Origin of the sequence: Symbioplanes lichenis, assembly GCF_030709675.1 — a bacterium.
GTDB lineage: Bacteria > Actinomycetota > Actinomycetes > Mycobacteriales > Micromonosporaceae > Actinoplanes > Actinoplanes lichenis.
In genome coordinates this window covers 55,795-169,559 of sequence record NZ_JAUZQD010000011.1, presented here as the reverse complement: position 1 = coordinate 169,559, position 113,765 = coordinate 55,795, and the positions used below count along the sequence as shown (strand labels likewise).

The 113,765-nt window shown below is 70.2% G+C and carries 109 protein-coding genes, 5 tRNA genes, 1 other RNA gene and 1 pseudogene (2 of these 116 only partly in view); 60 read left to right on the top strand and 56 right to left on the bottom strand.

All coding sequences use genetic code 11. The features are described from left to right. The 3 genes from RAN62_RS26330 to sp36 all read right to left on the bottom strand — a co-directional run. Positions 1-253: the 5' end (the start) of an MBL fold metallo-hydrolase gene (locus RAN62_RS26330; protein WP_305787444.1), read on the bottom strand. The gene continues 530 nt to the left of window position 1, outside the view; 253 of the gene's 783 nt are visible here — the first part of the coding sequence; it begins with the start codon at positions 251-253; its stop codon lies beyond the left edge, outside the window. Positions 254-369: 116 nt separating this feature from the next. Next, positions 370-861 (bottom strand): RidA family protein, encoded by a 492-nt coding sequence (locus RAN62_RS26325; RefSeq protein WP_305787443.1) that lies wholly within the window; start codon positions 859-861, stop codon positions 370-372. Beyond that, positions 858-1,013 carry a Sp36 family protein gene (gene sp36 / locus RAN62_RS26320; RefSeq protein ID WP_305787442.1) on the bottom strand — a complete coding sequence of 52 codons (156 nt, stop codon included), beginning with the start codon at positions 1,011-1,013 and terminating at the stop codon, positions 858-860. Before sp36 ends, RAN62_RS26325 begins: the two co-directional genes overlap by 4 nt. Before the next feature lie 139 nt (positions 1,014-1,152). Between sp36 and RAN62_RS26315 the strand changes: the two genes are divergently transcribed. Genes RAN62_RS26315 through bagB form a run of 3 tightly spaced genes read left to right on the top strand, consistent with a single transcriptional unit; the run spans position 1,153 to position 4,297 of the window. Next, positions 1,153-2,145: an Rv0361 family membrane protein gene (locus RAN62_RS26315; RefSeq protein ID WP_305787441.1), complete on the top strand. Its 993-nt coding sequence runs from the start codon at positions 1,153-1,155 to the stop codon at positions 2,143-2,145. Between the two features lie 10 nt (positions 2,146-2,155). Beyond that, positions 2,156-3,106: an ATPase BagA gene (gene bagA, locus RAN62_RS26310; protein ID WP_305787440.1), complete on the top strand. Its 951-nt coding sequence runs from the start codon at positions 2,156-2,158 to the stop codon at positions 3,104-3,106. 45 nt (positions 3,107-3,151) lie between these two features. Further along, positions 3,152-4,297: an ArsA family ATPase gene (gene bagB, locus RAN62_RS26305; RefSeq protein WP_305787439.1), complete on the top strand. Its 1,146-nt coding sequence runs from the start codon at positions 3,152-3,154 to the stop codon at positions 4,295-4,297. On the opposite strand, the gene RAN62_RS26300 is transcribed toward bagB, so the two are convergent. After that, positions 4,298-4,600 carry a WhiB family transcriptional regulator gene (locus RAN62_RS26300; protein ID WP_041832981.1) on the bottom strand — a complete coding sequence of 101 codons (303 nt, stop codon included), beginning with the start codon at positions 4,598-4,600 and terminating at the stop codon, positions 4,298-4,300. Between the two features lie 355 nt (positions 4,601-4,955). Between RAN62_RS26300 and RAN62_RS26295 the strand changes: the two genes are divergently transcribed. After that, positions 4,956-7,376 (top strand): transglycosylase domain-containing protein, encoded by a 2,421-nt coding sequence (locus RAN62_RS26295; RefSeq protein ID WP_305787585.1) that lies wholly within the window; start codon positions 4,956-4,958, stop codon positions 7,374-7,376. A gap of 141 nt (positions 7,377-7,517) precedes the next feature. Here the strand turns inward: RAN62_RS26295 and RAN62_RS26290 are convergent, their stop codons facing one another. Continuing rightward, the gene (locus tag RAN62_RS26290) at positions 7,518-7,970 is read right to left on the bottom strand and encodes a GatB/YqeY domain-containing protein (protein ID WP_305787438.1); all 453 of its coding nucleotides are present in this window, start codon (positions 7,968-7,970) and stop codon (positions 7,518-7,520) included. A 25-nt stretch (positions 7,971-7,995) separates the two neighbouring features. Here RAN62_RS26290 and RAN62_RS26285 point away from each other — a divergent pair, with 25 nt between their 5' ends. Then, positions 7,996-8,889, top strand: coding sequence for a metallophosphoesterase (locus RAN62_RS26285; RefSeq protein ID WP_305787437.1), 894 nt, complete (start codon positions 7,996-7,998; stop codon positions 8,887-8,889). Between the two features lie 589 nt (positions 8,890-9,478). Here the strand turns inward: RAN62_RS26285 and RAN62_RS26280 are convergent. Continuing rightward, a tRNA-Pro gene (locus RAN62_RS26280) sits at positions 9,479-9,555 on the bottom strand. A gap of 154 nt (positions 9,556-9,709) precedes the next feature. Between RAN62_RS26280 and RAN62_RS26275 the strand changes: the two genes are divergently transcribed. Together RAN62_RS26275 and cutA are read left to right on the top strand one after the other, a co-directional pair. After that, positions 9,710-10,078 (top strand): MerR family transcriptional regulator, encoded by a 369-nt coding sequence (locus RAN62_RS26275; protein ID WP_305787436.1) that lies wholly within the window; start codon positions 9,710-9,712, stop codon positions 10,076-10,078. Next, positions 10,075-10,428 (top strand): divalent-cation tolerance protein CutA, encoded by a 354-nt coding sequence (cutA, locus tag RAN62_RS26270; protein ID WP_305787435.1) that lies wholly within the window; start codon positions 10,075-10,077, stop codon positions 10,426-10,428. The genes RAN62_RS26275 and cutA overlap by 4 nt, the downstream gene beginning before the upstream one ends. Here the strand turns inward: cutA and pyrE are convergent. Next, the gene (pyrE, locus tag RAN62_RS26265) at positions 10,388-10,903 is read right to left on the bottom strand and encodes an orotate phosphoribosyltransferase (RefSeq protein WP_305787434.1); all 516 of its coding nucleotides are present in this window, start codon (positions 10,901-10,903) and stop codon (positions 10,388-10,390) included. The two genes, cutA and pyrE, sit on opposite strands and share 41 nt — an antisense overlap. A 48-nt stretch (positions 10,904-10,951) precedes the next feature. On the opposite strand from pyrE, the gene RAN62_RS26260 reads away from it, so the two are divergent. From RAN62_RS26260 to RAN62_RS26250, 3 genes are read left to right on the top strand one after another with little or no spacing between them, the layout of a single operon-like run. Beyond that, complete coding sequence (locus RAN62_RS26260) at positions 10,952-12,112, top strand: FIST signal transduction protein (RefSeq protein ID WP_305787433.1); 1,161 nt, start codon at positions 10,952-10,954, stop codon at positions 12,110-12,112. Then, positions 12,112-14,355, top strand: a complete 2,244-nt coding sequence (locus RAN62_RS26255) for a putative bifunctional diguanylate cyclase/phosphodiesterase (protein WP_305787432.1) — start codon at positions 12,112-12,114, stop codon at positions 14,353-14,355. The genes RAN62_RS26260 and RAN62_RS26255 overlap by 1 nt, the downstream gene beginning before the upstream one ends. A 55-nt stretch (positions 14,356-14,410) precedes the next feature. After that, positions 14,411-14,710, top strand: a complete 300-nt coding sequence (locus tag RAN62_RS26250; protein WP_305787431.1) for a hypothetical protein — start codon at positions 14,411-14,413, stop codon at positions 14,708-14,710. Between the two features lie 7 nt (positions 14,711-14,717). On the opposite strand, the gene RAN62_RS26245 is transcribed toward RAN62_RS26250, so the two are convergent. Beyond that, complete coding sequence (locus tag RAN62_RS26245) at positions 14,718-15,818, bottom strand: glycoside hydrolase family 19 protein (RefSeq protein ID WP_305787430.1); 1,101 nt, start codon at positions 15,816-15,818, stop codon at positions 14,718-14,720. Positions 15,819-15,992: 174 nt separating this feature from the next. Next, positions 15,993-16,130 (bottom strand): hypothetical protein, encoded by a 138-nt coding sequence (locus RAN62_RS26240; RefSeq protein ID WP_305787429.1) that lies wholly within the window; start codon positions 16,128-16,130, stop codon positions 15,993-15,995. A gap of 398 nt (positions 16,131-16,528) precedes the next feature. Here RAN62_RS26240 and RAN62_RS26235 point away from each other — a divergent pair, with 398 nt between their 5' ends. Next, positions 16,529-17,350, top strand: coding sequence for a carbon-nitrogen hydrolase family protein (locus RAN62_RS26235; RefSeq protein WP_305787428.1), 822 nt, complete (start codon positions 16,529-16,531; stop codon positions 17,348-17,350). 224 nt (positions 17,351-17,574) lie between these two features. Here RAN62_RS26235 and leuA read toward each other — a convergent pair whose 3' ends face one another. Next, the gene (gene leuA / locus RAN62_RS26230) at positions 17,575-19,314 is read right to left on the bottom strand and encodes a 2-isopropylmalate synthase (protein WP_305787427.1); all 1,740 of its coding nucleotides are present in this window, start codon (positions 19,312-19,314) and stop codon (positions 17,575-17,577) included. Positions 19,315-19,511: 197 nt separating this feature from the next. Beyond that, positions 19,512-20,294, bottom strand: coding sequence for a hypothetical protein (locus RAN62_RS26225; protein ID WP_305787426.1), 783 nt, complete (start codon positions 20,292-20,294; stop codon positions 19,512-19,514). A gap of 143 nt (positions 20,295-20,437) precedes the next feature. On the opposite strand from RAN62_RS26225, the gene RAN62_RS26220 reads away from it, so the two are divergent. Together RAN62_RS26220 and RAN62_RS26215 are read left to right on the top strand one after the other, a co-directional pair. Then, the gene (locus tag RAN62_RS26220) at positions 20,438-21,703 is read left to right on the top strand and encodes an aspartate kinase (protein ID WP_305787425.1); all 1,266 of its coding nucleotides are present in this window, start codon (positions 20,438-20,440) and stop codon (positions 21,701-21,703) included. A 6-nt stretch (positions 21,704-21,709) separates the two neighbouring features. Beyond that, positions 21,710-22,771 (top strand): aspartate-semialdehyde dehydrogenase, encoded by a 1,062-nt coding sequence (locus RAN62_RS26215; protein WP_305787424.1) that lies wholly within the window; start codon positions 21,710-21,712, stop codon positions 22,769-22,771. Between the two features lie 127 nt (positions 22,772-22,898). Here RAN62_RS26215 and RAN62_RS26210 read toward each other — a convergent pair whose 3' ends face one another. Continuing rightward, entirely contained in the window at positions 22,899-23,459 is a 561-nt protein-coding gene (locus RAN62_RS26210; protein WP_305787423.1) for a DUF4352 domain-containing protein, read from the bottom strand. 142 nt (positions 23,460-23,601) lie between these two features. On the opposite strand from RAN62_RS26210, the gene RAN62_RS26205 reads away from it, so the two are divergent. The 3 genes and pseudogenes from RAN62_RS26205 to RAN62_RS26195 all read left to right on the top strand — a co-directional run bounded on the left by RAN62_RS26205 (position 23,602) and on the right by RAN62_RS26195 (position 26,191). Continuing rightward, complete coding sequence (locus RAN62_RS26205; protein WP_305787584.1) at positions 23,602-24,255, top strand: HNH endonuclease family protein; 654 nt, start codon at positions 23,602-23,604, stop codon at positions 24,253-24,255. 114 nt (positions 24,256-24,369) lie between these two features. Beyond that, a pseudogene (locus RAN62_RS26200) lies at positions 24,370-24,591 on the top strand (hypothetical protein); the annotation flags it as partial. 40 nt (positions 24,592-24,631) lie between these two features. Beyond that, complete coding sequence (locus RAN62_RS26195; RefSeq protein WP_305787421.1) at positions 24,632-26,191, top strand: beta-N-acetylhexosaminidase; 1,560 nt, start codon at positions 24,632-24,634, stop codon at positions 26,189-26,191. A gap of 137 nt (positions 26,192-26,328) precedes the next feature. On the opposite strand, the gene RAN62_RS26190 is transcribed toward RAN62_RS26195, so the two are convergent. From RAN62_RS26190 to ffs, 9 genes are all read right to left on the bottom strand, one after another. Further along, the gene (locus tag RAN62_RS26190; RefSeq protein WP_438874553.1) at positions 26,329-27,396 is read right to left on the bottom strand and encodes an ABC transporter ATP-binding protein; all 1,068 of its coding nucleotides are present in this window, start codon (positions 27,394-27,396) and stop codon (positions 26,329-26,331) included. A gap of 20 nt (positions 27,397-27,416) precedes the next feature. Further along, complete coding sequence (locus tag RAN62_RS26185) at positions 27,417-28,451, bottom strand: ABC transporter ATP-binding protein (protein WP_305787420.1); 1,035 nt, start codon at positions 28,449-28,451, stop codon at positions 27,417-27,419. Then, complete coding sequence (locus RAN62_RS26180) at positions 28,451-29,464, bottom strand: ABC transporter permease (protein WP_305787419.1); 1,014 nt, start codon at positions 29,462-29,464, stop codon at positions 28,451-28,453. Before RAN62_RS26180 ends, RAN62_RS26185 begins: the two co-directional genes overlap by 1 nt. A gap of 96 nt (positions 29,465-29,560) precedes the next feature. After that, positions 29,561-31,312 carry an ABC transporter substrate-binding protein gene (locus tag RAN62_RS26175; RefSeq protein ID WP_305787418.1) on the bottom strand — a complete coding sequence of 584 codons (1,752 nt, stop codon included), beginning with the start codon at positions 31,310-31,312 and terminating at the stop codon, positions 29,561-29,563. Positions 31,313-31,385: 73 nt separating this feature from the next. Further along, positions 31,386-32,342: an ABC transporter permease gene (locus tag RAN62_RS26170; RefSeq protein WP_305787417.1), complete on the bottom strand. Its 957-nt coding sequence runs from the start codon at positions 32,340-32,342 to the stop codon at positions 31,386-31,388. Positions 32,343-32,761: 419 nt separating this feature from the next. Further along, the gene (gene recR, locus RAN62_RS26165; RefSeq protein ID WP_305787416.1) at positions 32,762-33,355 is read right to left on the bottom strand and encodes a recombination mediator RecR; all 594 of its coding nucleotides are present in this window, start codon (positions 33,353-33,355) and stop codon (positions 32,762-32,764) included. Positions 33,356-33,359: 4 nt separating this feature from the next. Further along, positions 33,360-33,668, bottom strand: a complete 309-nt coding sequence (locus tag RAN62_RS26160; protein WP_305787582.1) for a YbaB/EbfC family nucleoid-associated protein — start codon at positions 33,666-33,668, stop codon at positions 33,360-33,362. Positions 33,669-33,764: 96 nt separating this feature from the next. Next, entirely contained in the window at positions 33,765-37,250 is a 3,486-nt protein-coding gene (locus RAN62_RS26155) for a DNA polymerase III subunit gamma and tau (RefSeq protein ID WP_305787415.1), read from the bottom strand. A gap of 106 nt (positions 37,251-37,356) precedes the next feature. Then, positions 37,357-37,453: signal recognition particle sRNA small type (gene ffs / locus RAN62_RS26150), an RNA gene on the bottom strand. Positions 37,454-37,533: 80 nt separating this feature from the next. Here ffs and RAN62_RS26145 point away from each other — a divergent pair. Both RAN62_RS26145 and RAN62_RS26140 read left to right on the top strand, forming a co-directional pair. Next, positions 37,534-37,621, top strand: a tRNA-Ser gene (locus RAN62_RS26145). 269 nt (positions 37,622-37,890) lie between these two features. Continuing rightward, positions 37,891-38,220 (top strand): STAS domain-containing protein, encoded by a 330-nt coding sequence (locus tag RAN62_RS26140; protein WP_369077204.1) that lies wholly within the window; start codon positions 37,891-37,893, stop codon positions 38,218-38,220. A 115-nt stretch (positions 38,221-38,335) separates the two neighbouring features. On the opposite strand, the gene RAN62_RS26135 is transcribed toward RAN62_RS26140, so the two are convergent. The 3 genes from RAN62_RS26135 to RAN62_RS26125 form a co-directional block, all read right to left on the bottom strand. Then, on the bottom strand, positions 38,336-38,545 hold the full coding sequence (locus tag RAN62_RS26135; protein ID WP_305787413.1) for a hypothetical protein: 210 nt from the start codon (positions 38,543-38,545) through the stop codon (positions 38,336-38,338). Positions 38,546-38,779: 234 nt separating this feature from the next. Beyond that, a complete protein-coding gene (locus RAN62_RS26130; RefSeq protein WP_305787412.1) occupies positions 38,780-39,226 on the bottom strand; it encodes a universal stress protein in 447 nt (148 codons plus the stop codon). Further along, entirely contained in the window at positions 39,223-40,449 is a 1,227-nt protein-coding gene (locus RAN62_RS26125; RefSeq protein WP_305787411.1) for an SLC13 family permease, read from the bottom strand. The genes RAN62_RS26130 and RAN62_RS26125 overlap by 4 nt, the downstream gene beginning before the upstream one ends. Positions 40,450-40,488: 39 nt before the next feature. Between RAN62_RS26125 and RAN62_RS26120 the strand changes: the two genes are divergently transcribed. The 4 genes from RAN62_RS26120 (at position 40,489) to RAN62_RS26105 (ending at position 42,609) form a co-directional block, all read left to right on the top strand. Further along, positions 40,489-40,896, top strand: a complete 408-nt coding sequence (locus tag RAN62_RS26120; RefSeq protein WP_305787410.1) for a glutaredoxin domain-containing protein — start codon at positions 40,489-40,491, stop codon at positions 40,894-40,896. 1 nt (position 40,897) lies between these two features. Continuing rightward, positions 40,898-41,422, top strand: coding sequence for a GIY-YIG nuclease family protein (locus tag RAN62_RS26115; protein ID WP_305787409.1), 525 nt, complete (start codon positions 40,898-40,900; stop codon positions 41,420-41,422). 162 nt (positions 41,423-41,584) lie between these two features. Then, on the top strand, positions 41,585-42,151 hold the full coding sequence (locus RAN62_RS26110) for a tRNA adenosine deaminase-associated protein (RefSeq protein WP_305787408.1): 567 nt from the start codon (positions 41,585-41,587) through the stop codon (positions 42,149-42,151). A gap of 26 nt (positions 42,152-42,177) precedes the next feature. After that, positions 42,178-42,609 (top strand): nucleoside deaminase, encoded by a 432-nt coding sequence (locus RAN62_RS26105; protein WP_305787581.1) that lies wholly within the window; start codon positions 42,178-42,180, stop codon positions 42,607-42,609. Here the strand turns inward: RAN62_RS26105 and deoD are convergent. Further along, positions 42,604-43,311 carry a purine-nucleoside phosphorylase gene (deoD, locus tag RAN62_RS26100; protein ID WP_305787407.1) on the bottom strand — a complete coding sequence of 236 codons (708 nt, stop codon included), beginning with the start codon at positions 43,309-43,311 and terminating at the stop codon, positions 42,604-42,606. The genes RAN62_RS26105 and deoD overlap by 6 nt on opposite strands. 120 nt (positions 43,312-43,431) lie before the next feature. Between deoD and RAN62_RS26095 the strand changes: the two genes are divergently transcribed. From RAN62_RS26095 to RAN62_RS26080, 4 genes are all read left to right on the top strand, one after another. Next, positions 43,432-43,521: transfer RNA gene (locus RAN62_RS26095), tRNA-Ser, on the top strand. Positions 43,522-43,883: 362 nt separating this feature from the next. Next, positions 43,884-45,011: a hypothetical protein gene (locus RAN62_RS26090; RefSeq protein WP_305787406.1), complete on the top strand. Its 1,128-nt coding sequence runs from the start codon at positions 43,884-43,886 to the stop codon at positions 45,009-45,011. Between the two features lie 45 nt (positions 45,012-45,056). Continuing rightward, a complete protein-coding gene (locus RAN62_RS26085; RefSeq protein WP_305787405.1) occupies positions 45,057-46,112 on the top strand; it encodes a PHP domain-containing protein in 1,056 nt (351 codons plus the stop codon). 13 nt (positions 46,113-46,125) lie between these two features. After that, positions 46,126-47,796, top strand: coding sequence for a DUF885 domain-containing protein (locus RAN62_RS26080; RefSeq protein WP_305787404.1), 1,671 nt, complete (start codon positions 46,126-46,128; stop codon positions 47,794-47,796). Between the two features lie 58 nt (positions 47,797-47,854). Here RAN62_RS26080 and RAN62_RS26075 read toward each other — a convergent pair whose 3' ends face one another. Next, entirely contained in the window at positions 47,855-48,988 is a 1,134-nt protein-coding gene (locus RAN62_RS26075) for an NHL repeat-containing protein (RefSeq protein ID WP_305787403.1), read from the bottom strand. A gap of 79 nt (positions 48,989-49,067) precedes the next feature. Between RAN62_RS26075 and RAN62_RS26070 the strand changes: the two genes are divergently transcribed. Beyond that, on the top strand, positions 49,068-49,997 hold the full coding sequence (locus tag RAN62_RS26070) for a prephenate dehydrogenase (protein ID WP_305787402.1): 930 nt from the start codon (positions 49,068-49,070) through the stop codon (positions 49,995-49,997). A 33-nt stretch (positions 49,998-50,030) separates the two neighbouring features. After that, positions 50,031-50,597 (top strand): DinB family protein, encoded by a 567-nt coding sequence (locus RAN62_RS26065; protein ID WP_305787401.1) that lies wholly within the window; start codon positions 50,031-50,033, stop codon positions 50,595-50,597. Here the strand turns inward: RAN62_RS26065 and RAN62_RS26060 are convergent, their stop codons facing one another. Continuing rightward, positions 50,598-51,335 (bottom strand): M23 family metallopeptidase, encoded by a 738-nt coding sequence (locus RAN62_RS26060; RefSeq protein ID WP_305787400.1) that lies wholly within the window; start codon positions 51,333-51,335, stop codon positions 50,598-50,600. A 189-nt stretch (positions 51,336-51,524) separates the two neighbouring features. Here RAN62_RS26060 and RAN62_RS26055 point away from each other — a divergent pair, with 189 nt between their 5' ends. Together RAN62_RS26055 and RAN62_RS26050 are read left to right on the top strand one after the other, a co-directional pair. Continuing rightward, positions 51,525-51,827 carry a hypothetical protein gene (locus RAN62_RS26055; RefSeq protein ID WP_305787399.1) on the top strand — a complete coding sequence of 101 codons (303 nt, stop codon included), beginning with the start codon at positions 51,525-51,527 and terminating at the stop codon, positions 51,825-51,827. Between the two features lie 88 nt (positions 51,828-51,915). After that, entirely contained in the window at positions 51,916-52,125 is a 210-nt protein-coding gene (locus RAN62_RS26050) for a hypothetical protein (protein WP_305787398.1), read from the top strand. Positions 52,126-52,132: 7 nt separating this feature from the next. On the opposite strand, the gene RAN62_RS26045 is transcribed toward RAN62_RS26050, so the two are convergent. Beyond that, positions 52,133-52,471, bottom strand: a complete 339-nt coding sequence (locus RAN62_RS26045) for a hypothetical protein (protein ID WP_305787397.1) — start codon at positions 52,469-52,471, stop codon at positions 52,133-52,135. Positions 52,472-53,438: 967 nt separating this feature from the next. Here RAN62_RS26045 and RAN62_RS26040 point away from each other — a divergent pair. Next, on the top strand, positions 53,439-53,597 hold the full coding sequence (locus RAN62_RS26040) for a hypothetical protein (RefSeq protein ID WP_305787396.1): 159 nt from the start codon (positions 53,439-53,441) through the stop codon (positions 53,595-53,597). Between the two features lie 695 nt (positions 53,598-54,292). On the opposite strand, the gene RAN62_RS26035 is transcribed toward RAN62_RS26040, so the two are convergent. Next, the gene (locus RAN62_RS26035) at positions 54,293-55,225 is read right to left on the bottom strand and encodes a DUF4034 domain-containing protein (RefSeq protein ID WP_305787395.1); all 933 of its coding nucleotides are present in this window, start codon (positions 55,223-55,225) and stop codon (positions 54,293-54,295) included. A gap of 65 nt (positions 55,226-55,290) precedes the next feature. Here RAN62_RS26035 and RAN62_RS26030 point away from each other — a divergent pair, with 65 nt between their 5' ends. The 7 genes from RAN62_RS26030 to RAN62_RS26000 all read left to right on the top strand — a co-directional run bounded on the left by RAN62_RS26030 (position 55,291) and on the right by RAN62_RS26000 (position 63,214). Beyond that, complete coding sequence (locus tag RAN62_RS26030; protein WP_305787394.1) at positions 55,291-57,135, top strand: M48 family metallopeptidase; 1,845 nt, start codon at positions 55,291-55,293, stop codon at positions 57,133-57,135. Between the two features lie 255 nt (positions 57,136-57,390). After that, a complete protein-coding gene (locus tag RAN62_RS26025; RefSeq protein WP_305787393.1) occupies positions 57,391-58,464 on the top strand; it encodes a hypothetical protein in 1,074 nt (357 codons plus the stop codon). Next, positions 58,451-60,955, top strand: coding sequence for a sensor histidine kinase (locus RAN62_RS26020; RefSeq protein ID WP_305787392.1), 2,505 nt, complete (start codon positions 58,451-58,453; stop codon positions 60,953-60,955). The genes RAN62_RS26025 and RAN62_RS26020 overlap by 14 nt, the downstream gene beginning before the upstream one ends. Before the next feature lie 13 nt (positions 60,956-60,968). Continuing rightward, a complete protein-coding gene (locus RAN62_RS26015; RefSeq protein WP_305787391.1) occupies positions 60,969-61,433 on the top strand; it encodes a roadblock/LC7 domain-containing protein in 465 nt (154 codons plus the stop codon). Beyond that, positions 61,430-61,843 (top strand): DUF742 domain-containing protein, encoded by a 414-nt coding sequence (locus tag RAN62_RS26010; protein ID WP_305787390.1) that lies wholly within the window; start codon positions 61,430-61,432, stop codon positions 61,841-61,843. Before RAN62_RS26015 ends, RAN62_RS26010 begins: the two co-directional genes overlap by 4 nt. Positions 61,844-61,877: 34 nt before the next feature. Further along, positions 61,878-62,426 carry a GTP-binding protein gene (locus RAN62_RS26005; protein ID WP_438874546.1) on the top strand — a complete coding sequence of 183 codons (549 nt, stop codon included), beginning with the start codon at positions 61,878-61,880 and terminating at the stop codon, positions 62,424-62,426. A 92-nt stretch (positions 62,427-62,518) separates the two neighbouring features. After that, positions 62,519-63,214, top strand: coding sequence for a hypothetical protein (locus RAN62_RS26000; RefSeq protein ID WP_305787388.1), 696 nt, complete (start codon positions 62,519-62,521; stop codon positions 63,212-63,214). A gap of 152 nt (positions 63,215-63,366) precedes the next feature. Here RAN62_RS26000 and RAN62_RS25995 read toward each other — a convergent pair whose 3' ends face one another. Next, a complete protein-coding gene (locus tag RAN62_RS25995; RefSeq protein WP_305787387.1) occupies positions 63,367-63,618 on the bottom strand; it encodes a hypothetical protein in 252 nt (83 codons plus the stop codon). Between the two features lie 323 nt (positions 63,619-63,941). Between RAN62_RS25995 and RAN62_RS25990 the strand changes: the two genes are divergently transcribed. From RAN62_RS25990 to RAN62_RS25975, 4 genes are all read left to right on the top strand, one after another. Continuing rightward, entirely contained in the window at positions 63,942-65,291 is a 1,350-nt protein-coding gene (locus RAN62_RS25990; protein ID WP_305787386.1) for a glycosyltransferase, read from the top strand. 28 nt (positions 65,292-65,319) lie between these two features. Continuing rightward, positions 65,320-66,516, top strand: coding sequence for a non-hydrolyzing UDP-N-acetylglucosamine 2-epimerase (gene wecB, locus RAN62_RS25985; protein WP_305787385.1), 1,197 nt, complete (start codon positions 65,320-65,322; stop codon positions 66,514-66,516). Continuing rightward, positions 66,516-68,117, top strand: a complete 1,602-nt coding sequence (locus tag RAN62_RS25980) for a DUF2334 domain-containing protein (protein WP_305787384.1) — start codon at positions 66,516-66,518, stop codon at positions 68,115-68,117. The genes wecB and RAN62_RS25980 overlap by 1 nt, the downstream gene beginning before the upstream one ends. Before the next feature lie 70 nt (positions 68,118-68,187). Further along, complete coding sequence (locus RAN62_RS25975; protein WP_305787383.1) at positions 68,188-68,559, top strand: hypothetical protein; 372 nt, start codon at positions 68,188-68,190, stop codon at positions 68,557-68,559. On the opposite strand, the gene RAN62_RS25970 is transcribed toward RAN62_RS25975, so the two are convergent. Next, positions 68,556-69,338 carry a dienelactone hydrolase family protein gene (locus RAN62_RS25970; protein WP_305787382.1) on the bottom strand — a complete coding sequence of 261 codons (783 nt, stop codon included), beginning with the start codon at positions 69,336-69,338 and terminating at the stop codon, positions 68,556-68,558. The two genes, RAN62_RS25975 and RAN62_RS25970, sit on opposite strands and share 4 nt — an antisense overlap. A gap of 144 nt (positions 69,339-69,482) precedes the next feature. Between RAN62_RS25970 and RAN62_RS25965 the strand changes: the two genes are divergently transcribed. Together RAN62_RS25965 and RAN62_RS25960 are read left to right on the top strand one after the other, a co-directional pair. Beyond that, complete coding sequence (locus RAN62_RS25965) at positions 69,483-70,949, top strand: cellulose binding domain-containing protein (RefSeq protein WP_305787381.1); 1,467 nt, start codon at positions 69,483-69,485, stop codon at positions 70,947-70,949. 163 nt (positions 70,950-71,112) lie between these two features. Then, complete coding sequence (locus tag RAN62_RS25960; protein ID WP_305787380.1) at positions 71,113-73,263, top strand: S8 family serine peptidase; 2,151 nt, start codon at positions 71,113-71,115, stop codon at positions 73,261-73,263. 3 nt (positions 73,264-73,266) lie between these two features. On the opposite strand, the gene RAN62_RS25955 is transcribed toward RAN62_RS25960, so the two are convergent. After that, positions 73,267-73,875 carry a TetR/AcrR family transcriptional regulator gene (locus RAN62_RS25955; protein ID WP_305787379.1) on the bottom strand — a complete coding sequence of 203 codons (609 nt, stop codon included), beginning with the start codon at positions 73,873-73,875 and terminating at the stop codon, positions 73,267-73,269. 105 nt (positions 73,876-73,980) lie between these two features. Between RAN62_RS25955 and RAN62_RS25950 the strand changes: the two genes are divergently transcribed. Both RAN62_RS25950 and RAN62_RS25945 read left to right on the top strand, forming a co-directional pair. After that, positions 73,981-74,436 carry a MarR family winged helix-turn-helix transcriptional regulator gene (locus RAN62_RS25950; RefSeq protein WP_305787378.1) on the top strand — a complete coding sequence of 152 codons (456 nt, stop codon included), beginning with the start codon at positions 73,981-73,983 and terminating at the stop codon, positions 74,434-74,436. Beyond that, on the top strand, positions 74,433-76,211 hold the full coding sequence (locus RAN62_RS25945) for an MDR family MFS transporter (protein ID WP_305787377.1): 1,779 nt from the start codon (positions 74,433-74,435) through the stop codon (positions 76,209-76,211). Before RAN62_RS25950 ends, RAN62_RS25945 begins: the two co-directional genes overlap by 4 nt. Positions 76,212-76,262: 51 nt before the next feature. Here the strand turns inward: RAN62_RS25945 and RAN62_RS25940 are convergent, their stop codons facing one another. Continuing rightward, positions 76,263-77,690, bottom strand: coding sequence for a DHA2 family efflux MFS transporter permease subunit (locus RAN62_RS25940; protein WP_305787376.1), 1,428 nt, complete (start codon positions 77,688-77,690; stop codon positions 76,263-76,265). Between the two features lie 83 nt (positions 77,691-77,773). Continuing rightward, positions 77,774-78,415 (bottom strand): TetR/AcrR family transcriptional regulator C-terminal domain-containing protein, encoded by a 642-nt coding sequence (locus RAN62_RS25935; protein WP_305787375.1) that lies wholly within the window; start codon positions 78,413-78,415, stop codon positions 77,774-77,776. Between the two features lie 176 nt (positions 78,416-78,591). Between RAN62_RS25935 and RAN62_RS25930 the strand changes: the two genes are divergently transcribed. Beyond that, positions 78,592-80,157 carry a tetratricopeptide repeat-containing diguanylate cyclase gene (locus tag RAN62_RS25930; protein ID WP_305787374.1) on the top strand — a complete coding sequence of 522 codons (1,566 nt, stop codon included), beginning with the start codon at positions 78,592-78,594 and terminating at the stop codon, positions 80,155-80,157. 433 nt (positions 80,158-80,590) lie between these two features. Beyond that, a complete protein-coding gene (locus RAN62_RS25925; protein WP_305787373.1) occupies positions 80,591-81,406 on the top strand; it encodes an SAM-dependent methyltransferase in 816 nt (271 codons plus the stop codon). 4 nt (positions 81,407-81,410) lie between these two features. Here RAN62_RS25925 and RAN62_RS25920 read toward each other — a convergent pair whose 3' ends face one another. From RAN62_RS25920 to RAN62_RS25910, 3 genes are all read right to left on the bottom strand, one after another. Further along, on the bottom strand, positions 81,411-82,049 hold the full coding sequence (locus RAN62_RS25920; RefSeq protein ID WP_305787372.1) for a nitroreductase family protein: 639 nt from the start codon (positions 82,047-82,049) through the stop codon (positions 81,411-81,413). Between the two features lie 422 nt (positions 82,050-82,471). Continuing rightward, complete coding sequence (locus tag RAN62_RS25915; RefSeq protein WP_305787371.1) at positions 82,472-82,852, bottom strand: hypothetical protein; 381 nt, start codon at positions 82,850-82,852, stop codon at positions 82,472-82,474. Beyond that, positions 82,839-83,129, bottom strand: a complete 291-nt coding sequence (locus tag RAN62_RS25910; RefSeq protein WP_305787370.1) for a hypothetical protein — start codon at positions 83,127-83,129, stop codon at positions 82,839-82,841. Before RAN62_RS25910 ends, RAN62_RS25915 begins: the two co-directional genes overlap by 14 nt. Positions 83,130-83,296: 167 nt before the next feature. Between RAN62_RS25910 and RAN62_RS25905 the strand changes: the two genes are divergently transcribed. Continuing rightward, the gene (locus RAN62_RS25905; RefSeq protein WP_305787369.1) at positions 83,297-83,533 is read left to right on the top strand and encodes a DUF397 domain-containing protein; all 237 of its coding nucleotides are present in this window, start codon (positions 83,297-83,299) and stop codon (positions 83,531-83,533) included. 75 nt (positions 83,534-83,608) lie between these two features. Here the strand turns inward: RAN62_RS25905 and RAN62_RS25900 are convergent, their stop codons facing one another. After that, positions 83,609-84,520, bottom strand: a complete 912-nt coding sequence (locus RAN62_RS25900; protein WP_305787368.1) for a Sco1979 family transcriptional regulator — start codon at positions 84,518-84,520, stop codon at positions 83,609-83,611. A gap of 265 nt (positions 84,521-84,785) precedes the next feature. Between RAN62_RS25900 and RAN62_RS25895 the strand changes: the two genes are divergently transcribed. Next, a complete protein-coding gene (locus tag RAN62_RS25895) occupies positions 84,786-85,109 on the top strand; it encodes a hypothetical protein (RefSeq protein ID WP_305787367.1) in 324 nt (107 codons plus the stop codon). A 121-nt stretch (positions 85,110-85,230) separates the two neighbouring features. After that, the gene (locus RAN62_RS25890) at positions 85,231-85,410 is read left to right on the top strand and encodes a hypothetical protein (RefSeq protein WP_305787366.1); all 180 of its coding nucleotides are present in this window, start codon (positions 85,231-85,233) and stop codon (positions 85,408-85,410) included. Between the two features lie 3 nt (positions 85,411-85,413). On the opposite strand, the gene RAN62_RS25885 is transcribed toward RAN62_RS25890, so the two are convergent. Continuing rightward, entirely contained in the window at positions 85,414-86,247 is an 834-nt protein-coding gene (locus tag RAN62_RS25885) for a phosphoribosylaminoimidazolesuccinocarboxamide synthase (protein ID WP_305787365.1), read from the bottom strand. A gap of 156 nt (positions 86,248-86,403) precedes the next feature. Between RAN62_RS25885 and RAN62_RS25880 the strand changes: the two genes are divergently transcribed. Beyond that, positions 86,404-87,486 (top strand): DNA cytosine methyltransferase, encoded by a 1,083-nt coding sequence (locus RAN62_RS25880; RefSeq protein WP_305787364.1) that lies wholly within the window; start codon positions 86,404-86,406, stop codon positions 87,484-87,486. A 46-nt stretch (positions 87,487-87,532) separates the two neighbouring features. Here RAN62_RS25880 and RAN62_RS25875 read toward each other — a convergent pair whose 3' ends face one another. The 10 genes from RAN62_RS25875 to RAN62_RS25830 all read right to left on the bottom strand — a co-directional run bounded on the left by RAN62_RS25875 (position 87,533) and on the right by RAN62_RS25830 (position 99,007). After that, a complete protein-coding gene (locus RAN62_RS25875; protein ID WP_305787363.1) occupies positions 87,533-87,970 on the bottom strand; it encodes a very short patch repair endonuclease in 438 nt (145 codons plus the stop codon). A gap of 27 nt (positions 87,971-87,997) precedes the next feature. Continuing rightward, on the bottom strand, positions 87,998-88,804 hold the full coding sequence (locus RAN62_RS25870; RefSeq protein WP_305787362.1) for a DUF6339 family protein: 807 nt from the start codon (positions 88,802-88,804) through the stop codon (positions 87,998-88,000). Next, entirely contained in the window at positions 88,801-89,715 is a 915-nt protein-coding gene (locus RAN62_RS25865; protein ID WP_305787361.1) for a hypothetical protein, read from the bottom strand. The genes RAN62_RS25870 and RAN62_RS25865 overlap by 4 nt, the downstream gene beginning before the upstream one ends. Next, positions 89,705-91,642, bottom strand: a complete 1,938-nt coding sequence (locus tag RAN62_RS25860; RefSeq protein WP_305787360.1) for a hypothetical protein — start codon at positions 91,640-91,642, stop codon at positions 89,705-89,707. The genes RAN62_RS25865 and RAN62_RS25860 overlap by 11 nt, the downstream gene beginning before the upstream one ends. Beyond that, positions 91,639-92,628 carry a PD-(D/E)XK motif protein gene (locus RAN62_RS25855; protein ID WP_305787359.1) on the bottom strand — a complete coding sequence of 330 codons (990 nt, stop codon included), beginning with the start codon at positions 92,626-92,628 and terminating at the stop codon, positions 91,639-91,641. The genes RAN62_RS25860 and RAN62_RS25855 overlap by 4 nt, the downstream gene beginning before the upstream one ends. Then, the gene (locus RAN62_RS25850) at positions 92,625-95,228 is read right to left on the bottom strand and encodes a Z1 domain-containing protein (RefSeq protein WP_305787358.1); all 2,604 of its coding nucleotides are present in this window, start codon (positions 95,226-95,228) and stop codon (positions 92,625-92,627) included. Before RAN62_RS25850 ends, RAN62_RS25855 begins: the two co-directional genes overlap by 4 nt. A gap of 316 nt (positions 95,229-95,544) precedes the next feature. Continuing rightward, positions 95,545-96,078, bottom strand: a complete 534-nt coding sequence (locus RAN62_RS25845; RefSeq protein ID WP_305787580.1) for a DUF305 domain-containing protein — start codon at positions 96,076-96,078, stop codon at positions 95,545-95,547. 35 nt (positions 96,079-96,113) lie between these two features. After that, positions 96,114-96,917, bottom strand: a complete 804-nt coding sequence (locus RAN62_RS25840) for a lytic polysaccharide monooxygenase (protein WP_305787357.1) — start codon at positions 96,915-96,917, stop codon at positions 96,114-96,116. 81 nt (positions 96,918-96,998) lie between these two features. Continuing rightward, complete coding sequence (locus RAN62_RS25835; RefSeq protein WP_305787356.1) at positions 96,999-98,324, bottom strand: sensor histidine kinase; 1,326 nt, start codon at positions 98,322-98,324, stop codon at positions 96,999-97,001. Then, positions 98,321-99,007 carry a response regulator transcription factor gene (locus RAN62_RS25830; RefSeq protein ID WP_305787355.1) on the bottom strand — a complete coding sequence of 229 codons (687 nt, stop codon included), beginning with the start codon at positions 99,005-99,007 and terminating at the stop codon, positions 98,321-98,323. The genes RAN62_RS25835 and RAN62_RS25830 overlap by 4 nt, the downstream gene beginning before the upstream one ends. A gap of 36 nt (positions 99,008-99,043) precedes the next feature. Here RAN62_RS25830 and RAN62_RS25825 point away from each other — a divergent pair, with 36 nt between their 5' ends. Then, positions 99,044-99,661, top strand: coding sequence for a DNA mismatch repair protein MutL (locus RAN62_RS25825; RefSeq protein ID WP_305787354.1), 618 nt, complete (start codon positions 99,044-99,046; stop codon positions 99,659-99,661). 1 nt (position 99,662) lies between these two features. Here RAN62_RS25825 and RAN62_RS25820 read toward each other — a convergent pair whose 3' ends face one another. Together RAN62_RS25820 and RAN62_RS25815 are read right to left on the bottom strand one after the other, a co-directional pair. Beyond that, positions 99,663-100,118, bottom strand: a complete 456-nt coding sequence (locus RAN62_RS25820; RefSeq protein ID WP_305787353.1) for a hypothetical protein — start codon at positions 100,116-100,118, stop codon at positions 99,663-99,665. Then, entirely contained in the window at positions 100,115-100,636 is a 522-nt protein-coding gene (locus RAN62_RS25815; RefSeq protein WP_305787352.1) for a hypothetical protein, read from the bottom strand. The genes RAN62_RS25820 and RAN62_RS25815 overlap by 4 nt, the downstream gene beginning before the upstream one ends. Positions 100,637-100,856: 220 nt before the next feature. Between RAN62_RS25815 and RAN62_RS25810 the strand changes: the two genes are divergently transcribed. The 3 genes from RAN62_RS25810 (at position 100,857) to RAN62_RS25800 (ending at position 104,804) form a co-directional block, all read left to right on the top strand. After that, complete coding sequence (locus RAN62_RS25810; protein WP_498371882.1) at positions 100,857-103,472, top strand: family 78 glycoside hydrolase catalytic domain; 2,616 nt, start codon at positions 100,857-100,859, stop codon at positions 103,470-103,472. Positions 103,473-103,511: 39 nt separating this feature from the next. Further along, positions 103,512-104,258, top strand: a complete 747-nt coding sequence (locus RAN62_RS25805) for a GAF and ANTAR domain-containing protein (protein ID WP_305787350.1) — start codon at positions 103,512-103,514, stop codon at positions 104,256-104,258. A 120-nt stretch (positions 104,259-104,378) separates the two neighbouring features. After that, positions 104,379-104,804, top strand: coding sequence for a hypothetical protein (locus tag RAN62_RS25800; RefSeq protein ID WP_305787349.1), 426 nt, complete (start codon positions 104,379-104,381; stop codon positions 104,802-104,804). 228 nt (positions 104,805-105,032) lie between these two features. Here the strand turns inward: RAN62_RS25800 and RAN62_RS25795 are convergent. Together RAN62_RS25795 and RAN62_RS25790 are read right to left on the bottom strand one after the other, a co-directional pair. After that, a tRNA-Arg gene (locus RAN62_RS25795) sits at positions 105,033-105,105 on the bottom strand. A 51-nt stretch (positions 105,106-105,156) separates the two neighbouring features. After that, positions 105,157-105,247 (bottom strand) — tRNA-Ser (locus tag RAN62_RS25790). Positions 105,248-105,900: 653 nt separating this feature from the next. Here RAN62_RS25790 and RAN62_RS25785 point away from each other — a divergent pair. Then, the gene (locus tag RAN62_RS25785; protein ID WP_305787348.1) at positions 105,901-106,677 is read left to right on the top strand and encodes a hypothetical protein; all 777 of its coding nucleotides are present in this window, start codon (positions 105,901-105,903) and stop codon (positions 106,675-106,677) included. Here RAN62_RS25785 and RAN62_RS25780 read toward each other — a convergent pair. Beyond that, the gene (locus RAN62_RS25780) at positions 106,632-107,411 is read right to left on the bottom strand and encodes a CPBP family intramembrane glutamic endopeptidase (protein ID WP_305787347.1); all 780 of its coding nucleotides are present in this window, start codon (positions 107,409-107,411) and stop codon (positions 106,632-106,634) included. The genes RAN62_RS25785 and RAN62_RS25780 overlap by 46 nt on opposite strands. Positions 107,412-107,478: 67 nt before the next feature. Between RAN62_RS25780 and RAN62_RS25775 the strand changes: the two genes are divergently transcribed. Beyond that, a complete protein-coding gene (locus RAN62_RS25775) occupies positions 107,479-108,588 on the top strand; it encodes a globin domain-containing protein (protein ID WP_305787346.1) in 1,110 nt (369 codons plus the stop codon). Here RAN62_RS25775 and RAN62_RS25770 read toward each other — a convergent pair. Further along, positions 108,582-110,120 carry a peptide deformylase gene (locus tag RAN62_RS25770; RefSeq protein WP_305787345.1) on the bottom strand — a complete coding sequence of 513 codons (1,539 nt, stop codon included), beginning with the start codon at positions 110,118-110,120 and terminating at the stop codon, positions 108,582-108,584. The genes RAN62_RS25775 and RAN62_RS25770 overlap by 7 nt on opposite strands. A 393-nt stretch (positions 110,121-110,513) precedes the next feature. Between RAN62_RS25770 and RAN62_RS25765 the strand changes: the two genes are divergently transcribed. After that, positions 110,514-111,236 carry a hypothetical protein gene (locus tag RAN62_RS25765; RefSeq protein WP_305787344.1) on the top strand — a complete coding sequence of 241 codons (723 nt, stop codon included), beginning with the start codon at positions 110,514-110,516 and terminating at the stop codon, positions 111,234-111,236. Positions 111,237-111,448: 212 nt separating this feature from the next. On the opposite strand, the gene RAN62_RS25760 is transcribed toward RAN62_RS25765, so the two are convergent. Continuing rightward, positions 111,449-113,419 (bottom strand): DUF6311 domain-containing protein, encoded by a 1,971-nt coding sequence (locus RAN62_RS25760; protein WP_438874545.1) that lies wholly within the window; start codon positions 113,417-113,419, stop codon positions 111,449-111,451. Positions 113,420-113,683: 264 nt separating this feature from the next. Between RAN62_RS25760 and RAN62_RS25755 the strand changes: the two genes are divergently transcribed. Next, on the top strand, positions 113,684-113,765 hold the 5' end (the start) of the coding sequence (locus RAN62_RS25755) for a class I SAM-dependent methyltransferase (protein ID WP_305787342.1). The gene runs 632 nt beyond the window's last position; the window shows 82 of its 714 coding nt (coding positions 1-82); the start codon lies at positions 113,684-113,686; its stop codon lies off the right edge, out of view.

Genomic DNA, 113,765 nt, shown 5'->3' with positions numbered 1-113,765 from the left:
TCCGGGAGAGCGCCTCGGCCCCCTCCACGTGGTCGTGGTGGCCGTGGGTGATCAGGATCGCCGCCAGCGGCCGGTGCTCGGCGATCGAGGCGAGATGCCCGGCGTCCTCGGGCCCGGGATCGATCACGACCGTCTCGGAGGCGCCCGGGGCGCGCAGCACCCAGGTGTTGGTGCCGTCCAGCGTCATCGGGCCCGGATTGGGCGCACGCAGCAGCGACAGCCATTCCGGAAACCGCTCGACCTGCGACGACACAGCTCACCCCCCAGCCGCATGGTACGTCGCCGAACGGCGGAGGGCCGAGCACGGAATGTGCGACCCGGGCATCCTCCGGTCACGTTCGGCGACGTACTCCACACGTCGCAGGGTGGTCAGGCGACCTCGGCGATCACTTCCACCTCGACGGGGGCGCCCAGGGGCAGCTCCGCCACGCCGACCGCGCTGCGGGCGTGCCGGCCGATCTCGCCGAGCACGTCGCCGAAGAGCTGCGAGGCGCCGTTGATCACGCCCGGCTGGCCGGTGAAGCCCTCCGCCGACGCCACGAACCCGGTGACCTTGACGATCTTCACCAGCCGGCCCAGCCCGACCAGCGCCTCGATCGCCGCGAGCGCGTTGACCGCGCACTGCCGGGCCAGCTCGGCGCCCTGCTCGGGCGTGACCTCGGCGCCGACCTTGCCGGTGTAGGGCAGCTTGCCCTCCACGAGCGGCAGCTGGCCCGAGACGTAGACATGGTTGCCGGACTGCACGGCCGGCACGTAAGCGGCCAGCGGCGGCACGACCGGGGGCAGGGTGATGCCCAGCTCGGCCAGCCGGGCGTACGCGTCCGCGCCGCCCGCGCCGGAGACCGGCGCCGGGGCCGTCATGCCTTCGGCCGCTTCATGTAGGCCACCAGCTGGTCCGGGTTCGGGCCGGGCACGACCTGCACCAGCTCCCAGCCGTCCTCACCCCAGTTGTCGAGGATCTGCTTGGTCGCGTGGACCAGCAGCGGCACCGTCACGTACTCCCACTTCTGCATTGCTCGCCCGCCTCCGGGTTGTCCTGCCGATCGTCGACGCCAGCGTAGTCACGCAGCGCGGACGCGCCTCCGCAGCATCCGGTTTCCACTAGTCTGGTCGGCGGGGAGGGGCGGCCCCCGGGCCGGACCAGGGAGCACGATGACGCAGCAGCCGTCACCGGACGATGGCGCATGGCCTTCGTCGGTCGCCGCGGCGCAGGACCCGCCTCTCGACACCCCCGCCTCCCCGCCGGAGTGGCCGCCGCTCGGCGCGTACCCCGAGGATCCTGTGCCGCCCGCGCACGCGTACGCGCCGCTCGAGTACTACGCGGAGGCCTACGACGACGACCGGAGCACGGACCAGTTCCCCGCGGTCCCGGCCGACGCCGCCGAGTTCCCCGCGGTTCCCGCCGACGCCGTCGAGGTCTCCGGGATCCCGCCCGATGCCGTCGAGGGGGAGGTCGTCTGGCACCAGCCGCCGCCGGTCGAGCCCTTCCACGCCAAGCACGAGAAGCCCGGCGAGTGGCACACCCACCCGCCCGACCATCTCGCCTTCCACCACTCGCCGCCGGCCGAGGTGCAGCCCGGCGTCCAGCACGACCAGCCCACCGAGGCGATCCCGCTGCGCATGCTGCCGCAGCCGTGGGAGGTGCCCTTCGACCCGCAGCACGCCGAGCCCCACCCCGCGCCGCCGCCCCCGCGGCAGCGGCGCACCGGGCGCTGGGTGGCGCTGGCGGTGGTGCTCACGCTGCTGATCCTGGCGGGCGGGGCGGTCTCGGCCATCCTCCTGCTGCGTGACGCGGACAGCGGCAAGGGCTCCCCGGACCCGGCGACCGCCGTCGACCGCTTCATGACCGAGGTCTACACGCGGCAGGACGCCACCTCGGCCGCCGAGCACGTGTGCCGGGAGGCCCGCGATGCGACGCAGCTCACCAGCCGGGTGGCCGAGATCGAGGGGTACGCCACCGAGTACCCGGCCCCGGTGTTCGCCTGGAACGAGCCGTCCGTGCGGTCCAACACCGGCGACAAGGCCCTGGTCGACGTACAGCTGACCATGACCACCGACGACGAGCGGGCCGCCCGCCAGCAGCTCACCTTCACCGTGGTCCGCAAGACCGGCTGGCTGGTCTGCGACGTCAACAGCCGGGCGTAATCTCGGGTGCATGGGTCAGAGTGAGTGGCCGGCGCGCCTGCACGTGGTGACCGGCAAGGGCGGCACGGGCAAGACGACCGTCGCGGCGGCGCTCGCGCTCGGGCTGGCCGCGGGCGGGCACCGCACGCTGCTCGTGGAGGTCGAGGGGCGCCAGGGCATCGCCCAGCTCTTCGGGCTGGAGCCGCTGCCCTACCGGGAGCTGCGCATCGCCACCCCGCCCAAGGCCGACGGGGAGGTCCGCGCGCTCGCGGTCGACCCCGAGGAGGCCCTGCTCGAATATCTGGACATGTTCTACAAGCTCGGCGCGGCCGGCCGGGCGCTGCGCAAGATCGGCGCGATCGACTTCGCCACCACGATCGCCCCGGGCCTGCGGGACGTCCTGCTCACCGGCAAGGTCAAGGAGGCGACCACGCGGTCCGCCGAGGGCCGCCGGGTGTACGACGCCGTCGTGCTGGACGCCCCGCCCACCGGCCGGATCGGGCGCTTCCTCAACGTCACCACGGAGACGGCGAAGCTCGCCAAGATGGGCCCGATCAAGACGCAGAGCGACGGCGTGGCCTCCCTGCTGCGCTCGCCGATCACCTCGGTGCACGTGGTGACCCTGCTCGAGGAGATGCCGGTCCAGGAGACGCTGGACGCCGTGGCGGATCTCACCGCCCTGCGCATCCCCGTGGGCCGGATCATCGTCAACGCCGCCCGGCCGCCCCTGCTGGCTGGGGCCAAGGTCACCAAGGCCGAGCTCAAACGCGGGCTGGTCGCGGCCGGGCTGCCCAGCGACGCGGCGACCGTGGCCGGGCTGCAGACCGAGGCCAAGGCGCACCTGACCCGGCGGGAGCTGGAGGAGTCGCTGCGCGCCGACCTGGCCGAGGCGGACTATCCGCTGGTCGAGCTCCCGCTGCTCGAGGCGGGCATCGATCGCGCGGGGCTGGACAAGCTCTCCGGTCTCCTCATGAGTGTCTGACCCGCCACACAGCGCAGCGCCCGGGCCGGAAGTCGTTACGCTCGAATGGTGGCTTCCGATCACACCGCCCCGCTTCTGGACGTCGACGCCCTGCTGGCGGACCCGGCGACCCGCATCGTCGTCTGCTGCGGAGCCGGCGGGGTCGGCAAGACCACCACGGCGGCCGCCCTGGGCCTGCGCGCGGCCGAGCAGCACGGCCGCCGGACGGTGGTGCTGACCATCGACCCGGCCCGCCGGCTGGCCCAGTCGCTCGGCCTGACCGAGCTCGACAACACGCCCCGGCAGGTCAAGGGCATCGACACCGAGGCGACCGGCGGCGAGCTCTTCGCCATGATGCTCGACATGAAGCGGACCTTTGACGAGGTCGTGCAGCAGCACACCTCGCCGCAGCGGGCCGCGGAGATCTTCGCCAACCCCTTCTACCAGGCCATGAGCTCGACCTTCGCCGGCACGCAGGAGTACATGGCGATGGAGAAGCTGGGCCAGCTGCGCGCGGCGGACGAGTGGGACCTGATCGTCGTCGACACCCCGCCGTCCCGCTCGGCGCTCGACTTCCTGGACGCGCCGGCCCGGCTGTCGCGCTTTCTCGACGGCAAGATGCTCCGCCTGTTGATGGCGCCCGCGCGCGGCGGCCGCAGCATGTTCAGCCTGGTCACGGCGTCCTTCGGCGTGTTCTCGCGGGCCGTGCAGAAGATCCTGGGCGCCCAGCTGCTGACCGACCTGTCCGGCTTCGTGGCCGCCCTCGACTCGATGTTCGGCGGCTTCCGGCAGCGCGCGGACGCCACGTACCAGATCCTGCAGGACCCGCAGACCGCCTTCCTGCTGGTCGCCGCGCCGGAGCCGGACGCGGTCCGCGAGGCCGCGTATTTCGCCGAGCGCCTGGTCGCCGAGCGGATGCCGCTGGCCGGGCTGGTGCTCAACCGGATCCACCGGACCGCGCTCGACGCGGTGCCGCTGGCGGAGGCCGAGGCGGCCGCGACGGCCCTGGAAGCCGAGGGCGATCAGGCGGTGACCGCGGACGCCCTGCGGGTGCACGCCCACCTGCTGCGCCAGATCGAGCGCGAGATCGGGGTGGCGGCCCGCTTCACGGACGCCTTCCCCGCCGTGCCGACGGTGGCGGTCACAGCACAGCCCGCCGACGTCCACGACGTCGACGGGCTGCGAACGATCGGTGCCGCTCTGGCCCCGTGATCAACGGGTCGAGACGAGCACCTTGTCAGCGCCCTTCTCGCGCAGTGCGGCCTCGAACATCTTGCGCCAGCTCGCCACGTGCGGGTGGCGGCGCAGCAGGGCCCGCCTTTCCCGCTCGGTCATGCCGCCCCAGACGCCGAACTCGATACGATTGTCGAGTGCGTCCGCGAGGCATTCGTAGCGGACCGGGCAGCTGCGGCAGATCCTCTTGGCCACGTTCTGCTCGGCGCCCTGCACGAAAAGCGCGTCAGGGTCGCCACTCTGACACGCCGCCATGCTGGGCCAGTCGCTGATCATTCCCATCTGGTTCCGTCCCCCCTTGCCTTTCACCCCCTGACGCCGGCCGAGCCCGTGCCAGTCCGCGGCGGAAAACCGAAACGGAGTGTCCGGGTCCCCCGAGCCACACGGCGTCACTGCGATGTCTCGCCGGACCATCATGCTCCGTAGTCAGGCGATTACGCAACGTTGTCCCTCAAATACGTATACCTCGGGAGTTCCGGGCATCCCGGGCTGACCGGACGGAGAAATCTCCGGGGAATTCCTCAGAATCGGCAGCGCACAACCGACCGGAGGTACAGAATCATTCTGGGCGAACCGTGACCTTCTCGACGCGTGGACACGGGCGCTTTTCGCGTACCCTGCTCACGTGACCTCCTGGATGCGCAGACGCGATCACAACATCTTCGCCAATGCGACCTCGCTGCTGATCTGTGGCCTGCTGGCGGGCGTGGTCGTCGCCGCGGCCGCATTCCCCGCGGTCGCCATGTCGGGCCTGGCGGCCAAGGCCGGCGGCGAGACGTTCGCGAGTCTGCCGAGCGAGCTGAAAGTGGCCACCACGCCCCAGATCAGCCGCATCTTCGCGAGCGACAACAAAACGCAGATCGCCGTCTTCTACGACGAGTTCCGCAGCGAGGTCGCTCTCAAGGACATCTCGCAGAACATGCAGGACGCGATCGTCGCCGCAGAGGATCACGAGTTCTTCAACCACAACGGCGTCGACCTCAAGGGCGTCGCCCGCGCATTCGTGAGCAACAACAGCGGCAAGTCGCAACAGGGCGCCTCGACGCTGACCATGCAGTACGTGCGCATGTCCCTGGCCTATTCGGCGACGAACCCCCAGGAGGTCGTCGACGCCACCAAGGACACGCCGAAGCGCAAGGTCACCGAGATGAAGTACGCGATGCAGGTCGAGAAGGAGATGTCGAAGCAGGAGATCCTGGAGCACTACCTCAACCAGGCTCCCTTCGGCAACGGCGCCTACGGCGTCTCCGCGGCCGCCCAGGTCTACTTCAAGAAGAAGCCCAAGGACCTCACGGTCGCCGAGTCCGCGCTGCTGGCCAGCATGGTGAAGGCCCCGACCGCGTTCAACCCGACCACGGCCAGCGGCTACCCGCAGGCGCTCGACCGCCGCAACTACGTCGTCAACGACATGGTCGAGATGGGCTTCATCACCGCCGACGAGGCCACCAAGGCGAAGGCGACGAAGATCAGCCGCACGGTCCAGCACGTCGGCAACGGCTGCGTCTCGGTGAAGACCAACAACTGGGGCTTCTTCTGCGACTACTTCTACCGCTGGTGGCTGGCCCAGGACGCCTTCGGCGCGACCACGTACGACCGGGAGCGGCGCCTGAAGGGCGGTGGCTACCGCATCCAGACCTCGCTCGACATCGAGGCCCAGAGCGCGGCCCGCGAGAACATCGCCGACCACATCAAGGAGAAGAACCGCAACGCTCTCCTGATCGCCGCCGTGCAGCCCGGCACCGGCAAGGTCCGCGCGCTCGCCGCCAACCGCAAGTTCAACCTGGACGACTCGAAGAACCCGCTCTCCTCGGACCCGGCCAAGAAGAAGCAGAAGGTCAAGGCCACCTATCCGAACACCACCAACCCGCTCATGACCGGCGGCGGGGACATCAACGGCTACCAGGCCGGCTCGGTGTTCAAGATGTTCACGATGGTGGCGGCGCTGGAGAACGGCTATCCGCTGGCCTACTCGATCAACGCCCCGGCGAAATACGTCTCGAAGTACATCATCGCGCCGGGCCCGTCGACGTGTAACGGCAAGTACTACTGCCCGACCAACGCCTCGGCCAAGGAGGCCGGCGTCTTCAACATGTGGACCGGCTTCGGCGCCTCGGTCAACACCTTCTTCGTGCCGCTGCAGGAGCGGGTCGGCGCCGAGAAGGTCGTCGACGTGGCCAAGCGCTTCGGCGTCCAGTTCCGCGCCAAGAACGACTACGACTTCGCCAACGACAAGGCCTCCGCCCACCAGTGGGGCGCCTTCACCCTCGGCGTCTCGGCGTCCACGCCGCTCGACATGGCCAACGCGTACGCCACCCTGGCCGGCGACGGCATGTACTGCGCGCCGACCCCGGTCGAGCAGATCACCACGCCCAAGGGCGAGAAGCTCGACGTCGGCAAGCCGCACTGCGAGCGGGCCACCTCGGCCGACGTCGCCCGGGCGGCCCTCGACGCGGCCCGGTGCCCGGTCGGCGACACCGCGCAGCTCGGCAACTGCAAGGGCCGCACGGCCCCGGCGGCGCACGGCATCATCGACCACCCGATCTACGGCAAGACCGGCACCACCGACCACGACAAGACGGCGTCGCTGATCATCGGCAGCAGCTCGCTCACCGTGGCCGGCTACCTGGTCAACCCCGACTGGCAGGCGCACCCCGACCGCATGTCGCACGACATCGTCAACCCCGCCGTCTGGGACACGATGCGCGACTACCTCAAGGGCAAGCCCAAGGTCCAGTTCAAGAAGCCGGGCGAGAAGAAGATCTCCGAGGGCGACCAGCGCTCGATCCCCGACGTGACGTGCGCCTCCATCGACAGCGCCCGCTCGCGCATCGAGGGCGCCGGCTTCACCGCCTCGGTCGGCCAGGAGGTCGAGTCGGACTGCCCGAAGGGGACGGCCGCCGGCACCGACCCGGGCAACCGGACCATCAAGGGCGGCTACGTCAGCATCGAGGTCAGCCGGGGCAAGGAAGAGAAGCCCGACGACAAGAAGGACGACGACAAGAAGCCCCGGCCGGGCGGCAACGGCGGCCCGATCATCATCAACCCGCCGGGGCGGTAGTTTTCCGCTCCACGCATGACGGGCGGGTCACCCTTCGCGGGTGGCCCGCCCGTTTCGCTTCCCGCCGCGCGCGGCTCAGCCGCGCTGCCTGCTTTGGTCAGCCGCGCTGCCTGCTTTGGTCAGCCGCGCTGCCCGCTTTGGTCAGGCGAGCTGGCGGCGGACCTCGGCGGCGACGCGGCCGCCCTCGGCCCGGCCGGCGACGGCGGCCTGGGAGGCCTTCATGGCCGGGCCCATCTGCGCCTTGCTCGTGAAGCCGCCCGCCTCGAGCGCGCCCTTGACCAGCGTCGCGATCTCCTGGTCGGACAGCTGCTGCGGCAGGTAGCGATCGAGGATCTCGCCCTCGGCGCTCTCCTTGGCGGCCTGCTCGGCCCGCCCGGCCCCCGAGAAGGCGGTCGCGGCCTCCCGCCGCTTCTTCGCCTCCTTGGTCAGCACGGCGAGCACCTCGTCGTCCGACAGCTCCCGGGCGGCGTCGCCGGACACCTCGGCGGTGCGGACGGCGGCGAGCGCCATGCGCAGCGTGGAGGTGCCGAGCTCGTCCCGGGCCTTCATCGCGGTGTGCAGATCATCGTTCAGGCGGTCTTTCAGCGTTCCCATGGACGCCCAAACTACTCTGGCTCCCATGCGCAAGCGCCCCTTTATCACCGCCGCCGCCACCCTGGCCGCCACCGGCGCGGCCACCTTCGCGTACGCCTCCCTGGTCGAGCGCAACCTCTTCACGCTCCGGCGGGTCGACGTCCCGGTGCTCGAACCCGACGCCGAGCCGCTGCGCATCCTCCACCTGTCGGACCTGCACATGATGCCGGACCAGCACCGCAAGCAGTCCTGGATCGCCGCCCTCGCCGGCACCGACCCCGACCTCGTCGTGGTCACGGGCGACAACCTGTCCTCCCCCGACGCGGTCCCCGGCGTCCTGCGCGCCCTCGGCCCCCTCCTCGCCTTCCCCGGCGCCTTCGTCTTCGGCTCCAACGACTACCGGGGCCCGGTCTGGAAGAACCCCCTCAAGTACGTCTTCGGCACCGGCGAATACGTCCAGGGCGTCGAGCTGCCCACCGAGACCCTGCGCACCGCCCTCACCGAATCGGGCTGGGCCGACCTCAACAACGCCCGCACCACCCTCAAGGCCGGCGGCCGCACCATCGAACTCGCCGGCGTCGACGACCCCCACATCGACCGCGACGACTACCCCTCGGTCGCCGGCCCCGCCACCCCCGACACCGACCTCCACTTCGGCGTCACCCACACCCCCGCCCGGCGCGTCCTCGACGCCATGGCCGCCGACGGCTTCGCCCTGATGCTCGCCGGCCACACCCACGGCGGCCAGGTCTGCGTCCCCACCTACGGCGCCCTGACCACCAACTGCGACCTCCCCCGCACGATGGCCAAGGGCCTCCACCGCTGGCCGGGCTCCGACTCCTGGCTCCACGTCTCCGCCGGCCTCGGCACCCACCCGACGGCCCCGATCCGCTTCGCGTGCCGCCCGGAAGCCTCGATCCTCACCCTGATCCCGCGCTGACCCCACCCCACGACCCGCGCGCCGGCCACCCCGGCGCGCGGCCCGATCATCCCCGCGCCGACGGCCGGCTCGCGGCGCTCCCCCTCACACCCCCCTGCCGCTCGTCGGCACCGGCTCCGGGCCACCGCGGGCGATGCGAGAGGCGCGGACTCCGAGCACCGCCGCCGACGCAAGAAACGGCCGACTCCCGAGGACCGGAGGGTGATGCGAGAAGCGGCCCGGCCTCGAACCCCGCACCATGCGGACGGCGGCGGGCAAGGGCCGCCTGACCAAGGCCTGAGCTGCCGCAACGACGCGTTTGCTCCAAGTTGTTGGAGAAAGTTGGAGCAGAGTTGGAGTTGGCGGCGGCCGGACCGAGGCAGGCGGAGATGCAGGCAGGCCAGCTCGGGGCAGGAGAAAGCAGTCAGGCGGGAAGCAGCCGGGGGCAAGCGGGAAGCAGCCGGGGGCAAGCGGGAAGCAGCCGGGGGCAAGCGGGAAGCAGCCGGGGCGCGCTCAGACACGCGCCGGAGAAACAGCCAAGGCCCGCCCAGGCACGACCCGGAAAGCAGTCAGGGCCAGCTCCCGAAGGAACCGGCCCTGACGTCGCACATGGTCGGGGTGACAGGATTTGAACCTGCGGCCTCTACGTCCCGAACGTAGCGCGCTACCAAGCTGCGCCACACCCCGCTGCGTGCTGGTCAATACTATCCGACGCGCCGTCAGCCGCGAAATCGGATACCCCCCACCTACAAAACAGCAGCTCAGACCGGGTTTCGGCGGAAGGTGACCCAGCCGGAGCTACGCTGGGACCTGACGTTGACGTCAGAGGTGAGGAGCTGGGGTGCGGATCGGGGAGCTGGCGACGAAGGCGGGCGTGAGTGTGCGGGCGCTGCGCTACTACGAGGAGCAGCGGCTGCTGTGGGCGGAGCGCAGCGCCAGCGGGCAGCGGCACTATCCGGATCCGGCTGTCGAGCGGGTGCAGCTGATTCAGATGCTCTACAGCGCCGGGTTGTCCAGCAGCACCATTGCCAGCCTGCTGCCGTGTGTCGACGCCAAGGAGAGCACGCCGGAGTCGCGCGCCATTCTGGCCGCCGAGCGGGAGCGGATCGACGCGCAGATCACCACGCTGATCCGGACGCGGGACAGGCTCGACGACGTCATTGCCTCGACCACGAGCCCCAGCAACGGGTGTGTGGTGACTCACGCGTGAGCGAGGACGTCTGTGAGGTCGTCATCACGGCGGCCGGGTCGGAGTGGCTCGCCGCGTTCACGAGGCGGCTGGTCGGGGACCGGCTCGCGGCGTGCGGGCAGCAGGTGACCAGCATCCGGTCGATCTATCGCTGGGCGGGCGAGGTGCACGACGAGCCCGAGGCGCGGGTCGCCCTGCACACCCGCGCCTCGCTCGTGCCCGAGATCGTCGCGCGGGCCGACGCCGAGCACCCGTACGACGTACCCTGCGTCTTCGCTCTGCCGATCGTGGGCGGCAATCCCGCGTACCTGGAATGGATCCGGGAGGAAACTAGGCCAGATCCTCGCGGGTCAGCAGCGCCCGCAGCGTGATCCCCTCGGCCGCGAGCGCCTCGGAGCCGCCCTCCTGCCGGTCGATGACGCACAGCGCGTGATCCACGTGCGCGCCGAGCTTGCGCAGGTCGGCGGTGGAGAGGACGACCTGGCCGCCGGAGGTCACCACGTCCTCGACGACGAGGACACGCCGGCCGGCGACCTCGGCGCCCTCGGCGAGCCGGGCGGTGCCGTACTTTTTGGCCTGCTTGCGGACGAAGGCCGTGGGCAGCTTGGCGTGGCGCGCGACGGCGGTGACCACGGCGATGCCGCCCATCTCGAGGCCCGCCAGCACCTCGGTGCCCTCGGGGATGAGGACGGCCATCCGCTCGGCGAGCTTGTCGAGCAGGAGCGGGTCCGCCTCGAACTGGTACTTGTCGAAGTATTCGTTGGCGATCCGGCCGGAGCGGAGGGTGAACTCGCCGGTCAGCCGGCTCACGTCGCGGACCTGCCGCGCGAGGTCAGAGTCAGTCACGCGAACAAGCTAGCTCAGTGATGCGGGCCACCTGCCGATAGGGAGGTCATGCAGAGCACCCCGGGTCGGTGGTTCGGTGCGGGTCACAGCGCCGCGTCCGACTCCGCGAAGGCCGGGGCCGAGGCGACGACGGTCGCGCTCGCCGGGCGTACCCCGCAAGCGGTCTTCGTCTTCGCCTCGGCGGGCCATGACCTGCCCGCGCTGCTGGACGCCGTGCGCGCGGAGGCCGGACCGGAGCCGGCGATCGTCGGCGGGACGGCCCTGGGCGAGCTTTCCTCGACCGGCGGGGCGAGCCGGGGCGGCGTGTCGGTCACGGCCCTGGGTGGTGACGGCTTTCAGGTGGGTACGCGTCTCGCGTACGTGGGCGGCAACGGTCACCGCGAGGCCGGGGCGGAGGTCGCCGCGGCCCTGACCGGCATCGACCGCCCGCACCAGGCCCTCCTGTTGCTGTGCGAGGGCATGTCGGGCAACCCGCACGAGATCGTCCGCGGCGCCTACTCGGTGCTCGGCGCCGCCGTGCCCCTGGTCGGCGGGCTGACCGCGCACGACAAGGGCGGCGCGCGGTCCTATCAGTTCCACGGCGACCGCGTGGTCACCGGGGCGGTGATCGGGGTCGGGATCGGCTCGGACGCCCCGATCGGCATCGGCGTCGGGCACGGCTGGCACCGGGTCGAGCCGCCGATGGTCATCACCCGCAGCGACCAGCGCCGGATCCTCGAGCTGGACGGCGAGCACGCGCTCGACGTGCTCCTGCGCCACCGGGGACTGGCTCCCACCGATGCCCTCCTCACGCCGGGCCGCCGGATGGAGGCGCTCGGGTTGTCGCGGCGCAGCGGCGAGGACATGCGCGTGATCACCGAGGCGAACGCGGACGACAGGTCGGTGACGGGGCTGGCGACCATGCCCCAGGGCAGCATCTGCTGGCGGATGGCGGGCGATCGCGATTCGATGATCGCCGGGGCGGAGGCTTCCTGCCGGGAGGCCCTGGACGCGCTGGGGGGACGGGACCCGCTGGGCGTGCTCGCCTTCGACTGCGGGGGCCGGCTGGGGGAACTCGGCGCGGACGGCGTACGCGAGGAAGTCGAAGCCCTGCGCAAGGCCCTGGGTGACGTGCCCTTCGGCGGTGCCTACACGCTCGGCGAGATCGCCCGGGTCCGCGGCTCGCTCGGCACGCACGCGCTGACCCTCGTGACGATGGCGCTCGCCTGATGTTCACATGGTCGACCCACCAGCTGACGGAGTACTTCACGGCCGTCAACGCCTCCGCGAGCGAGGCCGCGGCGATCGCCGTCGCCGTGGAGCGCGCCACCGAGATGGTGGAGGCCGAGGCGGGCGCCGTGGTGCTCGGCGACACCGTGCACGGCGCCTGGGGCTTCGGCCGGGACGTGCCGACCAAGGGGCTGCTGGCGGTCGCGTCGGCGCCGGGGACATTGTCCGTGCCGGCGCTCGGCGACCTGTACGCCGTCCCGAGCCACCTGGGTGACGTCGTCGACGGCGCCCTCGTGGTCGCCCGGCTCGACGACCCGTTCCAGCCCGAGGAGCGGCAGATGCTCCAGGGGATGGCCCAGGTGCTCGGCCTGGCCCTGCGCAGCATCCGGGTGCTGTCGGCCGAGCGGACCCTGCGCGCCGACCGGGAGCGGGAGGCGGACGAGCGGCTGGCCCTGCTCGAACAGGCGCAGACCCGGCAGCAGCTCGTCGAGACGCTGCTCACGATCCAGCGCGCGATCTCCAACCGCAAGCCGCTGCCCGAGATCCTGGACGCGGTGACCAGCGGCACGGCGGCCCTGCTGGGCGGCGCCCCGGTGGCCCTGATCCTGGCCGAGGCCGGTCGCGCCCGGCGGCTCAGCGTCGCGTCGACGGCCGGGGCCGGGGGCTACGCCTTCGCCGACCCGGACGGCCCGCACGCGGAGGCGCGCGAGGCGATGGCCACGGACACGGTCCTGCTGCGGCCGGTGAGCCTGACCGATCCGTACGCGGGGACGGTCATCGCCGCCCCCGTCCGGGTCACCGGCGAGATGGCGGGCAGCCTCGTCGCCCAGCTGCCCGGGCCGGCCGACCGGTTCACCGAGCACCGGGACCAGCTGACCGCTTTTGCTCAGCAGGTGAGTTTGGCGCTGACGGACGCCCGTACGGTCGAAGCCGTCCGCGAGGCCCACCACGACCCGGTCACCGGGCTCCCCAATCGCGGCCTGTTCCTCAAGATCTTCAACCGCGTCCTGGCGTCGCGCGCCGCCGCCACCGAGCCGACGAGTGTGCTCTTCATCGACCTCGACCGGTTCAAGGGCGTCAACGACAGCCTCGGCCACGAGGCCGGTGACCAGCTGCTGCACGCGGTCGCCGGCCGGATCCGGGGCTGCGTCCGGGCCAGCGACACCACCGCCCGGCTCGGCGGCGACGAGTTCGCCGTGCTGCTGCACAACTCGCCGGTCGAGTCGGCGATCTCGGTCGGCGAGCGGGTCATCGAGGCGGTGAAGGAGCCGTTCCGCATCTCCGGCCGCGACATCTTCATCGGCGCCAGCGTCGGCGTGGCGATCACCCGGGCCGAGCACGCGCGCTCCGACGAGCTGCTCAACCAGGCGGACATCGCGATGTACCGGGCCAAGAAGGAGGGGCAGACCCGCGTCGTCGTCTACGAGCCGCACATGCACACCGAGGCGCTCAATTATCTGAGCCTGCGCGGCGACCTGCAGCAGGCGCTGCTCGAGGGCGAGTTCCGCCTGCAGTACCAGCCGCTGGTCCGCCTCGACTCCGGGGAGGTCGCCGGCGCGGAGGCGCTCATCCGCTGGCACAGCGGCACCCGCGGGCTCGTGTCGCCGGCCGACTTCATCCCGATCGCCGAGGAGTCCGGGCTGATCGTCGACATCGGCCAGTGGGTGCTGGAGACGAGCGCGGCGCAGGTGGCGTCGTGGCGGCGTACCTATCCGGACCTGACCCTCAACGTCAACGTCTCCGGGCACCAGCTGGTCCACCCGCGCTTCGCCGCCAATGTCACGCGCGCGCTGGCCGTGGCCGGGCTGCCGTCGAGCGCGGTCACGCTGGAGCTGACCGAGTCGGTGCTGATGACCGATCCCGACGCCGCGGTGGCCTCGCTCTCCAGCCTGCGCGAGCTGGGCGTGCAATTGTCCATCGACGATTTCGGTACGGGCTACTCGTCGCTCGCGTACCTGCGGGAACTCCCGGTCGACGAACTCAAGATCGATCGCGCCTTCATCGCCCGGGCCGAGCTCACCGGCGAGGATCTCGCCCTGGTCCGCACCATCGTCGAGCTCGGGCACATTCTGGGTCTGCGCGTGGTGGCCGAGGGCATCGAGAATGCGGCGCAATTGGAGGCGCTGCGGCGGCTCGGCTGCTCCTACGGGCAGGGCTATCACCTGTGCCGCCCGAAGGACCCGGCGGAGTTCCCGCAGATCCTCGGGTCACCCGTACGCGTAATTGATCACGGCACGGGGTAGGAGTTTGTCTGGTTTCGACTAATTTTCGGTATATCCGAATCTCGAAAGGCCTGCCGTGACCCCCTTCGCGCTGCTCTTCCTGATCGCCCTCGCCGGCTCGTCGTGTTTCGCCATCGGCCGCGCCATGGGCCGCGGCGAACGGTACGAGAAGGGTTACCGGGAAGGCTTCCGCGACGGCGAAACGGGCTCCCTGGCCCGCGCCGCCCGCCTGATCCAGCTCACCGAGAACCGCTCGGTCGCCCCCGCCGTCGAGTCGATGCTGGTGCCGAACCCCGTCCCGCACCAGCTGCCGCCGCCCCGCACGACAGCGCCGGCCGTGGCCGGAACCCCGACCCGACCGGCGCTGTCGCTCTGACCTCTGATCAGCAGTACAGGTTCGCCCCCGGGGTCACACCCAGGATCGACGTGAACCGGTTGTACGCGTCCACGCGGCTCTGCACCTGCGCGGGGTTACCGCCGTTGCACTCCAGCGAGCCGTTGATGCTGCGGATCGTCTCGCCGAAGCCCCGGCCGTTCACCATCGCGTCGTGCGGAGTCATCGTGCCCGGGCCCCGCTGCGTCATCCAGTACCAGACGGCGGTCTGATAGGCCACGGACGCCTCGTTCTTGACCCGGTCCGGGTTGTGCAGCAAGTCGATGCCGAGCGCGTCGCCGGCCGCCTTGTAGTTGAAGTTCCAGCTCAGCTGGATCGGGCCCCGCCCGTGGTACGCCGACTGGCCGGCCGGGCACCCGTACGACTGGCTGGCGTCGCAGTAGAGCGGCCAGTTCGCCTGGTTCAGCTCCTCGGTGTAGACCAAGCCGCCCGACTCGTGGTTGATGTTCGCCAGGAAGGCCGCGGCCTCCTGCTTCTTCACCGTGTCACTGCCGGTCGTCGTGAACGCGGGATACTTCTTGATCGCGTCGATCAGCCCGGCGTACGAGTAGAAGGCGATCCGGTTCGGGAACATCTGGTTGAACTGCGCCTCGGACACCGGGAAACCGCTCGTCCCGTTGTTCGGCGGCGGGGTGGTCGTGCCGCCACCGTTGCACGAGAACGGCTCCCAGTACCACGTGCTGATCACCGGGTCGTAGCCCGGATTCTCGTTCTTGGCCCGGTAGTAGTTGCCGTTCGTGTACTTCACGATCGACCCGGCCGCGTAGAACTGACCGGCCACCCAGTTCGGATAATTGCAGCTTCCGGTGGGCGGAGGCGTGGTCCCGCCGCCACCACCGCAAGCACCGTTGTCGGCCCACACGCCGGACCCGCCGGTGCTGGGCGCCTCACCCTGGGTCCACCATTTCGCGGTCCAGTTGTGCCCGCTGTACGAAGCCTTCTGCCCGCCGGTGTAAACCGCCGAGCTGCTGTACGCGGCGACACAGGCCTCCGCCGCATTCGACGCCGTCATGGGCACCACCGCCGCCGCGGCGCCCGCGAGCGCGACACCGACCGTGGAGAGAATTGCCAGGAGCCGTTTTCTGGGCATGCAGCACCGTCTTCCGCACCGGGGGAAACGCCGGCCGCGCCCTGGGGGAGGCGGCACCGGCGTCAATGGGATGACCCCGACTCAACTAGACCGAGGGTGCCGCCGTCAACTTCTCTTAGGAAACTTCAAAGATTGATGAAAGAGCCACGCCCAAGCCCTCCCCGGCGCCGGCCGTCAGCCCAGGATCCGGCGGATGTCCCACAAGTGGTGGTGGGCGTCGTGGCAGTTGTTGCGGGCGATGTCGGCCGCGCGCTGGAGGCCCCGGGTCGCGTGGTGCAGCTCGACCCGCTCGGTCAGCGCCTGGGTCAGCACCTCGGCCCAGGTCGCCGCGGCGAGACCGCTCGACCAGGCCGCGACGGCGAGCGGCAGGGTCGCGTAGCCGCGAGCGGTCGCGAGGGCGTCCGGGTCGTAGCCGGCGACTTCGTGCTGCCGGGCGAGCCGGGCGCTCTGCCCGCGCTCGGCCCATTGGCGCAGGTTGTCGCCGACATGGCAGACGTACTCGGAGATCGACCAGCCACCCTCGGGCCGGCGCCGGTCGCCGTCGGCGTCGTGGGTGACCGCTTCGAGGCGCGAAACCCAGGCGGCGAACCATTGGACCGCCTGCTCCGGCGTCAGTGATCAGTCGAAGCCGCACTCCCGGCACGGATCGCCGTAAAGATCGACGCGCCACTGTTCCATGGGTACGGGATTCTATGTGGGAGGGTGCTCGTATGCGCATCGCCGTCACCCAACCGGCCGGGAGCACCGACGTCCGGCACAACGGGCGTCTCGCGCGCCAGATCTTGCGGGAGGCCGCGGCCGACGGCGTCCGCCTGGTGCAGTTTCCCGAGGGCTTCCTCTCCGGGTACGCGAAGGAGCAGATCGCCGACTGGGCGGACGTCGACTGGCCGGCCGTCCGCGACGAGCTCGACGCCATCGCCACGCTGGCCGGGGAGCTGGGCGTCTGGGTGGTCATGGGGTCGGCGCACCCGCTGACGCCGCCGCACCGGCCGCACAACAGCCTGTACGTGATCTCCGACGAGGGACGGATCGTCACCCGGTACGACAAGCGGCTGTGCTCGCACACGGAGATCACGCGCTTCTACAGCCCGGGCTTCGAGCCGGTCGTCTTCGACGCCGGCGGCTTCCGGTTCGGGCTGGCGATCTGCATCGAGGTCAACTTCCCGGCGCTGTTCGCGGAGTACGAGGAGCTGGGCGTCGACTGTCTGCTGCTCTCCGCGTGGCCCATCGACGAGATCTTCTTCCGGAAGGCGCAGGCGCACGCGGCGATCCACAACTACTGGCTCGGGCTCTCCGTGCCCCGGCAGAGTGACGGGTTGATGCCCTCGGCGGTCTTCGGGCCCGACGGCAGTGAGCTGGCCACGGTGGCGCCGGGCGACGATCTTGCCACGGTCACCTTGGATCGCGGGGCGCCCGAGTTCCATGTCGCGCTGGAGCTGGCCCGGCCGTGGCGGGCGGAGGCGGCGCGCGGGGAGATCTATCGCAGCCGGCGGGTCGTGGATTCGCGCAGCTCCGACCGTACGTCGGCATGAGAAACGCCGCCCGGGGTGACCGGACGGCGCAGCTCGAGGAAAGTCTCTTGTGGAGGACGGAAGCGACCGACCGGCGCCCGCTCGTGACGGGAGGGCGCCGACGCCCGCTTGTGGCGGGCGGCGAGTCGGCGTGCGAGGGCGGCGGGGGAGCGCCGCGCGGGGTGGGGGCCGCCGGCTCGTGACCGGCGGCGCGCCCGGAAAAACACCAGGAAAGCGTCAGGAACTCAGCGGACCCGGTTGACCGCGCTGGTCACGGCCTTGACCGACGCGGTGACGATGTTGGCGTCGAGGCCCACGCCCCAGACCGTACGGTCGCCGATCTCGCACTCGACATAGGCCGCGGCCTGCGCGTCCTCGCCGGACGTCAGCGCGTGCTCGGCATAGTCCAGCACCCGGACGTTGATGCCGAGCGGCTCCAGGGCCTGGCAGAAGGCGTCGATCGGGCCGTTGCCCAGGCCGGTGATCGGGCGGCGGGTGTTGCGGTGGCGGATCTCGGCGTCGACCTCGACCTTGCCGTCGACCGTGGCCGTCGTGTAGCGCTCCAGCTCGATCACGCCGAACTGCTGGTGGTCGACGAGGTATTCGCCGGCGAAGATGTCCCACATCTGCTGGGGGCCGACCTCGCCGCCCTCGGCGTCGGTGACGTGCTGGACCACGCCGGAGAACTCGATCTGCAGGCGCCGCGGCAGGTCGAGCTTGTGCTCCTCCTTCATGATGTACGCCACGCCGCCCTTGCCGGACTGCGAGTTGACCCGGATCACGGCCTCGTAGGTGCGGCCGACGTCCTTGGGGTCGATCGGCAGGTAGGGCACGCCCCACTCGAAGCTGTCGACGTCGACGCCCGCGTCGGTCGCCTCCTGCTGCAGGGCGGTCAGGCCCTTCTTGATCGCGTCCTGGTGCGAGCCGCTGAAGGCCGTGTAGACCAGGTCACCCGCGTACGGGTGGCGCTCGTGCACCGGCAGCTGGTTGCAGTATTCGACGGCGCGCTTGATCTCGTCGATGTCGGAGAAGTCGATCTGCGGGTCGACGCCCTGGGAGAAGAGGTTCAGGCCCAGGGTCACCAGGTCGACGTTGCCGGTGCGCTCGCCGTTGCCGAAGAGGCAGCCCTCGACGCGGTCGGCGCCGGCCAGCACGCCCAGCTCGGCGGCGGCGACGGCGGTGCCGCGGTCGTTGTGCGGGTGCAGGCTGAGGATCACGCTGTCGCGCCGGGGCAGGTAGCGGTGCATCCACTCGATGCTGTCGGCGTACACGTTGGGGGTGGCCATCTCGACGGTGGCCGGCAGGTTGATGATCAGCGGGCGGTCCGGGGTGGGGTCGATCACGTCGATGACCGCCGAGCAGATCTCCAGCGCGTAGTCGAGCTCGGTGCCCGTGTAGGACTCCGGCGAGTACTCGTAGAAGATGTCGGTGTCGGGGGTGTGGATCTCCGCGTACTTCTGGCAGAGCCGGGCGCCGGTGGTGGCGATGTCGGTGATGCCGGCCTTGTCGAGGCCGAAGACCACCTTGCGCTGCAGCGTGGAGGTGGAGTTGTAGAAGTGCACGATCGCGCGCTTGGCCCCGCGCAGCGACTCGAACGTCCGGTCGATGAGGTGCTCGCGGCACTGCACCAGGACCTGGATGGTGACGTCGTCCGGGATCAGGTCCTGCTCGATGAGCTGGCGGACGAAGTCGAAGTCGGTCTGGCTGGCCGCCGGGAAGCCGACCTCGATCTCCTTGTAGCCCATGGCGACCAGCAGCGTGAACATGCGCCGCTTGCGCTCGGGGGACATCGGGTCGATCAGCGCCTGGTTGCCGTCGCGCAGGTCGACCGCGCACCAGCGGGGGGCGGTTTCGACCCGGCGCGTGGGCCACCGGCGGTCGGGGAGGTCGACGGCGAACTGCTGCTGATAGGCGCTGTAGCGCTGGAACGGCATCCGGCTGGGGGCCTGCCGGGCGATGGGATCGGCGCTTACGTCGCTGGACATGCGGGCTCCTGACAGAGTTGGTCGGTTCGCGAGGAACGACCGGCGCGCGTCAACTCCGCGACGAGGTGCCGGCCTCGGATGGGGCCTCGTCGCGGCAGCGAAGGAGAAGGAGCGCGTGCAGCATGTCAATCGTGACCCTACGTCAGCTCATCGGCCGTGGCTAACTCTACGCCCGCATCGTGAGATCAACAGGAACGTCACGCGGACGGGGAAGGGACGGGGAGCGAAGTGACCGGGGGCGCCGGCGGCGCGTCCAGGCCGAGCGGCTCGCCGCCCGTGACCGGCCCGGGCAGGTCGATGGTCGCCGGCCCCGCGGCCGGGGTCCCGGCCAGGGTGATCGTGCCGAAGGTCACGCGCGCCGCGGTGAGCAGACCGTCGTCGGCGTAGCAGTAGATGCCGACGTCCACGGGCGCCGACAGCGACGCCGAGATCGAGTCGACCGAATAGCATTGGCCCGACGAGCCGTCCAGCGGCAGGGCCATGCCCACCGAGAGGGCGGCCTGCCGGTCGGTGAAGACGGGCAGCCACTGCCGGAAGACGCGCTCGATCTTGGGGTCGAACTTCTTGGGGACGCGCTCGCCCTTGTCGCCCAGGCGGACGCAGGAGGGGGTGATCGCGTACGCGGCCGAGGACAACGCGCACTGGAACAGGCCGGCCGCGGTCTCGGCGATGGCCACGTCGGCCGCCCCGCCCAGCGCCCCGCCCGGGATGTCGACCCGCCAGCCGCCGTCCGCCGCGACGGTCGCCATGACGGAGCGTTCGCCCTGGCCGGAGGCGTCGTACGTGTAGACCGCGGTGTAGCTCCGGTCCGCCGCCAGCGCCGCGCGGCCCGCGAGCGCCAGCCGGGCGTCCGGATCGGGCTGGGCCGCCGGCGACGCCGAGGTGGGCGCGGGTGGGGCGGGCGCCTCGGCACCGTCGTCGCCGCACCCCGCGATGCCGGCGAGGAGAAGGGCGGCGAGCAACGTGGCGGAGGTTCGCATCGAAGCATTCTCGCCTCTGCCGGGGTGGCTTCCCCGTACGGCACGCGGGCCGCGCCCGGCCGGAATCTGGGATCGCATGCCGGGGTACGCGACCGGCGCCGCTAGTCTGGTCAGCGATTGACTCTGGGAAGGAGCCGGCTGCCGTGGCCCTGGTGGTGCAGAAGTACGGCGGATCGTCCGTGGCGGACGCCGAGCGCATCAAGCGTGTGGCGGAGCGCATCGTCGACGCCCGCAAGGCGGGTGACGACGTGGTCGTGGTGGTGTCCGCGATGGGCGACACCACGGACAACCTGCTCGACCTGGCCAACCAGGTGAGCCCGCTCCCGCCCGGCCGCGAGCTGGACATGCTGCTCACCTCAGGTGAGCGCATCTCCATGGCGCTGCTGGCGATGGCGATCCACAACCTGGGCTACGAGGCCCGGTCCTACACCGGCTCGCAGGCCGGCGTGCTGACCACCTCGGTGCACGGCAAGGCACGGATCATCGACGTCACGCCCGGCCGCCTGCGCACCGCGCTGGACGAGGGCGCGATCGCGATCGTGGCCGGCTTCCAGGGCGTGTCGCAGGACACCAAGGACATCACGACGCTCGGCCGCGGCGGCTCCGACACCACCGCGGTGGCGCTCGCGGCGGCCCTGCACGCCGACGTGTGCGAGATCTACACGGACGTGGACGGCGTCTTCACGGCCGACCCGCGCATCGTGCCGAACGCCCGGCACATCGAGAAGATCACCTACGAGGAGATGCTCGAGCTCGCCGCGGGCGGGGCCAAGGTGCTCATGCTGCGCTGCGTGGAGTACGCGCGCCGGTTCCAGGTGCCGATCCACGTACGCTCGTCGTACTCGAAGAAGCCCGGCACTGTCGTCACCGGATCGATGGAGGACCCGAACGTGGAACAGGCACTGATCACCGGGGTCGCCCACGACCGGAGCGAGGGCAAGATCACGATCGTCGGCGTGCCCGACGAGCCCGGCTCGGCCGGCCGCATCTTCGAGACGGTCGCCCAGGCCGAGATCAACATCGACATGATCGTGCAGAACGTGTCGACCGAGGGCACCGGCCGCACCGACATCTCGTTCACGCTGCCCAAGGCGGACGGGGCCGTCGCCATGGCCGCGCTCGACAAGATCAAGGACCAGATCAAGTTCAAGAGCCTGCTCTTCGACGACCACGTGGGCAAGGTGTCGCTGATCGGCGCCGGCATGCGCTCGCACCCGGGCGTCGCGGCCCAGTTCTTCGCCTGCATCGGCGAGGCCGGCGTCAACATCGAGATGATCTCCACCTCGGAGATCCGGGTCTCGGTGGTCTGCCGCGACAGCGACCTCGACACGGCCGTGCGCGCCGTGCACGACACCTTCGAGCTGGGCGGCACCGAGACCGCCGTCGTCTACGCGGGCACCGGCCGGTAAGCGGCGATGGGCGCGCAGCCCACGCTGGCCGTGGTCGGAGCGACGGGCTCCGTCGGCACGGTGATGCGCGAGCTGCTGTCCTCCCGCCGCAACGTCTGGGGTGAGATCCGCCTGGTCGCGTCGGCCCGCTCGGCAGGCCGGCGGCTGCCCTGCCGCGGCGAGGAGCTGACCGTACGCGAGCTCACCCCGGACGTCTTCGACGGCGTCGACGTGGCCATGTTCGACGTGCCGGAGGCGGTCGCGGCCGAGTGGGCCCCGATCGCCGCCGCCCGGGGCGCGACGGTCGTCGACAACTCCGCGGTCTTCCGCCTCCACGGCGACGTCCCGCTGGTGATCCCCGAGGTCAACCCCGGCCACCTGCGCTACCGTCCGCTCGGCCTGACCGCCAGCCCCAACGGCACGGTCACCGCCATGGTCATGGCCCTCGCTCCGCTCCACCACGAGTACGGCCTCCGTGAGCTGGTCATCGCCTCCTACCAGTCGGTCTCGGGCGCCGGTCAGGCCGGCGTCGACGCCCTTCACGACCAGATCACCAAGGTCGCCGGCGACCGCACGCTCGGTTCCCGCCCGGGCAACGTCCGCCAGGCCGTCGGCGACGACCTCGGCCCCTTCCCCGCCCCGCTGGCCCTCAACGTCATCCCCTGGTCGGGCGAGCCGGCCCCGCTCGGCTGGTCCAGCGACGAGCTCAAGCTCCGCAACGAGCCCCGCAAGATCCTCGGCCTGCCCGACCTCAAGGTCTCGGCCACCTGCGTCCGCGTCCCGGTCGTCACCGGCCACTCGGTCGCCGTCCACGCCGTCTTCGGCTCCGAGGTCGACGCCGACGAGTCCCGCGCCATCCTCCGCAACGCCCCCGGCGTCATCCTCGTCGACGATCCCGAGGCGGGCGAGTTCCCGATGCCCATCGACGCGGTCGGCACGGACCCCTCCTGGATCGGCCGCATCCGCCGCGCCATGGACGACCCCCGCGCCCTCGACCTCTTCATCACCGGCGACAACATGCGCAAGGGCGCGGCGCTGAACTCGGTCCAGCTGGCCGAGCTCATCGCGGCCGAGCTCGCCAAGCGCTGACCCTGGTGCGGGCGCCGCCGCGTCTCGGCCCAGGCGCCCGGCACCGAGGGGTCAGCGGCGCCCGCTGGTCCCGAACACCGCGCCTGGCCTGCCGGCCCGGCTGGAGGTCGCCGACGACTCTTGAAGGTCAGGACAGCGCGATCTCGACGCCGCCGGAGAACATGCTGTCGTGCAGTTCGAGCTTGGTCAGCTTGACCGACTTCGGGACGTCGAAGATGAGCTTGCCCTTGACGCTGTTGCCGGGGTTGATCTCGTTGAGGAAGGTGGAGCTGTCCTCGTTGGCGTAGATCTCCGCCTCGGTGTCGTTGGAGTACTCGGTGCCCTTGGCGTCCAGCGCCTTCTGCGAGGAGCCGTCGAAGAACTGGGCCTTCGTGCCGATGTTCTTGATCGTCAGCGAGATCCGGCAGAACTTGCCCTGCGCCTCGGCGCCGAGCAGGTCGCTGCCGACCTTGGTCTTCGAGCAGTCGAGCTTGCTGACCTTGAACTCGAACTTGCCGTCCCGGACCGCGTCGCCGAGCCCGGGCGTGTCCGGCTTCTTCGCGGGCTCTTCGGTCTGGGCCGGCTTGACCGCGGCGGGCGCCTCAGAAGCCGGCGCGGCATCGGCCGCCGCCGCCTCGGAGTCGTCTCCGCCTCCGACGGCCACCGCCACGACCCCGCCGATGCAGCCCAGGCCGAGGACGCCGCCCACGATGCCGTGTCGCTGACCTGCCGATCCGAACGGCGGAGGGGTTCCGCGAAACACCGCCGCGCCGGTCGGGAGGAACCCGGCAGGGGTGACGAGCCGCGCGAAAGGTGCGGAGTTTGCATACGCTTTGTCCGTGGCCCCTCGTATGGTTCTCTCGCTCCGTGTCGCTGCCGCTGCTCTCCTGGCGGTCACCGCCGCCGGCTGCGACGTGCAAGTCACCGACGGCTCCGGGAGCTCGTCCTCGTCCGACGGCGGCAACGGTGGTGGCACCGGCGCCGACGCCAAGAGCAAGCTCGGCGAGCTGACAGTCGTCGCCAAGACCGGGTCGATGAGCGGTTACAGCCGGGAGAAGTTCCCGCACTGGCGGGACACCGGGTCCAACTGCGACGTACGCGACTCCGTGCTCAAGCGCGACGGCAAGAACGTCAAATTCTCCGGGTGCAACGTCGTCGCCGGGACGTGGATCAGCTTCTACGACGGAGACAAGATCACCGACCCGGCGAAGGTGGACATCGACCACACCGTGCCGCTGGCCAACGCGTGGCGCTCGGGGGCGAACAAGTGGACCACCGAGAAGCGCGGCGACTTCGCGAACGATCTCGACGATCCGCAGCTGCTCGCCGTGTCGGCGTCCTCCAATCGGTCGAAGGGCGACCAGGATCCGTCCACGTGGAAGCCGGAGCAGCGAAGCTCGTGGTGCGAGTACGCCGAGGACTGGATCACCGTGAAGAGCGTGTGGAAGCTGACCGTCACGGCAAAGGAGAAGGCGGCTCTCGACGACATGCTGGCCACATGCTGACTTAGGAGTAGACCGATGACCGAACCCGCCGCCGCGACCCCGGAGCCCACGCCCGAGACCGCGCCCCCGCCCGCGCAGCCTGCGGGGAATGACGCCCGCACCACGGACATAACTGCCGGCCAGGGCGGCGTGATGACCGACGAAGTGGGCGTGGTCACGGGCGATCTGACCTTGCGGTCGGAGTTGGCGGCGGGCCAGGTCACAGTCCGCGTCCAATACAAGGACGCCGACGAGTGGTACGCGGTGACGGGCGCGAAGGCGACCCTGAAGGACCCCGCGGATCTCGACGCCGTGCACGCTGTCGCGGTCGGCATCCTGAACCGGCCCGAAGGCTAGGTTTCTTTACTAATAGACGGGCAGCTATGTAGCGTCGGGTATGGCCAACCACGTCATCTCCCGCGCGCTAGCCGCCGCGGCGCTGACCCTTCCCCTCGTCGCCACCCCGGCGACTGCCGCTCCCCCGCAGGCACCCGCCCTGTCCAGCGTGATCCCGGCCCCCGCCCAAGTCACCCCGGCGCCGGGCGCCACCTTCCGGCTGACCGCCTTGACCGCCGTCAAGGCCGCCCCGGCGGCCCGGAAGATCGCGGAGCAGCTCGCCCGGGAGCTGCGCCCGGCGACCGGTTACGCCCTTCCCGTGCTGCCGGCCACGCTGCCCGGGCTGCCCACGATCTCGCTGCAGCTGGGCGGGACCGGCGGGCGGGAGGGCTACACGCTCACGGTCACCCCGAAGCAGGTGACCATCCGGGCCGCCGCGCCCGCCGGCCTCTACAACGGCACGCGTACGCTGCTGCAACTCCTGCCCAAGGAGATCGACTCCCGCACCGTCGTGCGCCGGGCGTGGACGATCAACGGCGGCACGATCAAAGACCTTCCCCGGTACGCCTACCGCGGCGCGATGCTCGACCTGGCCCGCCATTTCCACACTCCCGCCGAGGTCAAGGCGTACATCGACGAGATCAGCCGGTTCAAGGTGAACTACCTCCATCTGCACCTGACCGACGACCAGGGCTGGCGCATCCGGATCGACAGCTGGCCCCGGCTCACGGCCGGCGACGGTGGTCCCGGGGTGGACGGCGAGGGCCCGGGCTTCCTGACCAAGGCCGAGTACTCCGACATCGTCCGCTACGCCGCCGCCCGCTACGTGACGATCGTGCCCGAGGTCGACATGCCCGGGCACGTGAACGCGGCGCAGGTGGCCTACCCCGAGCTGACGTGCGACGGCGTGGCGCCCCCGCCCCGGACCGACACCGAGGTCGGCTACAGCTCGCTGTGCATCTCCTCGGAGACGACGTACCGGTTCGTGGAGGACGTGATCCGCGAGCTGGCCGCCCTCACTCCCGGCCCCTACCTGCACATCGGCGGGGACGAGGCGCATGCCACCTCGGAGGCCGACTACGTGACGTTCCAGAACAGGGTGCTGCCGCTCGTCAAGAAGTACGGCAAGACGGCCTACGGCTGGAACGAGATCACCAAGTCACCGGCGGCCGCCACGGCTGTCGCGCAGTTTTGGGGCACGACCACCACCAACCCCACGCTCGCGGCCGCCGTCGCGAACGGCACCAAGGTCGTCATGTCCCCGGCGAACAAGGCCTACATCGATCAGAAGTACGACCCGTCGACCCCGATCGGGCTGTCGTGGGCGGGCTACATCGAGGTGCGCGACGCGTACGGCTGGGACCCCGCCACCCACCTCGCCGGCGTGACCGACCCGGCCGTCATCGGCGTCGAGGCGCCTCTGTGGTCGGAAACCCTGCGCGACCTGGACGACATCGAGTTCCTGGCCTTCCCCCGCCTGCCGGCGATCGCCGAACTGGGCTGGTCCCCGGCCGCCACCCACGACTGGGACTCCTTCTCGGCCCGCCTCGGCGCCTACGGCCCCCGGTGGACTCTCCGCGGCATCGACTTCTACCCGTCCCCGCAGGTCGACTGGCAGTAGGGTTTTCGAGCGCAACCACTTACGCACGTGGCCCGGAGGTGCTTTGCGACCTGGACGCGTCAGCGGCCAGCAAAGCTCCTCCGGGCACCTCGGCGTGAGCAGCGGTCCGCACCACCCACCCCGCTACGAAATCTGCTTTAAACCGCAGCCGGTGCGCGTCCAGCAACCACTTCGTCGTCCGTCACCGGGAAGTGGCACGCCGTCTGGTGCGAGACCGGGTCCTCGAGCCGCACGGTGAGCTGCGGCTCCTCGGTCGCGCAGATGTCCTGCGCCTTCCAGCAGCGGGTGCGGAAGCGGCAGCCGGACGGCGGGTCGATCGGGCTGGGCACGTCGCCCTGCAGCAGCACCCGGTCGCGCTTCGTGCGGTCGCGGCGGCTCGTGTCGGGCACGGGCACCGCGGAGAGCAACGCCACCGTGTAGGGGTGCCGCGGGTTCGCGTAGAGGTCGTCGCGGTTGGCGATCTCCACGACCTTGCCCAGGTACATGACCGCGACCCGGTCGGAGATGTGCTTGACCACCGACAGGTCGTGCGCGATGAACACGAACGTGATGCCGAGCTGGCTCTGCAGGTCGTCCAGCAGGTTGACGACCTGGGCCTGGATCGACACGTCGAGCGCCGACACCGGCTCGTCGGCCACGATCAGCTTGGGCTTGAGCGCCAGGGTGCGGGCGATGCCGATGCGCTGCCGCTGACCGCCGGAGAACTCGTGCGGGTAGCGGTTGTAGTGCTCGGGGCTCAGGCCGACCAGCTGCAGCAGATCTTGCACGGCCCGCTTGATGCCGTGCTCGGTCTTGACGTTCTGGATGCGGAACGGCGCGCCGACGATCGTGCCGACCGTGTGCCGCGGGTTCAGCGACGAGAACGGGTCCTGGAAGATCATCTGCATGTCCCGCCGGAGCGGGCGCAGCTTGCCCTGACCCCAGTGGGCGATGTCCTGGCCCTCGAACTCGATCTGCCCGCCGGTGGGCTCGACCAGCCGGGTCAGCAGCCGGCCGGTGGTCGTCTTGCCACAGCCCGACTCGCCGACCAGGCCCAGCGTCTCGCCCTTGTAGACGTCGAACGACACGCCGTCCACCGCGCGCACCGCGCCGACCTGACGGCGCAGCAGCCCCTTGGTGATGGGGAAGTGCTTCTCCAGGCCGCGTACGGACAGCAGCGGCTCGCCCTTCTCCGCCCGCTCCTGCCGGTGGATCTCCTCCGGCACCGGGTCGTCGAGGTGTTCGCTCACTGTGCCTCCAGCTTCGGCTTCACTTCTTCTGCCCAGATCCGCTGCCGTTCCTCGGTCGGCAGGTGGCAGCGCACCAGGTGCTTGCTGCCGCCGGCCGGGACGAGCTCGGGCGGGACCGTCGTGCCGAGACCGCCGGTCCGCGGCTCATAGGCGCACCGGGGGCTGAAGGCGCACCCGGTGGGCAGGTTGATCAGGGACGGGGGCAGGCCGGGGATCGGCACGAGCCGCTCCATCTGCGGCCGGTCGATGCGGGGCATCGAGCCGAGCAGACCCCACGTGTACGGGTGCTCGGGCTGCTCGAAGATCGTGGCGGCGCTCGCGTACTCGATGCACTTGCCGCCGTACATGACCAGGACATCGTCGGCGAGCTCGGCCACGACGCCGAGGTCGTGCGTGATGACGATGAGCGCGGAGTTGAACTCCTCCTGCAGCTCGTGCATCAGGTCGAGGATCTGCGCCTGCACCGTGACGTCGAGCGCCGTGGTGGGCTCGTCGGCGATCAGCAGCTCGGGGTCGTTGACCAGCGCCATGGCGATCATCGCGCGCTGGCGCATGCCGCCGGAGAACTGGTGCGGGTAGTCGTCCACCCGGCGGCTCGGCTGCGGGATGCCGACCCGGCCCAGCATGTCGATCGCGTGCTTGCGGGCGACCTGCTTGGACACCCGGTGGTGCACCCGATAGGCCTCCATGATCTGGCGGCCGACCGAGTAGTACGGGTGCATCGACGACAGCGGGTCCTGGAAGATCATCGCCATCTTGCTGCCGCGCAGCTTGCGCCGCTCCTCGTCGGAGGCGCTGACCAGCTCCTGGCCGTCGAGCCAGATCTCGCCCTCGACCTGCGCGTTCTTCTTGTTGTAGATGCCCAGGATGCCGAGGCTGGTCACCGACTTGCCGGAGCCGGACTCGCCGACGATGCCGAGCGTCTTGCCCCGCTCGAGCGAGAACGACAGGTCGTTGACGCTCTTGACCAGGCCGTCGTCGGTCGGGAAGGAGATCTTGAGGTTCTTGACCTCGAGGAAGTTCTCGGCCATCAGCTGATCCTCACCCGCGGGTCGACCACCGCGTAGAGCAGGTCCACGATCAGGTTCGCGACGACGACGAAGAACGCCGCCATCATCGTCACCCCGAGGACCTTGGGCAGGTCGTTGTTCGTGATCGCGTCCACGGCGAACTTGCCGAGGCCGGGCAGGGAGAAGACCTGCTCGGTGAGGACCGCGCCGCCGAGCAGCAGGCCGAAGTCGAGGCCGAAGATCGTGAGCAGCGGGGTCAGCGCGGCGCGCAGGCCGTGCCGCGTGGTGACGTCCCGTTCGCGCAGGCCCTTGGCGCGCGCCGTCCGGATGTAGTCCTCGCTCATCGTCTCCAGCATGCCCGCCCGGGTGAGCCGGGCGTACTGCGCGGAGAACTGGAAGGCGAGCACGATCCACGGCAGCAGCAGGCTGTAGAACCATTCGCCGGGATTCTCGAAGAACGGCGTGTAGGAGCCACCCGGGGCCGTCCACCCGAGCTGATAGCTGAAGAGCAGCAGGCCCAGCAGGCCGGTGAAGAAGATCGGGAGCGAGACGCCGGCGAGCGAGAGGCCCATGGCGGCACGGTCGAGGAAGGTGCCCCGGCGCAGCGCGGACAGGACACCGGTCGAGACGCCGAACGCAACCCACAGCAGCGCCGCGCCGATGGCCAGCGACAGCGTGACCGGCAGGCGGTCGAGCAGGTCGGGCCACACCGGCTGGTGGGTGACGAACGAGTACCCGAAGCAGGGTGCGGGGCAGTGCTCGACGCTGCTGCCGATGTTGTAGTCGGCGCCCACGAAGATCGCCTTGACCCAGCGGCCGTACTGCAGCCAGATCGGGTCGTAGAAGCCGAGGCGCTCGGCGATCAGGTGGACCGTCTCCGGAGTTGCCGCCCGGCCCACGTACCGGGTCGCGAGCGTCTCCGGCGTCGCGCCGACCAGGCGCGGGACCAGATAGAAAATCGAGAAGACTGCGGCGCTGACGATGAAGAGCAGCAGCAGGGCTGCGAACAGCCGCCTGATGATGTAGGTGATCACTAAGCCCGGCTCCGGCGGCCGGCCCGGGTCGCCCCGGACCGGCCGCCTGCTGCCTTCACCCGCCCAATCGGATCTAGTACGGAGAGGTGGTGGTTGTTACTTGACGCCCAGCGACAGGTAGTCGTACATGTTGTACGCCTGGCTGACGAACACGTTCGTCAGGTTCTTCGGGCGGATCAGCAGCGACTTCGAGACGATGCCCGGAACGATGAAGGCGTCGTCCATGACCTTCTGGTCGATCTGCGACCAGTAGGCCTCGCGCTTCGCGTTGTCGGTCTCCGCGATCGCCTGGTCGAGCAGCTTGTCGACCTCGGGGTCGCGCACGGAGATGTTCGACGAGCCACCGGTCGCCCGGATGACCCGGCTGTCGACGATCTGCGAGAGGAAGCCGAAGCCGTCGTTCCAGTCCGCGCCCCAGCTGTTGACGACCAGGCCGAGCTTGTTGGTCTTGGCGTAGCCCGGGTTGCCGGCGTACTGCGAGAAGTAGTCGCCCTGCGGGAACGGCTTGAGGGTCAGCTTGATGCCGACCTTGCCCAGCGCCTGCTGCAGCGACTCGGCGGCGGCCTTCTCCTTCGGACGCTCCGACCGGTACGCGATGTTGGTCTCGAAGCCGTTCGGCTGACCACAGGCGGCGAGGGCCTCCTTGGCCTTGGCCTCGTCACCGGTCGGCGCGCTCACCGGGTACGGGTCGACCTTCTTGTAGCCGGGGATGAACGGCGGCAGGACCGACGTGGCGGGGTCGCCACCGGCGAGGGGGCCGCCGTAAGCGGTCTGGTAGCCGGTGCGGTCCCAGGCGTATTCGATGGCCTTGCGGCAGTCGATCTTGTCCAGCGGGGCGACGTTGCCGTTGATCGACGTGTAGTTCAGGCGCGCGATCGACGGGTTGTCCGTGCCGGCCTTGATCGTCGGGTCACCGACCACGCGGCCGAGCGCGGCGGGCTGCACGCCCGTGCCGACCACGTCGAGGTCCAGGTCGCCCGCGAGCAGGCGGTTGTCGATGTCGTCCGCGTTGACGTTGAGCTGGACCTCGTAGCGGTCCGGCAGCGCCTTGCGGAGCGGGTCGGTCGCCGCGTCCCAGTTCGGGTTGCGCTTGAGGGAGAAGTCCTTGCCCAGGTTGTTCGTGTCGAACATGTACGGGCCGGTCGAGATCACGTGCTGCTTGTAGTTCGCGCCCGTGTCCTTGGCCTCCGGCACCGGCACGGTCTGCGACAGCATCGCGAAGTAGTCGAAGCCGCCGAACGCCTGCTTGAGGTGGAAGACGATCGTGTAGTCGTCCGGCGTCGAGATCGCCTGGTCGGTGTTGACGCCCTTGGACTTGTACGGGCCCTTGTAGCCCTCCGGCAGGTTCAGGAACCCTTCGAAGTACGCGGGGCCGTTCGGGAACGTCTCCTTGTCCGTGGAGCGCAGCACGGCGTACTTGACGTCCGCGGCCTTGACCTCGGTGCCGTCCTCGTACTTGACGCCCTTACGGATCTTGTACGTCCAGGTCTTGCCGCCGTCGCTCGGCACGCCCAGGTCCTCGGCGAGGTCCGGGATCAGCTCGTTGCCGGCCTCGCCGGGCTCGGTCTTGAACGTGAGCAGGCTGCGGCCGTAAAGCCGCAGGAAGTTCCATGAGTAGCCGTAGTAGGTCTCGCCCGGGTCGAGCGAGTCCCAGTCACCGACGTTGGCGAGCCGGATGGTGCCGCCCTTCTTGTCGGAAGGGTTGACCACCTTGGTCAGCGCGGCGTTGAACTCGGCCTTGGTCGAGCTGCTGTCGGAGTCGGAATCACTGTTGCCGCTGCAGGCGGCGGTCAGAGCGAGTGCCAGGACGGCCGTACTGGCCACCAGCACCCTCTTCTTGCGGAACACTACTAGCAACCTCCCTGGTGGAACGGCCCGAAGTCGGACCGCCTGGCTGGAATGGAAGTCATCCCTCGCGTCACTACCGGCGGCTCTTCGGGTCGAGCGCGTCGCGCAGGCCGTCGCCGAAGAGGTTGAACGCGAGCACGGTGATGAAGATGGCCATGCCCGGGAAGAACATGAAGTGCCACAAGGTGTAGAAGCGAGCGGCGTCCGACAGCATGCCGCCCCAGCTGGCCGTGGGCGGCCGGATGCCGACACCCAGGAACGACAGCGCCGCCTCGAACAGGATGTTCGTGGGGATCAGCAGCGTCGCGTAGATGAGGATCGGCGCCACCAGGTTGGGGAGCAGTTCCTTGAAGATGATGTACGGGCCGCGGGCGCCCAGGCTGCGGGCGGCGTCGACGAACTCGCGCTCACGCAGGGACAGCGTCTGCCCGCGGACGATGCGGCCGATGTAGGGCCAGCTGAAGAAGCCGATGATGAAGATCAGCAACGCGATGCGGAGCGTGTCGCCGGACAGCCCGAACGCGGTGTCCGGGATGACGCCGGCGAGGGCGATCGAGAAGACCAGCAGCGGGAACGCCAGGAAGACGTCCATCGCCCGGCTGATCAGCGAGTCCACCCAGCCGCCGAAGAAGCCGGCCACCACGCCCAGGGTCGCGCCGATGACCACGGAGAGCAGCGTGGCCAGGAACGCGATCAGCAGCGAGATGCGGGCGCCGTAGACGACGCGGCTGAAGATGTCGCGGCCGTTCTGCGGCTCCACCCCGAAGAGGTGGTCGCCGCTGATGCCGGTGCCACCCTTGGGCGCGAGCGTGTTGACGTCGATGAGGTCCTGATGGAACTCGTTCGGCGGTCCACCGAGGAGCTTCACGATCAGCGGCGCGAACAGCGCCACCAGGATCAGGAAGACGATCGTGTAACCGCCGGCCATGGCGACCTTGTCGCGCTTGAGGCGGTTCCAGGCGATGCGGCCGAGTGAACGGCCCTCGATCTTCTTGCCGGGGGCGGCGCCCTGGGCCGGATCCGGATTCACCGGAACCTGCTCAGGAACCGCTGTGCCTGGTCCTACGACCATGGAGCGCCCGGTCCTCTCCCCGGCGTCCGCGGTGCGACGCCTCACCGGCCCGCGGCGTCTGGCACCGCCGGGTCGGCCCGGCCCCGCAGCGCGGGCAACCGATCGGTTGTCGCGTACGTGGACTTCGACGGCCGGACCCGGAGTGGGTGACTTCGGGGCTGGCACGCTCGACCCGCGAGGCGGTGGGTCGCTCGCGTGTCAGAGGAACGCTCACGTAATTCCGCCTGCCGGTCAAGAGGCCGAATAGCTCGTAACCAACTTCACGCCGCTCCGTGACGAAGGTGTGACCTCGAGGGAAATTTAACCAGGCGGTGACTTGCAGATGACACAGAGGAGTGATCTTGGGCCACGGAGCGCCGTGGCCTTCGATCTTGAACCTAAACGGCCCGTCGGCCTTCGAATGCTCGGCCGAGGGTGATCTCGTCGGCGTACTCCAGGTCACCACCGACCGGAAGACCGCTCGCGAGCCGGGTGACGGCGAGGCCCATGGGCTTGATCATAAGAGCGAGGTAGGTTGCCGTGGCCTCACCCTCAGTATTCGGATCGGTGGCGAGGATCAGCTCCTTCACCTCGCCCGTGCCCACCCGCAGCAGCAGCTCGCGGATGCGCAGGTTGTCCGGGCCGACGCCCTCGAGCGGATTGATGGCGCCACCCAGGACGTGATAGCGGCCCCGGAACTCGCCGGTCCGCTCGATCGCCACGATGTCCTTGGGCTCCTCGACCACGCAGAGCACCTCGTTGGTCCGCCGGGGGTCGCGGCAGACCCGGCACTGGTCCGACTCGGCCACGTTGAAGCAGGTCGTGCAGAAGCGGACCAGCTCCTTGACCTTGCGCAGACTCGTGGCCAGCCGGTTCACGTCGGCCGGATCCGCCGAGAGGATGTGGAACGCGATCCGCTGGGCGCTCTTCGGGCCGACGCCCGGCAGCCGCCCCAGCTCGTCGATCAGGTCCTGGATGGCACCTTCGTACACGGGCTCAGAACCCCGGCAGGCTCAGGCCGCCGAGACCACCGGTCGCCGAGCCCATCTTCTGCTCGGTCAGCTCCCGCTGCGCCTCGGCCGCGTTGTGGATGGCGGCCAGCACCAGGTCCTCCAGCGTCTCGACGTCGTCGGCGTCGACCGCCTTGGGGTCGATCTTCACCGACTTGAACTCGCCCAGCCCGGTCACCACGACGGTCACCAGCCCGCCGCCGGCCGTGCCGGTCAGCTCGGTCTCGGCCAGCTCGGCCTGAGCCTTGGCGACCTGCTCCTGCATCTTCTGCGCCTGCTTCATGATCTGCTGCATGTTCGGCTGTCCACCGGGGCGCATCACATAACTCCTCGATAAAAGGGATGGTCAGCTCCATTGTCCCGGTCTTCGGGCCGGGCGCACGGAGCCGGGTCAGGACTCGCTGATCAACTCAGCCCCGAAGGCGTCCCGCAACAACTGCACGGCCTGCGCCTCACTGCTCTTCCGAGCCGTCTTCTCGTCGATGACGTCGTCCAGCGGCTCGTCGCCCGGATCGAACCCCTCGTACGCCCCGTCGCCCTTCGCCGGCCCGTCGTACTCGGGGTCGTACGGCGCTTCCTCCGTCGGCGACCCGTCCGACCAGGTGCCCGTGGCGCCCGCTCCCCCGCCGGCGGCCGCGGCCCGGCCGGCACTCTGCGCCCGGGCCGCCGCCACGGCCGCTGCCGCCTTGCCCGGCGCGGCTGCCCTGTCCGGTGCGGTCGTGGCCGCCGCCGGCGCGTTGGTCGTCGTGGCCGCCCCTGAGCTCATCGCGGGCCCGCTCGCGTGCGCCGTTGCGGCACCTGTGCCTCGTGCGGCCGCTGCTCGAGCCGCTGCTATCCCACTGCCGGCCGCTCCGGCGCCGGCCGGCTTGGCGCTCGGCCCGGAACGGGCTTCGGCAGGCGGCGGCGCGGGGAAGTTCCGCGGGTCCCGCGCCGGACTCAGCTGGTCCGGCGCTGGGCTTGGCGGGGCCGGGGCCGGGGCCGGAGCAGGGCTGCGCGGAGCCGAAGCCGGGGTCGGGGTGAGAGCCGCTGTCACCGGCGCCTCGGTATGTCCCGGGGCTGCGGCGACCGGAGCCGGGCTCACCGGAGCCGGGCCGCTCCGCGCGACGTGCGAGGCGGCCGGGCTCAGATCGACTGTGGGCGAGCTGCTCTGCGCCACCATGGGCGAGCTCGACGCCTGCGAGCCGGGCCGGACGGGCTCAGGCCACGCGTCGTCCTCCTCGGCTTCCGGCTCGGCGATCGCACTCGGCGCCGGAGCGAGCCCACCCGGGCGCACCGGCTCCGGCCAGCCGCCGTCGTCATCGTCACTCGGTCCCGCGCCGGCTGTCGCCCCGCCCGCGGTGGCTCTCGCGGGTGCGGCCGGCGGCGCCCCCTCCCGACCACGGGCGGGCGTGGGCTGCGGCACGGTCTCGCGGCTGCGGGCGGCTCCGGGTGGTGGTCCGGGCTGCCCGATCGGCTCGCTGCCCCGACCGGGCGCCGACTGTGCCACGGTCTCGCGGTTGCGCGCGGGCGCGTTGTCGGCAGCTCGGGCCCGCGGCGCGGCGTTCCGGTCCGGGGCGGTCGCGGCCGGCAGGTCCCGCGCGGCTTCGTTCGACGGTCCGGCCGGCGTCGAGCCCTGCGGCCCACCCGGTGGAGGCCCCTGCGGCCGGCGCGGAGCGGAGCCGCCACCGCCCCCGGAACCGCCCTCGCCCGCCACATCGCACCGGATCTGCCAGCGGCCGCCCAGCGCCTCGTACAGCGCGTCCGAGATCAGGCTCGGATCCGCCGCCACCATCCGCGCGTGGGCCGGGAAGCGGAACGTCAGGACAACCGTCTGCCCCTCCAACTCCCGCACCGTGGCCCCCTGGGCCAGCGCGGCGATCTTCTTGCTCTTCCGGCCGACCGTCGAGATGATCTCCGGCCAGACCTCCCGGATCGACGCCGCGGTCAACTGACCGGGCACCGCGGCCGCGGGCGCCGCACTCTCCCCACCAGCCTCCGGCGCATCCGGCATGATCCCCGCCGGCGCCCCACCCGCAGGCGCCACCGAACCACCCGACGCAGGCGCGACCGGCCCAGCCGACACGGGTGCGGCCGAGCCGGCCGGAGCCGACACGGGCGAAACCGGTCCGGCCGGCCCGGACGTGGGCGCAGCCGCGACGCTCACGGACGGCGCCGAAACAGGAGCAGCCGACGAAACAGGCGCGGCGAACGCGGGATCGTCATCGTCCCAGGGCGGCCCGTCCTCCTCCGGCGGGTCGACGTCGTCCAAGCCGTCATAGTCGGGCGCAGCCGAAACCGGAGCAGCAGCACTCGGCGCGGCCGACACCGGAGCAGTAGCACTCGGCGCGGCCGACACCGGAGCCGGAGCACTCGGTGCGGCGGAAACGGGGGCGCTGGTCGCAGCAGCGGTGTTGAAAGCAGCGGACGCAGGAACAGGGGCGCTCGGCGCCGCCGAGGCCGGGGCGACCGCCGCAGCAGCCGCGCCCGCCGCAGCCGATCCCGCGGCCGCACCCGGGCGCCTCGACGCCGCGGCCTTGGCCGCCGCCCGAGCCGCGGAGATCCCGCCTCCCGCACCACCCGAAGCCCCCGAACCCGACGCACCAACCGGAGCCGCGGCGGGCAAGCCGGCCGCCGGAGCACCGCCGCCGAGCGGCCCACTGACTCCGGCGATGGACTGGCCGGACGGCGCCGAGCCGGCGGCCGCGATCTCGCCGAAGCCCTCCGCCGAGTCTCCGCCGAGCGTGAGCCGGCGCTCCATCCGCTCGAGCCGCTGCAGCAGGGCCCCGGTGGAATCCTCCGCGCCGGGCAGCAGCATCCGCGCGGTGACCAACTCCAGCAGCAGCCGCGGAGCAGTCGTGCCGCGCATCTCGACCAGGCCGTTGTGCACGATGTCGGCGCAGCGGGACAGGGTGGCCGGGCCCAGGCGGGTGGCCTGGGCGCCCATCTGCTCGAGCTGGTCAGCCGGGCCGTCGATGAGGCCCTTGGTGACGGCGTCGGGGACCTGCTGAAGGACGATCAGGTCGCGGAAGCGCTCGAGCAGGTCGGAGGCGAAGCGCCGGGGGTCGTGTCCGGCCTCGGCGACGCGGTCGATCGTCTGGTAGGCGGCGGCGCCGTCGCCGGCGGCCAGGGCGTCGCACATCTCGTCGAGCAGGGTGACGTCGGTGACGCCGAGCAGGGCGACCGCCCGGGAGTAACTGACCCCCTCGGGGCCGGCGCCGGCGATGAGCTGGTCGAGCACCGACAGCGTGTCGCGGGCGCTGCCGCCGCCCGCGCGGACCACCAGCGGGAAGACGGCCGGATCGACGTGGATGCCCTCGGCCTCGGTCAACTGCTGGAGGTACGGCCGGAGCGTCGCCGGCGGGATCAGGCGGAACGGATAGTGGTGCGTCCGCGACCGGATCGTGCCGAGCACCTTGTCGGGCTCGGTCGTGGCGAAGATGAACTTGACGTATTCCGGCGGCTCCTCGACGAGCTTGAGCAGCGCGTTGAAGCCGGCCGACGAGACCATGTGGGCCTCGTCGATCACGTAGATCTTGTAGCGGCTGCTGGCCGGGGCGAAGAACGCCTTCTCCCGGAGGTCGCGCGCGTCGTCCACGCCGCCGTGGCTGGCCGCGTCGATCTCGATGACGTCGATCGAGCCGGCGCCGTCGTTGGCCAGCGACTTGCACGAGGCGCAGACGCCGCACGGCTCCGGGGTGGGACCCTGCTCACAGTTGAGCGAGCGGGCCAGGATGCGGGCACTCGAGGTCTTGCCGCACCCGCGCGGCCCGGAGAACAGGTAGGCATGGTTGAGCCGCCCGCTGCGCAACGCCTGCGACAGCGGCTCGGTGACGTGCTCCTGCCCGATGACCTCGGCAAACGTGCGGGGCCGGTACTTGCGGTAGAGGGCCAGTGCCACTCCTGCCTCCTCTGGACGACCGCGCCATTCTCCGTCGAGGGTGTGACAACGACAAACAGGCGCGGCGCGAGCGGGGGAAGCGCCCGCGGACCCGGCGGCGCCGAAAAGAAAGGACCCCCCGTGCACCCGCCAGAGCCCGCTTATCCTTGCTGCCTTCCGGCCCTGGGGAGGTTCACGGGATACACGCCGCACGAGGGGCTGCCGACAGCGTATCCGACCCCCTCCGGGCCCCGGGGGGCGGTCCCGGCGAAAGCGGCTGGACGGGTTCTGTAAGCTGGCCGACGGAGGATTCGCCTAGAGGCCTAGGGCGCACGCTTGGAAAGCGTGTTGGGTTCACACCCTCACGAGTTCGAATCTCGTATCCTCCGCCAGCTCCCCGGGGCGCCACGACGGCCACCCCGAGGCTTCACGAAGGCCGGGACCGCATTGCGGGACCCGGCCTTCAGTGTCTTCAGAGCCCCCCACGGGCGAGACCACGCGCGCCGGACGAAACACGACCGGATCACCCACGCCCGCTCCCGTCGCGTAATCCGGATTGCCTTGCGCGATCCGGACGGACGCGGTGTGCGCCGCCCACCCTGGGACCGGATCTACGCTGAACCCTCCCAACCCGGACGAAAGCGATGCCATGCTGGCCACAGTGAATGATCACCGTTCCGATGTCGCCGTCTTGCGTCTGACCGGCGAGCTCGACTCGGACACCGCCCCCAAGCTGCATTTTCTCCTCGCGGAGCTGCTGGAGAGACCCGTACCGCGGATCGTCGTCGATCTGTCGGGACTGAAGTTCTGCGACTCCGTGGGGCTCAGCGCCTTCATCACGGCGAAGCAGGTGATCACGGCGCGGGGCGGGTGGCTGAGCTTCGCCGGCGCCAGCCGCTTCGTCGTCGACCTGCTCGACACCGTCGGCCTGAACCGCTACTTCGCCATCTTCGCGGAAGTCGACGACGCCATTGCCGCAGCCCAGCTCTGAAGAAGCCGGCCGAGGACAAAAAACAACCGAGCCGGATCCACAAGGGACCCGGCTCGGTGTCACAGTCGGCTGGCCGAGAGAGAAAGCATGCGGCGCAGCCCGGCTCCTGGCGTCCTCAGATCTGACGCCACCGCCAGCGTGGTCCGCGCCACGCGTCGGCCAGGATCAGCGCGGACGCCTTTCCCGGACACTGCTGCACCTTCGACTTGCCCGCAGGACCGCCCATCTGGGCTTCGACTTCCCAGACCTCGCCGTCGGTGCGGACGTAGACGTCACGCCGTGCGAGCCTGACGTCACCATTCCACCAGTGCTGCTCAACTCTCACACGTCGACTTTATGACAGACATCGAAGCTGGCGCTCGGGGCAAATCTGTGAATGTTGTTCACCGGTCAGCCGGACGGTGATGTCCGATCCGGTGGTTTTGGGTTCCGAGACTTGCGTCACGCCGTCATATTAGGGCGGCGCTCGAAATGACACTGTACGTAGTTGTCGCAGCTAGCGAACGTGATCAACTTGCCCCGAAACGGCGCCGACACGTCATCGTCATCTGACGGGCCGTCATGGGAGCGAGTCCAACCGGGGCGGAGCGGCCGGCCAGACCAACATCACCCGGCACGGTGCGTGGTCAACGACAAATCGGGCCGCTCTCCCCAAACTTCGCGGACCCAACCGGCTTTGTTCACCGTCCCGGGCGAGAACAAGCACATCCGCATCAGCGCACGCTGTCACCACTTCGTGGTCGGGGCGCCCACGCAGAGTGAGAGTGCCGGCGTCCCGGCCGAGTTTCGCCCGCGCCGCCTCGAACAGCCGGCGCTCGGCCCCGGCGAGCAGCTCCGCGGGATCCGCCCCGGCCAGCCGGCCCAGCAGTCCCGCCGATCCGCTCAGCGCAGCCTCGGTGCCGACGTCGACCACGTGCAGCAGCGTGATGTCCGCCCCCGGGAAGTCACGGGCAGCGTCCACACACGCCTCCCACGTGCCCTCGGTGAGCCATACCAGGATCCTCATATTCCCGACACTCGCAGACTCAGCCACAGCGACACCACCCCCGCCAGCAGACAGGCCGGCACCGTGAGGGCCCCGAGCCGCAGGAACTCCCCGGTCACCGGCGGATGCCCACGCCCGTGCAGGATGCGCCGCCAGAGCAGAGTCGCGAGCGAACCCACGTACGTCAGATTGGGTCCGATGTTCGCCCCCAGCAGCACCGCCAGCACGAGCCCGGGCGAGTGCGCGGCGAGCGGCAGCAGCATCAGCGTCGCGGGGAGATTGTTCAACACATTCGCGAGTACGGCCGCCAGCCCCGCCATCAGCAGCAGCCCGAGCAGATCGGGGCGGTGCGGGGCGACCCGGTCGACCACGTCACCGAAGCCGCTGTCGCTCACCGCCAGCACCACGACGCCGAGCGCGAGAACGAAGAGGCAGAACCCCGGATTGGCCTGCCTGATCAGCGTACGCACGGGTTGCCGCTGCCGTACGGCCAGCACGACCGCCCCCGCGAGCGCGACCCACGCGGGGTGCACGCCCACCGGCCCGGCCACCGCGAACCCGGCCAGCGTCACTCCCAGCACCGCGAGCGCGAACCGGGGTGCCGGCTCGCGCGGCACGTCGACGGTGTGCGCCGGCGTGTCGAGATCGTCGGCGAAGAAGCGGCGCAGCACCAGGTACTCGACCGCGACGACGGCCAGCCACGGCAACGCCATGAGCCCAGCGAACGCGAGGAACGACAGGCCCGCCGCGGACATCGCCAGCAGGTTGGTGAGGTTGGAGACGGGCAGCAGGAGGGAGGCCGAGTTGGCCAGGTGGTTGCAGGCGTAGACGTGCGGCTTCGGGCGTACGCCCAGGGTCGAGGCCGTGGCAAAGACCACCGGCGTGAGCAGGACGACCGTCGCGTCGAGGCTCAGCGCCGCGGTGACCGCCGACGCGATGACGAACACGATGCCGAGCAGCCGCCGCGGTGAGCCCCGGCTCCATCGGGCCGCCGTGGCCCCGGCATAGCGGAAGACGCCGGCTTCGTCCGCGAGGTACGCGAGCAGCAGCACCGCCGCGAGAAAGCCGACCGTCGGCCCGAGCTCGCCCAGCTCGTGCACCGCGTCCCGCCACGATACGAGCCCGGCGCCGATCGCGACGACCGCGGCCGGCACGGCGGCCACCGCCTCGGGCAGCCCTCGGGGCCGGGCCACGGCGAAGCCGAGGACACCGGCGAGCAGTACGAGCGAAAAGACAGTGATCACCAGCAGCGCGTTGTGCCCGGGTGCCCTACCGTCGAAACCATGCTCCGCCGCTGGGTGCAAGCCGCCGCATTGCTGGTCGCCGGGATCGTCCTGTTTTTCGTATCGGGCCCGGTGGCTTTGATCGTCTTCGTGCTGCTGGCCGTCGTAGCGTCGCCCCTGGTCTTCCCGCGCTCGCTCTCCGCCGCCGAGGCCAAGCGCCGCCAGGCCCGGGACGGCCGCCCGATCATCTACTGGCGCCCGGGCTGCCCGTTCTGCCTGCGGTTGCGCGCCACCCTCGGCGTCCGTTCGCGCCGGGCCCACTGGGTCGACATCTGGCAGGACCCGGAGGGCGCCGCCGATGTCCGCGCCGTGGCGAACGGCAACGAGACCGTCCCCACCGCCATCACCGCCACGGGCGCCTTCGTCAACCCGAACCCGCGTCACCTGCGCACGACGATCGGAATCTGACATGCCGCACGGCGTCGTCCTCCTGCCCGACCGGGCCACGCACGCACGGCTGGCCGCCCTGGCCGCCACGGTCGCCGGGCCGGACCCCATCAGCCGGCTGGGCGAGAAGGCCCCGGCCCACGTCTCGGTCGCGCACTTCGAGGGCCCCGCTGACTCCGTACGCGAACGGGCTGCTCGTCATCCGCACCGCTCGCTGGCGGTCAAAGTCATCGGCCTGCTCTACACCGTTGTGCCCGAAGGTGACTATTACGTGCCCGAGGGCGGCTGCTATTTCGGCGTCGAGATGGTGCGCCGGCCCGACCTCGACGCCCTGCACACCGAGGTGCTCGGCTGGATCGAGGAGGCGGGCGCCACCCCGCTGGGTGCGGTCGGTACGGACTTCCGCCCGCACATCACCCTCGGCATGACCCGGTCACCGTCGTTGCCGGCGCTCACCGAGGTTCCGCTCGGCGAGATCCCGGTCACTCTGGCGTTCGGCGAGCTGGGTCCGTACGGCACCTTCCCCGGCCTGAGCCCGCCGGCGTAACCGTCACGCGCACAGCCTCAGGCGGCCACGGACGGGCACCGCGACCCCGCAATTGTCTCCTTCCAGACGGTGTCTTTGTCTCCTTCGGGGCGTGGCGCTGCGCCCGCGGCGGCGCAGGGGCTACCGTCACTCGCTGAGAAACACATGTTCGTGGGGGGATTCGTGTCGACTTTCGCTGCCGCCGTAGCGCGGGGCAAGAACGGCTGGACGGCATCCGAGCTGGAGCTCTCCGGGGCGGGCGACATCGACGAGGTGGTGGACCGCCTGCGGGACGCCGAGCCGGACGCCGAGGTGTCGCTGCTCTTCGTCGAGGCCGACGATCAGTACCTGGTGATCCTGCGCCTGGACGAGGGCGAGGACCTGCGGGTCTTCGGGTCGGACTCGGCCTTCGCCGACGAGAGCCGGCTGGGAACGCTGCTGCTGGCCGACGTGGAGACGCCGCCGGTCGGGATCGACGAGCTGGCCGGGAGCCGGTCGGCGGACGACGAGGACGACGCCGGGTCGGACTTCGACGCCGACGACGAGGACGACGACGAGGACGACCGGCCCGCGGCGGACCCGGACGCCGACCCGGTCGGCGACGTCGAGATCCTGGCCGACCTGGGGATCAGCGCCAACCGGCTGCTCACCCTCTGCGGCCTGGAGGGCATGCTGCCCGCCGACGTGACCGCGGAGATCTGCCAGAAGCTCGGCGCCGGCGACGAGCTGGAAGAGCTGCGCGACGCGTGAGGAGCCGTCCTCTGCACGAGGCGTGGATGCGGCGGGCCCTGTCCGTCGCGTCCACCCGGCCCTCGGCCGAGGACGTCCCGGTCGGCGCGGTGATCTACGGCCCCACCGGCATCGAGCTGGCGGTCGGCGCCAACGAGCGTGAGGTGGACGGGGACCCGACCGCGCACGCCGAGATCCTGGCCCTGCGCCGCGCGGCCCAGGTCGCCGGCACCTGGCGCCTCGACGGCTGCACGCTGGTCGTCACCCTGGAACCCTGCACGATGTGCGCGGGGGCGCTGGTGCTCGCCCGCATGGAGACGCTGGTCTTCGGCGCGTGGGAACCCAAGACCGGCGCGGTCGGCTCCCTCTGGGACGTGGTCCGGGACAGACGTCTGAACCACCGCCCAGAGGTGTACGCCGGAGTGCTCGAGGAAGAGTGTTCCGCGCTGATGCGGTCGTTCTTCCGTGGCCCCCTATGAGATCGCGGTGTCGAGCCCGATCCGCACCATGTCGGCGAAGCCCTGCTCCCGCTGCGCCGAGTCCATCTTCTCGCCGGTCTTGATGTGGTCGCTGACGGTCAGGATCGTCAGCGCCTTCGCCCGGTACCGCGCCGCGATCGTGTAGATCGCCGCCGACTCCATCTCCACGGCCAGCACCCCGTAGTCGGCCAGCGTGTCGTTCAGATCCGGCCGGTCGGTGTAGAACGCGTCAGCCGCGAACACCGGACCCACCCGCATCGGTACGCCCCGGCGCTCAGCCACATCCACGGCGGTGCGCAGCAACCCGAAGTCCGCCACGGGCGCATAGTCGACGAGCCCGTCGAAGCGCACCCGGTTCATGTTCGAGTCGGTCGCCGACCCGTTGGCCGCGATCACATCCCCGAGCCCGAGCTCCTCCGACAGGGCGCCACAGGAGCCAATGCGGATCACGGACTTCACGCCGTACTCATTGATCAGCTCATGCGTGTAGATCGACGCCGACGGCATCCCCATGCCCGACCCCTGCACCGAGACGGTCTGGCCCTCCCACTTGCCGGTGAACCCCAGCATCCCCCGAACCCGCGTGTAGCAGACCGCATCCTCCAGGAACGTCTCCGCGATCCACTTCGCCCGCATCGGATCCCCGGGAAGCAGGACCCGCTCAGCAATCTCCCCCGGCTGCGCGCCGATGTGCACACTCATGGCTGCTGATCCTGCCAGGTCCCCCCACCCCCCTCCTGCGGACCTGCCAAAACACCCCCGGGCGATCGAGAGGGGTAACCCGCGCGCGGGCGCCCGGGGGCGTCGGGTAACGTACTTCCCGGTGGTGTGTCCGAGCGGCCTAAGGAGCACGCCTCGAAAGCGTGTGAGGGTTTACGCCCTCCAAGGGTTCAAATCCCTTCACCACCGCCACGCAGCAGGGTAACGCCCGGCAGCTCCAAGCGAGCCGCCGGGCGTTTCTCGTTGCGATGACAGCCCCGGGAAATCCGCCCTGCGTTATCGGTGGCCGACCCACCAGATGAGAGCAGTCATCAGCGCACCGCCGGCCGATGTCGCCATGCCGCCGAGCAAGCCGTACGCCACCTTCGAGACCATGCGGCGCATGCCCGAAGCAGCCTGGCGATCTTCACACAATTTCGTCCCCCTTGTTCCCTGTCCGACCTGGTGTCCGAATTCAGGATGCCGAGCGGGGTAGTGCTGCATCGAATGCAACGCCTGTTGCAAAACTTCGTGCACCAGATGACTGCCGATCCGTGCCCGGCTATCAATGTCCCGTGAACAAACAACCGGGCGAGCTCAGCCCGATCAGCGACGGCTTGCATCCGGCACGCCGCAAGCTGGCCGAAGCACTGCGGGCCGTGTTCGGGACGCTGCCGGTCTCGGTGCGGAAGTACGCGGCGAGTCAGGGGCTCACCGCCAGCAATGTCACCCGGTACCTGAAGGGCGATGTGCTGCCTCCCGAGACCTTCATCGCCGACCTTCTGCACGAGGCGGGTGGACGGCCGGAGGCAGCCGCGGAGCTGAACGAGCTGTATCGCGCGGCGCAGGACGCTCAGCCGCGCGGTTGGGGAAATGCCACGCGGCTCCGGCGGGAGGTCGCCGAGGCGACGCGACGGGCCCAGTCGGCGCAGCAGTTGCTCGCGGCGGCAGCCGATCAGCTCGCCGTGGCACAGGCCCGGATCTCCGATCTCGAGCGGGAATGCGAGATCTTGCGCGGCCATCGCCGCCGGGTTCCGCGGGCGGCCGTGCACCACTACTGGGACGTCTTCCAGCGGTCGTGCCTGGCCGACCAGCGCATGCCGGCTGAGTACGTCGCTGCGATCGACCAGGCCACCGACTGGATCGTCGAGCAGTTCGACGTGCCGGATTCGGCTGAGCCGTTCCAGGCGCGGGTGAAGATTCTCATTCCGGTCGGCGCCGGCAAGACGGCGTACGCGACCGGCACGGTGGCGAAGGCCATCGATTCGGGGTATCGCCTCGTGCTGGTCCTCAGCCCGCCGTTCAACGCCTTCAGGACGCAGCTGCAGAGCCGCCTGTCCGACGTCCTGGGTGGACCCGGCGTTCTCTGGCTCACCGGTGATCACCACGACTACCGCAAGGTATCCGCTGGCTTCGAACTGCTGCGCCCGTCCCACGACATCGCGAGTCTCCTGGTGGTGAAGCGCACGGCGACGATTCTGCGCAGACTCGTCAAGGACATCGCCGACGTCCCTGGGCGACAGGAGCTTCCGGCGCTCATCCTCGACACCGACGGCGGGGACCTGCCGGAGGGCAGCGTGACCGACCGTCTGATCGAGGATCTCCTGCGTCTGCTGCCGCGGGCACAACACGTCCGGTTCGCCGATACGAGGCCGGCCGCGCGACGGACCGCACACGAAGCGCTGATCTCGATCCCGGCCTGACCGCGGTTGGCTGCCCGGCGGACCGATCGCCCGTACGCTGGCTCGGTGACCTCCAGAGATCCGGTTGCCGACCTGCGCCGAATCGCCTTCCTGCTGGAACGGGCGAACGAGGCGACCTATCGGGTCAAGGCGTTCCGCTCGGCCGCGGCGACGGTCGGCGCCCTGCCGCGCGAGGAGTTGCTGCGGCGCACGGCCGAGGGCAAGCTGTCCGAGCTCAGCGGCGTCGGCGACGTCACCGCTCGGTGCATCGGCGAGTCGCTGGGCGGGGAGGTTCCGGTCTATCTGCGGCGGCTGGAGTCGACCGAGGGGACCGATCTGGCCGGGGCGGCCGCGGCGCTGCGGGCGGCGCTGCGCGGGGATTGTCACTCGCACTCGGACTGGTCCGACGGTGGGTCGCCGATCGAGGAGATGGCGCTGGCGGCGGTCGAGCTCGGTCACGAATATCTGGTGCTGACCGATCATTCGCCCCGGCTGACCGTGGCGAACGGGCTCAGTCCGGCCCGGCTCCGCAAGCAGCTCGACCGGGTGCGGAAGGTCAATGACGCGCTGCCCGAGGGCTTCCGGATCCTGACCGGGATCGAGGTCGACATTCTGGCCGACGGGTCGCTCGACCAGGAGGACGAGCTGCTGGAGCAACTCGACGTGGTGGTCGGGTCGGTGCACAGCGGACTGCGGGACGACGCGGCGAAGATGACGCGGCGGATGGTGCGGGCCGTGAGCAATCCGCATCTGGACATTCTCGGGCACATGACCGGACGCAAAGTCTCCGCGCAAGGGGATGGCGACAAGGCGCACCGCGGGGGGCGTACGCGGCCGCCGTCTGATTTTGATCTGGAGAAGGTCCTCGCGGCGTGCGTCGAGCACGGCAAGGCGGTCGAGATCAACTCGCGGCCCGACCGGCTGGACCCGCCCAAGCGCATGCTGACGCGCGCGGTCGAGGCCGGCTGCCTCTTCAGCATCGACACCGACGCGCACGCGCCGGGGCAGCTCGACTGGCAACGGTACGGATGCGAGCGCGCCGCCCTCTGCGGTGTCCCCGCCGAGCGTGTCGTCAACACCTGGACGGCGCAGAAGCTACTCGAATGGACGGGGTCGCGGTAGGTAAGGTCGCGGGGTGGGACAGATTGATGACCTCGCGAACCGTTACGTCGACGAGTGGGCGCCACTCAACCCGACCGGCGCCACGTCCATCGGCGTGCCCGGCTACGACGACCAGCTCGACGATCTCTCCCCGGAGGGCTTCGGCGCCCAGGCGGAGCTGATCCGGCGGACGCTGGTCGAGCTGGATCCGCTCGAACCGGAGACCGAGCGCGAACTGGTCGCCAAGGAGGCGATGCAGGAGCGGCTCGGACTCGATCTCGAACGCTACGACTCCGGCGACGTGGCGAGCGACATCAACGTCATCGCGAGCGCGGTGCACGGGCTGCGCATGATCTTCGACCTCATGCCGACCGAGGGCGAGGCGGCGGTCGCCAACATCTCGGCCCGGCTCGGCGGCTTCCCGCGGGCGATCGAGCAGTACCAGCAGTCGCTGCTGGCCGAGGCGGCCCGGGGCAACGTCAGCGCCCGCGCCCAGATGCTCGAGGTCGCGGAGCAGTGCACGATCTGGACCGACCCGGCCCGGGACAACTTCTTCGGCGGTCTCGCGTCGCGCCTGACCGCCTCGGGCGCCTTGCGCGCGGAGCTGACCCGCAACGCCGAGGCCGCGGCCGCCGCGACCCAGGGCTTCGCCCAATTCCTGCGTACGGAACTCGCCCCGCTCGGCCGCGAGAAAGAGGCGGCCGGCCGGGAGCGTTACGAGCGCGCCTCGCAGTACTTCCTCGGCGCCCGCGTCGACCTCGACGAGACGTACGCGTGGGGCTTCGAGGAGCTCGCCCGGCTCGAGGCGGAGATGCGCACGGTCGCCGCCGAGATCGCCGGCTCCGGCGCCACTGTGGACCGGGCCGTCGAGGTGCTCGACGCCGACCCCGCCCGGACGGTCGCCGGCAAGGAGGCCTTCCGCGAGTGGATGCAGGCCACCGCCGACAAGGCCATCGCCGAGCTGAACGGCACCCACTTCGACATCCCGCTGCCGATCCGCACGGTCGAGGCGTGCCTGGCGCCGACCAGCGACGGCGGCATCTACTACACCGGCCCGAGCGAGGACTTCAGCCGGCCCGGCCGCATGTGGTGGGCGGTGCCCGAGGCGCAGACCACGTTCTCCACCTGGCGCGAGGCGTCGACGGTCTACCACGAGGGCGTCCCCGGTCACCACCTGCAGGTCGGCCAGGCCGTCTACGAGTCGGCGCTGCTCAACCGCTGGCAGCGGCTACTGTGCTGGTGCTCGGGGCACGGCGAGGGCTGGGCGCTCTACGCCGAGCGGCTCATGGACGACCTGGGCTTCCTGGCCGACCCGGGCGACAAGCTCGGCATGCTCGACGGCCAGGCCCTGCGCGCCACCCGGGTCATCGTCGACATCGGCATGCACCTGGAGCTGGAGATTCCGCGGGACAACCCGTTCGGCTTCCACCCGGGCGAGCGCTGGACGCCGGAGCTCGGCCTCGAGTTCCTGCGCCAGCACTGCCGGATGCACGACGACGTCCTGCGCTTCGAGTGGAAGCGCTACCTCGGCTGGGCCGGCCAGGCGCCCTCCTACAAGGTGGGCGAGCGCATCTGGCTGCAGGCCCGCGACGAGGTGAAGGCCCGCAAGGGCGCGGACTTCGACCTCAAGGCGTTCCATCGCGACGCGCTCAACCTCGGCGCCCTCGGCCTGGACCCGCTGCGCAAGGCCCTCGCCCGCCTCTGAGCGACGGGCCCAGCCGAGCGACGGGCTCGGCTAAGCGACGGGTTCAGCCGAGACGGGCTCAGCTGAACTGGGCGAATCGTGGCTGTGCGGCACCTTCGATCGTGGTGAAGGTGCCGCCGGCCGCGACCGCGCCCACCTCCGCCGACGCCGCCAGGGTCAGGACCCCCTCGACCCCGTTGGCGTCGGCGCGCCAGTCCTGCAGATGACCGTCGGCCGCCGAGAGCGACGCGATCTTCACGCGCCGGTCCGAGCCGTCGAGGCAGACCCCGCGATCACCGGTACGCGCGGTGCGGCACGCGTTGTCGAAATGCCCGCCGGCATAGACGCTGTCGCCGAGCGTGGCGACGGCCTGGGCGTCCCCGTCGAAGGTGGCCGTCCATCGCCTGCTGCCGCTCGGGGCGTACGCGTCGACGGTCCCGCCCCGGCCGCCGTTCGCCGTGTAGACGGCGTCCGGCGTGGCTGCGATCCCGAACACGATCACCGAGGCTCGCGGCCGGAAGGCGGAGACGATCGTGGCGGCGTCGGGGTGCAACGCGACCAGGCGGTCGTACCCGGGCAAGCCGTTGATCTGATGGAATCTGCCCCCGGCGTAGACCCGCCCGCCCGCCGCCGCCAGCGCCTCGACCTGGTCGTCGGCGCGGGGCCGCCAGCCGCTGTCGAGTTCCCCGGTGCCCAGGTCGAAGGCGGCCAGCCGGCTCCGCGCCCGCCCGTCGACCGCCGTGAAGGAGCCGCCGGCATAGAGCCGCCCGTGCGCCGCCACCAGCGCGTACGGCCGGCCGTCGACGCTGTGCCGGAAGGTCCGCGACAGCGTGCCGCTCCTGGCGTCGACCCGGGCGAGGCTGTCCCGCCGCTCCCCGTTGACGTAGCCGAAGTCACCGCCCAGATAGACCGACGAGCCGCTCACCGCGAGCGCCTTGACCCGGCCGTCCGCGGCCGGGGCCCACGGCAGCAAGGCCCCCGTGTACGCGTCGACGGCCGCCAGCCGGCTCCGCCGGACCGTCCGGCCCCGGACGACCGCCGCCGTGAAGTCGCCGCCGACATAGATGGTGCTGCCCGAGTAGACGGCGGTCAGCACAGCTCCGTTGAAGCCCGGCACGGAGTCCGAGGACTCGGCGGGCGCAGCCTGGGCGGGCGTCGCCAGCGTGCCGGTGAGCACGACGACGAGCGCCAGGATCTTGCTCCTGTACGTCACGCCCTGACCGTAACGGCGGCATTTGTGCAGGTATAGCCCTCGTACGGAGGGCCACCTGCCCGTGTGCGAGAGTGCCGACGTGAACGTCACTGTGCTCGGTCTCGGTCTCATCGGCGGCTCTCTGCTGCGGGCTCTCGCCGCCCGTGGGCACCGCGTGACCGGCTACGACGTCGACGGGTCAGCCGCTGCGGCCGCGGGCTTCCCGGTCGCCGGCACCATCCCCGCCGCACTCGCCGACGCCTCGGTCGCCGTCCTGGCCGTACCGTTGCCCGCGCTGGCCGGCGTGGGCGCCGAGCTCGCGGGCTTCCCGGGCATCGTCACCGATGTCACGTCCGTGAAGGGGCCGGCTCGGGCTGCGGTCGCGCACCCGCGGTTCGTCGGCGGTCACCCCATGGCGGGTACGGAGTCATCGGGCTTCGCCGCGTCCGACCCGCACCTCTTCGACGGCTGCGCCTGGGTGCTGTGCCTGGAGCCGGAGACCGATCTCGACGACTGGCTGACGCTCGCGGGGCTGATCACGTCGCTGGGCGCGCGCGTGGTGCCCGCCACCGCGGCCGAGCACGATCAGGCGGTCGCGCGGATCAGCCACGTGCCGCATCTGCTCGCCACGGCCCTGAGCGGGCTGCTGGAGGGGCAGGCGCAGGCGGCGACGCTTGCCGCCGGCTCCTTTCGCGACGGTACGCGGGTCGCGGCGACCCGCGCGGAGTTGATCGCCGCCATGTGCGGGGGCAACGCGGGCCCCACGGCGGAGAACCTGTCGACGGTCATCGGGGCGCTGTCGGCGTACCGGGACGCGCTGGGCGCCGAGGATCCGATCGCCGCGCTCACGCCGCTCTTGGAGCGTCCGGGGCTGTTGCGCCGGGAGTGGCCCGCGACGACGTTTTCGACGGTAGAGGTCGAGCCGGATCCGGCGGCTCTGCTGGCGCTCGGGCGGGCCGGCGGCTGGCTCACCGAAATCGGACCTGTTCTGGTCGGAAAGCGGCCGGAAACTGACCGCAGCGGTTCCTAGCCTGAGGGTCCACCTCTCGAGAGGAGACTCGTCATGCCCGGTCAGGTCGGCGCCATCAGCGATGAGCGCGAGGGTCTGCTCGCCTATCTCGCGCAGATGCGATACGTGTTGCGGCTCACCGCGTACGGGCTCAGCACCGAGCAGCTCCGAGCCACGCCGACCGCGAGCCCGTTGTCGGTCGGCGGGCTGATCAAGCACTGCGCGTCCACCGAGCGGGGCTGGATCGACACGGTCCGGCAACAGCCGCAGCCTGTCGACTATCAGGCGTACGCGGACAACTTCCGCCTCGCGGAGGGCGAGACGATCGAGGACGTCTTCGCCGAGTACGAGCGCGTGGCGGCGTACACGGAAAAGACCGTGAGCGAGATCGCCGACCTGGGCCAGGCGGTCCCCGTCGACCACTCGGTCCCGTGGAATCCGAAGGACATCGACGCGTGGTCGGTGCGGTGGGTCCTGCTGCACCTGATCCAGGAGACGGCCCGCCACGCGGGGCACGCCGACATCATCCGCGAGCAGTTCGACGGCGCTACCGCGTACCCGCTGATGGCCGCGGCCGAGGGCTGGCCGGAGACCGACTGGATGAAGCCTTGGCGGCCCTGATCACGCCTTGCAGTCGTGGCTCTTCTCCCAGGACTTGACCGTGGCCACCGGGCTCTTCTCGCCGCCCTTGCGCCACGACTCGAGATAGCTGTAGGGCCAGACGACGCCGCGGCGGACCTTCCAGTCGCCGGTCTTCGCGCACGGCGGGGAGATGCCGTAGTGCAGGTGGCAGACGCCGTTCGCGTTGCCGGTGTGGCCCACCTTGCCGAGCAGTTGCCCCGAGGTGACGCGCACCCCCGCCTCGATGCCGGACTGGATCTTGCTCAGGTGCGACCCGTAGTAGCGCACGCCGTCGTCACCGAGCAGCGACACCGCCAGCCCGCCGTTCAGGGGACCGTCGGGCTGGCCCTTCACGTAGGCGTCCTTGGTCGTGATCTCGAGCACCACGCCGCTGGTCGTGGCGACGACCGGCTCGCCGCAGTCGGCGAAGATGTCGGTCGCCTTGTACTTCGAGTGGGTCTCGTGCCAGTCGACGTTGTCGGACTTGACCGGGAACGTGTAGTTGACGCTCTCCGGCTTTTCCGTCGCTTTCGCGGAGGTCGCCGCCGGCTCCGGGCTGCTCGGCGCCGGCGTGGTTGCGGCCGGTGTCTCGCTCGGCGCCGGCGTCGCCGCCGAGGTCTCCGACGGCACGACGAACTGCGGCGTCGCGGTGGCCGACGAGCCGTCACCCTGCCCGCCGCAGGCGGCGAGCGAGAGGGCGGCGACGGTCACGACCGAGAGTTTTCGCAGGAGAAGCACCGCGCCATAGTGACAGAAGTCGGTCCGGGGCGCAGACCGGCGAAGCCTGGATAGGGTGGAACCGGCGAGGTCAGGCGGGCCTCGGCGGCGATCGGGAGGGCCAGCATGACCGAGGTGCCGGGGGGCTGGGGAAACACCGCGCCGGGCTGGCCGGGCGGTCCGCCGTCGCCCTTGTCATACCCTCCGCCTTTGCCGCCGCGGCCGGTCTACCGCGAGCCGCACCGCATCGCCGCGGGCCCGGTCATGGCCGGGATCGGCGCCGGCCTCCTGTGGTTCGTGCTCTTCGGCGCCCTGGCCCGCAGCCTCGCGACGTACGCGTGGTGGACCGTCGCCGCCGCGGTCACCGCCTGGCTCGTGTCCGTCTTCCTGGCAGTCCTCGGCGACCGCGGCGTGGCCGTCGGCGTGGCCCTGATCTCGGGCGTCGGCCTCTCGGTGGCCGCGGGCTTCGTGGCAGCGGACTGGATCGCCACCAACGACTGGCCCCTCTGGTGAGCGTCGTCACTCGTTAGCATGAGCCCCTTGCCCGCTTTGGCCGCCATTTGTCGGCGACAATGGGTACTCCCTTAGTGGCGGACCGAACATGCCCTTGACGAACGCCGGACGGCTGGGCAGTCTCGGCCTCATGGCCCACGTACCGCAGCGACTCGACCCGGATCGTCGTCGCCGCCGGCTCGAGCTCCTCGCCGCGCTCGCCGACGCGAAGTCGGCCCGCGAGCTGGCCCAGCCCCACCGCCTGCGCGGCGCCCGCCTCCGCGAGCTGATCGCCAACCGCCGCCGCCTGGCCGGCTGATCTTTCTTCACATCAGCACGGCGACCAGCACGCCGACGATGAAGCCGAGTGTCATCCCGCCGCCGGCCACGCTCAACGCCACGGTCGACCGCCGCTCACCCCGCGACTTGCCGACGGACGCCAGAATGATCGCGGCCGGCCCGAACACAATCGGCAGGAAAAGCACGGCAACGCAGCCGAGCACGATGGCCGCGATGCTGAACCCGTTGCCGGTCGCCCGCGCCGGCGCGAAAGCCCCATAGGGATTCATCGGGTCGTAGGCCGGAACCGCCTGATAGGGATACGCCTGCGCGACTCCCGGATACGCCTGCGCGGTCCCCGCGTATTGCTGCGCCGCCGGCGGCACGGCGTATCCGTACGGCTGCCCCGCGTACTGCTGCGCCCCCTCAGGCGCCCCATACCCATAGCCCGACGTTGCGGCATACCCATGGCTGGACGTCTCCGCCGGCGCGACATACCCGTAGCCCGGCGTCTCCGGCGGCGCGGCATACCCGTACGGCTGCGGCGTTCCACCCGCGGGCACGTAGATCCCCGAGCCGCCGCCCGCCACAGGACTCCCGCAAGCCCCGCACTGCCCCGCCGTAGCGGCTACCGCAGCCCCGCAGTTCGCACAAAACATGGTCTCTCCGCGCTCCTTCGATCAGCGGAGCACCCCATCGGCCCGCCCACCCCACCCCTGAGGCAAACGACGTGTGGCGATCGCCGTCCCACAACCCGCAGTTGCCGGTGCCGAGAGCCAGCGGCTTTCGATGATTCTGCCTGCGAGAACGGGAGCCGTTTGAAGCCGATTCTCAGCGCCGACCCGGGCCCGTCGGCCTGATCAATGTCGGTGAGTTTTGAGCGCCACCCCCTGTCAGTCACAGGTTCTGTCGGGGCATGACGCGCCGGTCGGGCTTTCAAGTGCAGGCGGGCGAGGGCGCGCGCTTGCACCACCGCGGTTACTCCCGGCAGCGCGACGGGGTCGGAGGCGTGTAGCTGGACCCGGAACCGCCGGCCGACCCAAACGCATCGGGCCGTCTCCACCCGCTGGCGAGAGAACCCGAGGACCTGAGCGACTGCGTTTTCACGTTGTCGTAGCGGATGGTGCCGGTAAGAACGCCGCCGCCCGGACACCCGCCCGCGAAACTTTGCGGATCGCCGCGAACAGTTCGACCTTCGACATTCGCGGCATCGGCGGACCTCCGACCCGACCCGGCGATGCTCCCACCGCCGACGGTGGCGCTGAAAACTCGCTGACATTGCATCCACCCGATCGGGCGGTGTTCCCGTAGCGCTCGATCTCAGTAACAAACACGAGGTCGCTGGCACAAACTTTGCTGATCATCGACGTCGACATGGCGATAGAGTCGGCCATTGTGTCGCTGTACTGGGATCCGACAACTGCCTTGACGCCCGACCAACGGGCGGAGTTCAAGGGCCGCTGGGACGACCTTCTCTGGCTCAACGTTCCCGGCCCGTTCTGGACAGGCTAGACGGACACCTGCTGGACCGGCCGGCTGCACGCCCCTGGTCATGTCCTCTACGGCGGCGAATACTTCACCGAGTTCGTATACCACCAGCCGCGTACGGCGAACGAGGTGAAAGCAATCGCCGAGGCCGCATGGGCGGACCCGTTCGGCGGTTACGGCTGCAACGGCGACGAGCGTTGGACCCCTGAGACCGTTCGCGCCTGGTGGCAAGAGCGAAACCGCGTTGCCGAACACCTCGAGCAGCAACACCAGCGGTGGGCCACGAGTGACCGCGCCGACGAGCAAGAGGCCGCAGCTGGCCTCCGAGACTTCGCGTCGTACTTGGACGGACCACTCCATGCCGACCTTCGGATCTACCTGTTCTGGTTGACAGAGCGTCGATCGCCCGACCCGAATGATCGACTACCGCCCTTGTAAGGCGATCTTCGCTACGGTCAACAACAGGAGCTACCGGAGTGGCGCTGAAACTCACCGGCACGGAGCCGCCGCGAAAACGAGCGGCGCTGAAAGTGACTGACAACCGACGCTCAAGCTGACCGGCGAAGCCATTTCGGACGCGTAACGAGATTGCGGTGGCGGCGAGGGATTTTCTGCGGCGGGCTCGTCCACGGCGGTGGGTGAAGTGATGGCGCGAACATCAGACTGAGAAACGCCCGGAGTTGCCGGGCGTATCCTCGTAAGCCGGCGACCGGCTCACCTCACCGGCCCGCGTACGAGTACGCCTCCGCCCGCCGCCGCGCGTACACCTTCGCCGCGTTGCCGTAGTATCCCCACGGGTACTCGGCCGGTGTGTCGCCGATCGCGTCGAAGTGCCACGCCGCCCCGGCCCAGTTGCCCGCGCCGAGGGCCACGATTGCGAACCACCCGTGGCTCCCCTGCGCCCCGAGCCCGCGCTCAAATCCTGGGTGCAGCACCGATTTCTCCGCCGCGGCGTGCACGTCGGCGATCACGTCCGGCCGCTTGAAGTATCCGTCGTCGCCGGACCGGAGGGCCCGCTCGAAGTGGGCGATGGGGATCATGGCGCCGAGCCGGCTGCCCGGGGGCATGGCGGCGACCGTCTCCCGGGCGAAGTCGAGCGCCGCGTCCTGGACGCCGCTCCACTTCTGGTGCAGCTGGTTGAGCAGGGTGAAGTGGGCCGGGCCGTGCCAGCGTTCGATGGCGGCCGCCTGCTCGAAGCGCCGCCGTGACTCCTCCAGGCCGAGTTGCCGGCCCATCGACGTGGTGATGAGCGCCGACCAGGCGAGCGCTTCCTTGGGGTCGCGGGCGAGGGCCGCGTCCAGGGCGTCCTCGGCCAGCTTGAGGCGGCGGAAGAAGGTGGCGAACTGCTCGCTGCTGACGTCTTTGGCCAGGCGGGCGGTGCGCGCCTCCCAGGCCCACTGGGTCATCGTGACGCCCTTGACGAGCTGGGCCGGGGCCGAGTCCGGCTCGGCGGCGATCCACTCGGCGATCCATGAGGGATTTCCGGCGGTGAGCAGCCCGAGGTACGTACTGCGCCGGTTGGTGTCGCCGGTGGCGGCGAGCAGGTCGCGCGTCGCCCGCCAATCTCCACTGCGGACTGCCGCTTGGAATGCTTGTGCCTCTTCGTCCCCAAAGGTTGGATCGAGCGTCGGCTTTTTCGTGAAAGGCCACATGGCGCAGGGATCTTAGGGTCCGGTAGTTTCCCCGCCACAAACACGGGGGAAGGAACACCGGAACCATGCTGCGCGCAGCCGCCTCGCTGGCGATGCTGATCGGTTTCTATGTCGTCGCTCTCGTCCAGCTCGCCGCCGTCTTGGCGCTCGCGATCTGGGTGGGCGTCGAGAGCACGGCCGCCATCGGATTCAAGCTCGGCCTCCCGCTCGTCATCGCGGTCGGCGCCACCTTCGCCGGGCTGTGGCGGGCGATCCGGGCCCGGCCCGAGCCGCCGCACGGCCTGATCGTGAGCCCGGCGGACGCGCCCGAGCTGTGGGCGGCGGTCCGGTCGCTGGCGGACGAGGTCGGCACCCGGATGCCCGACGAGATCCGGCTCGTTCCGGAGGTCAACGCGGCGGTGAACGAGGAGGGCAGGGCGCTGGGCCTGCTGGGCGGGCGGCGCCGGCTCTACCTGGGCCTGCCGCTGCTGACGGCGCTGAGCGTGGACCAGCTGCGCTCGGTGGTCGCCCACGAACTCGGGCACTACTCGGGCCGGCACACCAGTCTCGGCGCGGTCGCGTACCGGGGGCGCATCGCGATCGGGGTCACGCTCGGCCGGATCGGCAAGTGGAACCCGGTGGGCTGGGTGTTCCGCGGCTACTCGCGGCTCTACCTGCTCGTCGACAACGCCGCCTCCCGGCGTCAGGAGCGCGAGGCCGACCAGGCGTCCGTACGGGTGGCAGGCCCCGCCGCGGCCATGTCGGCCCTGCGGGAGATGCCGGTCCTGGACGCCGCGTGGGACTTCTTTTTCCAGCGGTACGTCGCCCCGGGCTGGGAGGCCGGCTACGCCCCGGACGACCTCTTCGGCGGCTTCGGACAGCTCGTGGCGGCCCGGCACGAGGAGCTCGCCGGGTTGCGCGAGCAGGAGCCGGAGCATGAGCGGTCGCGCTGGAGCACGCACCCGTCGATCGGGGAGCGCATCGCGATCATGCAGGCCGCCCCGCGTACGGACCACCCGGTGGACGACCGGCCCGCCGGAGCGCTGCTGCCGTCGCTGCGGGAGGCCGGCGTCGCCCTGCAGCGCGAAGTGGTGGCGGTGGAGAACCGGCAGGTGCTGCCCTGGCCGCAGTTCATCGCGGCGGCGACGACGGCGGGGTTGCAGAGCACGGCCGACCGCGTCTTCCGGTCGCTCGCCCGGCTCACCGGCGTCGAGGAGCCGGGCCTGGGCCCGCTGTTCGATCTCGTGGCGGCGGGGCGCCTGGGCGAGCTGGCGGAGGAGTTCCAGCCGAACGCCACGCGCAAGGAGGCCGCGGCGGCGTTCGCCGGGCGGATGGATCTGCTGCTGACCCTGACGGCGGTCCGCTCCGGCGTCGCCTTCTGGCAGATGTCGTGGTCGGAGCCGGTCAAGCTGGTCGACGCGCAGGGGGCGGAGCTGGACTTCGCCGAGATCGCGGCGCTGGCGGTGGATCCGGCCACGCTGGACGAGGCCCGGGCGCGGCTCGCGGAGCGGGGTGTGCGGATCGAGGCGGCGTCGTTCGTCGAGCGGGCGGCGACCGGCCGGGGCGCGAGCGTCATCGGTGCGCTGGCCAACGTGAGGGTCGACGGCGGCGAGTGCGATCTGGTCCTGCTGAACCGCGGCTTCGTTCTCGCCCCGGCGCCCGGCAAGAAGACGGACGACGGCGACAAGCGACTGCAGCAGCTGCTCGACCTCTACCAGCCCGAGGAGCTGGCCGCCCGCTTCCGCTTCGTGCCGTTCGAAGTGGTCCGGGGCGTGACGGTCACCAAGCGGAGCCCGATCCGGGCCGATCTGCGGCTTCACGACGGCACCGGGATCGCGCTGGAGGAGCGGTGGACCGGCGATCAGCTCGGCAAGAGCCGCGAGACGCTGCGCGAGGTGCTGGATCAGCTGGCCCGCCGAACCGAGAGTTGATGGGCGACTACTCCAAGTAATCGTGCGTCGAACGTGCCAATTTCCGCGGCGATCGACTGTCACGGATGAAGGAACCGGCTACGACCAGGAAACCCTTCCGGTCCATCGGCCGATCAGATGAGTCAACTCTGACCCTCGGGAAGGTCTCGGGTGAATTTTTCTCGGCTAGGGTGACCCCGTTCGGTGCGCCCGAGTGATTACTCAGAGTAATCATGGAACCGGTCCATACCGGGCGCATCGCGGAGGTTAAGGGCAATGTCAGTCTCGGTAGATCACCGTCGGCCGCAGGCCTTCACCGTCCTCGCAGCCGCGCTGACGGTGCTGATGCTCATGCCGGCCGCTGTTCTCTTCGCCCGCGTCCGCGCCGACGTCGCCGCTCAGCGCGACAGCACCCGGCTCGAGCAGCACGGCGTCGAGTACCTCACCGCCCTGTCGCCGCTCGTCAGCGCGCTCGCCGAGGCCCAGTCGGCCCGGCTGTCGGGGGTGAACGGCCCGTCCGAGGCGGTGGTCGCGGCCGTCAACGGGGTCGCGAACGTGGATCTGCGGCTCGGCGAGGAGCTGCGGACCACCGAGCGCTGGCGTGACCTGCGCAAACGGATCGACGCGCTGCCCAGTGCGTCCGGCGGGCCGCTGGCCGTCTTCCAGACCCACGTCGAGATCGCCGACCTGACCCTCGCGCTCTACGACGCCGTACGCACCAATGCCCGCCTGGTCCGCGACCCCGACAACGACCTCTCCCACCTGCAGCAGGCCGTCGCCGTGGACCTGCCCGCCACGGTGGTCGAAGTGAGCCGGATGGGCGACCTCAGCCGACTCGTCGCGGCGGCGAGCGCGGCCCAGCGCGAGCAGCTCAGCCCGCAGTTCGGGGCCGCGGTGCTCGCCGTCAACACGTACGTCGGCAGCCTCACCGACAATCTGCAGGCGGCGGTCGACGACACGAACAGCGGGACGCTGAGCGGCAACCTGGTGACGCCGCTCGACACCTTCCGGAAGGGCGTCGAGTCGCTGACCCGCGGCGCCAATCCCGGCGGTGCTCCCGACGCGTCCACCATGGCCACCGCGCAGAGCCAGCTGCAGGTGTCGCTGAGCAGCCTGGCCGGCATCACCGTACGGGAGATGGCGGGCCTGCTCGCCGCCCGGCTGGACCGGCTCGACAACCGGGCCCTCGAAGCGCTGGCCGCCGCCGCGGTCGCCGTGCTGCTGGCCCTCGGCGCGATCGCTCTGCCGTTTGTGCGGAGGCGTAAGCCGCCGGCGCCGGTAGAGGTCGTACCGGTCGATGTGGAGGGTCTCCACGACGAGACACGGGAGCGTACCGGTGCTCTTCGGTAGGTTGCGCATCCTCGGCAAGCTGACCCTGCTCGCCCTCGTGCCGCTGCTCGGCGTGGTCGCGCTGGCGATCCCCGTCGTGCTCAACCGGGTGGACGCCGCCCGCGACGCCCAGCGCACCTCCGACGTCGTCAACCTGGCCACCAGCGTCGGATCGGCGATCCAGGAGCTGCAGGAGGAGCGCCTGCTGTCGGTCGGCTACTTCTTCGGGCTGATCGAGCAGCCCGAGCTGGTCGTGCAGAGCGCCAAGGCGACCGACCGCGTCGTCGGGCTCGAGCATCTCGATCAGCCGCTGTCGGCCGAGCTGACCCGGGCCGTGGACAACCTGTCGGCGCTGAGCACCACCCGCGCCAAGGTGCTCGACCGAACGATCCAGCCGAACGCGATCGTCACCGACTTCAGCGCGGTCATCACGCCGATCATCGACGCGCTCGGACTGGCGGAGAACGCCGATCTGACGACGTCCGACGGCCGCCAGGTGTACGCCCTCGAGCAGGCCCTGCGCAGCGACGACCTGATCAGCCAGGCGTCGAGCCACCTCACCAGCGCGGTCGTGACGCGTAACAGCGGGCTGGTCGGGCTCTTCTCCACCACGCTCGTCCAGCTGCAGCTGATCATCACGAACGCGGAGCCGTACTTCACCGACAGCCAGTACAAGCTCTACCTGGGCGCCCAGCAGGCGTTCGCGTCCCGGGTCGGCCCGGAGTTCCTTCAGGAGGCGGTCACGTCGCCCGCCACGGCGGTCCGGGTGCTCGACATCAAGACGCTGTTCCCGTCGCTGCGCTCCGTCATCGTGCTCGGCGGATTCGTGGAGAAGCGGGTCGCGGCGGACGTGGACGCGGCCGTGCAGGAGAACAGGGACGCTGCCTTGCGTACGGGCGGCCTGGTCGGCGGCGGCGCACTGGCCCTGCTCCTCGTGGTCGTCGCCCTCTCCCTGCTGATGGCCCGCGCGGTCGCCCAGCCGCTGCGCCGCCTCACCGGGTCGGCGGACCGCATCGCCCGGGCCGCCGAGGCCGAGCTCGAGCGGGTGGCGGACGACGACGCCGAGACGGTACGTCCCATCCGGCTGGACCCCGTCGACGTGGCGGCCCAGGACGAGATCGGCGACCTGGCGCGCGCCTTCGACCGGGTGCAGACCACGGCCGTACGCCTGGTGGAGCGGCAGGTGCTCGGCCGGCGCAACGTGGCCCAGATGTTCGGGCACGTCGGCCGGCGCACGCAGAACCTGGTCGGCCGGCAGCTCGCCCTGATCGACAACCTCGAGCGGCGCGAGACCGACTCCGAGCGGCTGCGCGAGCTTTACCGGCTCGACCACATGTCCAGCCGCCTGCGCCGCAACGCGAGCTCGCTGGTCGTCCTCTCCGGTGGCGCCGGGGCGAACGACCACGTGGCCCCGCTGCCGCTCTCCGACGTCGTCCGGCTGGCGCTGGGCGAGATCGAGGACTACACGCGGGTGGACGTGGAGGTGCCCGAGGAGATCGTGGTCGTCCCCGCGGTCCTCGCCGACCTCACACTGCTGCTGGCCGAGCTGATGGAGAACGCGACCTCCTTCTCCCCGCCGCACACCCGCGTGACCGTGACGGCCGACGAGGACCGCTCGGGGGCGCTGCTGTCGATCGTCGACCACGGTCTCGGCCTGGCCGAGGAGCGGATGGCCGAGGAAAACGCCCGGCTGACCCGGCGCGAGCGGCTCGACCTGGCGCCCTCCGAGGTGCTCGGGCTCTTCGTCGTCGGCCGGCTCGCCCGGCGGCACGGCATCGAGGTGATGCTGGCGGACACGGACGGCGGCGGCGTGACCGTGCGGGTCCAGCTGCTGCCGGAGCATCTCGTGGCCCGGCAGCCGTTGCACGCGACCGTGCCCGGGCAGCACAGCGAGTTCGCGCCGCTGCTCGCCGGGGGATCGTTGCGCTCGGCGCCCGGCAGCGCGATGCCGTTCGACCCGTCCGTGCTCGGCCGGGCCACCCGGGCGCTCGAGGCCTCCCAGCCCTGGAACGCGTTCGCGCTGCGCAGCACGGTGCCGCAGCTGGAGGGCACGCCGGTGGTCACCCTGCCGGAGCTGCCCTCGGCCGGTCGGCCCGTGCTCGAGGGACCGGTCGTCCTGGCGCCGGCGCCGACTTCGCCCGCACCCTCGGGGCTGCGCCGGCGCGTGCCCGGCAGCCAGCTTCCCGTCGAGGCAGGGCTCCGGCTGCCCGCTGCCCCGCCCACCCCGGACGACGCGCTCGCCGCCCGGGAGGCCTTCGACGCCTTCGAGGCCGGCGTCACCCGGGCGCACTGGGACGTCGTCGAGGAGGACATGGCCGCGCCGCCGGCCGTGGGTCACCCGCCGCTCTCCCGGCGCGTGCCCGGCGCGACCCTGCCGGCCGACGGCGCCCCGCGCGCCCCGAGACCTGTCGCACCCGCCCAGCCGCTCGACGCCGACGCGGCCCGGGCCCTGATGGAGCAGTTCGAGCTCGGCGTCGCCCGCGCTCTGCACGAGACCCAGCCACAACCCTGAGGGACTGACCGCGATGACTTCCCCCTTCTCCACCGACGCCCCCCACGGCTTCGCGCAGTCGCAGCTGAGCCAGGAGGCGAAGACCTTCAACTGGCTGCTGGACTCGTTCACGTCCGGCACCGCCGGGGTCCGCGAGGCCATCGCGGTCTCGTCGGACGGCCTGCTCATGGCCATGTCGGCGATCAAGGACCGGCCCAACGCCGAGCGGCTCGCCGCGGTGGTGTCCGGGCTCACCAGCCTCGCCGGCGGCGCCGCCAGCTGGTACTCGCTCGGCAGCCTCAACCGCGTGATCATCGACATGGCCGACGGCTATCTGCTGGTCACCGCGATCAGTGCCGGGTCGGTGCTCGGCGTGGTGGCCGACCGCTCCGCGAACCTGGGCACGCTCGCGTACGAGATGACGCTCTTCGCGAACCGGGCCGGCGGCGCCCTGAGCCCGCGGCTCATCGCAGAGTTGAAGAACGCCGTCCAGCAATGAGCACGGACCCGGAGATACCCGGGGTCCGGCCGTTCCTCCGGGGGCCCGCGCCGGCGAGTCCCCCGGAGACCGGGCCGGACGCGGCCGCGGTGCTGCGGCCGTTCGTCATCACCTCCGGGCGCACGGCCGCCGCCGACCCCAGCATCGGGCTGGAGACCCAGGTCAGCACGATGCCCGGGGTGTCGCCGGACCGGCTCTCGCCCGAACGGCGGGCCATCGTGCAGCTCTGCCGCGAGCCGCTCTCGGTGGCGGAGATCTCGGCGCGGCTGCGGCTGCACTTCGGGGTCGCCCGGATCCTGGTCGGCGACCTGCGGGCGACCGGCCACCTCGACGTGCACGTCATGGACGACGAATTCCCCGACCCCGACACCATCCTGCGAGTGATCAGTGGACTACGCGCCCTCTCCTGACAGCCACGCGCGGGCTGCCACGGCCGCACCGCCGGTGCCGGTCAAGATAATCGTGGCCGGCGGCTTCGGCGTCGGGAAGACGACCACGGTCGGAGCCATCTCGGAGATCGCCCCGCTGACGACCGAGGCCGAGATGACCATGGAGTCGGTCGGCGTCGACGACCCGGGCGGCACGGGCAAGACGACCACCACCATCGCCATGGACTTCGGCTGCGTCACCATCGATCACACCCTCAAGCTCTACCTTTTCGGTACGCCCGGCCAGTCCCGCTTCGCATTCATGTGGGACGACCTCATCCGCGGCGCCCTCGGTGCCCTGGTCGTGGTGGATACGTCCCGGATCGACGACTGTTATCCGGCGGTGGACTATTTCGAGCGCGCCGGGCTTCCGTTCGCCGTGGGCGTCAACACCTTCAACGGTCAGCTCGGCTACAACCTGGACGAGGTGCGCTGGGCCCTCGCTGTGCGTGACGACGTGCCCATCGTTCCGTTCGACGCCCGATTCCGCGGATCCGTGAGAGATGCCCTGCTCGTAGTGCTTGACCAGGCCCTGCACAAGGCCGTACGCATGCGGCAGTCGTAAGGTGTGCGCGGAGTCGCTCCGTGACCGGTTCCCAAACCGTCGATGAGCGGGCACAGTGGTACGGGCTACCGCGTGGACGGGAGGACGATGCCGTGCGAGGCGGACTGGATGACGCTCTCGACAGGCTGGCGCGCCGCGACCAGCTGCGCCGGCGCGCGACCGGGGAGGAGCCGGGCACCCCGCCGGCCGTGACCGAGCTGGTCGAGGCGATCGCCGCGGTCGTGGGCCGCCACCCCGAGCTGGCCGTGACCGTGGGCGTCGAGGGCGCCGGCGACCCGACGCTCTTCCACTTCGCCGTGGAGGAGGGCATCGTGCAGGTCAGCGCCGACACCACGGTCGCCCGCCGCGCCGACGAGCCGCCGGCCGACTACATCGACGTCGACCCGGACGAGCCCCACACGCCGCCGCACGACTACGTCTTCGAGCAGCCCACCAACGGCCACGGCTATCCGGCCTACGAGCAGGCGCCGCAGCCGCATCCCTTCGCGGCCACCCCGCCGCCCGAGGTCCCGGTCCAGACGTCGCCGGCGGCCGCCTACGACGCCCAGACCTCGCCCGCCGGGTTCGACGCCCACACCAACGGCTTCGGCGCGCAGACGAACGGCTTCGGCGCGCAGCACCACGACTTCGCGGCGTCGCAGCACGTCCCCGACGAGCAGCCGGGCATGCCGCCGCCGCTGGCCGAGCCCATCCCGCTGCGCATCGACGAGCAGGAGACCGAGCAGGCCGCCCGCCGCATCGCCGCCCTCCTCCGCGAGGACCCGTCCCTGCTCCGCTCCCCGGAGTAGGCCCCGGTGCAAGGCCCGGAGCAGGCCCGGAGCAAGGACCAGAGCAGGCCCGGAGCAAGGCCCGGAGTAGGCCCGGAGTAAGGACCAGAGCAGGCCCCGGAGACACGAACGCCACCCCGTTGAGGCGGGGTGGCGTTTTCCGTGCGGGGAAGTCAGTCGTCGGTCAGGGCCAGGGTGTCGGGCAGGTCGAGCAGCACCTCTTTGCGCTCGGCGTCCTTCGTCAGCTCGGCGAGCTCCTCGATGAAGTCGACCAGGTCGTCGCGCTCGTCGTCGGTCAGGTCCTCGAGCGTCGTGGCCAGGTCGTCGAGCAGCGACGTGGCCGTCGCGGAGTCGATCTCGTCGTCGCTCGTGAGTTCGATCGACACCGCCAGGTCGATCAGGGCTCGCATGAGGGTCCGGTTCACGCGTGCAGCATAGACCTCACGCAGAGTTACCGGCAGTGATCGCGGCGCCACGAACCGCCGCGCCTCCCCGAAGTCACTGAAAGTCACCATCAACTCGCCATCCGCAGCAGACGTCCGGCGGCGAAAATCGGTGGCATTGCGCCCGATTTGGCCGCATCCGAGCCGCCTGAGATGTCTGGCATGGGCCGATCGGCCACATCGACCCAGACCTCCGTTCGCCGCCCTTGTGTCACGCTCAGTGAGACCTTAATGTCCTAATACGCCCGGCACCGCGGCAAACGCGCCGGGCCACAGGAAACGGTGAGTGACGAAGGGAGGCAGGCATGACCGCCTCGCACAGCTGGTACCTCGTGGTCGCCGGATATGCCTTCCTGCTGGCCTGGCCGGTCTCGACGATCGCCCTCGTCAGCTTCGCCGTCCGTTACATCGCGTCGCACCGCAAGGCGCTCGTCGACCACCAGCTCGCCCAGGGCGACGGCACGCCGGAGCACTTCTGGATCATCGTGCCGGCGCTCAACGAAGAGGTCGTCGTCGCCAACACGGTCAACGCCGCGCTCACCCTCGGCGGCCCCGGCGGCACGCTGGCCCGGGTGCTCGTGGTCGACGACGGCTCGGACGACCGCACGCCCGAGGTGCTGGCCGCGATCGAGCACCCCCGGCTGCTGGTGCTGCGCCGGGAGCTGCCGGAGGCCCGCAAGGGCAAGGGCGAGGCGCTCAACGCCGCGTACCGCTACATCGCGCAGCGCACCGCCGAGGCCGGCATCAGCCCGGAGAAGGTGGTCGTCGGCATCATCGACGGCGACGGGCAGGGCAGCGGCAACATCCTGCTCGAGGTCTCCCGGATGATGCGCGACCCGGGCATCGGCGCCGTGCAGGTGCAGGTCCGCATCCGCAACCGCGACAAGCTCCTCGGCGCGGTGCAGGATCTGGAGTTCGGCGCGATCGTCAACGCCTGCCAGAGCCTGCGCGACGTCATCGACACCGTCGGGCTCGGCGGCAACGGGCAGTTCACCCGCCTCTCCGCGCTCCTCGGCCTCGGCGACTCCCCCTGGTCGGCGTGCCTGGTCGAGGATCTCGAACTCGGCCTGCGGCTGCACCTGGGCGGCATCGGCATCCGCTACACCGCGCGGGCGTCGGTCACCCAGCAGGCCGTCGTCGACCTGCGCCGGCTCACCCGCCAGCGCACCCGCTGGGCGCAGGGCAACCTGCAGTGCGCGACCTACCTGCGCCGCCTCGCGAGCTCCCAGCGGATCGGCGTCACCTCGCTGCTGGAGATGGTCCACTACCTGGTCTCCCCGTGGCTCAACGCCGTGGTGACCGTGGTCCTGGCGGCGGGCGTGCTCGCCGGCTCGGCCGGCCTGCTCCTGGGCCACCCGTTCCCGTACCTGAAGTCCTGGATGGACCTCGCCTACGCCGGCGAGATCTGGGCCGCCGTCACGCTTTTCCCGGGTTTCGTCTGGGCGCTGGTGCACCGCTACCGGCTCCGCGACGAGACGCTGCGCCGGCTCTTCACCGCCGCCGTCGCCTACCCGGTGTTCCTGCTCCTCGGCCTGGTCGCCACCTACCGCGCCATCGCCCGCCAGGCGACCGGCCGGCAGACCTGGGCCAAGACCGAGCGCCTCAGCGAAGACCCGATCGAGGCTCCCTCCGCCGATCTCGTCCTCGCAGCTTAAAAATCCCCCCGAACACAAAGGTCCCCCCATGCCTGAAAACCTGCCTGAGGTTCACCTGATCGGTGGCACGCGCCCCGAAGCCGTCAAGCTCGCCCCCGTCGTCCTGGCCTTCCGCGAGGCCGGCCTGCTCACCCCGGTCATGGTCGCCAGCGGCCAGCACCCCGCGATGGTCACGCAGGCCCTCGCCGCCTTCGACCTCGAGCCCGACGTCACCCTGACCGTCGAGCGCGGCACCGGCACCCAGGCCGAGCTGCTGACCGAGATGATCCGGCAGCTCGACGAGCTCTGGGCCGAGCGCCTCCCCGCCGCCGTCATCGTGCAGGGCGACACCACGACGAGCCTGGCCGGCGCGCTCGCCGCGTTCTGGCGCCGGATCCCGGTGGTGCACCTCGAGGCGGGGCTGCGCTCCGGCGACCTCGACTCGCCGTTCCCCGAGGAGGCCAACCGCCGGCTGGTGGCCCAGGTCGCGAGCCTGCACCTGGCGCCGACCCCGCTGGCCGCCATGAACCTGCTGGACGAGAACGTCGCCACCGAGCAGGTGCTCGTCGCCGGCAACACCGTGGTCGACGCCGCGCTGGCCGTGGCCGCGGCCCGCCGCCCGTACGAGAACAAGCAGGTCGCGGCAGCGCGGGAAGCCGGCGCCGATCGTCGTCTCGTGGTCGTCACCGCGCACCGCCGCGAGTCCTGGGGCGCGCCGCTCGACCGCATCCTCGCCGCCGTCCGCGCGCTGGTCATGCGGTACGACGACATCGACGTGATCCTGCCGAGTCACCCCAACCCGGCCGTACGCGCCCAGGTCGAAGCCGGTCTCGCGGGCGTTGAGCGCGTGACGGTCACCGACCCGCTGCCCTACCCCGACCTGGCGCGGCTGCTCTCCGAGGCCTACCTGGTGCTCACCGACTCGGGCGGCATCCAGGAGGAGGCGCCGTCGTTCGGGGTGCCCGCCCTGGTGCTGCGGGACGTGACCGAGCGCGTCGAGTCGCTGCACGCCGGCTGCGCGAAGCTCGTCGGCTCCGACCCGGCGCGGATCGTCACCGAGGCCGCCGAGCTGCTCGACAGCCGGGTCCGCCGCGACGCGATGACCGCCGGCGGCAACCCCTACGGCGACGGCCTGGCCGCCGCCCGCACCGCCCAGGCGACCGCCGCGCTCCTCGGCCTCGCCGACCAGCCCGCTCCCATGCCCGCCCTGACCCCCGCCGCCCTCTCGTTCGGAGCGTCCCTCTGATGCGTATCTCCCGTCGCACCCTGCTGGGGGCCGGTGCCGCCCTCACCGCCGTCGCCGCCCTCGGGGTCGGAGTGGTCAACGCCGACGCCGCCACCGTCTCGGCCACCACGCCCGCCGTCACCAGCAAGAGCGGGAAAGCCGCGCCCGGCGGCGGCACCGCGAAGACCCTCGTCCTGTACGACACCACGGGCGACTACGGCTGGATGGGCGAGGTCTACGCCACCCAGACCGCGAACCTCGCCTCGCACTTCGGCTCGTGGACGGCCACGCCGGTCAAGGGCTACAAGGCCGGCGACCTCAACGCCTACACCGCGGTCGTCTACATCGGCTCGACCTACGACGAGCAGCTGCCCGCCGCGTTCCTCGCCGACGTCACCGCCACGTCGAAGCCGGTCACCTGGCTCTTCGACAACATCTGGCAGCTGACGGACGCCTCGTTCGCCGCGAAGCACGGCTTCACCAGCGGTTCCTTCGACTTCGCGGACGTGGCCGAGGTCGACTACAAGGGCAAGAAGCTGACCCGCGACACCACCGACAAGTCCGGCATCATGAACCTGTCGATGACCGACGAGTCGAAGGTCAAGACCCTGGCCACCGCCGTACGCCCGGACGGCACGACCTTCCCGTGGGCCGTCCAGTCGGGCAACTTCACCTATGTCGGCGAGATCCCGTTCGCTTACGTGACCCACGACGACCGCTACCTGGCCTTCGCCGACCTGCTTTTCGACTCCCTGGGTGACACCGGGGTCAGCCGCGACCGGCACCGCGCGCTGGTCCGCATCGAGGACGTCGGCCCCGACTCCGACCCGGCCGAGCTCAAGGCGATCGCCGACTACCTCTACTCCCAGAAGGTCCCGTTCAGCGTCGCCGTCTACCCGCGCTTCCGTGACCCCAAGGCCGGTCAGGACTACACGCTGCTCAACCGGCCGAAGGTCGTGTCGGCTCTGCGTTACATGCAGCAGCGCGGCGGCACGATGCTCATGCACGGTTACACGCACCAGTACGGCAACGTCGCGAACCCGTACGACGGCGTGAGCGCCAACGACTTCGAGTTCTACCTGGCCCACGTGGACGCGAACAACAGCGTCATCTACGACGGGCCGGTCAAGGAGGATTCGGCCGCCTACGTGACCAGCCGGGTCGCCGCGTCGAGCCTGATCTTCGCCCTCGCCGGCCTGGGCGTGCCGACGACCTTCGAGCCGCCGCACTACGCCGCGAGCGGCCTGGACTATCAGACGATCAACAGCCTCTTCGGCAAGCGCTACGACCGCGGGCTCTACTTCCCGGGCGTGCTCACCGGGGCGAAGTTCGACTACAGCCGGCAGTTCGGGCAGTTCTTCCCCTACGCCGTCCGCGACGTCTACGGCTCGGTCGTCATCCCCGAGAACATCGGCAACGTCGAGCCCGAGCCGTTCAACAACCACCCGGCCCGGCTGCCGAGCGACCTGCTCGCCTCGGCCGACCGCAACCTGGTGGTCCGGGACGGCGTGGCCAGCTTCTTCTACCACTCCTACCTGGGCACCGACTACCTGAAGACCCTGGTCACGGGCATCAAGGGGCAGGGCTACACCTTCGTCAGCGGAGACCCGATGGTCTCCTGAGCTCTCGACCGCGCGGCCGCCACTTGCTGAGCAGGTGGCGGCCGTTTCCCCACACCCAAGGAGCAATGCCGTGCCCGACGCCGCCACCGTCGCCTACCAGTACGCGACCTCGTGGATGCGCTGCGACCGCGCCGCCGCCCGCGAGGCCATCGCGCCCGACGCCGAGATCGAGTGGAACCTCGGCCTGCCCGTCGACGACGAGGAGCTGGTGCAGACCCAGCACCGCATCGCCGCCTTCGCGGACCGGATCACCCTCACCAGCAGCGTGTACGCCGGCGACCGCGCCGCCTTCGTCTACGACTGCCGGGCTCCCTTCGGCACCGTCCGGCTGGCCGAGTTCCTGACGGTGGACGACGAGGGCCTGATCACCGAGATCCGCCAGGCCTGGGACCTGACCGCGCTCAGGTGGTTCGTCCCCGGCATTCTCGATGACGTGACCTAGCCATCGGCGGGCTCTCGCCGTACCTGATCGCTTTTCAGAACTTTCTCGAGGAAAGGAATCAGGACTTCCCAGTGCCGCCGCTCGGCCGCCTCGTGGTAGGACGCCGTGTCGCTCATCGTCCAGCCGTGCGCCGCGCCCTCGTACAGCTCGGAGGTGTATCTGACGCCGGCGGCATCGAGCGTCTGCTCGAGCCGGGCGATCTGCTCGGGGGTCATCGAGCGGTCGTTGTCGGCGTGGCCGAAGTAGAGCTCGCCGGTGACCTTGTGCGCCGCCAGGTGCGGGCTGTCGGGCTGATCGGTGACCAGCCCGCCGCCGTGGAAGCTGGCCACGCCCTTGATCCGGTCGGGGAAGGCGCTGATCGCCCGGACCGCATTGCGGCCGCCCATGCAGTAGCCGACGATCGCCACCGGCGCCTTGACCACCCGGCTCTCCGACTCGAGGTAGTCCAGGTGGGCCAGGGTGTCCCGGAGCAGCAGCTCGGGGGTCAGCCCTTGGACCAGCGGCGTGACCGTGCCGATGGTCCGCTCCCGGCCCTCCGGCGTGCCGAGATGGCTCATGTCCACCAGCGGCGCGGGCCCGGCGCGATAGAAGAGGTTCGGCACCAGCACCGCGTAGCCCTCCGCCGCGATGCGATCGGCCATCTCGCGCAGCCGCGGCCGCAGGCCGAACGCGTCCATGTAGAGCAGCACGGTCCGGAACGGCCCGTCGCCCTCCGGCAGCACGAGGTACGCGTCCGCGAGCCCGCCCTCGGCCGGGATGTCCACAGAGATCTTCTCCATCCCGGCACGCTATACCGATCACTTCGAGTGATCACCAGCAATCGGTACGCGACTTAAAACGGACTTAAGACAACTGGCAGAACTCTTTAAGCCCGCCCGCCGCACGCTTTCTCCGTTCGTGAAGATGTCTCGATCGGAGTTCCCATGTCACGTCGACGTCTACGTCTCGCCATCTACGCGGGAGCCGCCGCGCTTGCCGTGGGTGGAGGTGCGGTCGCCGCAGTCGCCGCGACGGGACCGTCGACCACCGCCGCCGGTGGCACGCTCGCCGCGTCGTTCAGCAAGGACTCCGACTGGGGTACGGGCTACCAGGCCCGCTACACGATCAAGAACACCGGCAGAGCCGCGGTCACGGGCTGGGAGCTCGACTTCGGCCTGCCGACCGGCGCCAAGCTCGGCAGCTTCTGGGAGGCGGCGGTCACCACCTCCGGCACCCAGTCGGTGGCCAAGGACCGCGGCTACAACGCGACGATCCCGGCGGGCGGCTCGACCACCTTCGGCTTCATCGTGGCGGGCAAGGGCGACCCGACGAGCTGCACGATCAACGGGGTCTCCTGCCTGGGCGGTGGCGTCACCACGCCGACCACCGCGCCGACGACCAAGACGCCGACCACCGCGCCCACCACCAAGGCGCCGACGACCGCTCCGACGACCGCGGCGCCCACCACCAAGGCACCCACCAGCGCGCCGGCCACGACGACGCCCCCGCCGGCGTCCGGCGGTTCCGGGGGGAATGTGCTCGTGGCCCCGTACGTGGACATGGGTCTGCTCTCCAACGGCAGCACCACGCTCTCGCAGCTCGCGTCGAGCGGCAACGTCAAGTCCTTCTCGCTGGCGTTCGTCACCGGCGCCGGCTGCAAGGCCAGCTGGTTCGGCGCCTTCGACCCGCGCGCCAAGCAGTTCGGCGACCAGATCAACGCGCTGCGCGCCAACGGCGGCGACGTCAAGGTCTCCTTCGGCGGCGCGACCGGTGTCGAGCTGGCCCAGGGCTGCTCCGACGTCAAGGCGCTGCAGGCCGAGTACCAGGCGGTCGTCAGCGCGTACAACCTGAAGTACATCGACCTCGACATCGAGGGCGCCGCCTCCGCCGACGCCGCCTCGATCGCCCGCCGGTCGACCGCCCTCGCCGCCCTGCAGAAGGCCAACCCCGGCCTCAAGATCTCGCTGACCCTCCCGGTCCTCCCTGAGGGCCTGACCGGCGACGGTCTCAACGTGGTCAAGAGCGCCAAGGACGCCGGCGTCGACGTCGACCTGGTCAACATCATGGCCATGGACTACGGCCGCAGCGCCCAGGACTACGGCGACCTCGCGATCCAGGCCGTCAAGTCCACCAAGGACCAGCTCAAGTCCCTGTACGGCATCGGCGACGCGGCCGCGTTCAAGAAGGTCGGTGTGACCCCGATGCTCGGCAAGAACGACGACGGCGGCACCTTCGCCCAGAGCGACGCCCGTGACCTGATCGCCTTCGCGAACACCAACCACGTCGGCTTCGTCAGCTTCTGGGAGCTCAACCGCGACAAGAACGCCTGCTCCGGCGCCCTGTTCCAGTGCACCAACGTCAGCCAGTCGCCGTTCGAGTTCAGCAAGATCTTCGCCGGCTTCCAGGGCTGACCCACGCCTCGATCTTCCGTCCCCCAACGGAAATCCCCGGAAAATCCCCAAGAGACGCGGCGCCCTCCCCGGGGCGCCGCGTCTCGCTTTTCCCCGTTGCGCCACGTCGATACGGTGCCGTACCCTCCAAGCAATTCATGATCTTGGGTACGGGGAGCCACCGGTGCGCGTCGTTTCGTCCTGCCTCATCTCGGCGCTGCTGCTCGCGGGTCTCGCGGCCCCCGCCCAAGCCGCCCCCGCCGTCAACGTCACCCTCGACGTCGGCCTGACCGGCGCCGGTGATCCCGCCGCGGTCGCCGAGCACCTCGCGGCGTACATCGTGGACAGCCGCCCGGTCCACGGCCTCGACGCGATGAGCGTGGACGTCCCACCGGACCTGGTCGAGGCGGCCACGGCCCGGCTGAGGGACGAGCCGGCCGTCGCGTGGGTCGAACGCGCCGCGGTCGTCACGGCGGACAACGAGCACCGATCGACCACCTTCGACTCGGTGGAGCTTCCGGAGGCGTGGACCTGGACCACCGGCAGCCTGGATGTCACGGTCGCCGTCGTGGACAGCGGCGTCACAGCCAACGCCGACCTGAGTGGCTCGCGGCTGTTGCCGGGCTGGGACTTCGTCGACGGCGACGATCTGCCCGCCGACTCGGACGGGCACGGCACGGCCGTCGCGAACGTCATCGCGGCCGAGGCGGGGAACGATGTCGGCACCGTCGGCGTCTGCCGCACGTGCGCGGTCCTGCCCGTACGCGTCTTGAACGGCGGCAAGGGCACCTCCGGCGATGTCGCCTCGGGCATCACCTGGGCCGCCGACCACGGCGCCGACGTCATCAACCTGTCGCTCAGCACCCCGACCGACAGTCACGTGTTGCGGGAAGCCGTGACATACGCCAACGCCCGAGGTGCCGTGGTCGTCGCCTCGGCCGGCAACAACGCATCGGCCGACGTGGTGTACCCGGCGGCGATCGACCCGGTGGTGTCGGTGGCCCAGAACGCCTTCCGCAACAAGACCTGGGCCGACCTGGCCGCTCCCAGCGGCTATCTGGTCCTCGGCCGGGCCGGGCAGCTCACCGCCGTCACCGGGGCCTCCGGCGCGACCGCGACCGTCTCGGGCATCGCCGCGCTGGGGCTCTCCCTGCGACCGGGTGACATCGCACCGGACCTCGTGGCCGCCGCCGACCCGCAGGCGCTGCAGCCGCCACTGGTCAACGCGGCCCGGCTCGCCTACGGCCTGACCAAGGACGACGATGTGCCGCCCACGGTGCTGAAGACGGATCTGACCGACGGACAACCCTTCCCCGCCGACGGCAAGTGGATCGTGCCGACGGCGACCGACGACCACGGCGTGGACTACCTCGACGTGATCGTCGGCGACTCGGTCGTGGCGACCGCGAAGTGGTCCGGCCAGATGGTGCGGCTGCGCCCGCCGGCCGGCCTCAACGGTCCGATGCCGGTGACCGTGCGCGCCTACGACTACGCGGGTCACCACAGCGAGGTCACCACCGTGGTGCAGGTTGACACCACCCGGCCCGCCGCGACCCTGGTCTCCCCGGCTGCGAACGCCGTGGTGCACGGCTCGACGATCGACCTCACCGTGTCGAGCACGGCCACCGACGTGGCGCAGATCTACTCGCTCTACGACAACGGCTTCCTGACCCGAGTCGCCGGCACGAACACCTGGAAGGGGCGGGTGTCGCTCGACCCCTCGGGGCGGCTCACCGTCGCGGTGGACGACAAGGCCGGCAACCGTACGGAGCTCAGCCGCACCGTCCGGATCGACAACGCGGCCCCGGCGGGCGGCACGATCGCCCCGGCGCAGAACGTCAGGGTGCGCGGCACCTTCAGCAGCAAGCTGACCGGCGTCACCGACCTCGGCGGCGTCGCGAAGGCCGAGCTGTGGGTCAACAACAAGTACGTGGGCGCCGACAAGACCGCGCCGTACTCCTTGACCGTCAAGGGCAGCGGCAAGGTCGCCTTGAAGTGGAAGGTCACCGACCGCTTCGGCCAGTCGCGCACGCTGCCGATCCGTACCGTGACCGCCGACGCCGCCGGCCCGTCCGTGTCGATCACCAAGGCGCCGAAGAACAAGGCCAAGGTGAAGGGCACGGTCACCGTCACGGTCAAGGCGTCGGATCCGAGCGGCGTCGCGCGGGTCGAGCTCATCGTCAACGGCAAGGTGGTGGCCCGCGACTACACCTCCGGGTACGCCCTCAAGGTCAACACCAAGAACCGCGCGAAGACGCTCAAGGTGCAGGTCCGGGCGTACGACAAGCTCGGGAACGTCCGATACACGGCGAGCCGGACCTGGACGCGCGCCTGAGCGTCAGGTGTTGCCGAAGCCCCGGCCCGCCTCGGCCAGCGCGTCGGCGGTGATGTCCTGGATGTCGGTGGTGTCGGCGTTCTCGAGCCAGACGTGCAGCGCCACCCGCATGGCACCCAGGAAGGTCGCGATCATGAGCCGGGCCCGCAGCCCACGGTCGTCGGGGTCGTCGAGACGCTCGGCGACCGCGGCGGCGAGCTCGCGCTCGGCGGAGGCGTAGACCCGGGCCTGCTGGCTGAGCAGGGCGGGATGCTGGCGGAGGAGCCGGACCTGCTCGACCCACTGCGGGTCGAGGGTGCCCTGGCTGGCGTAACAGGCGAGGGCCGTGCGGCTCAGGGCCGTCCAAGCGTCCTCCGCCGCCGGGCGCTCGCGGATCATGCCGACCATCTCGGCCATGCGCACCCGGTCGCCGTGCAGCAGGGCCTCGTCCTTGTTGGCGAAGTAGTTGGAGAACGTGCGGCGGGAGACCCCGGCCTCGTCGGCCACCGCCTCGACCGTGACGTTGTCGGCGCCGTGCGCCACGGCGAGCCGGACGGCGGCCTCGTAAAGAGCCTGCCGGGTCGCGGCCTTCTTGCGCTCGCGCAGCCCCGGCTCGGCCGTCGTGGCAGTCATGCGTCAAACATACCGACGGTGTGACTCAGTTCCCACTGAGCAAAGTTGCACACGCGGCAACTTCGGCCGATAGTTGTATGTGACACCCAATCCTAGGAGGCAACCATGGCGGCTCATCGTGAGCTGATGGACCAGGCCAGGGAGCTGACCCGGGCGATGCGCCTGCTGAAGAGCCGGCTACCCCTGCAGCTCTCGGCCATACCTCCGGGCACGCTGCAAGTGTTGTGGATCATCGGCCCGGCCGCCGGTTGCCACCTGAAGGACCTCGCCGAGCGTTGCTCGCTGGACCCCTCGACCGTCAGCCGCTCGGTCGCGGCGCTGGTGAAAGCCGGCCTCGTGGCCCGCAGCGCCGACCCCGACGACGGCCGGGCCAGCGTGCTGACCCTGACTCCCGCCGGCGCCCAGGCCCTCGACGAGATCTCCGGCTGGTACGACCGGCAGCTCGCCGAGGCCCTGCAGGACTGGACCCCCGAGGACATGGCCGTCCTCACGACGCTCATGCGGCGCCTGTCCACCGATCTTCTTTCCCGTCATGACCAACCGCTGGAGGCCGCGCGATGAGCGCACCAACCACATCCCGCGCCGAAAGCGCACTGAAGCAGCACCAACCGGAGTCGATGACCCACCGGGAGATTCTCTCGGCGCTCAGCGGCCTGCTGCTCGCCCTCTTCGTCGCCATGTCGAGCGCGACCATCGTCTCGACCGCGCTGCCGAAGATCATCGGCGCGCTGAACGGCAGCCAGACCCAGTACACCTGGGTCGTCACCGCCACCCTGCTGACCAGCACGGCGACCACCCCGATCTGGGGCAAGCTCTCCGACCTCACCAGCAAGAAGCTGCTGGTCCAGATCGCCATCGTCGTCTACGTCCTCGGCTCGATCGTCGCCGGCTTCTCGCACACCGCGGGCCAGCTGATCGCCGCCCGCGCCTTCCAGGGCATCGGCCTCGGCGGCATCCAGGCGCTGGTCCAGGTCGCCATCGGCGCGATGATCCCGCCCCGCGAGCGCGGCCGCTACAACGGCTACCTCGGCGGCGTGCTCGCCCTCGCGACCGTCGGCGGCCCGCTGCTCGGCGGTGTGATCGTCGACACGAGCTGGCTGGGCTGGCGCTGGTGCTTCTTCGCCGGTGCGCCCTTCGCGGTGATCGCCCTGATCACGCTCCAGCGCACCCTGCACCTGCCCGTCTTCAAGCGGGAGAACGTCAAGATCGACTATGCCGGCGCCTCGCTCATCGCGGTCGGCGTCAGCATCCTGCTGATCTGGGTCTCGTTCGTCGACAGCTCGTTCGCCTGGGTCTCCTGGCAGACCTTCGCCATGGTCGGCGCCGGCCTGGTGCTGCTCGCCGTCGCCGTCTGGGTCGAGAGCCGCGCCGCCGAGCCGGTCGTCCCGCTGAACATCGTCAAGCAGCGCACCACGGCCTTGGCCATCATCGCGAGCCTCGCGGTCGGCATGGCCATGTTCGGCGGCTCGGTCTTCCTCGGCCAGTACTTCCAGATCGGCCGCGGCTACAGCCCGACCGAGGCCGGCCTGATGACCATCCCGCTGATGGCGGGCGTGCTGATCTCGTCGACCATCTCCGGCCGCATGATCACCAAGACCGGGCAGATCAAGCCGTACATCCTGGCCGGCACGATCGTGCTGGTGGTGGGCTTCGGCATCCTGTCGCTGACCGACCACCAGACGCCGCTGTGGCAGCTCTGGCTGGGCATGCTGCTCGTCGGCACCGGCGTCGGTCTCTCGATGCAGAACCTGGTTCTCGCCGTGCAGAACTCCGTCGCCCTCAAGGACATCGGCGCGGCCAGCTCGACGATCGCCTTCTTCCGGTCGCTCGGCGGCACGGTCGGCGTCTCGGTGCTCGGCGCCGTGCTCGCCCACCGGGTGGCCGACGACATCACGAAGAACCTGACCGCGGCGGGTGCCCCGGCCGGGGCGGCGAGCGGCGGCACGAGCAGCCTGAACCTCGCCGAGCTGCCGGACTCCGTTCAGCACATCGTGCGGGCCGCGTACGGCGACGCGACCGGGCACATCTTCCTGCTCTCGGCCTTCATCGGCGTCGTGGGTGTGCTCGCCGCGGTCTTCTTCCGCCGCATCACCCTGCGCAGCACGATGGACCTGGGCGCTGCCTCCGACGGGGCTTCCGGCGCGGCTTCGGACGGGGCTTCCGGCCCGGCTTCTGATGGGGCTTCCGGCCCGGCTTCCGATGGGGCTTTCGCAACGGCTTCAGGCGCGGCGAAGCACGCGGCTTCCGACGAGCCGAAGCACGCCGCGGACACCGAGCTGCCCGCCGCCGACCACGGCCTGCCCGCGAAGCACGCGGCCGAGGTCACGCGCGGCTGACACCCTCTCGAGCAAGCGGCGCCGGGCGACTCGTCCGGCGCCGCTTGGCGTTCAGGCCGCGACCGCAGCTTCCGACACCTGCTCCGCGGACGGACGCAGCCGCGGCGCACCGATCGCGGTCAGGATGTTCGCCGCCGCGAAGGCGGCCGCCAGCAGCAGCCCCCGCTCGAACCCGCCGGCCAGCGCGTCCTGCGGCGCCGAGCCCCCGGCGATCAGCCCCTCCACGTGCGAGGTCGACAGCGTCGTGATGATCGCCAGCCCGAGCGCGCCCCCGACCTGGTAACCCGCGTTGACCACGCCCGACGCCGCGCCCGCCTGGTCGTGCCGGACGTCGGCGACGGCGGCGATCGAGGCCGGCGTGCCGGTGGCGATGATGCCCATGCCGAAGATCACCAGCCCCGGCAGCACCGTCGTCACGTAGGACGAGGTCGCGTCGGCCGTCGAGAGCAGCAGCAAGCCGGCGATGCTGAACACGGCGCCGCCGATGTGCACCGGCCGGGTGCCGAACCGCGTGACCAGCTGCGACGCGATCACCGCGCTCGCGATAGCCGCGAAGCCCATCGGCAGGAACTGCAGGCCGGTCTCGAGTGCGGTGAGCCCGCGAACCTGCTGCAGGAAGATCGCGGTGAGGAAGAACATAGCCAGGAACGCGGCGCCGTTGAGGGCCAGCGCCAGCATCGCGGTGGTCAGGCTCCGGGACCGGAAGAGCCCCAGGGGTACGAGCGGAGCAGCCGACCGGGCCTCGACGCGCACAAAGGCGACGAGCAGCGCCACGCCGCCCACGAGCAGCGCGATGACCTCGAACGACGACCAGCCGAGGGGCTCGGCCCGGATCACGCTGAGCACGATGGCCAGCAGTCCCGCCGTGCTCAGCAGCGCACCGGCGATGTCGAACGTACGGCGGCCGTCGGTCCGGCTCTTGCTCTCGACGACGATCATCGGGGCGAGCACGGCGATGACCACCGCGAACGGCACGTTGACCAGGAAGATCCAGCGCCAGGAGAGCGAGTCGACGAGCAGGCCGCCCGCGATGACGCCGAGGGTGCCGCCGAGGCCGGCGAGCCCGCCCCAGACGCCCATCGCGATGTTGCGCTCGCGGCCGTGGGCGAAGGTGACCGTGAGGATCGCGAACGCCGCCGGGGAGAGCAGCGCGCCACCCAGTCCCTGCACCGCGCGCAGCACGACCAGTTGCTCGGGGTTCTGGGCGAGACCCGCCAGCAGCGAGGTCACGCCGAAGACGAGCAGGCCCACGACGAACATCCGGCGCCGCCCGACCAGGTCGGCGACCCGGCCGCCGAGGAGCAGGAAACCGCCGAAGAGCAGGGTGTACGCGCTGACGACCCACTGCAGCCCGGCGGCGCTGAAGCCGAGATCGGCCTGGATGCCGGGCAGCGCGACGTTCACGATCGTCACGTCGAGCACGACCATGAACTGCGCGACCGCCAGCACCGCCAGCGTCGGCCATGGATTTCGGGGCACGGTCTCTCCTCCGCTCATATACGTTGTACATGTACACCGTAGATGTACGACGTAAAGGAGTGTCAAGAGACGTGACGTGATCGTCAGCGGGAAGCGCGTACCCCGTGAACCAGCAGGTCGAGGTTGTGCGTGAAGAAGCCCTCGCCGCTGCGGCACTCCACGAGGTCGGGGGCGGCGGCGATGACGTGCGGGTATCGGGCCGGCGACAGCGCCTGCATGTCGGCCTGCTTGCGGCGCAACTTCTCCTCGGACGGCTCGGCGACGCCCTCCGGATCGGAGGCGACGAGCGTGATCACCGAGCACAACAGGAAGGTGGCGACCTCGGCCGCCCGGCGCGGCTCGAGACCCGCCTCCGCCAGCAGGCCCAGCGTCCGCTCGGCCAGCAGCAGACCACTCTCCGCGGCGAGGACGCGCCGCATGGCCAGCCCCGCGAATGCGGGATGGGGACGCAACGCGGCGAGGATGGCCGCCAGGATCGCGCGCAGCTGCACGTCCCACGGCTCGTCGGTCGGCTCCGGCAGCACGACATTGTCGAGCAGGTGCTCGGCGAGCGCGTCGAGCAGGCTCTCCTTGTCGTTGAAGTGCCAGTACATGGCCATCGGCGTGACGCCGTTCTCCTGCGCCAGCCGCCGGATCGTCACGGCGTCGAGCCCCTCGGCGTCGGCCAGCGTCACGGCACAGCCCACGATCGTGTCCCGGCTGAGTCGCTGCCTCTGCTTCGCCACCCGGCAACTGTACGCCGTACATCGGAATTCACCCGTCGCCATCGCGACGGGGATCACGTTCATGACGATGGGACCAACTGGTAACGCAAAGCTAACCTTCGGATACGTACGGCTTCTTCTCCACTGGGGGCCGTACGTGCCGATCTACGCCTCGGACGAGCCGGAAGGAGGAGCCGATGAACGAGCACGAGACCGAGTCGCTGAGCGCTGCCATGACCGAGCTCGAGGACCAGTACCTCTGGGACGCCGACTCCTCCTACGCGGCCGCCACCCGGATCGAGGAGCAGGCCCGGCTGCTCGGCGACGAACGGCTCGCCACCCGGGCCCGGCTCACCCAGGCCAACATGCTGATGCGCAAGGGCGACGTCGCCGGGGCGGCCAAGCGGATCTGGGCCATCCACCGCTGGGCGGCCGCGCACGACGACCGGGTGCTCCAGGCGCGTACCCATCTGGTCTGGGCCAACATCCACCGGCACCTGGGCGACCCGGCCCAGTGCCTCGAGCACTCGGTGCTCGCCGTCGAGCTGCTCGACGACGCCGCGACGCCCTACATGCACGTCTGGCACCGCGCCAAGCTCGCCGACGCCCTCGGGCTGGCGGGCTCGATGGAGCCCGCCCGCGAGCGCTACGCCCAGGCCGAGCAGCTGGCGACCGACCTCGGCCAGATCCGGCTGCTGTTCGGCGTGCTGAACAACCACGCGTACACCGAATTCGCGTGCGGCGACAAGAAGCTCGCCCAGCAGGTCGCCGACAAGCTCCAGAAGACGGCCGCGGCCCACGGCATCGAGCTCGACCCGGCCGGCCTCGACACTATGGGCGCCATCGAGATCGAGAACGGCAACTACCTCGCCGCCGAGGAGCTGCTCCAGGAGGCGGTCCGGCGCCACCAGATCGGCGGGTACGAGGACGCCGACGCCCTCGCCGAGTACATGCTGACCCTGGCCCGGGCGCAGCGGCACCGGCAGGCCACCGACCGCGCCCAGGAGAGCCTCGACGCCTCGCGACAGCTGTGCGAGGAACGCGGACTGGGCGACGTCCTGGTCCGGGTGCACCAGGAGCAGGCCGAGCTGCACGCCGCCCGCGGTGAGTTCGCCGAGGCCTTCGCCGTCCACAAGATGTTCTTCGCCGCCCACTACGCCCTGCACTCGTCGCAGCGCGAGGCCCAGGCCCGCACCCGCCAGGCGATGTTCGAAACGACCGAGGCCCGCCGCGAGGCGGAACGCTTCCGCGAGCAGGCCCGCCGCGACCCCCTGACCGGCCTCCGCAACCGCCGCTACCTCGACGAGCGCCTCCCCGAGCTCATCGGCGCCGGCGACCTGACCGTGGCGATCGCCGACCTCGACCACTTCAAGCGCATCAACGACGAGTTGTCCCACGACGTCGGCGACCAGGTGCTGGTCGAGGCCGCGCGGCTCTTCGAGTCCGAGATCGCCGCGGTCGCCCCGGACGGCTTCGTCGCCCGCATGGGCGGCGAGGAGTTCCTGATCGCCCTCCCCGGCCTCGACCCGCTCACGGCCGTCGCCCACCTCGAGGCCCTGCGCCGCACGGTCGCCGGCCACGACTGGCGCGAACTGGCATGCGGCCTCCCGGTCACGATCAGCATCGGCGTGGCCGACCTCCGCGACGACCCCACGGGTACGCAACCCGCCCTCCTCGCCGCCGCCGACCGCAACCTCTACGTCGCCAAACACGCCGGCCGCGACCGCGTCATCGCCGACGTCCCCTACCGCGACGCCGCCTGACCTTTCCCGATGCCCGGGGCCGCCTCGACCCGCTCTCGCACATCGCAGCGTCAAACCGGGCCGTGATGGGTGGCAGGCCGCCGACGCGGGAAGGTCATCAATGACGGTGTGCGCGAACGCGGCGCCCATGAGCGAGTCGTTGCGAACGGTGCCGCCTGCAGTGCGGGCAGCGGTGCGGTGCCGGCTGCGGTCGCCTTGGGCCTGGCCGCGCAGCGCGACGCCACGACCTGACTCGTCCGTGATCAGCTCACCGTCCACTTCGGGCTTTCCTCACCATGCGCGACTCTGATGCCACGGCCGGCAGCCATGACGATCACGCATGATCCACGGGACGGGCGGCTTTCTCCGGCGGGCGACGCGACTGATATTGATCATGGTTGGCGGTTAGGCTGTCCCTTTCCCGACACAAGGTCACCATGACGGGGGCAGTCGCATGACGCAGGACAGGCCGATCGAGTCCGCGCCGGCCGGGGTCAATCCGGCGGTGCCGCACTCCGCCCGCATCTACGACTACTGGCTGGGTGGCAAGGACAACTTCGCCTCGGACCGGCAGGTCGGCGACGCCATGTTGAAGGCCATCCCGACCCTGCGCGCGATGGCCGCGGAGAACCGCAAGTTCGTGCACCGCGTGGCCCGCGAGCTGGTGACGACGGAAGGCATCCGGCAGTTCCTCGACGTCGGCACGGGCATCCCCACCCGGCCCAACCTGCACGAGATCGCGCAGCGCCTGGCCCCCGAGACCCGGGTCGTCTATGTCGACAACGATCCCGTCGTGCTGGTGCACGCCCGCGCCCTGATGGTCAGCAGCCCCGAGGGCCGCTCCGAGTACATCGCCGCCGACCTGCGCGACCCGCAATCCATCTTGTCCGATAAAGCCCTTCAGGACGCGCTCGACCTGACTCGTCCGGTGGGCCTCACTTTGATCGCCGTTCTGATGCTGCTCGCCGATGAGGACGACCCGTGGTCATTGGTCGCCCAGCTGCGCGACGCCATGCCGTCCGGCAGCCTGCTCGCGATCACCCACCCCACCGCCGACTTCAACCCGTCCGCGGTCGAGGAGGCGGTCGCGTCCGCCCGGAGCGCCGGCATGACGCTGGTGGCCCGGACCAAGGAGGCCGTCGCCCGGTTCTTCGGCGACTGGGAGCTCCTCGACCCGGGCCTGGTCCCGGTGCCGGCCTGGCGCCCGGACGCGCCGGTTCCCGAGCCCGAGGCCACGTACTACTGGGCCGGTGTCGCCCGGAAGCCCTGACGACTCACCACGAGTCCCAGTGGATCACCGTCTCCGGGTCGGGGCGCTTGGCGGGGCGGAAGTCGGTGCCCTTCGTGTAGGCGAGCGGTGTGAGGACCGCCTGGGCCACCGTCTCGTACGGGATGCCGAGGATCTCGGCCACCTCCTGCTCGCGAGCGCGGTGCATGGACGTCCAGGCCGTGCCGAGACCCCGGGCGCGCGCCGCGAGCATGAAGCTCCACATGCCCGGCAGGATGTTGCCGAGCCCGGCGACTGCGTAGTCCCTGTTCTCGCCGACGGTGCAGCCCAGCACGAGTACGGGCGCCTCGCCCATGTGCTCGCCCAGGTAATCGGCCGAAGCCGCGACCTTGGCCTGCACCTTGTCCCGTTGGGCGTCACCGGTCGGGCGGCCCGGATAGCCCGGTGATGCCTTGTAGCCGGCGTACACCTGCCGGTAGACCTCCCCGACGGCCCGGCGCTTGGCCTCGTCCTTGACGACGACGAACTGCATCGTGACCACGTTGGAGCCGGACGGGGCCTGCAGCGCCATCGCCACGCACTCGCGGATCAGGTCGTCCGGGACAGGCTGGTCGAAGTCGAGTCGCTTCCGGACGGCGCGGGTGGTCGAGAGCAGCTGGTCGGCATCAAGATCAAGTAGCGGCATTCCCGCATTGTCGCGCCTCGCGTGCGGGGGCGCTCAGCGAACGGCCACCGGGGACGGCCCCGGGGCGCCAGGTTCTTTCGCGCCGATGCGGAGCGAGGCGTCACCACTCACGCAGGTAACCGTGCGGCCCGAGCCGTTCAGGCGCCGCCAGGCGCCTGGCTCGGGCCGTGCGGTCCTCGGCGGGAGCAGCGATCAGAACCATGCAACCAGCTACGACATGAAGCTCTTGATCTTGAAGTTGGAGCTTCAAAGTCGGCCGGCCGAGCGATCCAGCACGGGGGAACCGGACCGCCCGGCCGGGGTCCGGGCAACGCGCCGGACGTCGGTGGTGCGGACGTCCGGCGCGCTCTCATCTGTGGCCCTCGCGGGCGTTGTGTCGACTTCGGCCTGGCACAAACGGCGCTCTCACCCTGACGACGTTGTCAGGTGCGCAGACGTGGCCTCCGGCGCGGCGGCATTTTCGGCAGGATCGCCGCGCGTACCAGAACCTCGCGGCGCGGGCCCGGCCGGCCGGTGCGCCGGTCGATCACCGTGCCCTCGACCTCGAGCCACGTGTCGCCGTCGTAGGGCACCGGGCGCTGCCACTCGATCCGGTGCAGGCGCAACGCGAGCGGGCCGACGCCCCAGCAGTAGTCGGTCTCGTCGAAGACGTGGACCGGCCAGCGCGCGACGTCGGCCTGCAGGCGGCCGCGGCGGATGACCGGCGCGGCGTCGGGGCGGAGGGTGCTGCGGTGATCGGCGCCGACGTGCACCAGGGCGGTGCGGCGGCGGTGGGCGCGGCAGAGGTGGTCATCGACCCGCATCGGAGTCACCACCCTCGGCGGTGAAGCGCCCCTTTCGGGTCAACGCGGGGCGAACCGCGCCGAAGCGGTGGGACACTGTGGACGCTCGGGTGCTCGCCGCCCACATGTCGTCGGCCTCGTCGTTGCGGTGGACCAGGGACGGATTGCTGCGGCGAGGCGCCTCCTCGAGTGGCTCCCAGGGCGCTGGGCCGGCGTTGGCGACCGACATGTGCACTTCCTCCCGCCGCACGATCGCGGCGGCAGCCTGCATCGAGGCCGAGCGCGATCGTTCCGTCACTTAAAGATGTCACCCTCCGTGATCCCCATTCGCTGGGGTACGTGCGTTATCATGCTCACAATCATGTGAGAACGCAAGGCCAAATGCACGTGCATCTGCACAGCAGGTAGCCGGCGTGACACACATCGCCGGTCCCCGGACCGGTCTGATCGTTAGGGAGTCGAGCAATGACGCGCATTTTCAACGGCATGCCCGCCGGGCAGCTGGAGGGCGTGGCCTGGAAGAAGAGTGGCCGGAGCAACCCCAGCGGCAACTGCGTCGAGACGGCCGCCCTGCCGGACGGCAGCATCGCCATGCGGAACTCCCGCGACCCGGAAGGGGCGGCGCTCATCTACACGCGCGCTGAGATCGAGGCGTTCCTCGGCGGGGTGCGAGACGGGGACTTCGACTACCTGGTCGGGTGACCCGCCGTCGCCCGGGGTGTCACCCGGACGAGTGCTTGACAGAGAGTGAATAGACAGCAAACCCCTCGGGAGCTGTCAGGCCAGCCGGCCGACCTCGTGCAGCAGCTTGCCGAGGATCTCGGGGGTGTTGTTCGGCGGTTCGGCGTCGATGCAGACGCGCTCCATGGCGATCGCGTACTGGTCGACGTCGTCCCGCTTGTCCAGATAGATCCCGCTGGTCAGCTGCTCGACATAGACCACGTCGGGCAGCTCCGGCTCCGGGAAGCGCAGGATCGCGAAGGGCCCGCCGGCGGCAGCGTGGCCGCCGGCGTTGAACGGGATGATCTGCAGCCGCACGTTGGGCTTCTTCGCGGCCTCGATCAGGGCCTCGATCTGCCCGCGCATGACCTCGTAGCCGCCGATCGGCCGGCGCAGCACCGCCTCGTCGATGACGGCCCACAGCTGCGGCGCCTCGACCCGGTCCAGCAGCTGCTGGCGCTGACGCCGCAGCTCGACCCGGCGGTCGATCTCGTCGGGCGTCGCGCCCGCGTGGCCGAGCATGATGACGGCCCGGGCATATTCCGGCGTCTGCAGCAGACCCAGCACGAACTGAATTTCATAGGTACGGATCAGCGTGGCCGCCGCCTCGAGCCCCAGGTAGGACTGGAACCACGTCGGCATCACGTCGCCGTAGTGGTGCCACCAGCCGGGGTTGTTCGCCTGACGGGCCAGCCCCAGGAGCGCCTCACGCTCGGCGGCGTCCTTCACCCCGTACATGGTCAGCAGGTCGGCGACGTCGCGCTCCTTGAAGCTGACCCGGCCGAGCTCCATGCGACTGATCTTCGAACCCGAGGCCCGGATCTCGTAGCCGGCGTCCTCCCGGCTGATCCCCTTGCTCTCGCGGAGTCTCCGCAGCTGCGCACCGAGCAGGATGCGAAGCACGGTAGGGCCGCTGTTCGGCGCCTCCTCCTGCGTACCCGTGCTCACCTGGCTCCTCGTCCGATACATCCCCTGCGAAGCTGCAAGTTGCAGATCCGTCGCCCAATGCATCCTAAGGGTGAGATCGTCCAGTGGAAAACCGAACGTTCGGACCACCCTGCATCCCGCGCACGAGCCGGATGCACGTGCATCCTGCCTTGCGAACGCACTTGATCCCGAGCATGATAGCTGACAGGCGGTCGTTCTTGCCCTGACGCAGAGTGTCGAAATCTCTGGCTGTCCCGGTGGTGACGTCGCCTCAGGGACCACACCCGGATGGATGCAGGAGGCTCTCGTGTCTACCCCCACCCTCGCCCCGCCGCAGCGTGATCCCGCGGAGGTCAAGCCCGCAGGCAGCTACCACCCCGCCGAGCGGGTCTGGGTCTATCGCGACGGCTGGCGCGCCGGCATCATCGAGGCCGCCTCCGCCATCGCCGTGACGGTCACCTACCGTCCGGGCACCCACATCGGCACGGGCGTCGACACGTTCACCGCGCAATATGTGACGGTGCGAGCGGACGAGGACCCCACCCTCGACCACCGCAACGAGAAAGGCCTCGCCATCCGCCGCCCCAAGCCCGGCGGCGACGGCGCATCGCTGCTCGGTGCCTTCGGATGATCGCCACGGTGGTCCTCACCACGACTCTCGGCCTCACCAGCCTGCTCGCCGGCGTCGCGCTCGGCTGGCACCTGCGCCGCACGTCCGAATAAGGCCGGCGCCGGCGGGTAATCCCGCAGTCATGACTTCACTCGACCCGACGATCGGCGGCCCCGAAGATCTCCCGCCGACGAGCAGCCGCCAGGCGTCCGACCGCGAGCGCGACCGCCAGTCCGCCGAGGAGGGCGGTCAGGACGCGGTCAACGCGACCGAGCAGGTCGACGACGACCGCGCCCACCACAAGGGCAAGCACCGCCGCTGAGGGCTACTTCCAGCGGTCGCCGGTCAGCCGCTCGTAGACCTCGACGTACCGGTTGCGGGTGGCCTCCACGACCTCCTCGGGCACCTCCGGCCCGGGCGCCGTCCGGTCCCAGTCCAGCCCGGCCGACCAGTCCCGCAGGAACTGCTTGTCCAGGTAGCGAGGCGCCGACCCGGGTGCCCACTCGTCGGCGGCCCAGAACCTCGCCGCGTCCGGCGTCAGCAGCTCGTCCCCGAGCTTCAGCTGCCCGTCCCGGAACCCGAGCTCAATCTTCAGGTCGGCCAGCAACAACCCACTCCGCGCCGCCACCTCGGCCCCCCGCCGGTAAACCTCCAGCGTGATCCGCCGCAACTCCGCCGCCACATCCGCCCCGACCCTCTGCTCGGCCTCGGCAAACGTGATGTTCTCGTCATGCCCTTCCCCGGGCGCGACCTTGGTCGACGGCGTGAAGATCGGCTCGGGCAACCGCGATGACTCCACCAGCCCGCCCGGCAGCTCAACCCCGCAGATCGACCCATCCTTCTCGTACGCCCGGAGCGCCGACCCGGCAAGATAACCCCGAGCAATACACTCCACCATCACCATCTCCAACGGCTCGCACCGAACCGCCCGCCCGGCCCACTCCGCCGGCACGTCGGTGCCCGAGATGATGTGATTGGGTGCCACGTCCGCCAGCTGCTCGAACCACCACAGCGACAGCTGCGTGAGAATCTTCCCCTTGTCCGGGATCGGCGTGGGCAGAATCACGTCATAGATCGAAATCCGGTCCGAAGCGACCAGCAGCAGGTCCTCCCCGTCCCGATAGACGTCCCGGACCTTCCCCGAGTGCACCAGCTCCACGTGATCCCCTTAGCCGCATCTCAGACCTGTGCAGGCCACGCTATCGAACCCCGAGCCGTGGGCCGAAACGGCGTGAAGCGTCACGATCGCGTAAGACCTGCGTCGATCGCTGTGTCTCGCCGTCGTTCGAGATCGCCGGCCGGCTAAGGTACTGACATGGCTGAGACGTTCCGGGTGGTCGACCTCTTCGCCGGATGCGGCGGGCTGACCTCCGGGTTCCATCGCACCGAGCGCTACAGGACCGTCGGGGCGGTTGAGCTGGACCTTGCCGCGGCGACCACCTATGCGGTGAATTTCGGCAAGGATCTCGTTCGCCCGGGGAGTATCTACGAATGGCAGCCGACCGGCGAGGCATTGCAGGCTGACGTCGTCGTGGGCGGCCCGCCTTGCCAGGGCTTCTCGAATCTCGGCGCCAAACGCTTGGACGACCCGCGCAACCTCCTCTGGCGGGAGTACGTCCGTGTTCTCCTGCAGATCAGGCCGAAAGCCTTCCTGATCGAGAATGTCGACCGCTTCAGCCGCAGCGACGAGTTCGCCGCGCTGCTCGCCGAGACGGAGCCCGGCGGTCGTCTCGATCAGTACCAGCTGCGGTGGCGGGTGGTGAACGCCGCCGACTACGGAGCGGCTCAGGTTCGCAAGCGCACGATCGTGATAGGCACCCATCGCGACTACGCCCCGATCGACATCCCTGACGGCCACGTCGCGAAGGCCGACTGGCGGACCGTCAGGCAGGCATTGAGAGGGCTGTCGTCCTTCGTACCGGACGCGCACCAGCTTCTGCCTCAGACGAGCGTGACGACGCACGGACCCAAGGTTCCCGGGGCGTTCAACGGCCTGACCCTTCATCTGACTCGGGACTACCAGGACATCTCGCAGAAGCGCTTCCGGGAGATCCCGGAGGGCGGCAACCGGTTCGATCTCCCGGACGAGCTGAAGAGTGACTGTTGGCGGAGGCACACTACCGGCTCGGGCGACGTCATGGGACGCCTCCGTTGGGACCAGCCGTCGGTCACGATTCGCACGGAGTTCTTCAAGCCCGAGAAGGGCCGCTACCTCCATCCGACCGAGCACCGGGCCATCACCCACCTCGAGGCCGCTCGGTTGCAGGGCTTCCATGACGACTTCAAGTGGTGCGGTTCCAAGGTTCAGATCGCGCGTCAGATCGGGAACGCGGTGCCCGTCGAGCTGGCCGAGGCGATGGGCAAGCACATCGCGCTGGGCCTGGACGCCCGGGGCTGACAGGCACGACGGAGGCGGCGGCCGAGCTGCCGGTCCTCTGCGACCGTCAGGACGGCTCCACCCCTCGGGCACGTACGGCAACGGCGACCCGCTCAGCGGCCTCCGCCGGGTCCTCGTGCTCCCAGACCCGCACCACCTGCCAGCCGCGTTCGACCAGATGCTCGTTCGTCGCGATGTCCCGCGCCTGGTTCTTCGCGAGTTTTTCCGCCCACCACGTCGAATTCGACGCCGGTCTCGTGGCGTGCTGAGGGCAGACGTGCCAGAAGCACCCGTCGACGAACACGGCGACTCGCGCTCGGGTGAAGGCGACATCCATCGTGCGCCTCGGCATGTCGGGCACCGGGTGGGTGACCCGGAACCTGAGCCCCTTGGCATGAAGCAGTCGGCGGATCGCCACCTCGGGATCGGTGTCGCGGCGCCGTTGCCGGCTCATCCGCCCCGACACCGTGATCGAACTCGGAACGGGACCCGATGTCGCAGGCATGCACCCACCCTACCCACGAGCAAACGGTCAAAGCCTCGCGTGCCGGCCGACCCTCTCCCCCTCGGGCATCGGCGTACTCCCGTCCCGGGTGCGACCGTGCCGTACTTCGAGGATCGTCCGGGAGACCTCAGGCCGGAGGAGCGACTCCGGCATCCCGAAGAGGTCCTGGAAAGCGCCCCGACGCATGAGGTATTTGAGCACGTCCTGCAGAGCCTCGGTCTCACCCGTGTCGGGCCAGTTCTTGGGCCATTCCTTGGCCAGGGCACGGATCAGTTCGGGCGATCCCCCGATCGATCTACGGCGAGCGAGGATCTGGTCGAAGTTGCGTTCCGGGAAGACGTCGAGCAAGTGGTAGGGATCGTCGGGTCGGGTCTCCTCGTGCAGCAGCTCGGCGCGCCACCAGAGACGCCCGAACACGTGGCGAGTGATGTCCGTGGCCAGCACACGGTCGCCGGGTAGCCGAGGGAATCGCCACACGGAGACGTCGGGCAGCAGAACCAGCGCCAGGAATGCCCATATCGGTCTGACCGAAGCCTCGGCCGGGACGAGATCCATGTCGGTGTGCAACGTACGGGCGAGAGCGGTGTCGAACTCGTGCACCGATCGCCCCAACGGCTCATGGGGAAAGCCCTTCTTCTCCGCGAGGTCGACGATCAACTCCCGGAGACGAGCGAGTCGTTCGGCGGTGACCCGCGTCCCGCCGGTAGGCGCGAAGTACTGCGCCAGATGGGTCGAGTCGGTGTCCTTGACGAGTTCGGCCGGGCTGCGGTCCTTGATCTCGGCGTAGCGTTCGTTCGCCGCGCTCGCGGGCAGACGCGGGTAGAGAGTGCTCATCGTTCCTCCGCCAAGAACTCGGTCGCTGCCTGCGTCATCGCGGCGAACAGCGGCGGGTCGGCGCTCCGGATCCGTCGGATCTCCAGCAGATCGTCCTCGAGATGGTCGGGCAGGTACGTTCTCACCAATCCCTGCAGGACCGAGCCGAGTGTGTCCTTCCCGTAGTCCTCGGCCATGGAGAACTCCTCTTCCCCAAGGGCGCGTTCGAGCATCGTACGGACGATGTCCGATCGCAACGCCGACAGCACTGCTCGGTCGACATCGTTCGGCGAGGCGGCCTTGGCCACGGCGTCGGCGATCCTCCGGTGTTCCTGGTTCACCAGCAGTTGGATGGCACCGAGGGCGGATGCCGTCAGATCGGCACCCAGTTCCAGGAACCAGGCCGCCCGGTGGGGCAGGCTCGAGCCCGAGAACGGGATCAACGCGATCGGGAACAAGGGCGCGTCCCCCTGCAGCCGGATGTCAAGGACGTCGTTCCACAGACTGCTACCGGCCAGGTGGGCCACGGCGGGTCTTCGCTCACCCGCGGCAGCAAGAACGATCATCGTCTCGACGTGGACGACACCGCCCAACCGCTCACCGGCGATGTCGAAGTCGACGTCGTACTCGTGCACATCGTCGCGCAGCGGCACCCAGGCGACGGCACCGCGCAGCAAGGACGGCGTCGCGTGCCACCGGACGCTGATCGCCAACGGATGACCGACCACCAGTCCCGTGGCGGCTCGGCATGCGACCGCATCGATCGTCATCCGCCGGCGCAGGCGCAACCTCGTCTGATAGTCCCAGTCGGGAAGACTGGCGGGCGCTTCACGCTCATCATCCGATCCGGGATTCAGAATCCAGTTCGACGCGGTGACGATCCCGCCCGCCGCGCGCCGGTACGGCCAGGCGCGAACTGCCTTACCTGCCATTGCCTGCCGTCCCCCCGTTCCGGACGGTCACGACGCTGATTTGGGTGATCGTTTCCGCCACGGGCCTCACCACGAGCGCGAGCCGTTGACCGGCGGTGGCATCGTCCAAGGTGAGCTGATCACCTTCCTGCTCGTCGGGCCCTGTACGCCAGCCGACCACCATCGGTTGGGCCGATCCCTCCGGAGGATCCAACTCGCGACTCCCGTCGGCGACAGTGATCGAGACCTCGCCACGGGCCACGAGACGACCACTTCCGACGACCACGGCGTCCTGGACGAGAAGCAGGCCGATCTCCGAGTTCTCGAAATAGGGCTCGCCGTCCAGGCGTACGGAGGCGCGTCCTCCTCGTGCACCCGGACCGGGCCTGTCCGAGGTCGACGACGAGCCGCCATCGCCGGCGACGCCGTTGTCGAATCCCTCGTCGCTCGGCCCGTTCCCACCGACTCCCCCGCTGCCCGCCGTCGGCAATGTGGGCAGTGCTGTGGCTGCTCCGGAACCGGTCGCCGCCGCGACCAACGATCCGAGGAAGTTGCTCACAGCTCCCAACGGAGCGCGGGCGCCCTCGACCTTCACCTCGGCGGGCTTGGCGAACTCCGCCAGGCGTTCCTTGATGCGGACGAAAGTGGTGCGGATGTATGTCCGCTCAGCGCCCTCCAGCTGCGCGAAGACCCAGTCGTCATGAGTGGGAGGCTCGGCGGCCGCATAGGTCCTGTCCATCTCGTCGAAGGCACGGAACACACCCGCGTACGCGAGATTGGCGCTGATCGGTTCGGGACCGGCGTGGTACTTGACGACAAGCTCGGGCGTACGGAGCAGACATACATGATGTGGCGCCGCCGTGATGCCGAGATCCTGCGCGGCGGCGGGCGGCTCGTAGGGTGGGATGAGCTGTCGTTCGAGGGCCATCCGCCCGAGCGCCTTCTTGGGGTTGCCGCACATCAGGGTGTGAACGCCCTCGTCGGACTCGAGGCGTCGGTACGCCGCTACGAAAGTTCGCAGTCCTCGAGTCTTCTCGGGTACGGGCACGGGGACCCGTAAGCCTCTGTTCCAGACCTGTGGGACCAGTCGCTCCGGACCGCGCTTCTCCAGCATGATCGGCCAAAGGTTCCAGGCGACGGCGTCAGCGAGGTACTGAGCGGTGTCCTCGTCCGATTCGTCGCCGAAGTCGGGCTCGATGATGACGACGTCCGTTCCGGTCTCGCCCTCGGCGAAGGGGCGCAGTCCGAGTGCGTCGGCCGTCGCGGTCGCCTCCTCCCCGGTCAAGGGTTCCACATGTTCCGATTCGACACGGCCCCACCAGTGTCGACCGGTGAACGGCTTCTTCTCGCCCTGGCTGTCGGCGAGCTCCATCGACTCGCCGAGGCAGATCCCGATGAGGCGGCCCTCGGGCCCCTCGGCCGTCATGGTCCGACTGTGCACGACGATCGTCCCGGCCCGGGACATCTGATAGAGGATGCCCTTGCCGTAGCCGTAGGTTCCGCCGCCGTGCTTGGTGTCCGGCGGGTCGCCGACGTTGAGCACGAAGGAGACCCAGTCCCGCGGTTCGTCGCCTCTCGCGGTGTCAGCCCGTGTCGGTCCGCCCAATCCCTTGGTGCCCCGGTCACTGATCGTCAGCGTGCGTACGTACGTCGAGTGCCCTTCCCGACCCCGCAATATCTGCCGCAGAGGGAAGCGGGCGTCGTGCGGCGCACCTTCCAGCAACAAGGTCCGCCATGCGTTGGCGTTCTGCGGCGGTACCACGGAGAGAGCGAGGGTGAACGAGACCGGTTGGCCGCCGACCCGCGCATCCCAGCTGTTCTGGGCGGATTCGCGGACGAGGATCGCCGGCCACGGGATCGGCGGTTTCCCGAGGGTCCGCTTGATGCCCTCCGCACTGATCGAGCCGGCCGGTGGGAACGGCTGGGAGTACCAACGAGGTCGCGTCATCTTTTCGCCATCGCACTCATGAAAACTCGGACTTCATCCTGCTGCATAGGAGGTGGGGCCTGGTCCAGATCCACGGTGTACCGGACCTGGGAAAGGCCCCCGGGGACACCGTCGGCGAAGGAACCGGGCACGATCCGGGGGAACCCATCGGTGACTTCGTAATGGGCCGTCTCGACCGCGGAGAACCGAAGGCCGGCGTACCGGTCACGATCGGCGGTGAGGTAGCCCGCGCGCGCCAGTAGCTGCCACAACTCACGAGGGCGATCGATGCGCCCGGCCGTCATGTCGACCAGCTCCGGCACCGAGCGTCCGCCCGTGTCGGCGGTGCTCAGTCTCATCCACCTGATCAGCAGGCCGCCCGACGGGGCGACGAGCTGATCGATCCCGTGGATGCGGATCGACCTGCCCTCGCTCGACGCTGTCGCCTTGATCTCCGCTGCGTGATCGTTGGCGATGAAGTCCTGCGCCGCCCGGAGCGGACCTCGCCAGGCTGTCAGCAAGCTCGCGTCCAGGTCCAACAACTCGTTGAGGAAGACGAGTTCACCGAAGAGTCCGGCGAGTTCCTCCGTGCTCAATTGCGGCCCACCGCGGAACAGCTCCCGCCAGGCGTCCAACACCTGCGACACGGCGACCTGAGCTGTGCGGTCGTTCACGGCGAGTACAGCGATGAGATCGGCACACAGAGCTGTGAAGACATCGGCAAGATCGTCCCTGAGCAGTACCAGATTCGCGTACGTCCTTGCCTCGTCGCCTGCTTGCAGAGTCAGCTGCAGCAGGTGAACGGCCGCCGAACGGGTGTCCGCGCGAACGTCCTCGCCGGCCGGGACCGGCACAAGAAGGTGGCGGCGGTCGTCAGGGCCGACAGCGCAGAGCACCGACTCGTCACCAACCTGGACCGGCAGTGCCGACGTCAACCAGCCCGACCCTCGTGAGGCCGCCTGCAGAGCTGCCCAGTGGTCGTTGACGACGGCCCGCAGATCGCTCATGCCGCGTCGTCCTCGAGATCCTCCCGGAGGACCTCCGGGTTCTCCTCCTCCCAGTACTCCCCGGAGGTTCCGGGGACGCGGGACAGATCCGCGGAGACGTAGTCGAACTCGACCTGGCTGTCCACGGAGAGAGGCTTTGGGAAGACGAGGGCCACGCCCATCACCACCTCGAACGGGGCGTTCAAGGGCTCCCGTTTGGTGCGGGGGCTCTCGGAGACCGGATCGATCGGATAGAGCAGAAGCAGTCCGTGATTCGGACGCTGCTCAGCGCGCAGCTTGTCGACCTCCGAGCGACGGGTCACGTCTACGTCGCTCGGCACCCGCAGGTTGATCGCCGCGTCGCGAGGACCGGACAGTGTCTTGATGTCCGCCAGCGGATCAGCGGCCTCGTTGATCCGGCTGCGGCGGTTCAGGCCGATCTGTGTGCCGTCCGGCAGCTTCCAGGTGGCGGCGCCGGCGCTGGAGTTCCCGATCACCGCGATATCCCATTCACGTAGTGCGTCCGCGGCGACTCGCTTCTCGATGTATCTGGTCAGCAGATGGGGTCGGGCTTCCTCGGATCGCTCGTGGAACTTGTACTCGCCGATGAACCTGAGGACGTCCCGGTAGGAGACGTCCCTCCACATCCATCGGTCGGTCGTGCTGCCGGCTTCGGACCGCCCGTGCCGCTTCGCCGCCTCGAGCAGGGTCTCCGCCGCCTCGAGATTCCGGCGCAACCAGTCCACCGCGTCGTCACCCGTCGGGAAGTACCGGCTCTCCACGAGGTCGCCGCCGTACGCGGCGTGGGCTGTGACCGCAGCTTTCATCCGCGCCGGCGCTGTCACCATCATCTTGGGGTGGGTCCGGATGCGCACGGCGAAGGTCAGCGGGTTCTTGTCCTCCACCAGATAGCGGTCGATGTCCTTGCGGATCTCGGCCTCGACCACGGCGAGGTGGCGGAACCATCCGGTGAGCTCCTCGGTCATCCAGATGCGAGGGAGATCCGCATAGCCCGCCCTGTGGCCGAACCAGCGGCCCATCTGGAGCAGAGTGTCGTACGCCGAGGACGCCCGGACGAAGTAGCTCGTGACGAGACCTTCCAGGGTCAAGCCGCGGCTCAGGGTGTTCCCGCCCACCGCGATGGCCACCACCGGCCCCGACTCGTAATCGAGTCTGTCGCGGCTCCGATAATTGTCGACCACGACCCGGCTCTCCGCGAGCACGTCGGGCAGATGCCTCAGCAGCTCGTCGAACGGCACCGTCGTCTCGTCGAAGTCCGCAGCCGGGACACGTCCGGTCTCGTCGATCCAGCAACGTTCGATTTCGTCGTAGAGGTCGTAGTCGTCGTTACGCACGCCGTCCAGGACCTCCGACCGGAGATCCTCGATCGGGATTCGGAAGTCCTCGTGAATGCCGGTCTGCAGGGTGGTGTGGACCAGCATCGTCGAGTGCGGAACGCCCGTGCCACGCACTCTTCTGGCGGCCGTCGCCAGCCAGAAATACAGAAGAGCCTGCCGCAATGACGGCGCCATCTCCGGTACGAAATCCGCCACGGCGGCCTTGTTGATCGGTCGAACCAGTTCGATGTCGTCCTCCGGCACCTTGCGGATCATGTCCTGCCCGGCCGGGACGTCGTTCGGGTCCTCCCCGTCCAAAGGGTCACGGCCGAACAGCAGCTCCGGACCCTGATATCCCTTCGGAGCCTTGAGGCTGACGACGAAGTCCCGCGGATAGAAGTCGTCCTTCTCCGCCGGATCGATGAGCAGGTTGGCGAACGGCGTGGCCGTGTAGCCGACGTAGTCGACCTTGGGGAACGATCGGAGCAGCTCGCCGAGCAGCGGGTTGATCACCTTGCCGCCGACAGTGGCTTGATCCGCTTCGTCGTCGATGACCAGCGTCGGACAGTCCCGCAGATAGTCCTTGGCCGACGCCAGCCACTTGTTGAGCTTCTCCAGCACTCTCGCGTTCTTCTTCACCACGAGAAGGACCTGCTGGTTCTTGGCGGCGAAGTAGGCGGCAGCGTTTCCCTTCGGTTGGAAGTCCGAGTCCACGGTCGTCACCTCGTGCCACTGTGCCGGGTTGAGCTGCACCAGTTCTCGGGCGAGCCGGGCCTGGGTCTGCCGGCGCAAGCCGTTGTGGATGCCGGAGAGCACGATGAAGAGGCGGTACCCACGGTCCGCGGCCTTGGCCATCACGGCGGTGAAGTTGGCGGTCTTGCCGGACTGGACGTAACCGAGGACCAGACCCATGCTGCGGTACTCGTTGCTTCGAGGATGATCCAGCAGACCGACCACCTTGGTCGACTCGTCATCCAGACTCGCGACCGCGGCCTCGCTCCACGGGCGAGGACCGCTCTTCAGCTTGGCCACCAGCGCCGGCCAGAACCTGTCATCGTGTCGAGGCCCGGTGTACCAGGTCAGACGGCCGGACTTGTAGACGACGTTGGGCTCGCGCATCTCCCGGATCTTGATGACCTCGACCTCGTGCCGCTGCCGGATCATCTCGATGATGTCGTCGGGCACTCGCAACGAGCGGAGCTTCTGCACCGCCTTCTCGGGGGTGCTGCGGTCCGCGATCGACTGGAACGCCTCATACTGCTCATCGAGATCCTCGTCCTCCATACGGCCCATGGTCGCAGCCGAACCGTGCGAGGTGACGCAAATTCGTACGACCTAACGGTGGATCGTGCGCGCTTCTCGGTGGAGGACACCGCGACAGAACGCCGGCGAAAGCGGACGAAGATGCGATTGGCAGCACGTCAGAGGTCAATCGGGTCGCGGGCCTCAACGGGCTCCGGCCGGCCCGCGGGGGCGGGCCGGCCGGATTTCGGGCTTGCCGGTTCTGAAGGGTGAAACGGCGGGCCCGTCTCGCCGGCCGGAGGGCTGCTGGTGCGAGCAGCCTGGGGATGACTCCGGCCGGGTGCGTTGGCGGGGCTGGTCAGGCGTTCATGATGGTGAGCATCTGCTGGATCTGGTCGGTGCGGCTTTCCTTGACCCGCTCGGCGAACGCCTTGGTCTCAGGATTGGCGCCGCCCGACTTCTCCATCGCCGCCATTTCGACCGCGTTGTGCTGGTGGGCGACGAAGAGGTTCAGGAAGGCCGTCTCGAAGGCGGCGCCCTTGGAGGAGCGGAGGGCTTCGATTTCCTCCGGGCCGGTGGCGGGGAGGCCGCCGTGGTCGGCGTGGGCGCTGGGGGCGTGGTCCACGGTGGTGGGCTGGTGCCAGTCGGTGAGCCAGCCCTTCATCATGGTGACCTCGTCGGACTGGGTGGCGTCCACGGCTTGGGCCAGCGTCTTGATGTCGTCGCGCGTCGAGTTCTTCTCGGCGAGGCGGACCATTTCGAGGCCTTGTTCGTGGTGGGCCACCATCATCTGGAGGTACATGACGTCGGTGTCGTTGTGGGCGCCCTCGGCACTGACGGCCGCCTTCACCGAGGACTCCGAGGTGGCGGGGGCGGTGCCACAGGCCGCCAGGGAGAAGAGCGCCACGGCCCCTACGAGGAGGCGCTTCACCGGGGGAGCCAGAGGGCGAGGGTGTAGATCGACGGCTCCCAGCTGCGCAGCGACGAGTGGCCCTGGCGGCACTCGTACTTCTTGCCCTCATAAGTCACGATGTCGCCGGTCTTGTAGGCCACGCCCGGCGCCCAATCGGTCCCAGAAGCGGCGGGAGCCGTGGTGGTGGGAGCCGTGGTGGTGGGAGCGGGAGAAGAGGGGGCCGCGGAAGAGGGAGCAGGGGAAGAAGGAGCCGCGGAAGGGGAGGAAGAGGAGGGCGGAGAAGACGGCGCAGGCGCGGTGGACGAACCGCCGCCGATGTTGAGGTCGACGCAGCTGTAGAAGGCGTTCGCCGTGTCGCCGATGTTCCACACCGCGAGCACCGTCTGCCGCCCCGGGAAGGCGGACAGGTCGACGTTGTGCGTCACCACGGCATCCGGCTGGGCGTTGCCGCCGTCGACCGTGGCGACCTTCTTGCCTCCGACGAAGTACTCCCAGTTGGAGGTGCGGTGGCGGGCCGTCATCACCCAGGTGAAGGTGACGTTCTTGCCGACCGACTTGGCGGGCCAGTTCTTGCTCTCGTCGGAGAGCACCGAGAACTGCGACAGGCCGCCGTCACAGGACTTCAGGCCCTTGGGGCCCTCGACGCTCTGCGGCTCGAACTGGATCTGGCCGCAGCCGGCGACGGCTCCGGAGGCGCAGTTCGCCTGGCGGCTCGGCGGGCCGGACACGTACCCGTGGGCCAGGGCCGGGGAGGAGACCGCGAGCGTGGATCCGATCGCTCCGAGTGCTGCCAGCGGATAGCCGATCGACCTGCGCATTGTGTGCTCCTCCCAAGAACCGGTGACGGGAGAAACGTAGGAGCGCCGACCATAAAGGATCCTTAACGGCTCCGGAAAGACTTATAAAGTACGGCCGCGACGCCGGCGCCCCGGTGCGGACGGGACAGGAACGGGGTCGGCCGGCGGGGTGAGAACCATGCCGATCCGCGCGCCGCCCAGCGGGCCCCGGCCGATCTCCATCTGTCCGCCGGCGGCAGACGCCACCCTTCGTACGATGTCCAGGCCGAGACCGGTCGACCCAGCCCCGCTGACACCGCGTTGCACCGCCGACTCGGGATCCGCGATGCCCGGCCCCGCGTCGTCCACGAGCAGTCCCGCCGGCGACACGGTGACCCGGAACGCCACTCCCTCGGGCGTGTGCGCGAAGACGTTTCCGAGCAGAGAATCGACGGCCAGGATCAATTCGCTGCGCGGCACGGGTACGGGAACCGGCACGTGACCGCCCACGACCTCCCACGGCCGCTGCTGGTCCTCGGCGAGGGCCGACCAGAAGGCGAGTCGGTCGGCGAGCACCTCGACCAGGTCGGACTCCTCGCTGCCCCGGGCTTCCACGCCGAGCCGGGCGCCCGCGATGATGGCTTCGAGCTCCTCGTCGAGCATGTCGCACGCCTGTCGCATGCGTTCGGCGATCGGGCCGGGCGGCATGGAGTCGGCGTCGAGTCGCAATGCGGTCAACGGTGTCCGCAAACGGTGCGACAGGTCGGCCGCCAATTCCCGTTCGTTGTCGAGCAACCGGCGCAGATCGGTGGCCATGGAATTGAACGCCAGGGCCGCGTCGCGCAGTTCGACGGGACCGGACGGCTGGATGCGTACCGTCAGATCGCCGCCGCCCAGACGCCGGCTGGAGCCCGCCAGTTCGCGTGTGGCGCGCACTATTTTGCTGCCGAGCCGGTCCGCCATCAGCACCGAACCGGCCACCAGAACGACGGCGAGCGCCCCGAGGGCGAGCCACGCCGCCCACACGCCGCGCCGCATCTCGTCGTCGGGGACGTACACCTCGATGACCGCGGAGCGACCGTCGCTGAGCACGCTGGGCTGCAGATAGGCCAGCCCACCGGGGGCGTCGGCCACGACCGCGCGCCGGTACTGCGCGGCCTGGTCGACCTCGGTGCCGCCGACATGGCTGGTGCCGACGGGGTCGATTCCCGGCAGATGTACTGCCAGCCGCCCCGCGCCACCGGCCACCGTGCTGGCCACGGCGTTGTTGAGCAGTTGCGGGTCGACGTCGACGGCGAGCGCCGCCACGATCGCCGCCGCCTGTTGCCGGGCGTCGCTCATCGCCCGGTCGTGAGCGATCTTGCCGGTCGCGTAGATCAACGGCACCAGGAACGCCAGGGCCACCATCGACGTGATGGCCAGCGCGAGCCGGTTGAGCTGCCACCTCACCGCGGTTCGACCATCATCACGCCGACACCGCGTACCGTGTGCAGAAATCGCGGCGCCGCCGCCGTCTCGCCGAGCTTGCGCCGCAGCCAGCTGATGTGCACGTCGATCGTCTGCTCCTCCCCGATCCGGGTCTGGTTCCAGACCTCGGTCAGCAGCTCGCGCCGGCTGACCACCTGGCCGACCCGCTCGGCGAGATAGGTGAGCACGTCGAACTCGCGCCGCGTCAGCTGCAGCGCCTGCCCGCCGAGCGCGGCCCGCCGCTGCCGGGGATTGATCTCCAGGGGGCCCACGGTGATGACGCTGGGCGCGGTCTCGACCGCAATGCGACTGCGCCGGAGTACGGCCGCGATCCGCGCCAAAATGTGCCCCGCCGAGAACGGTTTGGTCACATAGTCGTCGGCGCCGTCGCTCAACAGCTGGATGATGTCCGCCTCGGACCGCCGCGCGGTGGCCACGATCACGGGCACCGCCGACACGGAGCGCAACATCCGCAACGCGTCCGTCCCGTCGATGTCGGGCAGCCCAAGATCGAGGATCACCAGGTCGGGGCGGTCCTCCGTACAGATCTTGAGCGCCTCGCCCGCCTGCCCGACCGGGCGCACGACATGCCCGGCGTCGGACAGCGCCCGGGTCAGCGCGGCCGTGATGTTGCGATCGTCCTCGACGAGCAGGATCAACGCCATGGCGACCACCATAGGGGTTGCGGTAAGAAAGACCCCGTGCGATCTCGGAGCTGGGTGCCCCTGCTGGGCTGGTGCGCCGCCACACTGACCAGCATCGGGCTGGCCGCGGTGGCCATGCTGCCCGTGCTCCGGACGGCCTCCCCCGACGACGGCACCCTGGTCTCCGTCGACCAGCTCCGCGAGACCGGTGACCTCGTCCCCACCCCCGGCCCGACGACGGCCGCCCCCACCGCGTCACCCCCGCCGGCGAGCGCTTCGCAGTCCCGGTCGCCCCACAAGAGCCGTACGCCCAGCAGCCGCACCAAAAGCTCGAAGCCGCCCGCCGCCACGACCCCACCGACCCCATCGCCTTCGAAGAGCGAAAAGCCGACGACAAGTACGGAAGACGGCTGGACCGTAACCACGGAAAGTGACGGCGCCCGCACCTACGTCCGCTCCTTCACCGTCGAAGGCGGCCGCACAGTCATCCAAGCCGCCGACGGCGTGATCAAACTCGTCACCGCCACCCCGGCCGACGGCTGGTCGGTCGCCCGCGTCCAAGACACGCCGGACAACCTCGCGGTCTACTTCAACGAGGTCAACCACAGCTTCATCGTGCACGTGGTCTGGCAGGCCGGAAAGCCGGTCGCCCAGGTCAGCGAGGTCGGCACCTGACTCACCAGGTCCGCGCCCAGTCGGGCGGCGGCACGACAGCCAGCTCCGGCGCGCCCGCGATGGGCTCCATGGCGTGCAAAATCGTCAGGTCGTCGCTGTCAGGATCGGTCATGACCCGTCCGTACGAACCGTCGGCCGTCACCAGGAACCAATAGTCGGGGGCCGGTCCGCCCTCGTCCATCAACGCCCGGGTGCGGGCCGCCCGGCAAAGGGCCCGGGCCAGCTCGAGCGGGCTGACCTTGACCAACTGGCCGAGCTGACCGCTGCCGCTGAGCTCCTGACCGAAAGGCCCCTCCCGCGGAGTGATGAGGGCGATCGGGTCGGGGCCGGGATGGTCGTTGAGCGCTTCGTAGGGACCCACGTAAACGAGCGACGGCGGCACCTCGTAGAGGTCGTGCAGCGCCTGCCGCAACGATTCCCCCGGTGTCTCGCTGGCGAAATAGATCCCGTATGTCATGGCTCACCCCGATAGCTCTTGTGATGCCGGAAGACTTCGAGGGCCATTGTCACCTCCGAGTCGCCGACGTTGGGGTCGCGACGCAACGCTTCCCGGGCGGCACTCACGTTGCCATCTGCGCCGATCAACTGCTGAAGCGCCCTGTATTCATAGCGGTTGAGGTTTACCAGCCCGGGACCGGAGACCGGGAAGACGGTTCCGCTGGACTCCACCTTGTACGAGCGACCGTTGACTTCGTAGGTGTTGCTCTCCGGTTGCCAGGTGGCGCGACCAGTCGAGATGTCCGCCAGGTCACCGGACACGTCTGTGCCCGGCAGCACGATGGTGTTCTTGTCCTTCGGCGGATGCTTCGGCCGGATGCTGTTGAGGTTGTGCCTCGGGTGCGGCGGCTTGAGGGGAATCTTGGCCGCCGGGCCGGCCACTGGCGTGACGTCGCCGCTTTCCGGATCGGCCGAGGCGGCGTCGGGAGTGCGACCGCGGACTACCACGCGCCAGGCCTCGCTCTCGGCCTCGGCCATGGTGCGTGGTGTACCGGCAGATCCGGGCCTCGGGCGCCGTGTGGATGATGGCCCGTCGCCCTCGCCGGGGCGGGACGGCCCGTGCGGGTAGGGAGATCTGGCCATGCCTGACCGCCGTCTCTCTGCTCGGGGCGCCGGCGCACGGTGCTTGACGCCTGTGACGTGGGCCACCTAGGGTCGAGCGTAGCAGACAGTGAAACATTTCAATGTATCGCTGGAGATGCAGATGATTCTTCGTGCGGCGGGCGTCGGCGTTCTTGTTTCCGTGTTGCTGGCCGGTCCGGCGGCGGCTCAGGCTTCTGGTGGCCGGCATGCGCCGCTTGCGCCCGGCGGGCTGACGGTCGGGGACAGGGTGGATCCGCTCGGCGTGGAGGGGACGCCGCTTTTCGGGTGGTTACCTCGGGATGTTGATCGGGGCGAGCGGCAGACGGCGTACCAGATCAGGGTTTTGCGCGGTGGGGCCTTGGTTTGGGACAGCGGGAAAGTTCGGTCGGCGAACACGGCGTTCGAGCCCTATGGCGGCCCCGCGCTGGCGAGCGGCAGCAGTTTCCGGTGGGAGGTGCGGACGTGGGATCGCACCGGACGGATTTCCCCCTGGGCCGGCGCGAAGTTCGACACCGGACTGGCGGCGGCGGATTGGCAGGCCGGCTGGATTCGGCGGACGACGGCGGAGAAGGACGATTACACGCTGGCGCGGAAAGATTTCAGGGTTGCGGGCGGCGTCGTCCGGGCGCGGCTCTATGTGAGTGCTTCGCAGCAGTATCGGGCGTACCTGAATGGGAAGCTGGTCGATCGCGGCCCGGCTTTCGCCTATCCGGGGGAAGGCTATTACCAGGTCACCGATGTCACGAAGAGCGTCGGGCCCGGCGCGCAGGCGTTGGGCGTTTTTTATCACTGGTACGGCCCCGGGCAGGGCCGCCCGGCCGGTGAGCCCGGGCTCGTGGCCCGCTTGGTGATCGATCACGCGAACGGCGATCGGGAGGTGGTGACCTCCGACGGCACGTGGCGGACGACACAGGCGCCGTGGCTCGCGGCCGCCTATCGCAACGGGGACGGCCGGGACTACGTCGAGAATGTCGACGGGCGGCTCGCCGGTGCGCTGGAGGGCTGGTCGGTGGCGGGATTCGACGACTCGGGCTGGGCGGCGGCCCAGGTCGCCGACGCGGTTCCTGTGCTCCGGGCGCAGCAGACCCGGCTCAGCCACGATGTCGTACGACCGGTGAGCATCACCACCTTGCCCTCCGGCGCGGTCGTGGCCGACTTCGGCACGGTGATCCCGGCGTCGCCGCGCGTCCGGTTCCGGTCGGGGACCGCCGGCCAGCTGGTGACCATGGTGGCGGGCTATCTGCTCAATCCCGACGGGACGGTCTCCAACTCGCCGCAGGACAACCAGTCGACCGATTTGTCGTACTCCTATGTTCAGCGCGACGGCGACCAGACCTTCGATGCCTTCACGTACGAGGGATTCCGGTATCTGCAACTCAGCGCCCCCGGTGACATCGCCGCCGTGGTGCAGCACACCGATGTCGATCCCGCGCGGGCCGCGACCTTCGACAGCAGCGACGCCACGGTCGATGCGGTGGTCGAGTTGATGCAGCGATCGGCCTTGTACTCGTCACAGGAACAGTTCCTGGACACGCCGACCCGGGAGAAGGGCCAGTTCCTCGCCGACTCCGTGAACATCTCGCGGGCGCTCATGGGCGGCTCCGGCGACCGGGCGTTCACCGCCAAGGCGATCCGCGAATTCCTCGCCTCGCAGCAACGTTATTGGCCGGACGGCCGGCTCAACGCCGTCTATCCCAATGGGGACGGCAAGCGTGACATCCCGGACTTCACCGAGATGTTCCCGTCGTGGGTCGAGGACTATTACGTCGCGTCCGGGGATCGCGCGCTGCTCGCCGAGGCCTATCCGGCGGTGGCCGCGATCGCCGATTACGTCCGCCGCTATCGCGATCCGGCGACGGGTCTGGTCACCAATCTGGCCGGGGGCAGCGGCGCCTATCTGTACGGGATCATCGACTGGCCCAACCGGTACGGCTACGACACCGCCACCGCCGCCCGCACGACCGTGAACATTCTCGCCGTCGACGTGTTGCGCAGCGCCGCCCGGCAGGCCGAGGAGCTGGGCCTCGACCCGGGCTCCTACCGCGCCGACGCCGCCGCGCTGGCCACGGCGATCAACACCCGTTTGCGGCGTACGGACGGCATCTACCTCGACGGCCTCGGCAGCACCCATGCTTCGCAGATCGCCAATGCGTACGCGCTGGCGTACGGGCTGACGTCCGACAAATCCGTCGCCGACCACGTCGTGTCGCTGGGGCTGCAGATGGGCCCCATGACGGCGGACATGCTACTCCGGGCCCTGCATCGAGCCGGCCGCAACGATCAGGTGGTCGCCCGGCTCACCGACGAGTCGCTGGGCTGGGCGAACATCCTGGCGCGCGGCGGGACCTTCACGTGGGAGTCGTGGGAGGCCCCGGAGCGCGGCGAAAGCATGTCGCACGGGTGGGGTGCGGCGGCGCTGACCGAGGTGCAGCGGGATCTGCTCGGCGTCACCGTGACGGGACCTGCCGCCCGTACGCTGACAATCGCCCCGCCCCGCGGCACGGACCTGACGCACGCGGCCGGCTCGGTGTGGACGCAGGCCGGCCGGGTCACGGTGCGCTGGGGCGCGTACGGCCTGGTCGTCGATCTGCCTGTCAACACGACAGCCGAGGTCCATGTGCCCGCCACGCGCCGGCCGCTCGCCTCGGGGGCGGTGCGCTTCCTCGGCCTCCGGGACGGTGCCGCGGTCTACGAAGTGGGATCCGGGCGGAGCAGCTTCCGCATCCGATGACGGTGACATAGGTCATGACCAATCGGGCAAGCACCGGCGGTGACAACCTCTCAGGAGCGCGACGAAGCCCGGGGGCAGCCCTCCACGAATTACACCGGTGACAGGGTCCATGACGATCTGGCTCACACGCTGAGCGACGTCGCTCGTACGCTGCAGGACGAGGGCAGTCTCGAGGAAACGCTGGACGCCATCGTGACCGTCGCCGCGCAGACTGTGCCCGGCGCCGAGCACGCCGGGCTGACCGTGGTGCGCCGGCGCCGGGAGGTGAGCACGGAAGCCGCCACGGACGAGCTCGTCCACGAGGTGGACCGAGCCCAGTACGAGACGGGCCAGGGACCGTGCCTGACCTCGACCTACGAGCGGCGCACCGTGCGATTGACCGACATGGCCGCCGAGGACCGCTGGCCGGACTTCTCCCGGCGTGCCCTCGACCTCGGCGTCCGCAGCATGCTGTCCATTCAGATGTACGTACGGCAGGACGACATGGGCGCCCTGAACCTCTACTCGGCCCGGGCCGACAACTTCGGCGACGAGTCGGAGGACGTGGGCCTGCTCCTCGCCGCGCACGCCGCGATCGCCATGGCCGGCGCCCGCCGCGAGCACGACTTGACGCTCGCCCTGTCGACCCGCGACGCCATCGGCCAGGCCAAGGGCATCCTCATGGAACGCCATAAGATCACCGGCGACCAGGCCTTCCACCTGCTGGTCCGGGCCAGCCAGCACGCCAACGTCAAGCTGGCCGACATCGCCCGCTACCTCGTCGACACCGGCGACCTCACCCGCTGACCGGCCGGAAGTTCATCGACAGGCGCCTTTACGAGCCCGGGGTCGCCATGCCACCCTGGGCCGGGCGCAGTTGATCGACCACAATGCGTGGCCGGCGGCGCCGTCTCATGGGGGATCACTATGCGTGGAAAAGCTGCGGTCGCGGCTGCGGTGACGATGCTCGGCCTGCTGGTCGCGCCGGCCCAGGCCCAGGCGGCCGCCTACCCGACGAGCACCTTCGCGGCGACCGGCGACGGCGGCAAGACCGCGGGCGGATTCATCTGGTACAACCGGTCGGTCGGCGTGCAGGGCTCGGTCACCGACTTCGCGGACGGCTGGGAGGGCACGACCGTCCACTTCGACTTCTACGTCACCGGGGCCGCCGGCGAGCGCGTGTGGCACGACGCCGACAGCCGCTCGGTGACCAGCGCCGACCGCTCCTTCAACTTCACGCAGGACCCGATGGCCGCGACCACCCCGAAGGCGCAGGCCATCACGTCCGTCCTCGTGCAGGTCTGCTCGAGCGTCGAAGCCATCTGCGGCGCAGCCAAGTATTTCGACCGCTGAGCGCCCCGGACGTCAACGGCGGGCGCCGCCGGTAGGTCCCGGTCGGCGCCGCGCTGATGCGGTGGCCCTGATGCTCGGGGATGCCCCTGCGAAAAGACGGACGGCGCGAGGGCAACGCGCGGCCGGCCCGGCGCGAGGCGGCGCGGGGCGCGAGGCGCGGGGCGCGGGGCGGCGCGCCCGTGACAACGAGAAAGGCCTCCCACCACTGGCGGGAGGCCTTTCTTCCGGTGCGCCCGAAGGGACTCGAACCCCTAACCTTCTGATCCGTAGTCAGATGCTCTATCCATTGAGCTACGGGCGCTTCACGCTTTCGCGCTTGGTGCTTTGCCAGCATACACACCGGCTCGAACCGCGGAGACTCCGGGATTCGAACCCGGGAGGGGCTTTAAAACCCCAACCGCATTAGCAGTGCGGCGCCATAGACCAGACTAGGCGAAGTCTCCTCGGTGACACTGGGCCACCGATCCACGAGGATACCGGACGGCCCGAGGGGCGTTCAAACAGGTATGCACCGTGTTGCCCGACGGGTGGTCAGGCGGGTTTGGGGCTAGGCTCGCCAGGCATGGAGGAGAACCCGCCCACGCCGCGCCGGCCGCGCCCGCCTCGGCCCTCGTTCAGCCAGCCTGAGCAGGCCGAACCTTCCGGGTCGCCCGGGCGTGGACGACGGCGGGAGGCGCCTTCGGTGACCTTCCGGCCGCCGGCTGGTGAGCCTTCCGAGGGTCCGGCCGAGCCGGCCACGCCCGCGACTCCGCCTCGCAAGCGGGCGCCGGCGAAGAAGGTGGCGCCCCGGGCGGGACGGCCGGCGGAAGAGGCGCCGGCGAGGCCCGCGGAGACGCCCGCGAGGCTCACGGAAGTGCCCGCGAAGGCGACTCCGGCCAAGAAGGCAGTGACGAAGGCCACGAAAGCGGCCAAGAAGGCCACGCCTCAGGCGGTCAAAGCAGCCCCCACACCGGCCAAAGCGACACCCGAGCCCACCACAGCGACGCCGACGCCGGCCAGAGCGGCCCCCAAGCCCGCCGAGGCGACGTCCGAGCCGGTCAAGGCGACTCCAGCGCGAGCGAAGGCGACCCCCGAGCCGGTCAAAGCGGCTGAGGGCGTGACGAAGGCAACACCGAAACGGGCGGTCAAGCGCGCCGTCGCCGAGGTGGCGCCCGCCGTTGTCACTCCGACGATGGAGACGGTTCCGGATGAGCCGGCGCCGATTCTGCCCGTTCAGCGCACGCCGAGCCCCGAGCCGGCCGAGCGGACCGAGGCGTGGGCCCGGCTGATCGCCGATCCGGGTCACTCTCCCGAGTTGCTGGCGCTGGCGGCCGTACAGTCGCTGGGTCCTGCCGCCGCGGAGTGGGCGAAGGGCGTGCGCGAGGCCTATCCCACCGCGACGGCCGACGGCATCGCGCGGCTGGCCGTGGAGCGGTTCACCCGGTTCGGCACGGCGAGCAGCGTGTTCGCCGCCGTGGCCGGGTCCTATGCGCCGGCCGCCCTGCTCGGTGCGGCCGCGTACACGCAGGCCGAGCTGTGCCTGCACGTAGCGGCGGCTTACGGGCTGGATCCGGCCGACGAGGCTCGCGCGGCCGACCTTCTCGTGCTGAGCCGCGTGCACCCGAGCGCGGAGGACGCGGTGGCGGCGCTCAGCTCGGCGCGGGAGTACACCTACGAGGCCACCGGGCTGACGGACGCGGCCTGGCGCCTGGGCCGGATGGTCGCGGCTCAGGCCGGGGGCTGGGCGGCGCTCCGGCTCGTGAACCGCGTCTTCCCCGGCACGAGCCTGCTCGCCGCCTGTCTGACGAGCCGGGCCGCGGTGCGGACGAGCGCCGCCCGGGCCACGCTCTATTTCAGGAGCCAGTCCAGCCAGTCCGACGGCACGAGCGTGTAGCCGACGAAGGCCACCACGTCCAGCAGCGTGTGCGCCACGATCAAAGGCATCACGCGGCCCTTGCGCAGGAAGAAGAGCGAGAAGATCACGCCCATCACCGCGTTGCCCACGAACGCCCCGAAGCCCTGGTAGAGGTGGTAGGAGCCGCGCAGCACCGAGCTCGCCGCCACCACCCACCAGAGGCGCCAGCCGAACTGGCGCAGCCGGGTGACCACGTAGCCGACGACGATGACCTCCTCGAGGACGGCGTTCTGGACGGCCGAGAGGACGAGCACCGGCACCGCCCACCAGACCGGCTGCAACGCGGCGGGCACGATCTGGGCGTTGAGACCGAGCTGCGCGGCCGCGTACACGAGGAGCAGGCCGGGAAGCCCGATGCCGGCGGCGAGTCCGGTGCCCCACCCCAGGTCGCTGAGCGGGCGCCGGAAGTCGATGCCGAGCGTACGGAAGGGGGAGAGCCGGTCGCGGTGCAGCAGATAGAGCGCCAGCAGCACCGGAATCAGCGCGAACGCGATGTCGAGCAGCTGGTAGGTCAGGTCGAGATAGACCCGCGTCGACCGGGACTGGTTGAGCACCGCGGCCTGGTTGGAGAGCCCGCCGGGGGCGGTGAGCTTCGCCACGAGCGACACCACGGAATAGATCGCGGACTGTCCGAGCGACAGCAGCAGGACGATCGCGACTTCCCAGCGCAGCTCCGTGCGGGTCGCGGCCGGGCGGTCCAGGGTCATCGACACGCAACAACATTAGATCGTCGCACCCTTCGTCCGATGGGACGCCGGGCGAGGTCCCCATGGTGAGGGGATGGGAGACCTCGGACGCTTGCTCAAGGAGAGCTGGACCCTCGTCGAGGAGCACCAGGACAAGGTCGCGGGCTACTTCTACGCGCGTCTCTTCCTGACCCGGCCCGAGCTGCGGGAGCTCTTTCCGGTGCACATGGACACCCAGCGCACCCGGCTGTTGCACGCCTTGATCACCTCGGTGCAGACGGTCGAGGACCCCGAGCGCTTCGACGAGTACCTGCGGGACCTGGGCCGGGACCATCGCAAGTTCCACGTGGAACCAGAGCACTACGAGATCGTCGGCCGGGCGCTCATCGAGGCGCTGCGCGAGTACGGCGGCGAGCAGTGGTGCGTCGAGTACGACCAGGCCTGGGCCGACGCGTACGCCAAGATCGCCGAGAAGATGACGGCCGGCGCGGCGGCGGACACCAACCCGCCCTACTGGTACGCCGAGGTGACCGCCCACGAGCGCCGCGGGCACGACATCGCCGTCTTCACCGTGAAGCCGTTGCAGCCGCTCGAGTTCCGGGCCGGGCAGTACCTCAGCCTCGAGTGCTCCCGCGTTCAGCCCCGGCTGTGGCGTACCTACTCGCCCGCCAACGCGCCGCGGCGGGACAACTCGCTGGAGTTCCACGTACGCGCGGTCGGCGCCGGCTGGGTCTCGAGCGCGCTGGTGCGCCGCCTCGAGGTGGGCGACATGGTCCGGCTGGCGGCGCCCATGGGCACGATGACCCTCGACCGCCGCTCGACCCGGGACGCGGTCTTCGTTGCCGGGGGCACCGGCCTCGCCCCGATCAAGTCGCTGTTGGAGGAGCTGACCCGCTACAACCGGACGCGCTGGGTGCACGTCTTCGTCGGCGCCCGGCACCGCGACGACCTGTACGACCTCCCCGCCCTGAACCGCCTGGCCGCCCGCTATCCGTGGCTGTCGGTCGTGACCGCGTGCAGCGACGACCCGTTCTTCGCCGGGGAGCGGGGCGACATCTCGGACGTCGTCGCCCGCTACGGCCCGTGGAACGAGCACGACTTCTTCGTCTCGGGCTCCGGCGCGATGGTCAAGGCGACCCTCAAGACCCTGGCCGAGCTGCAGGTGCCGTCGATCCGCGTCAAGTACGACGCGTTCACTCAGTAGGCCCAGGGCTGCCCGGTCTGGCGGTACTCCTCGACGGGCACGAGCGTCGCGTCCGGGGCCATCCGGTCCACGTAGAGCCGGCCCTCCAAGTGGTCGATCTCGTGGCTGACCAGCCGGGCCATGGCCAGCTCGAACGACGTGATGACCCGGGTGCCGTCGTAGCGGGCGTGTTCCACGTCGACCCGGAGCGGCCTCGGCACCAGCCCGCGGTAGTCGAAGAACGACAGGCAGCCCTCGTACTGCTCGTCGGTCTCGGTGGACTCGTCGACGACGCGCGGGTTGAGCAGGACCACCGGATCGAAGCCGCGCTCGGGCGGGCGTACCACGATCGCGGCGACCGCCAGGCCGATCTGTGGTGCCGCCAGCCCGACCCCCTTGCTGAAGTCGTGGACGTCCTCGAGCCGGTCGAGCGTGACGCGCAGGGCGGCGACGGCCTCCCGCGCGCCGGCCTCCTCGCGCGGCAGCTGGAAGTGCCGGGCCCGCTGACGCAGCAGGTCGGAGCCGCGCTGCACGATGCCGATCCCGCGCATCCGGTGGCTGGCGCGCAGCGAGTGCCCGTTGGCGCCGTTCTTGACCAGGGTCGCGCCGTTGCGGGGCGCGTTCTCGCCCCGGAACCGCCACTCGAGGCGGTAGCGGGCGTTGAGCAGCGGCGCGTCCGTCGACCACTCGAAGACGGCGCGCCGGTCGTCGTCGTGGCGCTCCAGCGGCGTACGGACGGGAACTTCCGCCGCGAGCGACGTCTCCACTCCCCACACCTGGGGCTCGAACTCGACCGGGAAGTTGAGCCGCACGGTCAGATTGCGGGTGGGCAGGCGGACGGCGCGCTGGAACCACTGGCCCCACTTCTCCTCGCCGACCGTGTATGCATATTCGATAGTGGTGCGCTGGCCCGGATAGAGCGGGAACTGGCCGTGGTCGTTGGCGAAGAGCAGCCAGACCTCCTTGGCCGCGTCGCGGTCGAGCTTGAGCCGCCAGTGCATGGGCTCGGCGGCCTCGCCCTCGCCGGCGACCGCGCGCAGGTCCATCTCGTCGAAGCTGAGCGGGTGCTGCCGGTGGTGGCGGTTGGAGCCGGCCGGATCGTGCGGGTAGCGGTCCACCGCGATCTTGACGAGATAGCGCGTGACCGGCTCGACGCCCGCGTTGTAAAGGGCGCGGCGGATGCGGCAGCGGTAGGCGCCGTTGGTGTAGGTGAGCTCGGCGATCTCCTGCTCGACGATGAGCCCGGTGCCGGGCGGCATCCACTGGACCGGGACCGGCGGGTCGCGGTGGAGCGCCGGGCCGCGGGCGTGGCGCAGCTCGTCGTACTCCTGGAAGCGTTGCCAGATCACCCCGCCGGCGGCCAGGACGGCCTCGGCCCGGCGCGCGAAGTCCTCGGTCGGTTTGTGCCGCCGTCCCTCGACGTGGCTGACGTAGGAGGGGTCGAAGCCCATACGGGCGGCGAGCTGCTTCTTTGTCATCCCGCGCTCGACCCGCCATTGCGCAAGCGCCGTCACGAACTGGTCGGCGGCCCTCTCGACAGGCGAGGTGGTCATCACGGATGTCCCCTTTGCGACAGGAATCTCAGTGTCCTGCCTTCCGCTGTCCGCATGGGGGTAGTAGCGCGTTGCCGACAGATCTCTTGACGAACAACCCAACGGGACAACGGTCCGTCAGGTGATCCTGACCCGTGGTGCCAGTCCGAAAAATACCTGTCCGGGGACGAGCGAGGAGGATGGTTAGGCTAGCCTTAGAAGGGTACGGTGGGTTACCGGGACCGACGGGGATCCCGGCTTCGAGACGGACGGGGTGAGCACGGTGAATCTGCAGCACGCCTGCGGGCACCGGAAGGGTCGGAGCCGGTGACGACGGCCCTCGATCGGCCACCGTCCGGTCACACTGCGTTTGCCGATGAGCCCCTCGCGCCCATCACCGCCACGCTCCGCGCCATGTTCGGCACGTCGACGGCCCTGCCGGGCCTCGCCCCGGACCTTGTGGTGCACGACACCTCTCGATGGACGCCGACCGCGGCCCTCGCGGGCCCCGAGGTCGAGAAGCTGCTGGAGATTTCGCAGCGTCGCTGGCAGGCCCAGCCGCATGTGGCCGCCGCGCTGGCGTGGAAGGCGTACACGTACTGGCTGGCGCTGCCGGTCGTTCTCGGGTGGGCCGCAGCCCGCCGCGTGCCGTTGCTCACGGGCGCGCACTCGCTCATGCACTTCGACGACCCGCGGCCCTTGGTCACTCTCGGCATGCACCCTGACGTCACTGTGGCGGTGCTGCCCTCCGACCCGCTGGCGTTGCGCGGGCTGCCCAATGTGCGGGTCGTGCCCGACGAGGCCGCGCTGCTCACCGAGCTGCGCCGGTCGCTGCTCGACGAGCACCTGACGCCGATGCTCGACGCGATCCAGTCGCGGGTGCGGCTGGGGGCGCGGCCGCTGCTGGGGTCGCTGGCGTCGGGGGTGGCTTACGCGGTGCTGCGCTCGGCCGATGTCACGGCCGGGTCGTCGGTGGAGAAGATCGGGGCGCTGCTGGGGGTGCTGGGGGTGGCCGATCTGATCGAGCTGGTGCCGGGCCGGACCGGCGAGCTCGACGTGCAGCGCAAGACGTGCTGCCTGGCGTTCACCCTGCCCACGCCGAAGGTGTGCGTAGGCTGCTGCATCAAACAATCCTGAAGATCAAGGTCAGGATGTCGTAGCGGGGTGGCACTTGCAGACCGTCGCTCCCGCCGAGGTGCCCGGAGCGACTCCGCTGGCCGCTGACGCGTCCAGAACGCGGAGCCCCACCGGGCCACGTGCGTGATCCAAGCTCCCGAAGATCAAAACCGCGCCGCACCTCTTGTATAGGCGCGCGTTCCGTTGCGTCCCCGGCGATGGGCCCCGGTCGGTCAGGGGGCGGCGCTGAGGGTGGCGGACGGGTTGTCGACGAGGTCGCGGACGTTCCAGACCCAGGCGCCGCCCGTCCAGGTCGGTTGGAAGCCGAGCAGGTCGATCATCGCCCGCCGCATCTCGATGTCGCGCACCTGCGGAGTGAGCACGACGACGCCGGCCTTCCAGTAGCGCAGGTCGGCGAGCGTCATCTCGCGCCGGGTGTCGGTGATCTCGGGCGTCGGGTTGCCCTGCTTGATCGAGGCGAAGAGTCCACTGGTCGGCCGCCACGCCGGGGCGAACACCGCGGACCGGTCCTCCGGGTCGAGCGGGTTCTGGCTCGGCAGCAACGCGTAGCCGCTGACGATCCGCAGGTCCTGCCCGGTGTAGGCACTCCAGCGCATCGGGTCGGGATACGAGCTGTCGGGCAGCGGCAGGGCCACCATCGTGTGGTCGTCGTCCACGTACTGCTTCCAGGTGCCCGCGGTCACGAACTCGGGCACCGGGTCCATCTGCACCGTGTGCAGCGGGGTCGGGACCAGCGGCACGAGGGCCATGGCGACGGCGGTGATCATGGCGATGCGGACCGGGCCGCGGGCGGCGGTCTGGTCGCGCATCAGGTCGGAGGCCTTCTGACACCCGAGGGCCAGGACGAAGGCGACGACCGGGGCGATGGCCATGGCCCAGCGGGTGGGCACGGCCGAGTTGAGGACCGGCACGCTGTGCAGCAGGGACCACGGCCCGGCGATGCCGGTGCTGACGCCGTTGAGCGTGATCGTCGGGCCGAGCGACATCGCCCCGAAGAACAGCGCCAGGCCGGCCAGGGTCAGCACCGAGGCACGGCGGCGCATCCACACGACCAGGCCCAGGAAGAGGATGACGAGGCCCCAGCCGAAGAACGCGTTCTGCTCGGCGGCGTTCTGGGCGAGGCGGCTCGCGGTCACCGTGTTGCCGGCGATGGACTGCTGCGCGTACGCGGTGAAGGAGCCCAGGTCGGCGCCGAAGTAGCGGACGAACTCGGGCAGCCCGTGGTAGCTCTGCGGGCCGAAGAACTGCACGCTCAGCGGGTAGGCCAGCAGCACCAGGGCGGCGCCGGCCGCGACGCCCAGCGCCTTGAGGAACGCGACGGTCTCGCCCGGCTCGCGGCGCCGGCGGGTGATCGCCATGACGACGCAGAAGATGCCGAGGCCGACCGCGGTCATGAAGAGGATCTCGAGGTTGATGAACGCCTGCCAGACCAGGAGGCCGGCGAGGATCAGCCCGTTGCGCACCGCGCGGCCGCGGCGGCGCAGCTCGAGCGTGCGCCAGATGATCAACGGCACGAGGAACTGGGAGACGATGTTGGGGTGGCCGCCGGCGTGCGACACCATGCTCGGCGCGAAAGTGGCGAACAGGGCGCCGACCCAGGCCGCCAGCCGGGAAGTCACGAACTGCCGGGAGAGCACCAAATACCACGAGATGCCGGTGCTTGCCAACGCGAGCGTGAGAAACGCGTTGAACGACACATGCGGACCGAACAACACAGTGACGGGCGTCAACGGCAGGGAAACGGCCAGCACCGAGGTGTTGGCCATCATGTTCACCCCATCGGGGTAATTCATGCGATCCGAGAAGAACGGATAAACGCCATCCGTGACTACCCGCGCACCGTGCGCCAGCATCCACTCGAAAAATGCCTGATCCTGCGGATCATCGCGCAACTCATGATCAAGATTGAGCCACAACGGCGCGGTCAGGAACAGCGCTACCGCAATGAAGGTGCTGATCGCGAGCACATCTCGCCAGGTGAGAGTGCGCCACCAACGCACTCTCGGCGCGGTCGCGGGTGCGGGAGCCGCCTCGGCCGGCGCCGCCGACTCATCGACGGGTATGACTGAGATCGGTGCGAGCGAGACATCGCTTTCGAGGGCGGCCAGCTCCGCATCCAGGTCTTCGGCGGCGGCCCCGCGCTTCGGCGACTGGCCTGTCGAGTCAATACCCGTAATCGTCATAGCAACGGCGAGCCTAACCGAGGTTGGTAACAGAGCAGTGACGGGCGGGCGAGGCGTGACCGACCCGATATGGATCCGCTTTTCGACCGGCCGTGCACGCGTCGTGCATGATGGGAAGGAAGTTGGGTACACCGAGGGGCAATGTCTCAATCAGGCAAAAATGAAGCGGTGGCCCCCCGCTCAACTTTCGGTTGAGCGCACCGGATGGTTAACTCGTCCGGTCCCGCTGTCAGCTCGGATCGGCAAGACGAGGGAACCACACTTATGGCAGACATCACTGGTGACCAGAGGGTCCAGTCCGAAGTGCTCGAAGGCCTCGCCACGGCCGTGAACCACCGCCGCTGGT

Coding starts and splice junctions, on each gene's coding strand:
- RAN62_RS26325 (WP_305787443.1), bottom strand. CDS start 861: ATGACGGCCCCGGCGCCGGTCTCCGGCGCGGGCGGCGCGGACGCGTAC.
- sp36 (WP_305787442.1), bottom strand. CDS start 1,013: ATGCAGAAGTGGGAGTACGTGACGGTGCCGCTGCTGGTCCACGCGACC.
- RAN62_RS26315 (WP_305787441.1), top strand. CDS start 1,153: ATGACGCAGCAGCCGTCACCGGACGATGGCGCATGGCCTTCGTCGGTC.
- bagA (WP_305787440.1), top strand. CDS start 2,156: ATGGGTCAGAGTGAGTGGCCGGCGCGCCTGCACGTGGTGACCGGCAAG.
- bagB (WP_305787439.1), top strand. CDS start 3,152: ATGGTGGCTTCCGATCACACCGCCCCGCTTCTGGACGTCGACGCCCTG.
- RAN62_RS26300 (WP_041832981.1), bottom strand. CDS start 4,600: ATGGGAATGATCAGCGACTGGCCCAGCATGGCGGCGTGTCAGAGTGGC.
- RAN62_RS26295 (WP_305787585.1), top strand. CDS start 4,956: ATGCGCAGACGCGATCACAACATCTTCGCCAATGCGACCTCGCTGCTG.
- RAN62_RS26290 (WP_305787438.1), bottom strand. CDS start 7,970: ATGGGAACGCTGAAAGACCGCCTGAACGATGATCTGCACACCGCGATG.
- RAN62_RS26285 (WP_305787437.1), top strand. CDS start 7,996: ATGCGCAAGCGCCCCTTTATCACCGCCGCCGCCACCCTGGCCGCCACC.
- RAN62_RS26260 (WP_305787433.1), top strand. CDS start 10,952: ATGCAGAGCACCCCGGGTCGGTGGTTCGGTGCGGGTCACAGCGCCGCG.
- RAN62_RS26255 (WP_305787432.1), top strand. CDS start 12,112: ATGTTCACATGGTCGACCCACCAGCTGACGGAGTACTTCACGGCCGTC.
- RAN62_RS26245 (WP_305787430.1), bottom strand. CDS start 15,818: ATGCCCAGAAAACGGCTCCTGGCAATTCTCTCCACGGTCGGTGTCGCG.
- RAN62_RS26235 (WP_305787428.1), top strand. CDS start 16,529: ATGCGCATCGCCGTCACCCAACCGGCCGGGAGCACCGACGTCCGGCAC.
- leuA (WP_305787427.1), bottom strand. CDS start 19,314: ATGTCCAGCGACGTAAGCGCCGATCCCATCGCCCGGCAGGCCCCCAGC.
- RAN62_RS26225 (WP_305787426.1), bottom strand. CDS start 20,294: ATGCGAACCTCCGCCACGTTGCTCGCCGCCCTTCTCCTCGCCGGCATC.
- RAN62_RS26215 (WP_305787424.1), top strand. CDS start 21,710: ATGGGCGCGCAGCCCACGCTGGCCGTGGTCGGAGCGACGGGCTCCGTC.
- RAN62_RS26205 (WP_305787584.1), top strand. CDS start 23,602: ATGGTTCTCTCGCTCCGTGTCGCTGCCGCTGCTCTCCTGGCGGTCACC.
- RAN62_RS26195 (WP_305787421.1), top strand. CDS start 24,632: ATGGCCAACCACGTCATCTCCCGCGCGCTAGCCGCCGCGGCGCTGACC.
- RAN62_RS26185 (WP_305787420.1), bottom strand. CDS start 28,451: ATGGCCGAGAACTTCCTCGAGGTCAAGAACCTCAAGATCTCCTTCCCG.
- RAN62_RS26160 (WP_305787582.1), bottom strand. CDS start 33,668: ATGCAGCAGATCATGAAGCAGGCGCAGAAGATGCAGGAGCAGGTCGCC.
- RAN62_RS26130 (WP_305787412.1), bottom strand. CDS start 39,226: ATGAGGATCCTGGTATGGCTCACCGAGGGCACGTGGGAGGCGTGTGTG.
- RAN62_RS26120 (WP_305787410.1), top strand. CDS start 40,489: ATGCTCCGCCGCTGGGTGCAAGCCGCCGCATTGCTGGTCGCCGGGATC.
- RAN62_RS26115 (WP_305787409.1), top strand. CDS start 40,898: ATGCCGCACGGCGTCGTCCTCCTGCCCGACCGGGCCACGCACGCACGG.
- RAN62_RS26105 (WP_305787581.1), top strand. CDS start 42,178: ATGCGGCGGGCCCTGTCCGTCGCGTCCACCCGGCCCTCGGCCGAGGAC.
- deoD (WP_305787407.1), bottom strand. CDS start 43,311: ATGAGTGTGCACATCGGCGCGCAGCCGGGGGAGATTGCTGAGCGGGTC.
- RAN62_RS26065 (WP_305787401.1), top strand. CDS start 50,031: ATGCCCGGTCAGGTCGGCGCCATCAGCGATGAGCGCGAGGGTCTGCTC.
- RAN62_RS26050 (WP_305787398.1), top strand. CDS start 51,916: ATGCCCTTGACGAACGCCGGACGGCTGGGCAGTCTCGGCCTCATGGCC.
- RAN62_RS26035 (WP_305787395.1), bottom strand. CDS start 55,225: ATGTGGCCTTTCACGAAAAAGCCGACGCTCGATCCAACCTTTGGGGAC.
- RAN62_RS26030 (WP_305787394.1), top strand. CDS start 55,291: ATGCTGCGCGCAGCCGCCTCGCTGGCGATGCTGATCGGTTTCTATGTC.
- RAN62_RS26025 (WP_305787393.1), top strand. CDS start 57,391: ATGTCAGTCTCGGTAGATCACCGTCGGCCGCAGGCCTTCACCGTCCTC.
- RAN62_RS26015 (WP_305787391.1), top strand. CDS start 60,969: ATGACTTCCCCCTTCTCCACCGACGCCCCCCACGGCTTCGCGCAGTCG.
- RAN62_RS26010 (WP_305787390.1), top strand. CDS start 61,430: ATGAGCACGGACCCGGAGATACCCGGGGTCCGGCCGTTCCTCCGGGGG.
- RAN62_RS25990 (WP_305787386.1), top strand. CDS start 63,942: ATGACCGCCTCGCACAGCTGGTACCTCGTGGTCGCCGGATATGCCTTC.
- wecB (WP_305787385.1), top strand. CDS start 65,320: ATGCCTGAAAACCTGCCTGAGGTTCACCTGATCGGTGGCACGCGCCCC.
- RAN62_RS25980 (WP_305787384.1), top strand. CDS start 66,516: ATGCGTATCTCCCGTCGCACCCTGCTGGGGGCCGGTGCCGCCCTCACC.
- RAN62_RS25970 (WP_305787382.1), bottom strand. CDS start 69,338: ATGGAGAAGATCTCTGTGGACATCCCGGCCGAGGGCGGGCTCGCGGAC.
- RAN62_RS25965 (WP_305787381.1), top strand. CDS start 69,483: ATGTCACGTCGACGTCTACGTCTCGCCATCTACGCGGGAGCCGCCGCG.
- RAN62_RS25955 (WP_305787379.1), bottom strand. CDS start 73,875: ATGACTGCCACGACGGCCGAGCCGGGGCTGCGCGAGCGCAAGAAGGCC.
- RAN62_RS25950 (WP_305787378.1), top strand. CDS start 73,981: ATGGCGGCTCATCGTGAGCTGATGGACCAGGCCAGGGAGCTGACCCGG.
- RAN62_RS25945 (WP_305787377.1), top strand. CDS start 74,433: ATGAGCGCACCAACCACATCCCGCGCCGAAAGCGCACTGAAGCAGCAC.
- RAN62_RS25930 (WP_305787374.1), top strand. CDS start 78,592: ATGAACGAGCACGAGACCGAGTCGCTGAGCGCTGCCATGACCGAGCTC.
- RAN62_RS25925 (WP_305787373.1), top strand. CDS start 80,591: ATGACGCAGGACAGGCCGATCGAGTCCGCGCCGGCCGGGGTCAATCCG.
- RAN62_RS25920 (WP_305787372.1), bottom strand. CDS start 82,049: ATGCCGCTACTTGATCTTGATGCCGACCAGCTGCTCTCGACCACCCGC.
- RAN62_RS25915 (WP_305787371.1), bottom strand. CDS start 82,852: ATGCGGGTCGATGACCACCTCTGCCGCGCCCACCGCCGCCGCACCGCC.
- RAN62_RS25905 (WP_305787369.1), top strand. CDS start 83,297: ATGACGCGCATTTTCAACGGCATGCCCGCCGGGCAGCTGGAGGGCGTG.
- RAN62_RS25900 (WP_305787368.1), bottom strand. CDS start 84,520: ATGTATCGGACGAGGAGCCAGGTGAGCACGGGTACGCAGGAGGAGGCG.
- RAN62_RS25890 (WP_305787366.1), top strand. CDS start 85,231: ATGACTTCACTCGACCCGACGATCGGCGGCCCCGAAGATCTCCCGCCG.
- RAN62_RS25880 (WP_305787364.1), top strand. CDS start 86,404: ATGGCTGAGACGTTCCGGGTGGTCGACCTCTTCGCCGGATGCGGCGGG.
- RAN62_RS25875 (WP_305787363.1), bottom strand. CDS start 87,970: ATGCCTGCGACATCGGGTCCCGTTCCGAGTTCGATCACGGTGTCGGGG.
- RAN62_RS25870 (WP_305787362.1), bottom strand. CDS start 88,804: ATGAGCACTCTCTACCCGCGTCTGCCCGCGAGCGCGGCGAACGAACGC.
- RAN62_RS25865 (WP_305787361.1), bottom strand. CDS start 89,715: ATGGCAGGTAAGGCAGTTCGCGCCTGGCCGTACCGGCGCGCGGCGGGC.
- RAN62_RS25860 (WP_305787360.1), bottom strand. CDS start 91,642: ATGACGCGACCTCGTTGGTACTCCCAGCCGTTCCCACCGGCCGGCTCG.
- RAN62_RS25855 (WP_305787359.1), bottom strand. CDS start 92,628: ATGAGCGATCTGCGGGCCGTCGTCAACGACCACTGGGCAGCTCTGCAG.
- RAN62_RS25850 (WP_305787358.1), bottom strand. CDS start 95,228: ATGGAGGACGAGGATCTCGATGAGCAGTATGAGGCGTTCCAGTCGATC.
- RAN62_RS25840 (WP_305787357.1), bottom strand. CDS start 96,917: ATGCGCAGGTCGATCGGCTATCCGCTGGCAGCACTCGGAGCGATCGGA.
- RAN62_RS25830 (WP_305787355.1), bottom strand. CDS start 99,007: ATGGCGTTGATCCTGCTCGTCGAGGACGATCGCAACATCACGGCCGCG.
- RAN62_RS25820 (WP_305787353.1), bottom strand. CDS start 100,118: ATGACATACGGGATCTATTTCGCCAGCGAGACACCGGGGGAATCGTTG.
- RAN62_RS25815 (WP_305787352.1), bottom strand. CDS start 100,636: ATGGCCGAGGCCGAGAGCGAGGCCTGGCGCGTGGTAGTCCGCGGTCGC.
- RAN62_RS25810 (WP_498371882.1), top strand. CDS start 100,857: ATGCAGATGATTCTTCGTGCGGCGGGCGTCGGCGTTCTTGTTTCCGTG.
- RAN62_RS25800 (WP_305787349.1), top strand. CDS start 104,379: ATGCGTGGAAAAGCTGCGGTCGCGGCTGCGGTGACGATGCTCGGCCTG.
- RAN62_RS25775 (WP_305787346.1), top strand. CDS start 107,479: ATGGGAGACCTCGGACGCTTGCTCAAGGAGAGCTGGACCCTCGTCGAG.
- RAN62_RS25770 (WP_305787345.1), bottom strand. CDS start 110,120: ATGACCACCTCGCCTGTCGAGAGGGCCGCCGACCAGTTCGTGACGGCG.
- RAN62_RS25765 (WP_305787344.1), top strand. CDS start 110,514: ATGTTCGGCACGTCGACGGCCCTGCCGGGCCTCGCCCCGGACCTTGTG.
- RAN62_RS25760 (WP_438874545.1), bottom strand. CDS start 113,419: ATGACGATTACGGGTATTGACTCGACAGGCCAGTCGCCGAAGCGCGGG.